Annotated in this window: 103 protein-coding genes (2 of these 103 only partly in view); 37 read left to right on the forward strand and 66 right to left on the reverse strand. The window is 68.1% G+C overall.

The annotated features are described in order from the left end of the window. Together V9K99_RS11950 and V9K99_RS11955 are read left to right on the forward strand one after the other, a co-directional pair. Nucleotides 1-13 carry the 3' end of a GlxA family transcriptional regulator gene (locus tag V9K99_RS11950; RefSeq protein ID WP_337002288.1) on the forward strand. 947 nt of this gene lie to the left of the window's left edge, so only the last 13 of its 960 coding nucleotides appear in the window; its start codon lies off the left edge, out of view; the stop codon is at nt 11-13. A gap of 90 nt (nt 14-103) precedes the next feature. Continuing rightward, nucleotides 104-679, forward strand: a complete 576-nt coding sequence (locus tag V9K99_RS11955; protein WP_337002286.1) for a hypothetical protein — start codon at nt 104-106, stop codon at nt 677-679. Between the two features lie 84 nt (nt 680-763). On the opposite strand, the gene V9K99_RS11960 is transcribed toward V9K99_RS11955, so the two are convergent. The 3 genes from V9K99_RS11960 to V9K99_RS11970 all read right to left on the reverse strand — a co-directional run bounded on the left by V9K99_RS11960 (nt 764) and on the right by V9K99_RS11970 (nt 3,804). Then, a complete protein-coding gene (locus tag V9K99_RS11960; protein WP_337002285.1) occupies nt 764-1,174 on the reverse strand; it encodes a DUF402 domain-containing protein in 411 nt (136 codons plus the stop codon). A 149-nt stretch (nt 1,175-1,323) separates the two neighbouring features. Further along, nucleotides 1,324-2,571, reverse strand: a complete 1,248-nt coding sequence (locus V9K99_RS11965) for a DUF445 domain-containing protein (protein ID WP_337002283.1) — start codon at nt 2,569-2,571, stop codon at nt 1,324-1,326. A gap of 27 nt (nt 2,572-2,598) precedes the next feature. Continuing rightward, nucleotides 2,599-3,804: an MFS transporter gene (locus V9K99_RS11970; RefSeq protein ID WP_337002281.1), complete on the reverse strand. Its 1,206-nt coding sequence runs from the start codon at nt 3,802-3,804 to the stop codon at nt 2,599-2,601. A 125-nt stretch (nt 3,805-3,929) separates the two neighbouring features. On the opposite strand from V9K99_RS11970, the gene V9K99_RS11975 reads away from it, so the two are divergent. Both V9K99_RS11975 and V9K99_RS11980 read left to right on the forward strand, forming a co-directional pair. After that, nucleotides 3,930-5,081, forward strand: a complete 1,152-nt coding sequence (locus tag V9K99_RS11975; protein WP_337002279.1) for an alpha-hydroxy-acid oxidizing protein — start codon at nt 3,930-3,932, stop codon at nt 5,079-5,081. Next, on the forward strand, nt 5,078-5,731 hold the full coding sequence (locus V9K99_RS11980; protein WP_337002277.1) for an HAD family hydrolase: 654 nt from the start codon (nt 5,078-5,080) through the stop codon (nt 5,729-5,731). Before V9K99_RS11975 ends, V9K99_RS11980 begins: the two co-directional genes overlap by 4 nt. A gap of 83 nt (nt 5,732-5,814) precedes the next feature. On the opposite strand, the gene V9K99_RS11985 is transcribed toward V9K99_RS11980, so the two are convergent. Beyond that, on the reverse strand, nt 5,815-6,576 hold the full coding sequence (locus V9K99_RS11985; RefSeq protein ID WP_337002275.1) for a D-Ala-D-Ala carboxypeptidase family metallohydrolase: 762 nt from the start codon (nt 6,574-6,576) through the stop codon (nt 5,815-5,817). 137 nt (nt 6,577-6,713) lie between these two features. Then, the gene (locus V9K99_RS11990) at nt 6,714-7,466 is read right to left on the reverse strand and encodes a sugar phosphate isomerase/epimerase family protein (RefSeq protein WP_337002273.1); all 753 of its coding nucleotides are present in this window, start codon (nt 7,464-7,466) and stop codon (nt 6,714-6,716) included. A 130-nt stretch (nt 7,467-7,596) separates the two neighbouring features. On the opposite strand from V9K99_RS11990, the gene rarD reads away from it, so the two are divergent. The 6 genes from rarD to V9K99_RS12020 all read left to right on the forward strand — a co-directional run bounded on the left by rarD (nt 7,597) and on the right by V9K99_RS12020 (nt 14,368). After that, nucleotides 7,597-8,514, forward strand: coding sequence for an EamA family transporter RarD (rarD, locus tag V9K99_RS11995; RefSeq protein WP_337002271.1), 918 nt, complete (start codon nt 7,597-7,599; stop codon nt 8,512-8,514). Between the two features lie 135 nt (nt 8,515-8,649). Then, the gene (locus tag V9K99_RS12000) at nt 8,650-10,710 is read left to right on the forward strand and encodes a PhoX family protein (RefSeq protein WP_337002269.1); all 2,061 of its coding nucleotides are present in this window, start codon (nt 8,650-8,652) and stop codon (nt 10,708-10,710) included. 78 nt (nt 10,711-10,788) lie between these two features. Beyond that, a complete protein-coding gene (locus tag V9K99_RS12005) occupies nt 10,789-11,271 on the forward strand; it encodes an RrF2 family transcriptional regulator (RefSeq protein ID WP_337002267.1) in 483 nt (160 codons plus the stop codon). 73 nt (nt 11,272-11,344) lie between these two features. Next, entirely contained in the window at nt 11,345-11,809 is a 465-nt protein-coding gene (locus V9K99_RS12010; protein ID WP_337002265.1) for a cupin domain-containing protein, read from the forward strand. 46 nt (nt 11,810-11,855) lie between these two features. Further along, on the forward strand, nt 11,856-13,370 hold the full coding sequence (locus V9K99_RS12015) for a phospholipase D-like domain-containing protein (protein ID WP_337002263.1): 1,515 nt from the start codon (nt 11,856-11,858) through the stop codon (nt 13,368-13,370). 110 nt (nt 13,371-13,480) lie between these two features. Continuing rightward, on the forward strand, nt 13,481-14,368 hold the full coding sequence (locus tag V9K99_RS12020) for a phosphotransferase family protein (protein WP_337002337.1): 888 nt from the start codon (nt 13,481-13,483) through the stop codon (nt 14,366-14,368). A 19-nt stretch (nt 14,369-14,387) separates the two neighbouring features. Here the strand turns inward: V9K99_RS12020 and V9K99_RS12025 are convergent, their stop codons facing one another. The 17 genes from V9K99_RS12025 to V9K99_RS12105 form a co-directional block, all read right to left on the reverse strand. Next, nucleotides 14,388-15,410, reverse strand: coding sequence for a polyprenyl synthetase family protein (locus V9K99_RS12025; RefSeq protein ID WP_337002261.1), 1,023 nt, complete (start codon nt 15,408-15,410; stop codon nt 14,388-14,390). After that, the gene (nuoN, locus tag V9K99_RS12030) at nt 15,407-16,933 is read right to left on the reverse strand and encodes an NADH-quinone oxidoreductase subunit NuoN (RefSeq protein ID WP_337002335.1); all 1,527 of its coding nucleotides are present in this window, start codon (nt 16,931-16,933) and stop codon (nt 15,407-15,409) included. Before nuoN ends, V9K99_RS12025 begins: the two co-directional genes overlap by 4 nt. Before the next feature lie 59 nt (nt 16,934-16,992). Further along, nucleotides 16,993-18,516 carry an NADH-quinone oxidoreductase subunit M gene (locus V9K99_RS12035; protein ID WP_337002259.1) on the reverse strand — a complete coding sequence of 508 codons (1,524 nt, stop codon included), beginning with the start codon at nt 18,514-18,516 and terminating at the stop codon, nt 16,993-16,995. Beyond that, a complete protein-coding gene (gene nuoL / locus V9K99_RS12040) occupies nt 18,513-20,381 on the reverse strand; it encodes an NADH-quinone oxidoreductase subunit L (RefSeq protein WP_337002257.1) in 1,869 nt (622 codons plus the stop codon). The genes V9K99_RS12035 and nuoL overlap by 4 nt, the downstream gene beginning before the upstream one ends. 11 nt (nt 20,382-20,392) lie before the next feature. Further along, entirely contained in the window at nt 20,393-20,692 is a 300-nt protein-coding gene (gene nuoK, locus V9K99_RS12045) for an NADH-quinone oxidoreductase subunit NuoK (protein WP_130384807.1), read from the reverse strand. After that, nucleotides 20,689-21,531: an NADH-quinone oxidoreductase subunit J gene (locus V9K99_RS12050; RefSeq protein WP_337002333.1), complete on the reverse strand. Its 843-nt coding sequence runs from the start codon at nt 21,529-21,531 to the stop codon at nt 20,689-20,691. The genes nuoK and V9K99_RS12050 overlap by 4 nt, the downstream gene beginning before the upstream one ends. Next, a complete protein-coding gene (gene nuoI / locus V9K99_RS12055; RefSeq protein ID WP_337002249.1) occupies nt 21,531-22,085 on the reverse strand; it encodes an NADH-quinone oxidoreductase subunit NuoI in 555 nt (184 codons plus the stop codon). The genes V9K99_RS12050 and nuoI overlap by 1 nt, the downstream gene beginning before the upstream one ends. Next, nucleotides 22,078-23,391, reverse strand: a complete 1,314-nt coding sequence (gene nuoH, locus V9K99_RS12060; RefSeq protein ID WP_337002247.1) for an NADH-quinone oxidoreductase subunit NuoH — start codon at nt 23,389-23,391, stop codon at nt 22,078-22,080. Before nuoH ends, nuoI begins: the two co-directional genes overlap by 8 nt. Then, complete coding sequence (locus tag V9K99_RS12065; RefSeq protein ID WP_337002245.1) at nt 23,388-25,817, reverse strand: NADH-quinone oxidoreductase subunit G; 2,430 nt, start codon at nt 25,815-25,817, stop codon at nt 23,388-23,390. Before V9K99_RS12065 ends, nuoH begins: the two co-directional genes overlap by 4 nt. Then, complete coding sequence (nuoF, locus tag V9K99_RS12070; RefSeq protein WP_337002243.1) at nt 25,814-27,115, reverse strand: NADH-quinone oxidoreductase subunit NuoF; 1,302 nt, start codon at nt 27,113-27,115, stop codon at nt 25,814-25,816. Before nuoF ends, V9K99_RS12065 begins: the two co-directional genes overlap by 4 nt. A gap of 2 nt (nt 27,116-27,117) precedes the next feature. After that, nucleotides 27,118-27,855 (reverse strand): NADH-quinone oxidoreductase subunit NuoE, encoded by a 738-nt coding sequence (gene nuoE, locus V9K99_RS12075; RefSeq protein ID WP_337002241.1) that lies wholly within the window; start codon nt 27,853-27,855, stop codon nt 27,118-27,120. Further along, nucleotides 27,856-29,193, reverse strand: a complete 1,338-nt coding sequence (locus V9K99_RS12080) for an NADH-quinone oxidoreductase subunit D (RefSeq protein WP_337002239.1) — start codon at nt 29,191-29,193, stop codon at nt 27,856-27,858. It lies immediately after the preceding gene. Further along, nucleotides 29,193-29,900, reverse strand: coding sequence for an NADH-quinone oxidoreductase subunit C (locus V9K99_RS12085; RefSeq protein ID WP_337002237.1), 708 nt, complete (start codon nt 29,898-29,900; stop codon nt 29,193-29,195). Before V9K99_RS12085 ends, V9K99_RS12080 begins: the two co-directional genes overlap by 1 nt. Next, complete coding sequence (locus tag V9K99_RS12090; RefSeq protein ID WP_337002235.1) at nt 29,897-30,451, reverse strand: NuoB/complex I 20 kDa subunit family protein; 555 nt, start codon at nt 30,449-30,451, stop codon at nt 29,897-29,899. Before V9K99_RS12090 ends, V9K99_RS12085 begins: the two co-directional genes overlap by 4 nt. 3 nt (nt 30,452-30,454) lie before the next feature. After that, the gene (locus V9K99_RS12095; RefSeq protein ID WP_132209850.1) at nt 30,455-30,814 is read right to left on the reverse strand and encodes an NADH-quinone oxidoreductase subunit A; all 360 of its coding nucleotides are present in this window, start codon (nt 30,812-30,814) and stop codon (nt 30,455-30,457) included. Nucleotides 30,815-30,918: 104 nt separating this feature from the next. Then, nucleotides 30,919-32,232 (reverse strand): geranylgeranyl reductase family protein, encoded by a 1,314-nt coding sequence (locus V9K99_RS12100; protein ID WP_337002231.1) that lies wholly within the window; start codon nt 32,230-32,232, stop codon nt 30,919-30,921. 152 nt (nt 32,233-32,384) lie between these two features. Continuing rightward, a complete protein-coding gene (locus V9K99_RS12105) occupies nt 32,385-33,083 on the reverse strand; it encodes a demethylmenaquinone methyltransferase (RefSeq protein WP_337002229.1) in 699 nt (232 codons plus the stop codon). A gap of 142 nt (nt 33,084-33,225) precedes the next feature. On the opposite strand from V9K99_RS12105, the gene V9K99_RS12110 reads away from it, so the two are divergent. Together V9K99_RS12110 and V9K99_RS12115 are read left to right on the forward strand one after the other, a co-directional pair. Then, complete coding sequence (locus tag V9K99_RS12110; RefSeq protein WP_337002227.1) at nt 33,226-34,488, forward strand: isochorismate synthase; 1,263 nt, start codon at nt 33,226-33,228, stop codon at nt 34,486-34,488. Nucleotides 34,489-34,490: 2 nt separating this feature from the next. Then, nucleotides 34,491-35,111, forward strand: a complete 621-nt coding sequence (locus V9K99_RS12115) for an MBL fold metallo-hydrolase (protein WP_337002225.1) — start codon at nt 34,491-34,493, stop codon at nt 35,109-35,111. Nucleotides 35,112-35,253: 142 nt separating this feature from the next. Here the strand turns inward: V9K99_RS12115 and V9K99_RS12120 are convergent, their stop codons facing one another. Together V9K99_RS12120 and V9K99_RS12125 are read right to left on the reverse strand one after the other, a co-directional pair. Beyond that, complete coding sequence (locus tag V9K99_RS12120) at nt 35,254-35,757, reverse strand: GNAT family N-acetyltransferase (protein ID WP_337002223.1); 504 nt, start codon at nt 35,755-35,757, stop codon at nt 35,254-35,256. After that, a complete protein-coding gene (locus V9K99_RS12125; protein WP_337002221.1) occupies nt 35,754-36,584 on the reverse strand; it encodes a GNAT family N-acetyltransferase in 831 nt (276 codons plus the stop codon). The genes V9K99_RS12120 and V9K99_RS12125 overlap by 4 nt, the downstream gene beginning before the upstream one ends. A 57-nt stretch (nt 36,585-36,641) precedes the next feature. Here V9K99_RS12125 and V9K99_RS12130 point away from each other — a divergent pair, with 57 nt between their 5' ends. From V9K99_RS12130 to mptB, 4 genes are read left to right on the forward strand one after another with little or no spacing between them, the layout of a single operon-like run. Continuing rightward, nucleotides 36,642-37,271 carry a PadR family transcriptional regulator gene (locus V9K99_RS12130; RefSeq protein ID WP_337002219.1) on the forward strand — a complete coding sequence of 210 codons (630 nt, stop codon included), beginning with the start codon at nt 36,642-36,644 and terminating at the stop codon, nt 37,269-37,271. Nucleotides 37,272-37,322: 51 nt separating this feature from the next. After that, the gene (locus tag V9K99_RS12135) at nt 37,323-38,309 is read left to right on the forward strand and encodes an ATP-binding cassette domain-containing protein (RefSeq protein ID WP_337002217.1); all 987 of its coding nucleotides are present in this window, start codon (nt 37,323-37,325) and stop codon (nt 38,307-38,309) included. Next, on the forward strand, nt 38,306-39,070 hold the full coding sequence (locus V9K99_RS12140; protein WP_337002215.1) for an ABC transporter permease: 765 nt from the start codon (nt 38,306-38,308) through the stop codon (nt 39,068-39,070). Before V9K99_RS12135 ends, V9K99_RS12140 begins: the two co-directional genes overlap by 4 nt. Before the next feature lie 49 nt (nt 39,071-39,119). Next, a complete protein-coding gene (gene mptB / locus V9K99_RS12145) occupies nt 39,120-40,619 on the forward strand; it encodes a polyprenol phosphomannose-dependent alpha 1,6 mannosyltransferase MptB (protein WP_337002213.1) in 1,500 nt (499 codons plus the stop codon). On the opposite strand, the gene V9K99_RS12150 is transcribed toward mptB, so the two are convergent. The 4 genes from V9K99_RS12150 to menE form a co-directional block, all read right to left on the reverse strand. Then, a complete protein-coding gene (locus V9K99_RS12150; protein ID WP_337002211.1) occupies nt 40,505-41,155 on the reverse strand; it encodes a hypothetical protein in 651 nt (216 codons plus the stop codon). The genes mptB and V9K99_RS12150 overlap by 115 nt on opposite strands. Before the next feature lie 228 nt (nt 41,156-41,383). Beyond that, nucleotides 41,384-43,024: a 2-succinyl-5-enolpyruvyl-6-hydroxy-3-cyclohexene-1-carboxylic-acid synthase gene (gene menD / locus V9K99_RS12155; RefSeq protein WP_337002210.1), complete on the reverse strand. Its 1,641-nt coding sequence runs from the start codon at nt 43,022-43,024 to the stop codon at nt 41,384-41,386. Continuing rightward, on the reverse strand, nt 43,021-43,953 hold the full coding sequence (locus V9K99_RS12160) for an o-succinylbenzoate synthase (RefSeq protein WP_337002208.1): 933 nt from the start codon (nt 43,951-43,953) through the stop codon (nt 43,021-43,023). Before V9K99_RS12160 ends, menD begins: the two co-directional genes overlap by 4 nt. Further along, the gene (menE, locus tag V9K99_RS12165; protein WP_337002206.1) at nt 43,950-45,041 is read right to left on the reverse strand and encodes an o-succinylbenzoate--CoA ligase; all 1,092 of its coding nucleotides are present in this window, start codon (nt 45,039-45,041) and stop codon (nt 43,950-43,952) included. Before menE ends, V9K99_RS12160 begins: the two co-directional genes overlap by 4 nt. 63 nt (nt 45,042-45,104) lie before the next feature. On the opposite strand from menE, the gene V9K99_RS12170 reads away from it, so the two are divergent. Continuing rightward, nucleotides 45,105-45,977: a 1,4-dihydroxy-2-naphthoate polyprenyltransferase gene (locus V9K99_RS12170; RefSeq protein ID WP_337002204.1), complete on the forward strand. Its 873-nt coding sequence runs from the start codon at nt 45,105-45,107 to the stop codon at nt 45,975-45,977. 234 nt (nt 45,978-46,211) lie between these two features. Here V9K99_RS12170 and V9K99_RS12175 read toward each other — a convergent pair whose 3' ends face one another. Next, nucleotides 46,212-47,333 carry a PLP-dependent cysteine synthase family protein gene (locus V9K99_RS12175; RefSeq protein WP_337002202.1) on the reverse strand — a complete coding sequence of 374 codons (1,122 nt, stop codon included), beginning with the start codon at nt 47,331-47,333 and terminating at the stop codon, nt 46,212-46,214. 82 nt (nt 47,334-47,415) lie between these two features. On the opposite strand from V9K99_RS12175, the gene V9K99_RS12180 reads away from it, so the two are divergent. Both V9K99_RS12180 and V9K99_RS12185 read left to right on the forward strand, forming a co-directional pair. After that, nucleotides 47,416-47,637: a hypothetical protein gene (locus V9K99_RS12180; protein ID WP_337002199.1), complete on the forward strand. Its 222-nt coding sequence runs from the start codon at nt 47,416-47,418 to the stop codon at nt 47,635-47,637. Next, complete coding sequence (locus V9K99_RS12185) at nt 47,634-48,650, forward strand: M48 family metallopeptidase (RefSeq protein WP_337002197.1); 1,017 nt, start codon at nt 47,634-47,636, stop codon at nt 48,648-48,650. Before V9K99_RS12180 ends, V9K99_RS12185 begins: the two co-directional genes overlap by 4 nt. 69 nt (nt 48,651-48,719) lie before the next feature. Here V9K99_RS12185 and V9K99_RS12190 read toward each other — a convergent pair whose 3' ends face one another. The 9 genes from V9K99_RS12190 to hemL all read right to left on the reverse strand — a co-directional run bounded on the left by V9K99_RS12190 (nt 48,720) and on the right by hemL (nt 57,347). Next, nucleotides 48,720-50,288, reverse strand: coding sequence for an MFS transporter (locus tag V9K99_RS12190; RefSeq protein WP_337002195.1), 1,569 nt, complete (start codon nt 50,286-50,288; stop codon nt 48,720-48,722). Between the two features lie 59 nt (nt 50,289-50,347). After that, entirely contained in the window at nt 50,348-50,950 is a 603-nt protein-coding gene (locus V9K99_RS12195) for a TetR-like C-terminal domain-containing protein (protein WP_337002193.1), read from the reverse strand. Nucleotides 50,951-51,175: 225 nt separating this feature from the next. Next, entirely contained in the window at nt 51,176-51,427 is a 252-nt protein-coding gene (locus V9K99_RS12200) for a DUF4229 domain-containing protein (protein ID WP_337002191.1), read from the reverse strand. 1 nt (nt 51,428) lies between these two features. Then, nucleotides 51,429-52,466, reverse strand: a complete 1,038-nt coding sequence (gene ccsB, locus V9K99_RS12205) for a c-type cytochrome biogenesis protein CcsB (protein WP_337002189.1) — start codon at nt 52,464-52,466, stop codon at nt 51,429-51,431. Then, nucleotides 52,463-54,040, reverse strand: a complete 1,578-nt coding sequence (gene resB, locus V9K99_RS12210) for a cytochrome c biogenesis protein ResB (protein WP_337002187.1) — start codon at nt 54,038-54,040, stop codon at nt 52,463-52,465. Before resB ends, ccsB begins: the two co-directional genes overlap by 4 nt. 1 nt (nt 54,041) lies before the next feature. Next, nucleotides 54,042-54,785 carry a cytochrome c biogenesis CcdA family protein gene (locus V9K99_RS12215; protein ID WP_337002184.1) on the reverse strand — a complete coding sequence of 248 codons (744 nt, stop codon included), beginning with the start codon at nt 54,783-54,785 and terminating at the stop codon, nt 54,042-54,044. Further along, nucleotides 54,785-55,357, reverse strand: coding sequence for a TlpA family protein disulfide reductase (locus V9K99_RS12220; protein ID WP_337002183.1), 573 nt, complete (start codon nt 55,355-55,357; stop codon nt 54,785-54,787). The genes V9K99_RS12215 and V9K99_RS12220 overlap by 1 nt, the downstream gene beginning before the upstream one ends. Further along, nucleotides 55,357-56,007 carry a histidine phosphatase family protein gene (locus tag V9K99_RS12225; protein WP_442914713.1) on the reverse strand — a complete coding sequence of 217 codons (651 nt, stop codon included), beginning with the start codon at nt 56,005-56,007 and terminating at the stop codon, nt 55,357-55,359. The genes V9K99_RS12220 and V9K99_RS12225 overlap by 1 nt, the downstream gene beginning before the upstream one ends. A 14-nt stretch (nt 56,008-56,021) precedes the next feature. Further along, complete coding sequence (gene hemL, locus V9K99_RS12230) at nt 56,022-57,347, reverse strand: glutamate-1-semialdehyde 2,1-aminomutase (RefSeq protein ID WP_337002181.1); 1,326 nt, start codon at nt 57,345-57,347, stop codon at nt 56,022-56,024. A 253-nt stretch (nt 57,348-57,600) separates the two neighbouring features. Between hemL and V9K99_RS12235 the strand changes: the two genes are divergently transcribed. Further along, nucleotides 57,601-58,962: a lytic transglycosylase domain-containing protein gene (locus tag V9K99_RS12235; RefSeq protein WP_337002179.1), complete on the forward strand. Its 1,362-nt coding sequence runs from the start codon at nt 57,601-57,603 to the stop codon at nt 58,960-58,962. Nucleotides 58,963-59,060: 98 nt separating this feature from the next. Here the strand turns inward: V9K99_RS12235 and V9K99_RS12240 are convergent, their stop codons facing one another. Both V9K99_RS12240 and V9K99_RS12245 read right to left on the reverse strand, forming a co-directional pair. Further along, nucleotides 59,061-62,756: a S8 family serine peptidase gene (locus V9K99_RS12240; protein WP_337002177.1), complete on the reverse strand. Its 3,696-nt coding sequence runs from the start codon at nt 62,754-62,756 to the stop codon at nt 59,061-59,063. Nucleotides 62,757-62,937: 181 nt separating this feature from the next. Beyond that, nucleotides 62,938-63,900: an LLM class F420-dependent oxidoreductase gene (locus V9K99_RS12245; protein ID WP_337002174.1), complete on the reverse strand. Its 963-nt coding sequence runs from the start codon at nt 63,898-63,900 to the stop codon at nt 62,938-62,940. Between the two features lie 242 nt (nt 63,901-64,142). Here V9K99_RS12245 and V9K99_RS12250 point away from each other — a divergent pair, with 242 nt between their 5' ends. Then, nucleotides 64,143-67,298, forward strand: coding sequence for a glycoside hydrolase family 3 N-terminal domain-containing protein (locus V9K99_RS12250; protein ID WP_337002172.1), 3,156 nt, complete (start codon nt 64,143-64,145; stop codon nt 67,296-67,298). Nucleotides 67,299-67,436: 138 nt separating this feature from the next. Here V9K99_RS12250 and V9K99_RS12255 read toward each other — a convergent pair whose 3' ends face one another. The 3 genes from V9K99_RS12255 to V9K99_RS12265 all read right to left on the reverse strand — a co-directional run bounded on the left by V9K99_RS12255 (nt 67,437) and on the right by V9K99_RS12265 (nt 71,210). Next, nucleotides 67,437-69,560 (reverse strand): MMPL family transporter, encoded by a 2,124-nt coding sequence (locus V9K99_RS12255; RefSeq protein ID WP_337002170.1) that lies wholly within the window; start codon nt 69,558-69,560, stop codon nt 67,437-67,439. A gap of 116 nt (nt 69,561-69,676) precedes the next feature. Further along, nucleotides 69,677-70,606, reverse strand: coding sequence for a GlxA family transcriptional regulator (locus V9K99_RS12260; RefSeq protein WP_337002168.1), 930 nt, complete (start codon nt 70,604-70,606; stop codon nt 69,677-69,679). A 4-nt stretch (nt 70,607-70,610) separates the two neighbouring features. Further along, nucleotides 70,611-71,210, reverse strand: coding sequence for an isochorismatase family protein (locus V9K99_RS12265; RefSeq protein ID WP_337002166.1), 600 nt, complete (start codon nt 71,208-71,210; stop codon nt 70,611-70,613). Nucleotides 71,211-71,448: 238 nt separating this feature from the next. Here V9K99_RS12265 and V9K99_RS12270 point away from each other — a divergent pair, with 238 nt between their 5' ends. Next, the gene (locus tag V9K99_RS12270) at nt 71,449-72,681 is read left to right on the forward strand and encodes an aldose epimerase family protein (protein ID WP_337002164.1); all 1,233 of its coding nucleotides are present in this window, start codon (nt 71,449-71,451) and stop codon (nt 72,679-72,681) included. 109 nt (nt 72,682-72,790) lie between these two features. Here the strand turns inward: V9K99_RS12270 and V9K99_RS12275 are convergent, their stop codons facing one another. After that, entirely contained in the window at nt 72,791-73,552 is a 762-nt protein-coding gene (locus V9K99_RS12275) for an SDR family NAD(P)-dependent oxidoreductase (RefSeq protein WP_337002162.1), read from the reverse strand. 88 nt (nt 73,553-73,640) lie between these two features. Here V9K99_RS12275 and V9K99_RS12280 point away from each other — a divergent pair, with 88 nt between their 5' ends. Next, entirely contained in the window at nt 73,641-74,204 is a 564-nt protein-coding gene (locus V9K99_RS12280) for a TetR/AcrR family transcriptional regulator (protein ID WP_337002159.1), read from the forward strand. 46 nt (nt 74,205-74,250) lie between these two features. Here V9K99_RS12280 and V9K99_RS12285 read toward each other — a convergent pair whose 3' ends face one another. Next, entirely contained in the window at nt 74,251-74,829 is a 579-nt protein-coding gene (locus tag V9K99_RS12285) for a TetR/AcrR family transcriptional regulator (RefSeq protein ID WP_337002157.1), read from the reverse strand. Between the two features lie 87 nt (nt 74,830-74,916). On the opposite strand from V9K99_RS12285, the gene V9K99_RS12290 reads away from it, so the two are divergent. Both V9K99_RS12290 and V9K99_RS12295 read left to right on the forward strand, forming a co-directional pair. Beyond that, nucleotides 74,917-75,777, forward strand: coding sequence for an SDR family NAD(P)-dependent oxidoreductase (locus V9K99_RS12290; RefSeq protein ID WP_337002155.1), 861 nt, complete (start codon nt 74,917-74,919; stop codon nt 75,775-75,777). Nucleotides 75,778-75,939: 162 nt separating this feature from the next. Then, nucleotides 75,940-77,139 (forward strand): cytochrome P450, encoded by a 1,200-nt coding sequence (locus V9K99_RS12295; protein ID WP_337002153.1) that lies wholly within the window; start codon nt 75,940-75,942, stop codon nt 77,137-77,139. Between the two features lie 22 nt (nt 77,140-77,161). Here the strand turns inward: V9K99_RS12295 and V9K99_RS12300 are convergent, their stop codons facing one another. Then, a complete protein-coding gene (locus V9K99_RS12300) occupies nt 77,162-78,589 on the reverse strand; it encodes a hypothetical protein (protein ID WP_337002151.1) in 1,428 nt (475 codons plus the stop codon). Between the two features lie 318 nt (nt 78,590-78,907). Beyond that, a complete protein-coding gene (locus V9K99_RS12305; RefSeq protein ID WP_337002149.1) occupies nt 78,908-79,234 on the reverse strand; it encodes a VTC domain-containing protein in 327 nt (108 codons plus the stop codon). 124 nt (nt 79,235-79,358) lie between these two features. Between V9K99_RS12305 and V9K99_RS12310 the strand changes: the two genes are divergently transcribed. Next, on the forward strand, nt 79,359-79,823 hold the full coding sequence (locus tag V9K99_RS12310) for a response regulator transcription factor (protein ID WP_337002148.1): 465 nt from the start codon (nt 79,359-79,361) through the stop codon (nt 79,821-79,823). Nucleotides 79,824-79,825: 2 nt separating this feature from the next. Further along, on the forward strand, nt 79,826-81,244 hold the full coding sequence (locus V9K99_RS12315; protein WP_337002147.1) for a sensor histidine kinase: 1,419 nt from the start codon (nt 79,826-79,828) through the stop codon (nt 81,242-81,244). A gap of 99 nt (nt 81,245-81,343) precedes the next feature. Here the strand turns inward: V9K99_RS12315 and V9K99_RS12320 are convergent, their stop codons facing one another. Genes V9K99_RS12320 through V9K99_RS12340 form a run of 5 tightly spaced genes read right to left on the reverse strand, consistent with a single transcriptional unit; the run spans nt 81,344 to nt 86,597 of the window. Then, the gene (locus tag V9K99_RS12320; RefSeq protein ID WP_337002145.1) at nt 81,344-82,258 is read right to left on the reverse strand and encodes a PmoA family protein; all 915 of its coding nucleotides are present in this window, start codon (nt 82,256-82,258) and stop codon (nt 81,344-81,346) included. Beyond that, on the reverse strand, nt 82,258-83,397 hold the full coding sequence (locus tag V9K99_RS12325) for a Gfo/Idh/MocA family protein (RefSeq protein WP_337002143.1): 1,140 nt from the start codon (nt 83,395-83,397) through the stop codon (nt 82,258-82,260). Before V9K99_RS12325 ends, V9K99_RS12320 begins: the two co-directional genes overlap by 1 nt. Nucleotides 83,398-83,423: 26 nt before the next feature. Beyond that, complete coding sequence (locus tag V9K99_RS12330; protein ID WP_337002141.1) at nt 83,424-84,746, reverse strand: ABC transporter substrate-binding protein; 1,323 nt, start codon at nt 84,744-84,746, stop codon at nt 83,424-83,426. A gap of 20 nt (nt 84,747-84,766) precedes the next feature. Further along, complete coding sequence (locus V9K99_RS12335; RefSeq protein WP_337002139.1) at nt 84,767-85,648, reverse strand: carbohydrate ABC transporter permease; 882 nt, start codon at nt 85,646-85,648, stop codon at nt 84,767-84,769. Continuing rightward, on the reverse strand, nt 85,638-86,597 hold the full coding sequence (locus V9K99_RS12340; protein ID WP_337002137.1) for a carbohydrate ABC transporter permease: 960 nt from the start codon (nt 86,595-86,597) through the stop codon (nt 85,638-85,640). Before V9K99_RS12340 ends, V9K99_RS12335 begins: the two co-directional genes overlap by 11 nt. 231 nt (nt 86,598-86,828) lie before the next feature. On the opposite strand from V9K99_RS12340, the gene V9K99_RS12345 reads away from it, so the two are divergent. Next, nucleotides 86,829-88,589 carry a hypothetical protein gene (locus V9K99_RS12345; protein WP_337002135.1) on the forward strand — a complete coding sequence of 587 codons (1,761 nt, stop codon included), beginning with the start codon at nt 86,829-86,831 and terminating at the stop codon, nt 88,587-88,589. On the opposite strand, the gene V9K99_RS12350 is transcribed toward V9K99_RS12345, so the two are convergent. The 3 genes from V9K99_RS12350 to V9K99_RS12360 are packed head-to-tail and all read right to left on the reverse strand — an operon-like array spanning nt 88,586 to nt 93,650. Then, on the reverse strand, nt 88,586-89,563 hold the full coding sequence (locus tag V9K99_RS12350) for an NAD(P)-dependent alcohol dehydrogenase (protein ID WP_337002133.1): 978 nt from the start codon (nt 89,561-89,563) through the stop codon (nt 88,586-88,588). The two genes, V9K99_RS12345 and V9K99_RS12350, sit on opposite strands and share 4 nt — an antisense overlap. 47 nt (nt 89,564-89,610) lie before the next feature. Continuing rightward, entirely contained in the window at nt 89,611-91,470 is a 1,860-nt protein-coding gene (locus V9K99_RS12355; RefSeq protein ID WP_337002131.1) for a hypothetical protein, read from the reverse strand. Between the two features lie 17 nt (nt 91,471-91,487). After that, nucleotides 91,488-93,650 (reverse strand): glycosyl hydrolase family 28-related protein, encoded by a 2,163-nt coding sequence (locus V9K99_RS12360; protein ID WP_337002129.1) that lies wholly within the window; start codon nt 93,648-93,650, stop codon nt 91,488-91,490. 173 nt (nt 93,651-93,823) lie between these two features. Between V9K99_RS12360 and V9K99_RS12365 the strand changes: the two genes are divergently transcribed. From V9K99_RS12365 to V9K99_RS12390, 6 genes are all read left to right on the forward strand, one after another. Continuing rightward, nucleotides 93,824-94,855, forward strand: a complete 1,032-nt coding sequence (locus tag V9K99_RS12365; RefSeq protein WP_337002127.1) for a LacI family DNA-binding transcriptional regulator — start codon at nt 93,824-93,826, stop codon at nt 94,853-94,855. Further along, nucleotides 94,855-96,450, forward strand: coding sequence for an FAD-dependent oxidoreductase (locus tag V9K99_RS12370; protein ID WP_337002125.1), 1,596 nt, complete (start codon nt 94,855-94,857; stop codon nt 96,448-96,450). The genes V9K99_RS12365 and V9K99_RS12370 overlap by 1 nt, the downstream gene beginning before the upstream one ends. Before the next feature lie 10 nt (nt 96,451-96,460). After that, the gene (locus tag V9K99_RS12375) at nt 96,461-97,705 is read left to right on the forward strand and encodes an ABC transporter substrate-binding protein (protein ID WP_337002123.1); all 1,245 of its coding nucleotides are present in this window, start codon (nt 96,461-96,463) and stop codon (nt 97,703-97,705) included. Then, complete coding sequence (locus tag V9K99_RS12380; protein ID WP_337002121.1) at nt 97,702-98,640, forward strand: carbohydrate ABC transporter permease; 939 nt, start codon at nt 97,702-97,704, stop codon at nt 98,638-98,640. The genes V9K99_RS12375 and V9K99_RS12380 overlap by 4 nt, the downstream gene beginning before the upstream one ends. After that, complete coding sequence (locus V9K99_RS12385; protein WP_337002119.1) at nt 98,630-99,460, forward strand: carbohydrate ABC transporter permease; 831 nt, start codon at nt 98,630-98,632, stop codon at nt 99,458-99,460. The genes V9K99_RS12380 and V9K99_RS12385 overlap by 11 nt, the downstream gene beginning before the upstream one ends. A 72-nt stretch (nt 99,461-99,532) precedes the next feature. Next, a complete protein-coding gene (locus V9K99_RS12390) occupies nt 99,533-100,057 on the forward strand; it encodes a dihydrofolate reductase family protein (protein ID WP_337002118.1) in 525 nt (174 codons plus the stop codon). A 159-nt stretch (nt 100,058-100,216) separates the two neighbouring features. Here the strand turns inward: V9K99_RS12390 and hemB are convergent, their stop codons facing one another. The 7 genes from hemB to V9K99_RS12425 all read right to left on the reverse strand — a co-directional run bounded on the left by hemB (nt 100,217) and on the right by V9K99_RS12425 (nt 107,928). Beyond that, a complete protein-coding gene (gene hemB / locus V9K99_RS12395) occupies nt 100,217-101,197 on the reverse strand; it encodes a porphobilinogen synthase (protein WP_337002116.1) in 981 nt (326 codons plus the stop codon). Nucleotides 101,198-101,201: 4 nt separating this feature from the next. Beyond that, complete coding sequence (locus V9K99_RS12400; RefSeq protein ID WP_337324170.1) at nt 101,202-102,950, reverse strand: uroporphyrinogen-III synthase; 1,749 nt, start codon at nt 102,948-102,950, stop codon at nt 101,202-101,204. Next, nucleotides 102,947-103,828: a hydroxymethylbilane synthase gene (gene hemC / locus V9K99_RS12405; RefSeq protein WP_337002113.1), complete on the reverse strand. Its 882-nt coding sequence runs from the start codon at nt 103,826-103,828 to the stop codon at nt 102,947-102,949. Before hemC ends, V9K99_RS12400 begins: the two co-directional genes overlap by 4 nt. Beyond that, nucleotides 103,825-105,141, reverse strand: a complete 1,317-nt coding sequence (locus V9K99_RS12410; RefSeq protein WP_337002112.1) for a glutamyl-tRNA reductase — start codon at nt 105,139-105,141, stop codon at nt 103,825-103,827. Before V9K99_RS12410 ends, hemC begins: the two co-directional genes overlap by 4 nt. A 76-nt stretch (nt 105,142-105,217) precedes the next feature. After that, nucleotides 105,218-105,973, reverse strand: coding sequence for a redox-sensing transcriptional repressor Rex (locus tag V9K99_RS12415; RefSeq protein ID WP_337002111.1), 756 nt, complete (start codon nt 105,971-105,973; stop codon nt 105,218-105,220). Between the two features lie 282 nt (nt 105,974-106,255). After that, the gene (locus V9K99_RS12420) at nt 106,256-106,492 is read right to left on the reverse strand and encodes a glutaredoxin family protein (RefSeq protein WP_337002110.1); all 237 of its coding nucleotides are present in this window, start codon (nt 106,490-106,492) and stop codon (nt 106,256-106,258) included. Then, the gene (locus V9K99_RS12425; protein ID WP_337002109.1) at nt 106,489-107,928 is read right to left on the reverse strand and encodes a class I adenylate-forming enzyme family protein; all 1,440 of its coding nucleotides are present in this window, start codon (nt 107,926-107,928) and stop codon (nt 106,489-106,491) included. Before V9K99_RS12425 ends, V9K99_RS12420 begins: the two co-directional genes overlap by 4 nt. 456 nt (nt 107,929-108,384) lie before the next feature. Between V9K99_RS12425 and V9K99_RS12430 the strand changes: the two genes are divergently transcribed. Together V9K99_RS12430 and V9K99_RS12435 are read left to right on the forward strand one after the other, a co-directional pair. Next, nucleotides 108,385-108,927, forward strand: coding sequence for a sigma-70 family RNA polymerase sigma factor (locus V9K99_RS12430; protein WP_337002107.1), 543 nt, complete (start codon nt 108,385-108,387; stop codon nt 108,925-108,927). Between the two features lie 208 nt (nt 108,928-109,135). Continuing rightward, nucleotides 109,136-110,230 carry a DUF5667 domain-containing protein gene (locus V9K99_RS12435; RefSeq protein WP_337002105.1) on the forward strand — a complete coding sequence of 365 codons (1,095 nt, stop codon included), beginning with the start codon at nt 109,136-109,138 and terminating at the stop codon, nt 110,228-110,230. A 208-nt stretch (nt 110,231-110,438) separates the two neighbouring features. On the opposite strand, the gene V9K99_RS12440 is transcribed toward V9K99_RS12435, so the two are convergent. The 3 genes from V9K99_RS12440 to V9K99_RS12450 all read right to left on the reverse strand — a co-directional run bounded on the left by V9K99_RS12440 (nt 110,439) and on the right by V9K99_RS12450 (nt 112,699). Further along, a complete protein-coding gene (locus tag V9K99_RS12440; RefSeq protein WP_337002103.1) occupies nt 110,439-111,530 on the reverse strand; it encodes a lysophospholipid acyltransferase family protein in 1,092 nt (363 codons plus the stop codon). Next, nucleotides 111,523-112,530 carry an NAD-dependent epimerase/dehydratase family protein gene (locus V9K99_RS12445; protein ID WP_337002101.1) on the reverse strand — a complete coding sequence of 336 codons (1,008 nt, stop codon included), beginning with the start codon at nt 112,528-112,530 and terminating at the stop codon, nt 111,523-111,525. The genes V9K99_RS12440 and V9K99_RS12445 overlap by 8 nt, the downstream gene beginning before the upstream one ends. Before the next feature lie 67 nt (nt 112,531-112,597). Further along, a complete protein-coding gene (locus V9K99_RS12450; protein WP_008356322.1) occupies nt 112,598-112,699 on the reverse strand; it encodes a 30S ribosomal protein bS22 in 102 nt (33 codons plus the stop codon). Nucleotides 112,700-112,809: 110 nt separating this feature from the next. Between V9K99_RS12450 and V9K99_RS12455 the strand changes: the two genes are divergently transcribed. After that, entirely contained in the window at nt 112,810-113,481 is a 672-nt protein-coding gene (locus V9K99_RS12455) for a class I SAM-dependent methyltransferase (protein ID WP_337002099.1), read from the forward strand. Here V9K99_RS12455 and V9K99_RS12460 read toward each other — a convergent pair. After that, nucleotides 113,459-113,618 carry the end of a GNAT family N-acetyltransferase gene (locus tag V9K99_RS12460; protein ID WP_337002097.1) on the reverse strand. It continues 338 nt past the right edge of the window, so 160 of the gene's 498 nt are visible here — the last part of the coding sequence; the start codon falls outside the window, past its right edge; its stop codon occupies nt 113,459-113,461. The genes V9K99_RS12455 and V9K99_RS12460 overlap by 23 nt on opposite strands.

Raw genomic sequence — 113,618 nt, forward strand, 5'->3', positions numbered from 1 at the left:
ACGGGCCGGCTGACCGCAGGAATCCGGTCTGCTTCCGCACGGATCCGGACGCGATCAGCCCTCGGCCGACACCTCGGCCGCCGGTGTTCCGCAGGATCGGGCCATGACGAACACGGCATCACGTGGCGGGCTGGCCGACAGGTGGCCGACGGCGCTGGCGCTGGTCACCGTTGCCGGCGCACTCGTGCTGATCCTCGCGACGGATCGTGAGGCCGAGTTCTTCGGGCCCGCGGTCGCGACCATGGCCGGGATCTACCTGATGGCGTACGCGATCGGGCGGCCGTGGACGGCGTGGGTCGCGTTCGCCGTACTGAGTGCGGTGGCGTCGGTGTTCCACACTCTCGCCGAGGCGGACGTGTGGTCGGTCGAGCCCGGCATCGGGATGACGGTGGTGCTGATCGTGCTGTGGTTGTGGGCGATCGCGCGGCGCCGGTTCACCGAGTCGACCTTCACCTTGGAGACCGCCGGGATGGTCTTCTTCGGAGCGATCACCGTGCTGGTCGTCGCGACCGAGTCGACGACGGCGATCGTGCTGGCCGGCCTCGGCTGGCTGTGTCACGGAGCGTGGGACGCGTACCACTTCCGCCTGAACAAGGTCGTCAACCGCCCCTGGTCCGAGTACTGCGGCGTCATCGACCTGGCCGTCGGGACGTCGCTACTGATCGCCGCCGGGACATAACGACAGGAGGTGTTCGGAGCGCGCTCCTCCTGCTCCGCCTCTGCGCGCGCGTCGGCGCGGCGCAGTGGGGTTATACGTCCTGTCCTACTGCACCGGTTGGTCCCCGAAGTCGGTGAGGGGCGGGAGGTTGAGGGCGATCGCCGCGGTGAGGCGGGTCCAGCCGTGGGCGCCAAAGGGTTCTGTGGCGTTGGTGAAGTGGTGTTCGAGGGTGCGCGAGGCTGACACGGCCGCCTCGTGTTCGGCGTCGTCGATCAGGCCGTTCCGGCGGGCCTCGGCCAGGTCGTCCCAGTCTTGGGTGCCGATGCTGCCGTCCGGGCGCCAGTACGGGTCGAGTTCGAGGTCGACGTACGTCCACTCGTTGTCGATCAGGACCGGTGGCGTGCTCACGTCCGCGACCAGCACCCCGCTCGGCCGCCACGTCGCGAACCACCATCCGTCGTGCGGGACAAGATGCAGCGCGTGTTCACCAGGTCCACCCGGGCTCGTCTGTGCCACCTCGCAGAAGGCCCCGTCGCTGTCGCGGTGCCTCGAGTGCTGAGGCGTGAAGAGCCAGGTCCCGTATTCGTCGGTTCCCAGCAGGTACGTCGGCCAGAGACCGCAACCCGTGGGGCGTTTACGTTTCCGGATGAACGTCGTCGCAGGAGTCACAGCAGCTCGCTCACGGTGTGGATGATCAGGCCGACCAGGGCGCCGACGACGGTGCCGTTGATCCGGATGAACTGGAGGTCGCGGCCGACGTGCAGCTCGATCCGGGCGGCGGCCTCGCGACCGTCCCAGCGCTCGATCGTGTCGGAGATGACCGAGACGATCTCACTGCCGTAGGTGCGGATGACGTACCCGACCGCCTCGGCCGCGCGGTCGTCCACCTTCGCTCGCAGCGCGTCGTCGGTCTGGAGCCGTTTGCCCAGGTCCTGCAGGGCCTTGGTCGCCCGCACCCGCAACGAACTGTCCGGGTCGCCGATCGAGTCGATCAGTGCGGTGCGTACGGCGTCCCACACCGCGGTGAGGCTGGACCCCATGTCGGGATGAGTCAGCATCCGGGCCTTGAACGCCTCGAAGCGATCCATCATCTCCGGGTCGTTCTGCAGATCTTCGGCGAGCTGGGTGAGCAGCCGGTCGATCGCCTTGCGGGCCGCATGCGTCGGGTTGTCCCGTACGTCGGCCAGCCAGGCCAGCGCCTCCCGATGGATCCGGTCGATGACCATCCGGTCGACCCAGTGCGGTGACCAGCGCGGCGCCCGCGGACCGACGACCTCGGCCAGCAACTCGCGGTTGTCGCGCAGCCAGTCGTGCGCCTCGACCATGAGCAGGTCGAACAGCGCGTGGTGCGCGCCGTCGTCGACGACCGACTGCAGGAAGTGGCCCGCGATCGGGCTCAACGGCTCCTTCACGAACCGCGGCAGCAGCGACCCCTGGACGAAGGCGGTCACGTCCTCGTCGCCGAGCTTCGGCAACGCCGCGCCGATGGTCCGGGCCCCCTCGGCCACGATCCGCTCGGCATGGTTGCCGGAGGCAAGCCACTCACCGGCCCGCCGGCTCACCTCGGCGGTCCGCATCTTCTCCGCCACCACCTCCTCGGAGAGGAAGTTCTCGGTGACGAACTGCTCCAGGCTCTCGGCCAGGCTGTCCTTGCGGGTCGGCACGATCGCGGTGTGCGGGATCGGCAGGCCGAGCGGCCGGCGGAACAACGCGGTCACCGCGAACCAGTCCGCCAGCGCACCCACCATCGCGGCCTCGGCCGCCGCGTTCACGTACCCCCAGCCGCCGTCGCGGTGCAGTGTGACCACGTAGATCACCGCCGCGAGCCCCAGCAATGCCAACGCCACCGACCGCATCTGCCGCAGCCCGCGCCGCCGCACCTCGTCAGCGGCGCTCAAGGTCAATGTCGCCATACACCGATCTAACCAAGTCCCCGGTGATCAGCGGGTCAGGCGAGTCCCCCGTCGGTCCATGAGACCTGAGATCAGGGCGAGGATCAGACCGGCCACGGCGAGGCCGGCGCCGAGGCGGCTCGGCCATTCGTAGCCAAGACCGGCGGCCAGTACGACGCTGCCGAGCCAGGCGCCAAGGGCGTTCGCGATGTTCAGCGTCGAGTGGTTGAGCGAGGCGGCCAGCGACTGCCCTTCGTGCGCGACATCCATCAGCCGGGTCTGCAGCGCCGGGACCAAGATGCTCGCCGAGAACCCCATCGCGAACACCGCGACCAAGGCGGTCGGCTTGGTCTGCGCGAGCCAGCCGAACGTTCCGAGTACGACGGCGATCGCGATCAGGCCGCCGTACAGGCTCCCCATCAAGGACCGGTCGGCGAGCCGCCCGCCGACGACGGTGCCGCAGGTCATGCCGACGCCGTACACGGCCAGCACGATGGTGACCGCGGCCTCGGAGAAACCGGCCAGTTCCGTCATCGTCGGGGTGATGTACGAGTACGTCGCGAACATGCCGCCGAACCCGACCATGCCGACCAGCAGCGCCATCCACACCTGCGGCCGGGACAGCGCGCTCAGCTCGCTGCGGACGTTGACGTCGCCGCCGACCGGTTGCGGCGTCACCCAGAACCAGACCGCGACCAGTGTCAGCAGACCGAGCCCACCGACCGCCAGGAACGGCGCTTGCCAGCCGAGTTTCTGGCCCATCAGCGTGATCAGCGGGACGCCGATGATGTTGGAGACCGGCAGGCCGACCATGCTCATCGAGACCGCCCAGGCCCGCCGGTTGACCGGCACCATCGAGGCACCGACCACCGCGCCGATCCCGAAGAACGCACCGTGCGGCACGCCGGTCAGGAACCGCGCGGCCATCAGGAACTCGTAGCTGGAGGCAACGGCCGACAGCACGTTGCCGAGTACGAAGACCGCCATCAGCCCGAGCAGCAGCCGCTTTCGCCCGGTCCGCGCGCCGAGCGCCGCGATCACCGGCGCACCGACCACGACCCCGATCGCGTACGCCGAGATGACGTGGCCGGCGGTCGGGATCGAGATGTCCACTCCGTCCGCGATCTGCGGCAACAACCCCATGGTGACGAACTCGGTGGTCCCGATCGCGAACCCACCCGTCGCCAGCGCGAACAACGCCAGCCCGACATGCCGCGCGGTGGTCCTGGTGTCAGGAGTTACGGAGGCGGTCACACCTGATTGTGGCATCGGACCGCCAGGCCATCACAATCCGCGCTCGCCGCTGACGCTGAGCGCAGGCACCACGCAACAGGCCCAGTTGTGATGGCCTGGCGGTTCGCCCCATGCAAGGATCCAGCATGGGTAACTTTGGCGACCACCAGCTGGGCATCTACCTGCAGGGGATGTTGCAAGGGACCAGGCCGGAGATCACCACGGATCTGGCCCGGCTGGAGTCCCAGGCGGCCGGGAAGCTGTCGGTCGAGGCGATGGGGTACATCGTGCCGAGCGCCGGCAGCGGTGCGACCGCGCGGGCGAACCTGGCCGCGTTCGACAAGTGGCGGCTGGTGCCGCGGATGCTCCGGGGCAGCACCGAGCGCGACCTGTCCTGCACGATCCTCGGTACGCCGATGCCGGCGCCGGTGCTGATCGCCCCGATCGGCGTCCAGACGCTGGCCCATCCGGACGGCGAACTCGCGACCGCGCGGGCCGCGGACGCCCTCGGCCTGACCTACACGCACTCGACGCAGGCGAGCCACGCGTTCGAGCAGATCGAGGCGAGCAGCAAGTGGTACCAGCTCTACTGGCCGACCGATCGCGACGTCTGCCTGAGCTTCCTGCAACGCGCGAAGGCCAGCGGGTACGGCGTTCTGGTCGTCACTCTCGACACCGGGACGCTCGGCTGGCGACCGGCCGACCTGGACCGCGGGTTCCTGCCGTTCCTCAAGGGTGAGGGGCTGGCGAACTACTTCAGCGACCCGGCCTTCCAGGCGAAGCTGGTGAAGCCGGTCGCGGAGGACCCGGGCGCGGCCGTCATGCACTGGGCACAGATGTTCCCGAACGTCGGGCTGAGCTGGGACGAGCTGGGGTTCTTGCGCGACAACTGGGACGGACCGATCGTGCTCAAGGGCATCACCGCGGTCGACGACGCCAAACTCGCGGCCGAGAACGGCGTCGACGGCATCGTCGTGTCGAACCACGGCGGCCGCCAGGTCGACGGCGCGATCGCCTCGCTGGACGCGTTGCCCGCGATCGCCGAGGCGGTCGGTGAGCAGCTGACCGTGCTGTTCGATTCAGGTGTCCGTACCGGCACGGATGCGGCGAAAGCCCTCGCCCTCGGCGCCAAGGCGGTGCTGCTCGGGCGGCCGTTGCTGTACGGCCTCGCACTGGCCGGTCAGGCGGGTGTCGAGCATGTACTGCGGTGTTTCCTGGCCGAGCTCGATCTCACGCTGGCACTGTCCGGGTACGCGAACCACCGCGAGCTGAACCGCGACTCGCTGGTCCGCGCATGAAGGCGGTCATCTTCGACCTGGACAACACCCTCTTCGACCACACCGCCTCGGCAACGGCCGCGATCCGCGCCTGGGTGCCGGAACTCGGCGGGACCTGGTCCGACGAGCTCGTCGCGCAGTGGTTCGTCATCGAGGACCGCAACTTCAACCAGTGGCTGGCCGGCGCTCTCACCCATCAAGGGCAGCGCCGCGGCCGGTTGCGCGACTTCCTGCCGCTGATCGGGCAGCCGGTACCGGCGCTCGACGAGGAACTGGACCTGATCTTCGCCGGGTTCCTGCGCCAGTACGAGGCGAACTGGGCCGCGTTCCCGGACGCCCGGCCGGCACTGGAAGTTGCCCGGAGCAATGGTTGGCGGATCGGCGTACTGACGAACGGGAGTACGACGCAACAGAACGCCAAGCTGGCCGCGATCGGACTGGCCGACCTGGTCGACGTGGTGTGTACGTCGGAGCTCTTGGGGGTCAGCAAGCCGGATCCGCAGGCCTACCTGCAGACCTGCCAGGCACTGGGTGTCGAGCCGGCCGACACGGTGATGATCGGCGACAACCTCGAGCTGGATGTGGTGGCGGCCCGGCAGGCGGGTTTGACCGCACACCACCTGGACCGAACCGCCGGTCTCACACTGACCGACCTGGTACGTCGCAGCTGACCGGGGAGGGTTTTCTCCATGATCCTGGGAGGGTTTCGGCCCGAATCGGGATAGAAACCCTCCCAGAACCGCGGGAGAGCGAGCTAGATGCCGCAGTTGGGTGCGTCCCAGAAGTTGCTGGTCCGGATGTCGAGGTGGGTGTGGTCGTTGTGGCCGGGGTAGCCCGGGCCGAGGATGCCGCCGAAGCCGTGGTTGCGGGCTTGCTTGGCCAACGTGCACAGCGAGTGGACACCGACCAGGTCGGCTGCGCGGCCGTACAGGTGCTGACTGTTGCTGGCTCCACCGACCGCGTTGTTGCACGGGATACTGCGGAACCCGCTGGTGACGTTGAGCGGCTGGTCGCCGAGCGCGTGCCGCATCGCCTCCAGCTGCCACATGGTCTGCAACGCGTTGGCTTTCGTCGCCGCCTCACTCAGCGGCCCACCGTCGTACCCGGACCCGCCACAGCCGTCGTCCAACTCGGCGTACGTGAAGTGGATCGGCGTACAGTCGTCGTCCTGTAGTTCGTAGATCTTGCTGAACGTGGCCGGTCCGGCGACTCCGTCGGCGCCGAGCCCGTACGCCGACTGGAACCGCTGCACAGCCGCCTTCGTCGCGGGCCCGAACGCACCGTCGGTGGCCAGATGACCGCCGTACCCGGGCCAGCCGGCCACCCGGATCTGCAGTTGCCGCACGTCCTCGCCGCTGGCGCCTTGGGAGAGGGTGCGACCCCACGTGTAACAACCGTCCGCGTGAGCCTTGGTCGCGGTGACCACCTGGGTCGTCACCGTCGCGGCCAGCATCGCCGCGAACAACGCGAGAATCGCCAGAATCCGGGGCAGGGGCTTACTCAAGAGCTGGGACATCGGACACCTCCGGGGCGGGGAAGGAACCTGTCCTGGCCAGCATTGCGGCACAATCCACCCTTTGGCCAGCCCTCAGCGAAACTTTCCGACAACCCTGGGCAGCCATCCATAGCGCTCCGCCCTGCCGTGGAGCCAGGCTAGATCCAGGAGTGGAGGTCGGCGGCGTCCTTGGTGAGGCGGTCCGGGGAGTCGTCGGCGACGAACTCGAGCAATGCGTTGATCTCACGCTCTTCGGCGGCGAGGCGGCTGAGGACCGGGCGCCACAACGACTCGCGGCCGGAGAGCGGGAGCCGGGTGTTGGACGGCCACCAGGAGAAGACGTGGACGGTGGTCAGCCACGGCATCAGTGCCTCGAGCTGCTCGAGGCACTCGGCGTCGCTGAGGTCGACCGGCGGCTGCCAGTAGGTCTTCAGGTTGGGCGCGCCGACGTCGAGCAGCAACGTGATGGTCGAGTCGACCTCGTCGGTCAGCGTGTTCCGGTGGAACTCCATCGCGATCTCGATCCCGGCGCCGGCCGCCACGTCGGCCAGCTCGGCCAGGCCGCGGGTCACCGCCATCCGGTCCCCCACTCCGGCTTCCGCCGTACCGACGTTGCCCGCCCAGACGCGGATCCTCGGAGCGCCGAGCGCCTCGGCCGTCGCGACGGCGGAACGCATCTCCTCACGGTCGACGCTGCCGGCCCGCAGATAGGAGCCGTACGCCGCGATCGCGAGTCCACGGTCGTCACACAGTGCCTTGACCCGCTTGGCGTTGGCCAGATTTCCGAGCGGCACGTGAACGTCGCCACCCCACTCGATCGCCGCCAACCCGGCGCCGGCCGCGACCTCCACCACCTCGTCGGCCGGCAACTGGCGGAACGTCACCGAGACCAGACCGGTCCTCACACCCACGCGTGCCTCCTCGTGTTCACCTCTCTATCCAACCGCATCACGCCAGCGCGCCCGGTGAGGCGGCAGCAGTCCGTCTCACGTCATGAGCAAAGTAGTCAGATGCGGCTGTCGAAGGACTAGGCTGAGCAGCGTGCCAGAACAGCGGAGAGGGTTCATCTACGGGCTCTCCGCGTATCTGATCTGGGGTCTCTTCCCGCTGTACTGGAAGCTGCTGGACCGCTCCGGCGCCGTCGAGGTGCTGGCCCATCGGGTCATCTGGTCGATGGTGACGATCGCGCTGCTGGTCGTCGTACTGCGGAAGGTCGGCCAGGTGAAGGCGGTCCTTCGGGAGCCGCGGCGGCGGTGGCGGTTGATCGCGGCCGCGGTGCTGATCTCGGTGAACTGGGGCACCTACATCTGGGGTGTGCACAACAACCGGATCGTGGAGACCTCTCTCGGCTACTTCATCACTCCGCTGTTCACCGTGCTGCTCGGCGTCGTGGTGCTCAAGGAGCGGCTGCGGTGGTTGCAGTGGGCCGCGCTCGCGATCGCCTTCGTCGCGGTGATCGGGCTGACCATCGAGAACGGCCGGCCGCCGTGGGTGGCGCTCATCCTGACCTTCTCGTTCGGGCTCTACGGGCTGGCGAAGAAGCAGGCCGGCGCCGGGGCGATCGAGGGGATGACGATCGAGACCGCCACCGTCGCACCGGTCGCGCTGGCGGCGATCGCCGTACTCGGGATCCAGGGGCAGGCGACGGTCGCGGATCACGGCGCCTGGTACCTGATCGTGGTGATGCTGGCCGGGCCGATCACCTCGGTCCCGCTGATCCTGTTCGGCGCGGCCTCGACCCGGGTGTCGATGACGACGCTCGGACTGCTGAACTACATCACGCCGAGCATGCAGTTCGCGCTCGCCGTGCTGCTGTTCCGCGAGGCGATGTCGCCGATGCGGTGGGCCGGGTTCGGGCTGGTCTGGCTGGCCCTGGCGATCTTCACCTGGGACACCATGGTGCGGCGGCGCCGGATCCAGTCGCTCGAGCGGGCCGCGATGACCGCCTCCGCAGTGTGACTGTTCGATTTCTCCTTGCTACTGAGGTCAACCTAAGCCTTATGACGTTCACCTGACCTTCACTCAGTTAGCGCCTGGGCTCCTTAGCCTCACGGCGTCAACTCATGTCTTTCGCCAGAGAAGTCGGAGCCCCGAGTGAGCCCCAAGTTTCTGCCGCTGATCAGTCAGATCGGCACCCGCCACGGATCCCGTAGCTTCCGCACCTGCGAGTTCAAGTGCGCGAACCAGTGTGACCACCCGGAGCCGAACGTCTCCGGCAACGAGCACATCCAGACCGTGATGCGGTCGGCCTTCTCGCGCCGCAACGTCCTCAAGGTCGGCGCCGCCGGTGTCGCGGCCGCCGGAGTCGGCGTACTCGCGGCCAACCTGACCCCCGCGGCCGCCGACCAGTCGACCGGTGCCGCCGGCCCGGACGGCACACTCCCCGGCTTCGGCCCGCGCGGTCAGCTCACGCACGGCGTCGTACCGCCGAACCGCAAGGACGACATCGTCGTCCCGCGCGGTTACGAGCAGGCCGTCATCATCGGCTGGGGCGACCCGGTCCTGCCGGGCGCGCCGAAGTTCGACGTCAACAAGCAGACGCCCGAGGCGCAGGCCAAGCAGTTCGGCTACAACAACGACTACACCATGATCGTGCCGCTCCGCGACGAGCGGAAGGCACTGCTCGTCTGCAACCACGAGTACACCGACGAGTACCTGATGTTCCCGACCGGCAAGTATGACGACGCCACCACCAAGAAGATCGCGATGGCCGCGCACGGCATGGCCGTGGTCGGCATCGAGCGGGCCGGCCGGAGCGGCCAGTGGCGCCAGGACAAGCAGCTGCCGAAGTACAACCGCCGGATCACCGTGAGCACCGAGTTCGAGGTCACCGGTCCAGCCGCGGCCGACGCCCGGGTCGGCAAGAAGGCGATCGGCACGATCGGCAACTGCGCCGGCGGCGTCACCCCGTGGGGCACCATCCTGTCCGGCGAGGAGAACTTCCAGGGCTACTTCGACGTCTCCGACACGGTCGCCGCCGAGCACGTGGCCAGCTTCAAGCGGTACGGCGTACCGACCGCGAAGGCGACGCAGAAGGGCTGGAGCACGGTCGACGCGAGGTTCGACCTGACCAAGACCCCGACCGAGGCGTACCGGTTCGGCTGGATCGTCGAGGTCGACCCGTACGACCCGAAGTCGACGCCGAAGAAGCGCAGCATGCTCGGCCGGCTCAAGCACGAGGGCGCCACCATCACCATCACCGCCGACGGCCGGATCGCGGCGTACACCGGTGACGACGAGCGCGGCGAGTACATCTACAAGTTCGTCTCGGCCGGCAAGTACGACGCGAAGAACCGGAAGAACAACTTCGGCCTGCTCGACGAGGGCACGCTGTACGTCGCCAAGTTCACCGGCGACGGCACCGCCGACGGCCTGTACGACGGCACCGGCCAGTGGATCCCGCTGACGTCGGACAAGGAGTCGTTCGTCCCCGGGATGAGCGTTGCCGACGTGCTGATCAACACCCGGCTCGCGGCCGACAAGGTCAGCCCGACCCGGATGGACCGGCCGGAGGACATCGAGCGCAACCCGGTCAACGGCAAGGTCTACGCCGCGCTGACCAACAACTCCAACCGGGGCGGCACCTTCCCGGTCGACGAGGCCAACCCGCTGGCGAAGTCCTTTGTGCGCGACACCCTGGGCGGCCCGCTGGTGGAGAAGTCGGGCAACCGGAACGGGTACGTGCTGGAGCTCAGCGAGGAGGGCGACGACGCGGCCAAGACGGGCTTCTTCTGGAACCTCTTCCTGGTCTGCGGCGACCCGGCCGCGCAGGAGACGTACTTCGGCGGCTTCGACAAGACCAAGGTGAGCCCGATCTCCTGCCCGGACAACGTCGCCTTCGACGGCTCCGGCAACCTGTGGATCTCCACCGACGGCAACGTGCTCGGCTCCAACGACGGCATCTTCACCGTCCCGGTGGCCGGCCCGAACCGCGGCCAGGTCAAGCAGTTCCTGTCCGTCCCGTTCGCCGCCGAGGCCTGCGGTCCGCTCATTTCCGAGGACGACAAGACCGCGTTCGTCGCCGTCCAGCACCCGGGCGAGACCGACGACGCGACCTTCGAGAAGCCCACCTCGACCTGGCCGCACACCGACAAGTTCCCGCGCCCGGCGATCGCCTGCGTCTGGCGTAAGGACGGCGGCCGCGTCGGCAGCTGAGGTTCCTTTGTAGAGGCCCGGCGTTGCGGCGCCGGGCCTCTTGACTTCGCCTATTCAGGACATCTAATATCCAGAACTATGAAGATGAACGAAGGCGTCGAGTGGGCGATGCACAGCTGCGTGAACCTCAGCTGGCTGCCCGGCGAGGCGGTGACCGCCAAACGACTCGCCGCCTTCTACGACCTTCCCACGGCATACCTGAACAAACAGCTCCAGGCGCTCACCCGGGCCGGCATCCTGTCCTCAGTCTCCGGACCGAAGGGCGGCTTCCAGCTCGCCCGGGACCCGCGCAACATCAGCCTGCTCGACATCGTGATCGCGATCGACGGCGCCGACGACGCGTTCCGCTGCGCCGAGATCCTGAAGGCCGGCCCGGGCGCCGACCCGCACGCCGACTACCGCAAGGTCTGCCTGGTCTCCCAGGCGATGCGATCCGCCGAACTCAACTACCGCCGCGAGCTGGCCGGCCAAACCATCGCCGACATCGTCAGCCGCGTCGAGGCCCAGACCCCCAGCGCACCTGACAACACCCGCCACTGGTTCGCCAACCTCAAGTCCTGACCGAACATCGAGCCACAACGGCTACGCGCGTCCTTTGATTCTGGACATTAGACATCCCGAAATGGAGAAAGCCATGAACACCAAGCCCGTCCTCGTCCGTTCCACCGACGCCGAGGTGCTGTCCGCCAGCGGCGTCACCCTCTTCGCCGACGTACCCGACACCGGAGGTCACCTCACCAGCCACCGCTCGATCTTCAAGCCCGGCAAGGAAGGCGCGCCCCCGCACCTGCACCAGGAGGCCTCAGAACTCTTCTTCGTCCTGACCGGCTCCCTCCGCGTCCTGACCGGCGAGGACGTGATCACGCTGACGCAAGGCGACTTCCTCGTCGTACCGCAGAACACCCCCCACGCCTTCGAAGCCGCCGGCTCCGACGACACCGAGGTCCTCTTCGTCCTCACCCACGCCAAACCCCGCTTCGACTACTACCGCCTCCTCGAGTCCGTCTACCGCGGCGAAACCAACCCAGCCGAACTCGGCAAGACCAGCGATCTCTACGACAACCACTACGTCGAAAGCCCCACCTGGCAGAACCGATGACCAAGGGTGCGCTGATGGGCTGGGGGTTTGCGGGCACTGGGGAGTGATGAGGCATGAGTGGTTGCTGAGTGTGGCGGAGCGGGGGAATCCTGCGACGGACATCGACGACGACGGGTCCTGGGTTGAGGGCAACCTGGTGCGGCCGCTGGTGCACGGGGCGACGTACTTTGCGCGGCTGTACGACGAGTTGCGGGTGCTGCGGGCCGGGGACCGGGTGTTCTTCACCGACTGGCGGGGGGATCCGGACGAGGCCTTGGTGGACAACGGACCCAGTGTTGGGACGGTGCTGTGTGAGCTCGCGAAGGCTGGGGTCGAGGTGCGGGCGTTGTTGTGGCGGTCGCATTCGGATCACTTGAGCTTCAGCTCGAAGGAGAACCAGCGGTTCGGGACGGAGTTGAACGAGGCCGGTGGGGAGGCGTTGCTGGATCAGCGGGTACGGCGGCTGGCGTCGCATCACCAGAAGATGTTCGTGATCCGGCATCGCGGTCACCCGGAGGCGGATGTCGCGTTCGTGGGTGGTATCGATCTGTGTCACGGGCGACGCGACGACGCTTGGCATCTGGGTGATCCGCAGCCGGCGCCGATGGATCCGCGGTACGGCGACCGGCCGCCCTGGCATGACGTGATGCTCGAGGTACGTGGTCCCGCGGTCGGCGATCTGCTGCGTTGCTTCGTCGAACGCTGGGACGATCCGCATCCGCTCGACCGGCGAACGCCGTACCGGATGCTGGTCCAGCGGCTGGCGCGGATGCCGCGGCACCCGTCGGATCTGCCGGAGGCGTTCCCGGATCCGCCTGTGGCCGGACCGCATACGGTGCAGGTGCTGCGGACCTATGCGCACAAGCATCCGGGGTTCCCGTTCGCGCCGCACGGGGAGCACAGTGTGGCCCGCGCCTATCTGAAGGCGTTTGCGCGGGCGCGGTCGCTCATCTACGTCGAGGACCAGTACCTGTGGTCCTCGGCGGTGACGAGCGGCGTGCGGGACGCGTTGGAGCGGTCGCCCGCGTTGCGGGTGATCGCGGTCGTGCCGCGGTATCCGGATCAGGACGGGCGAATCAGCGGGCCACCCGCCAGATGGGCCCAGCTCGAGGCGTTGCGGTTGCTGGAGTCGGATCGCGTGGCGGTCTACAACCTGGAGAACGAGAACGGCGTACCGATCTATGTGCACGCGAAGGTCTGCATCGTCGACGACGAGTGGCTGACCTGCGGCTCGGACAACTTCAACCGTAGGTCCTGGACCAGCGACAGCGAGCTGACCTGTGCCGTCGACTCCCCGGAGCTGGCCCGGTCGCTGCGGTCGGAGCTGTGGTCCGAACACCTGGGCACAGACGACCCGGAGCTGGACCCGATCGCCGCCTTCGACCAGTGGCAGCAACAGGCCGCCGTACTCGACGAGTGGTACGCAGATGGTTGCCCAGGGCCACGACCAGCGGGCCGCATCCGCCCTCACCGCCCCGAACCCCTCACCCGCCTCCAATCCCGCTGGGCCGCCCCTCTGGCCCGCCACCTCTACGACCCAGACGGCCGCCCCCGCCCAATGCGCCGCCAAAACACCTTCTAGCCCACGGAAATCCCGGTGCGTCGATGGACTGTGAGCCCTAGATTCGTGGGGTGACTGCGGATGACGACGTGCCCTTCGAGCTTTCACGGCTTGGTGTGCCGGTTGGGCCGATGGTTCGGGTTCACGGTGGGTTTGCCAATCGGATGTACCGGCTCGATACCGATCAGGGGTCGTTCGCGGTGAAGGAGTTGAACCTCGTCGACCAGCGCTGGACACACCACGTCGAGGACGTGTTCAGGTTCGAGCGGGCGGCCTTCGCGGCCGGCATTCCGATGCCGGAGCCGATCTCGGCCAGCCGGCACACGCTCGTCCACCGGTGGGTCGAGGGAGAGAAGGTGCCCGAAGCACCGGTGTCGGCTGAGTACGCGTTCGAGATCGGTGAGATCCTCGCGCGCCTCCACGCGCTCGACGTCGAGTGGACCCACACGTCGATCGAGGCCCCGGTGGCACGGGACTGGCCCGAGCTCGCCCAGCGGGCGGCGGCGACCGGACAGCCGTGGGCCGACGAGCTCGCCTCCCATGTCGAGACGTTCCTCGCGATTGCCCACTTCGTCGACACCTGCGAACGGCCGGGCCCCGTCGTACTGACCCACAGGGACATCCAGCCGTGGAACCTGCTCGCTCGAGACGGTCGGCCGGTGGTGCTCGACTGGGAGCTCTCGGGGATGCTCGACCTGGCCGGTGAGCTCGGCTCGACCGCGCTGAGCATCGCGAAGGGACCTGGCTTCGACGACATCGAGCCCGCCATCTTCCGCTCGGTCCTCGACGGCTATGTCGCAGCGGGCGGTGCGCTGCCGCCGCCGGGTCCAAGCTGGTTCGTGTACCTGATCGGCGGCTGGCTGGGGTTCACGAGGTCGAACATCCTCCGCTGCCTCACCGGTGTCGAGGCGAGCACCGGCCCTGAACTCGCGCTGTCGCACGAGTCCGCGCGCAACGGCGTGCGCGGCCTCCCCGACCTGTTCAGCCGACTCCCGCAGCTCGAGAAACTGCTCGTGTGACAGCGCCCAGGTGGCGTGGTCAGACGGAGCGGGTGGCTACCAGGTCGCAGAGGGAGTCGAGGGCCTGGCGGGCGGGGCCGTCGGGGAGGGCGGAGAGGAGTTTGCGCGCGTCGGTGGCGCGGCGGCGTACGTCGTCCTCGGCCTGGCGGAAGGCGGGGTGGGCGCGGAGGAGTTCGAGGGTCTCGGTCAGGCGCGTGTCGTCGGTGAGGTCCGAGTCGAGGAGCTCGAGCAGGCGAGCGTCGTTCGGCTGCGACGGATCGGCCTGGGCGCGGAAGATCAGGACCGGAAGGGTGGGGACGCCCTCGCGCAGGTCGGTGCCCGGGGTTTTGCCGGACTGACCCGACTCCGAGGCGATGTCGAGGATGTCGTCGGCCAGCTGGAAGGCCACGCCGATCTCCTCGCCGAAGGCCCGCATCGACTCCTGCACCTCATCAGGTGCACCGGCGTACCGGGCACCGAAGAGAGCGGAGGTCGCGATCAGCGAGCCGGTCTTGTCGGCGACGACGGACAGGTAGTGGGCCAGCGGGTCCTGGCCCTCACCGACGCCGAGGGTCTCGCGGATCTGGCCCTCGACCAGCCGGCCGAAGGTGCGGGCCTGGATCCGGACCGCCTCCGGGCCGAGGTCGGCGACCAGGTCGGAGGCACGAGCGAACAGCCAGTCGCCGGACAGGATGGCGACCGAGTTGTCCCAGGCGGCGTTCGCGGTGGCCGAGCCGCGCCGGAGGGCGGCCTCGTCCATCACATCGTCGTGGTGCAGGGTGGCGACGTGGGTCAGCTCGACCACGACGGCCGCCTTCACCACATCGTCAGCGGCAGGTGCCGGCCCGAACTCGGCCGCCAGCAGCACCAGCAGCGGCCGGAACCGCTTGCCGCCGGCAACCATGACGTGCTGCGCGGCGGCGGTGACGAACGGCGCCTCGGACTGGGTCGACTCGCGTAGTGCCTGCTCGACCGACTCCAGCCCAGCACGAACCCGGGCTTCGAGCGCCTCGTCGGCGAAGGCGAAGCCCAGGCTCTCGGCCGGCAGCGGGTTCGGACTCAACGGATGAACTCACCTGCGCGGGCCGCCAGCTCGAGCACCGGTCCGGGGACCAGGCCGAGAACCACTGTGGCGGCGAGACCGAGGGCGACCGCGGTCGTGGTCTGCCATCCCGGCAGGGCCACGTCCGGCGCGTCCGCCGGGAGGTCGGAGAAGAACATCAGCACGATCACCCGGACGTAGAAGAACGCGGCGACCAGGCTGCACAGCACCGCGACCACGACCAGCGGCCACGCGCCACCGGTCCACGCCGCGGTGAACACGGCCCACTTGCCGGTGAAGCCCGCGGTCAGCGGGATACCGGCGAAGGAGAGCAGGAAGAAGGCGAAGATGCCGGCCAGCAGCGGCGACTTCTTGCCCAGTCCGGCCCACCGGGACAGGTGGGTCGCCTCGCCGCCCGCGTCCCGCACCAGCGTGACGACGGCGAAGGCACCGATGGTCGGGAACCCGTAGGTGACCAGGTAGAACAGCACCGCCTGGGTCGAGGTGATCCCGCTGAGCACGCCGTTCCCGGCCTGGGCGAGCCCGACGAAAGCGGTCAGCAGGAAGCCCGCGTGCGCGATCGACGAGTAGGCCAGCATCCGCTTCACGTCGGTCTGGGTGATCGCGACGATCGAGCCGACGACCATGGTCAGGATCGCGACGACCCACATCATCGGCGCCCAGTCCCAGCGCGTTCCGCCGAGGGCGACGTAGAAGACCCGCATCAGCCCGATGAACGCGGCGATCTTGGTGCAGGCCGCCATGAAGCCGGTGATCGGCGTCGGCGCACCCTGGTAGACGTCCGGGGTCCAGGAGTGGAACGGTACGGCGCCCACCTTGAACAGCAGGCCGACACCCAGCAGACCCGTCCCGGCCAGCAGGATCGCGTCGCCGCCGGTCTCGTTGGCCAGCGCGTCCGCAATCCCGCCGAGCGACATCGTCCCGGCGTACCCGTAGAGCAGCGCGATCCCGAACAGCAGGAAGGCCGACGCGAACGCACCGAGCAGGAAGTACTTCATCGCCGCTTCCTGCGAGATCAGCCGGCGGCGACGCGCCAGCCCGCAGAGCAGGTAGAGCGGCAGCGAGAAGACCTCGAGTGCGACGAACAGCAGCAGCAGGTCGTTGGCCGACGCGAACAGCATCATGCCGCCGACCGCGAACAGGGTCAGCGGGAAGATCTCGGTGTGCTCGACCCGGGCCGCCGTACCCTCACGCTCGGCCTCGGACCCCGGTACGGCGGCCGCCTGGCCGGCGAACGCGGACAGTCCGCCGTCGACCGACCGCTCGGCGAACAGCAGCACGCTGATCAGCGTCAGCGCGAGCAGGATCAGCCAGGTGAACAGCGCCGGGCCGTCGATCGAGATCGAGCCCTGGGCCGCGAGCAGTTCGCGCTTGTCGGCCATCAGCAGCGCGGTCAGCACCCCGGCCACCACGATCGAGACCACCGTGATCGCCAGCTGCACCAGGTGCCGCAGCGGCCGGGGCAGGAACGCCTCGGCCACCACACCGACGCAGGCCGCACCGAACACGACGAACAGCGGCATCAGGTCGCTGTACTCGATCTTCGGCGCGGTGAAGTCCGCCAGCGGCAGGATCTGCGCGATCACTTCTGTCCCTCCGTCACGGGGATCTCCGGAGCCTTGTCAGTCACGCCGACGTGCTGCATCGTCGACTCCACCGCCGGCTTGATGATGTCGACCACCGGCTTGGGGAAGATGCCCAGGCCGATGATCAGTACGACGAGCGGCGCGATCGCGGCCAGCTCACGCACGTTCAGGTCCTTCAGTTTCTCGATCCCGTCGCGGACCGGCCCGGTCATCAGGCGTTGGTACATGATCAGGATGTAGAGCGCGGCCAGCACGATACCCAGGACCGCGATCACCGCGAGCACCTTGTGCCGGCTGAACGTCCCGGCCAGCACCATGAACTCGGAGATGAACGGCGACAGACCGGGCAGCGCCAGGCTGGACAGGCCGGCGAACAGGAAGGTGCCGGCCAGCACCGGTGCCACCTTCTCCACCCCGCCGTAGTCGGCGATCCGCGCGGACCCGCGCCGGGAGATCAGGTACCCGGCGACCAGGAACAGCGCCGCCGTGGACAGGCCGTGGTTGAACATGTAGAGCGTCGACCCGGTCAGGCCCTGCGACGTCAGCGCGAAGATCCCCATCACGATGAAACCGAAGTGCGAGATCGAGGTGTAGGCGATCAGCCGCTTGATGTCGGTCTGGCCGATCGCCACCAGGGCGCCGTACAGGACCGAGATCAGGGCCAGCACCAGCACGACCGGGGTGGCCCACTCGGACGCGTTCGGGAACAGGCCGAGGCAGAACCGGATCATCCCGAAGGTGCCGATCTTGTCCAGGATGCCGACCAGCAGCACCGAGGTGCCCGGCGTCGCCTCGGCGGCGGCGTCCGGCAGCCAGGTGTGGAACGGCACCATCGGCGCCTTCACCGCGAAGGCGAAGAAGAAGCCGAGGAACAGCCACCGCTCGGTGTTCTGGCTGATGTCCAGCTTCATCAGGTCGGTGAGCAGGTACGACGGGTCACCGGCGCGGGACGAGAGGACGTAGAGCCCGACCACCGACGCCAGCATCAGCAGACCGCCGAGCAGCGAGTAGAGCAGGAACTTCACCGCGGCGTACGAGCGCTGCGCACCGCCGAAGCCACCGATCAGGAAGTACATCGGGATCAGCGTGGCCTCGAACAGCACGTAGAACAGGAACACGTCGGTGGCGGCGAACACGCCGAGCGACAGCGCCTCCAGACCCAGGATCCAGGCGAAGAAGGACTTCTCCGACCAGCGCCCGCCCTGCGCGTCGTTCCAGGACGCGATCAGCACGATCGGGGTGAGCAGCGCGGTCAGCACCACCAGGACGACGCCGACGCCGTCGAGGCCGAGTGCGAAGTGCGCACCGAACGGCTCGATCCAGGTGTGCGTCTCGGCGTAGTCCTCGGCACCGTTGCGCTGGTAGCCGATCGCGATGATCGCGGTCAGCACCAGGGTGACGAGCGAGAAGCCGAGTGCGACCTGCTTGGCCAGCAGCGCCTTCGCCTTGGGCACCAGCATCGTCGCCAGTGCCCCGACGAACGGCAGGAGCAGTAACAGGGTCAGCCAACCGATGTTCACGACAACCTCACCGCGAGGAGGGCGACGACCACGAATGCGGCGCCGAAGACCATGCTGAGTGCGTAGGAACGGACGAAGCCCGTCTGGAACCGGCGGAGCCGGCCGGACAGTCCGCCGAACAATGCGGCCAGCCCGTTCACCAGGCCGTCCACACCGCGGTTGTCCAGCCAGACCAGCGTCCGGGTGAGGTACTGGCCCGGGCGCATCAGGACCGCCTCGTTCAGTGCGTCGCCGTACAGGTCACGGCGGGCGAAGGTGGTGACCGGGGAGCCGGCCGGCGCCTCCCGCGGGATGTCCTGGCGGTAGCGCAGTACCGCGATGACGATGCCGACGGCAACCACCGCGAGGGTGATCAGCGTCATCACCAGGGCGCTGACCGGCGGGTGGTGCTCCTCGTGACCGACCACCGGCTCCAGCCAGTCGACGATCCAGTGACCGGCGAAGTACAGCGCACCGCCGGCCAGCGAGAGCGCGGCCAGGATGATCAGCGGCCACGTCATCACCCGGGGCGACTCGTGCGGGTGCACGTCCTCGGCCCAGCGCTTCTCACCGAAGAACGTCATCAGCATCACCCGCGTCATGTAGAACGCGGTGATGCCGGCACCGAGCAGCGCGCACAGACCGATGATCGTGTTGTCCGCGAACGCGGCCTCGATGATCTTGTCCTTGCTGAAGAAGCCGGCGAACGGCGGGATGCCGAGGATGGCCAGGTAGCCGAACGCGAAGGTGACGAAGGTGACCTTCATCGGCACCCGCAGGGCACCGTAGTGGCGCATGTTCACGTCGTCGTTCATGCCGTGCATCACCGAGCCGGCGCCGAGGAACATGTTGGCCTTGAAGAAGCCGTGGGTGAGCAGGTGGAAGATCGCGAACGCGTACCCGGCCGGGCCGAGACCCGCCGCGAGCATCATGTAACCGATCTGGCTCATGGTCGAACCGGCCAGCGCCTTCTTGATGTCGTCCTTGGCGCAACCGATGATCGCACCGGCCAGCGCGGTGACCGTACCGACGATGACGACGGCGGTGGACGCAGCCTCGGTGTGCTCGTAGATCGCCGACGACCGGGTCACCAGGTACACGCCCGCGGTGACCATGGTCGCCGCGTGGATCAGCGCCGACACCGGGGTCGGGCCTTCCATCGCGTCCAGCAGCCAGGACTGCAGCGGCACCTGCGCGGACTTACCGCAGGCCGCCAGCAGCAGCATCAGGCCGAGCAGCGTGGCCCAGGTGCTCGACACGTGCTCCGCACCGGCGTTCACCGTCGCGAAGGCGGACGAGCCGAACAGCGCCCACATGCTCATCACCGCGAGGGACAGCCCGATGTCACCGACCCGGTTCACCACGAACGCCTTCTTCGCGGCGACCGCGGCGGAATCCTTGTGCTGCCAGAACCCGATCAGCAGGTACGACGCCAGGCCGACGCCCTCCCAGCCGACGAACACCAGCAGGTAGTCGGCCGCGAGCACCAGCAGCAGCATCGCCGCGATGAACAGGTTCAGGTACCCGAAGAACCGGCGCCGCCGCGGGTCGTGCTCCATGTAGCCGATCGAGTAGATGTGGATCAGCGAACCCACACCGGTGATCAGCAACACGAACAGGATCGACAGCGGGTCGATCAGCAGGGTGAAGTCCACCTTGATACTGCCGACCGAGAACCACTCGAACAGCCGGACCGTCTCGGACCGCTCCTCGCCGCCGAGGCCCTGCATCTGGACGAACAGCACAACGCCGCAGGCGAACGAGATCAGCGGCGCCACTGTCCCCAGCAGGTGACCCCACGCGTTGGTGGCCCGGCCACCCAGCAGCAGGATCGCCGCGGACACGGCCGGGACCGCGACCAGCAGCCACGTCAGCTCATGACTCATCGGTGCTTACCTCAGTACTTGAGCAGGTTGGCGTCGTCGACCGAGGCCGAGCGACGGGTGCGGAAGATGGCCATGATGATCGCCAGCCCGATCACGACCTCGGCCGCGGCCACCACCATCACGAAGAAGGCGGCGATCTGGCCGTCGAGGTTGCCGTGCTGGCGGGCGAAGCTGACGAACGCGAGGTTGGTCGCGTTCAGCATCAACTCGACACACATGAAGACGACGATGGCGTTACGGCGCACCAGCACACCCAAGGCGCCGATGCTGAACAGGATCGCCGCGAGCACGATGTACGGCTCGGTCGTCACAGCTTCTCTCCTTCGCCAAATCCGGAAAGGTCCGTGCTCTCGGGCTCCGACGGGACCTCGTCGCCGACCTCACCCGCGTTGAGCCTGCGGACCTCTTCGACGTCCGACCGCTCCGCGGCTTCGGGGAACACGGTGCCACGTGCCTGCAGCACCCGCGAAACCGAGGTCGGTGCGATCGACCCGTCCGGCAGCAGTGCCGGCGTGTCGACTGCGTTGTGCCGGGCCAGTACGCCGGGCGTCGGCAGCGGACCGGGGTGGACGCCGGACTCGGCGTACTTGCGGATCCGCTCCTCGGCGTGGTCGCGCTGGGTGCGCTTCCTCGTCAGCCGCTCCCGGTGCGCCAGCATCATCGCGCCGAGTGCCGCGGTGATCAGCAGTGCCGAGGTCACCTCGAAGGCGAACACGTACTTGCCGAACAGCAGCTGGGCGATCCCCTTCGGGTTGCCGTCCGGCTGCGCGTCGGCCAGCCCGGTCGGGTTGCCGTACACCGCGTTGCCGACGGCCGCGATCAGCAGGATCGCGAAGCCGAGGAAGGCCAGCCCGGCCAGCAGCCGCTGGCCGCGGATCGTCTCCACCAGGGAGTCGCTCGCGTCCACGCCGACCAGCATCAGCACGAACAGGAACAGCATCAGGATCGCGCCGGTGTAGACGATGATCTGTACGGCGAACAGGAACGGCGCGTCCAAAGCGGCGTACTGGATAGCCAGGCAGATCATCACGGTGGCCAGCAGCAGCGCGGAGTGCACGGCCTTGCGGACCAGCACCATCGCGATCGCGGCCAGCACCATGACCGGCGCGAGCATCCAGAACGCCACCTGGGCGCCGGTGACGAGCGGCATCACTTGCCGTCACCACCCTCAGCCGGTACGGCGGCACCGGTCAGTCCGAGGTAGTAGTCCTTCTCGGTGGTGCCGAGCTGCATCTCGTGCGGCGGCTCCTGCATCCCCGGCAGCAGCGGCGCCAGCAGGTCCTTCTTCTCGTAGATGAGGGACTCGCGGGTGCGGTCAGCCAGCTCGTACTCGTTCGTCATCGTGAGCGCCCGGGTCGGGCAGGCCTCGATGCACAGACCGCAGAGGATGCAGCGCAGGTAGTTGATCTGGTAGACGCGGCCGTACCGCTCGCCCGGGGAGAACCGGCCGGAGGCGTCGTCCGCGTTGTCCGCGCCCTCGACGTAGATCGCGTCCGCCGGGCAGGCCCACGCGCACAGCTCGCAGCCGACGCACTTCTCCAGGCCGTCCGGCCAGCGGTTCAGCTGGTGGCGGCCGTGGAAGCGTGGCGCGGTCGGCTTCTTGTCGAACGGGTACTGCTCGGTGAACACCTTGCGGAACATCGTCCGGAAGGTGACCCCGAACCCGGCAACCGGATCCCAGAGGGATTCTTTGACACTAGCCACGGCTTGCTTCCTCGCTTCGGCTCGGAGTGTTGACGAGCGGTGGGGGCACCGGATACCCACCGGCGAAGGCGTCGAAGTCCTTCGCGCGGTCGTCCTCGGTGAGCTTCTCGGGCTTGGGCTTCTGCGGGATGAACATGGTGATGATCGCGATCAGCAGGACCACCCCCGCGGCCACCAGCAACGTCGTGCGGCTGAAGGTGGTCTCCCGGCCGACCGCGCGGACGGTGGCGACCAGCAGGATCCAGCCCAGCGAGACCGGGATCAGGATCTTCCAGCCCAGCTTCATGAACTGGTCGTAGCGCAGTCGCGGCAGGGTTCCGCGCAGCCAGATGTAGAAGAAGATGAAGAGCATCATCTTGCCGACGAACCACAGCACCGGCCAGAACCCCGAGTTCGCGCCGTCCCAGATCGAGATCGGCCAGGGTGCTCGCCAGCCGCCCAGGAACAGCGTGGTCGCCAGCGCCGACACGGTCGCCATGTTGATGTACTCGGCCAGGAAGAACATCGCGTACTTCATCGACGAGTACTCGGTCAGGAAGCCGGCCACCAGCTCGCCCTCGGCCTCCGGCAGGTCGAACGGCGCCCGGTTGGTCTCGCCGATCATCGAGATCACGTAGATCACGAACGACGGGAACAACAGGAACGCGTACCAGCCGGGGATCGGGATGTCCACGCCGAACAGGCCGATCGACTGGTTCGAGCCCTGCGCCTCGACGATCTCCGAGGTGGACATCGAGCCGGCGAACAGGAACACCGTCACCAGCGCCAGGCCCATGCCGACCTCGTAGGAGATCATCTGGGCGCTGGAGCGCAGACCGCCGAGCAGCGAGTACGTCGAGTTGGACGACCAGCCGCCGAGCACGATGCCGTAGATGCCGATCGAGGCGACCGCCATCACGTACAGCACCGAGACCGGCAGGTCGGTGATCTGCAGCCGGGTGTAGGTGTCGGTGAACGGGATCTTCACCGTCGGCCCGAACGGGATCACCGCGAAGGTGAGGAACGCCGGGATCGACACGATCACCGGCGCGGCGACGAAGACGAACCTGTCGACGCCCTTGGGCATCAGGTCTTCCTTGAACATCAGCTTCATACCGTCGGCCAGCGACTGCAGCAGACCCTGCGGGCCGTGCACGTTCGGGCCGATCCGGTGCTGCATCCGGGCCACCACCCGGCGCTCCCACCAGATGTTGAACAACGTCAGTACGACGAGGAAGACGAAGACCAGCAGCACCTTCAGGCCGACGACCCACCACGGGTCACGCCCGAACCCTGCGTCCGGCACCGCGAGCGCGATGTTGCTCATGCGTTCCCTCCGGCGATCGTCACGATCGAGCCATGGTCTGCGTGCAGCGACCGGCGCACGTGCGAGTCGGCCGAGTTCGTCGGCAGCCACACCACGTTGTCGGTCATCGGGGTGATCACCACCGGCAGCCGGATCGACCCGGCGTCGGTGCTGACCACCAGCTCGTCACCGTCGGCGACACCGACCCGGTGCGCGGTGGTGCGGGAGATCCGGGCGACCGGCGTACGGGCGGTCGCGGTCAGGTGCGGCTCACCGTCGTTCGCGCGGCTCTCGTCGATCAGCATCCGCCAGGTCGACAGCCGGGTGGAGTCGAAGGCACCGAGCGACGGACCGGCCTGGTACGTCGGCTCCTGCGCGCGATCGCCGTCCCAGCGGCCGAGCTCGTCGAACTCCCGCTTCGCACCGGCCGGAGTGCTGAACCCGATCGAGCGGTCCATCTCCTGCGCCAGCGCGGCCAGCGCGCGGACGTCCGGCATCGCGGCCGGGACTTTCAGCACCACCGGGAACGGCCGCTCGCGACCCTCCCAGTTGACGAAGGTGCCGTCCTTCTCCGCCGGCGGAACCACCGGGAAGACGACATCGGCGTGCTCGGTGACCTGCGAGTTGCGGACCTCGAAGCTGACCACGAACGGCGCCGCCGCCAGCGCGGCCAGGGCCGCCGCCGGGTCCGGCAGGTCGTCGATCTCGACACCCGCGACCACCAGCGCCTGCAGCGAGCCGGCGGCGGCGAGGATCTCGGTCAGGTCCCGGCCGACGGTCGCCGGCAGGCTGTCCACACCCCACGCGGCCTGCATGTCGACCCGCGCCTGCGGGTCCGACACCAGCCGGCCGCCAGGCAGCAGACCCGGCAGGCAACCAGCCTCGAGCGCACCCCGGTCACCCGCACGACGCGGGATCCAGGCCAGCTGAGCACCCGTGTCGAGCGCGACCCGCAGGGCCGTCGAGTACCCGCCCGGCACACCGGCCAGCCGCTCGCCGACGATGATGATCGAGTCGGCCCCGAGCGAAGCCAGCGCAGCCGCTCCGGTCTCACCCGCGTTCCCGAGATCAGCCAGTACGGCGGCCTCGGTCCCAGGCGACGCCGGTACGACGACCCCGTCGAGCTTCTCGATTCCGCGCGAACCGTAGGCCGCGACCGTGAAGACCTTGGTCCCGTGCGAGCGGACGCCCTTGCGGAGCCGCAGGAACACCGACGGCGCTTCCTCTTCGGGCTCGAACCCGACGAGCAGCACCGATCCGGCCTTCTCCAGGTCGACGAACGTCGTACCCAGACCGGTACCTGCCACCGCGGCGGCGAGGAAGTCCGCCTCCTCCGCGGAGTGCGGCCGGGACCGGAAGTCGATGTCGTTGGTGCCGAGGGCAACGCGCGCGAACTTCGAGTACGCGTAGGAGTCCTCGAGGGTGAGCCGGCCGCCGGTCAGCACCGCCGCGTTGCCGCGGGCCGCGGTCAGCTTCTCCGCCGCGAAGGTCAGTGCCTCCGGCCACGACGCCGGCCGCAGCTCGCCGTCCTCGCGGATCAGCGGGTGGGTCAGCCGGTCACCAGTGCTCGCGTAGTTGAACGCGAACCGGTCCTTGTCCGAGATCCACTCCTCGTTGACCTGCGGGTCGTCACCGGCCAGCCGGCGCATCACCTTGCCGCGCCGGTGGTCGACCCGGATCGCCGCACCGGAGGAGTCGTGCTCCGCCACCGACGGAACCGAGACCAGGTCGAACGGCCGGGACCGGAACCGGTACGCCGCGCTGGTCAGCGCACCCACCGGACAGATCTGGATGGTGTTACCGGAGAAGTAGCTCTCGAACGGCTCCTTCTCGTAGATGCCGACCTGCTGCAGCGCACCGCGCTCGACCAGCGCGATGAACGGGTCACCGGCGATCTGCTCGGAGAACCGGGTGCAGCGGGCACACAGCACGCAGCGCTCGCGGTCCAGCAGCACCTCGGCCGAGATGTTGATCGGCTTCGGGTAGGTCCGCTTGATCTCGGTGAACCGGGACTCGCCACGGCCGTTGGTCATCGCCTGGTTCTGCAGCGGGCACTCGCCGCCCTTGTCGCAGACCGGGCAGTCCAGCGGGTGGTTGATCAGCAGGAACTCCATGTTCCCGTGCTGCGCCTTGTCCGCCACCGGCGAGGTCACCTGGGTGCGAACCACCATGCCGTCGGCAACGGTGATCGTGCAGGAAGCCTGCGGCTTCGGCATCCCCCGGCCGTTGCCGGCGTCGGTGATCTCGACCAGGCACTGCCGGCAGGCGCCGACCGGGTCGAGCAGCGGGTGGTCGCAGAACCGCGGGATCTGGATCCCGATCTGCTCCGCCGCCCGGATCAGCAGGGTGTTCTTCGGAACCTTGACCTCGATGTCGTCGATGGTGACCGTCACCAGATCGGTGCGCTCCACCTCCGACCCGGCCGGCGGGTTCGCTTGGATCGTCATGCGCTTGCTCCAGCGGTAGCGAAGACAGTGCTTGCCATCGGGTCGAACGGGCAGCCGCCGTTCTCGAAGTGCGCCAGGTACTCGTCCTTGAAGTGCTGGATCGAGCTGGTGATCGGCGCGGTCGCACCGTCGGCCAGCGCACAGAACGACCTGCCGGTGATGTTCTCGCACAGGTCCAGCAGGGTGACGAGGTCCTCCTCGGTTCCCTTGCCGTGCTCAAGCCGCTCCAGGATCTGGACCAGCCACCAGGTGCCCTCGCGGCACGGGGTGCACTTGCCGCAGGACTCGTGCTTGTAGAACTCGGTCCACCGCAGCACCGAGCGGACCACGCAGGTGGTCTCGTCGAAGACCTGCAGCGCCTTCGTGCCCAGCATCGAGCCGACCGAGCCGACGCCCTCGTAGTCCAGCGGTACGTCGAGGTGCTCGGCGGTGAGCAGCGGAGTCGAGGACCCGCCCGGGGTCCAGAACTTCATCTCGTGCCCCTCGCGGATGCCGCCGGCCAGATCGATCAACTGCCGCAGCGTGATGCCCATCGGCGCCTCGTACTGGCCCGGCCGGGTGACGTGCCCGGACAGCGAGTACAGCGTCATCCCCTTGGACTTCTCGGTGCCCATCGAGGAGAACCAGTCCGCGCCGTTCTTGATGATGGCGGGAACGGACGCGATCGACTCGACGTTGTTGATCACAGTGGGGCAGCCGTACAGACCGGCCACGGCCGGGAAGGGAGGACGCAGCCGGGGTTGACCGCGACGACCTTCCAGCGAGTCGAGCAGCGCCGTCTCCTCGCCGCAGATGTACGCACCGGCGCCGGCGTGCACGATCACGTCCAGGTCGTAACCGCTGCCGAGGATGTTGGTGCCGATGAAACCGGCCGCCTTCGCCTCCTCGACGGCCTGCTGCAGCCGGCGGATCACGTGCAGGACCTCACCGCGGACATAGATGAACGCGGTCGAGGCGCGGATCGCGTACGACGAGATGATGACGCCCTCGACCAGCGTGTGCGGCGAGGCGAGCATCAGCGGGATGTCCTTGCAGGTACCCGGCTCGGACTCGTCCGCGTTCACCACCAGGTACTTCGGCTTCGGGTTGTCCTGCGGGATGAACGACCACTTCATCCCGGTCGGGAAGCCCGCGCCGCCACGGCCGCGCAGACCCGAGTCCTTGACCGCGGTGACCACGTCGGCCGGCTGCATCCGCAGTGCGGTCTGCAGCGCGTCGTACCCGCCGGAGCGCTGGTACGACGCCAGCTGCCAGGAACGGATCTGGTCCCAGTTGTCGGACAGTACCGGGGTCAGCATGGTCAGCCCTCCTTCTGGGTCTCGCCGGCCGGGCGGCCGCCACGGCCACCGGGTGCGGTCCAGTTGCGCTCCCGGGCCAGCCGCAGGCCGGCCAGCGTCGCCTTGCCGCCGGTCGGGCCCTCGTCGGCGCGGCCGTCGGGGAAGCCGGCCAGCACGCGCTCGGCCTCCCGCCAGGTGCAGATCGTCGCACCGCGCGGCGACTTCACCTCGGTACCGTCGCGCAGGTCGTCGACCAGCTGGGTCGCCGACTCCGGGGTCATGTCGTCGAAGAACTCCCAGTTCACCATCATCACCGGCGCGTAGTCGCAGGCGGCGTTGCACTCCAGGTGCTCGAGGGTGATCTTGCCGTCCTCGGTGGTCTCGTCGTTGCCGACGTCGAGGTGCTGCTTCAGCCGCTCGAAGATCACGTCCCCGCCCATCACGGCGCAGAGCGTGTTGGTGCAGACCCCGACGTGGTAGTCGCCGACCGGGCGGCGCTTGTACATCGTGTAGAAGGTCGCCACCGCGGACACCTCGGCGCCGGTCAGCCCGAGCACCTCGGCACACGCCTCGATGCCCTCCGGGGTGATCCGGCCCTCGACCGACTGCACCAGGTGCAGCATCGGCAGCAGCGCGGACCGGCCGACCGGGTACCGGGCGGCCAGTTCGCGCATCTCCGCGATCGTGGTGTCGGTGATGTTCGAGTCACCGGTGCTGTACGGCACCGGCTTGTCGGTCGCAGTCGCGTGGTTCTCGGCCATCTATCGGTCCACTCCACCCATCACCGGGTCAAGGCTGGCGACGGCGACGATCACGTCGGCGACCTGTGCGCCCTCGCACATGATCGGCATCGCCTGCAGGTTTGCGAAGGACGGGTCACGGAAGTGCGCCCGGTACGGCTTGGTGCCGCCGTCGGAGACCAGGTGGCAGCCCAGTTCGCCGCGCGGCGACTCGATCCCCACGTAGGCCTGGCCGGCCGGCACCCGGAAGCCCTCGGTGACCAGCTTGAAGTGATGGATCAGCGCTTCCATCGACTCGCCCATGATGTGCTTGATGTGGTCGAGGGAGTTGCCCATCCCGTCGGAGCCGACGGCCAGCTGGCTCGGCCAGCCGATCTTCTTGTCGGCCACCATCACCGGCTCGCCCTCCATCTTGGCCAGCCGGTCGGCGCACTGCTCGACGATCTTCAGCGACTCGTGCATCTCCTGCAGCCGCACCCGGAACCGCCCGTAGGAGTCCGCAGTGTCCCAGGTCGGTACGTCGAAGTCGTAGGTCTCGTAACCGCAGTACGGCTGGGTCTTGCGCAGGTCCATCGCGTACCCGGTCGAGCGCAGCGGCGGGCCGGTGATGCCCAGCGCCATGCAGCCGGTCAGGTCCAGGTAGCCGACGTTCTGCAGCCGGGCCTTGAAGATCGGGTTCGCGTTGCACAGCTCGGCGTACTCGGGCAGGTGCTTGTTCATCCAGGTGATGTACTCGCGGATCTTGTCCAGCGCACCCGGCGGCAGGTCCTGGGCGACACCGCCCGGCCGGATGAACGCGTGGTTCATCCGCAGGCCGGTGATCAGCTCGAACAGGTCGAGCGTCATCTCCCGCTCCCGGAAGCCGATCGTCATCACGGTGAGCGCGCCGATCTCCATCCCACCGGTGGCGATACAGACCAGGTGGCTGCTGATCCGGTTGAGCTCCATCAGGAGCACCCGCATCACGTTCGCCTTCTCCGGGATCTGGTCCTCGATCCCGAGCAGCCGCTCGACCGCCAGGCAGTACGCCGTCTCGTTGTAGAACGGCGACAGGTAGTCCATCCGGGTGCAGAACGTGACGCCCTGCGTCCAGGACCGGAACTCCATGTTCTTCTCGATCCCGGTGTGCAGGTAGCCGATGCCGCAGCGGGCCTCGGTCACCGTCTCGCCCTCGAGCTCGAGGATGAGCCGGAGCACGCCGTGGGTCGACGGGTGCTGCGGGCCCATGTTGACGACGACGCGCTCCTCGGGCTCGTCGCCGAGGCCGGCCACGACCGAGTCCCAGTCCTGACCGGTGACGGTGAAGACCTTGCCCTCGGTGGTGTCGCGAGTGGTCGCGTACGGGTCTGTAGTGGTCATCAGTTGTACGACCTCCGCGTGTCGGGCGGTGGGATGACGGCGCCCTTGTACTCGACGTCGATACCGCCGAGCGGGTAGTCCTTGCGCTGCGGGTGGCCCGGCCAGTCGTCCGGCATCTGGATCCGGGTCAGCGCCGGGTGACCGTCGAAGATGATGCCGAAGAAGTCCCAGGTCTCCCGCTCGTGCCAGTCGTTGGCCGGGTAGACCGAGACGACCGACGGGATGTGCGGATCGGCGTCGGGTGCGGACACCTCGAGCCGGATCCGGCGGTTGTGGGTCATCGACATCAGGTGGTAGACCGCGTGCAGCTCGCGGCCGGTCTCGTTCGGGTAGTGCACGCCGCTGACGCCGGAGCAGAACTCGAACCGCAGCGCCTCGTCGTCGCGCAGGTGCTGGCACACCTCGACCAGCCGCTCGCGCTGGACGTGCAGGGTGAGCTCGCCGCGGTCGACCACGACCTTCTCGATCGCGTTGTCGCCGACCAGGCCCTCGAGCCGCTCGGTCGCGCTGTCGAACCAGGAGCCGTACGGCTTCGGCGTACCACCGGGCAACGCGACCTGGCGGCGCAGGCCGCCGAAGCCGGAGGTGTCACCGGTGCCGCGGACGCCGAACATGCCCTCGCGCTGGTCCACCACCTCGGCCGCCGGGGTCTGAGCGTCACCGGCCGCCGACGTCGCCGGAAGGTTCTCCGGTTGCGTATCACTCACCGCAGCAGACCCTTCATCTCGATGGTCGGCGCGGCGGTCAGTGCGGCGGCTTCCTGCTCCGCCTGCAGGGCCTTCTTGTTCGCGCCGAGCTTGCCGTGCTGGATGTCGTCGTGCAGCTTGAGGAACGCGTCCAGCAGCATCTCCGGCCGCGGCGGGCAGCCGGGCAGGTACATGTCGACCGGGACCACGTGGTCCACGCCCTGCACGATCGCGTAGTTGTTGAACATGCCGCCCGACGAGGCGCAGACGCCCATCGCGAGCACCCACTTCGGGTTCGGCATCTGGTCGTAGATCTGGCGCAGTACCGGGGCCATCTTCTGGCTCACCCGGCCGGCCACGATCATCAGGTCGGCCTGCCGGGGCGATGCCCGGAAGACCTCCATGCCGAACCGGGCGGCGTCGTACCGCGGCGCGCCGGTGGTCATCATCTCGATCGCGCAGCAGGCCAGCCCGAACGTTGCCGGCCACAACGAGGCCTTCCGCATGTAGCCGGACAGGCCCTCGATCGTGGTCAGCAGTACGCCGGCCGGAAGCTGTTCCTCAACACCCATTGCTCAGTCCCACTCCAGCCCGCCGCGGCGCCACACGTAGGCGTACGCGACGAAGACGGTGACGATGAAGATGACCATCTCGATCAGCCCGAACAGCGCCATCTGGTCGAAGGCGACCGCCCACGGGTAGAGGAAGATGATCTCGATGTCGAACACGATGAAGAGCATCGCGGTGATGTAGTACTTCACCGGGAACCGCCCGCCGCCGACCGGCTGCGGGGTCGGCTCGATCCCACATTCGTAGGAGTCGAGCTTGGCCCGGTTGTAGCGCCGGGGTCCGACCAGCGCGCTCGTCACCAAGGTGCCCGCCACGAAGATCGCCGCGAGCACACCGAGAACGAGGATCGGTACGTAAGGGTGCATCGGGTTCCTGCTCCCTCCTTCAGCCGGTGGTCTGTCTGTCTGCGTTTCCGAACAGCACTGTGTTATCAGTACCGCTGTGGCTCATCTCACTCGCCCCGCCGGTTTCAGGCGGCCGGGGCGACCTTGGTGAGGCCGTTGATGATCTTGTCCATCACGTCGCCGTCGCGCGGATCGGTGAGGTTGGCCAGCAACTTCAGGGTGAACTTCATCAGCGTGGTGCGCGGCAGACCGTACTTCGTGCACAGCCGCATCACCTCCGGATTTCCGATCAGCTTCACGAAGATCCGGCCGAGCGTGTAGTAGCCGCCGTACTCCTGCTTCAGCGCCTTCGGGTACGCCGACAGCGCGCGCTCGCGCTGGTTCGGCTGCCGGTGCAGCGCCTGGGCGGCGACCTCGGCGGCGAACGCCCCGGACTCCATTGCGTACGGGATGCCCTCGCCGTTGAACGGGTTGACCATGCCGCCGGCGTCGCCGAGCAGCATCAGGCCACGGGTGTAGTGCGGCTGCCGGTTGAAGCCCATCGGCAGGGCCGCACCGCGGATCGGGATGGTCTGGAACTCGTCCCGGAACTGCCACTCCTCCGGGGTGTTCTTCAGCCACTGCTTCAGCAGGTCGGCGTAGTCGACCTTGCCGAACGCCTCGGACGTGTTCAGGATGCCGAGGCCGACGTTGACGGTGCCGTCGCCCATCCCGAAGATCCAGCCGTAGCCCGGCAGCAGGTTGCGCTGTCCCGGGTGCTGCGGGTCGTCGGCCCACAGCTCGAGCCACGACTCGAGGTAGTCGTCGTCGTGGCGCGGGCTGGTGAAGTAGGTGCGGACGGCGACACCCATCGGGCGGTCGTCCCGCTTGTGCAGTCCCATCGCGATGCTGAGCCGGGACGAGTTGCCGTCGGCCGCCATCACCAGTGGCGCCCGGAACTCGACGTCGGCACCGGCACGCCGGCCGTTGTCGTCGACCGGCTTGGCGGTGACGCCGACGATGAAGCCGCGGTCGTCGAGGATCGGCGCGGTGACGTTGGTCCGCTCGTGCAGCCGGGCGCCGGCCTTGACGGCCTGCCGGGCGAGCATCTCGTCGAAGTCCATCCGATTCCGGGTCAGGCCGTAGTTCGGGTGGCTGGACAGGTCCGGCCAGTCGAGCTGCAGCACGTGCCCGGCGCCCTGGATGCGCAGACCGTAGTTGCGGATCCAGCCGGCCTCTTCGGAGATGTCGATGCCCATGTTGATGAGCTGCTTGGTGCCGCGCGGGGTGAGCCCGTCACCGCACACCTTCTCGCGCGGGAACGCGGTCTTCTCCAGCAGCAGGACGTCGAGTCCCGCGGTGGCCAGGTGGTACGCGGCGGCCGAGCCCGCTGGTCCGGCGCCGACGACGATCACATCAGCGGTCTCCGCCTGCTGCCCGCTCGGCACGCTCTGGCTCATCTCATTCCCGGCCTGGAAGTTGGGGGCTGTGCGCTCGTGAATCGCTTCACGAAGCCTCGTCACCCGACAGTCTAGGACTGCCTGACGCGGACACGAAACCGGCCCTGAATCCCTTGGAGGCAACCGATTTATGTGCTGTTTCTCTTGCGAAATTAAGCCGGCTTGACCGCACGATGAATGGCGACCAGACCGCCGGTGAGATTGCGCCACTGGACCCGGGTCCAGCCGGCCGCCTCGATCGTGCGCGCCAACGGCTCCTGCGCGGGCCAGGCGCGGACGGACTCGGCCAGGTACTCGTACGCGTCCGGGTTGGTCGACACCGCCTTCGCCACCACCGGCACCGCCCGCATCATGTACTCCAGGTACGCGATCCGGAACGGCTTCCAGGTCGGGTGCGAGTTCTCCAGTACGACGAGCCGCCCGCCCGGCCGGGTCACCCGAAGCATCTCCTGGAGCGCGACGGTGACGTCGTTCACGTTCCGCAGCGCCCACGAGATCGTCACCACGTCGAACGTGTCGTCGGTGAACGGGAGCTTCAGCGCGTCGCCCGCGATCAGGTCGAGCTCGGGGTAGCGGCGCTTGCCGACCCGGAGCATGCCGACCGAGAAGTCGCACGACACCACCTCGGCGCCGGCCTCCCGCAGCTTGATACTCGACGCACCGGTCCCGGCGGCCAGATCGAGGATCTTCATCCCCTTCCGCGGCGCGATCTCGGCGAACGTCTGCGGCCGCCAGTGCAGCTTCTCCAGCCCCATCGTGGCCACCGCATTGGTCCGGTCGTACCCCTCGGCCACGTTGTCGAACATGGCCGCCACGGCATGCGGTTCTTTGCTGAGATCTGCGCGGGTCACCTGTCTAGTTGATCACGGCTGCGACAGGCGCCGAAATTCGCTGGACATCGGGCAGGCATACGCTTGCATCTCGTGAGTGCATCTCCATGGAGTGAGCCGGCCATCGAGACCCGGGGGCGGGCCGCGAACGAGGAGTGGTGCCGTGAGCTTGTCTGAGCCGGTCGGGAGCCAGGCTCCCCATCTGGTGATTCGCAGCCAGCGAGTCGACGGGGTGTCGGCACAGCTGATGGACCATCTGCCCGCCGAGGGCGGCCTGGCCTGGGTACGACGTGGCGACGGTCACGTCGGCTGGGGCGTCGCCGCCCGCCTCGACGTTGCCGGTAGCAACCGCTTCCAGGACGCGGTGACCTGGTGGCGAGACCTGGTCGGGGCCGCGGTGGTCCGGGACGAGGTCGGCGTACCAGGGTCCGGACTGGTCTGCTTCGGGTCGTTCGGGTTCACCGACGACGACCCGAGTCAGCTGGTCGTGCCCGAGGTGATCGTCGGCCGCCGCGGCGGGACCACGTGGGTGACCACGGTCTCGCCGGCGAGCTCGCTGGCCGCGCCGCCGGAGCTCGTCACGCACGAGCCGTCACCGGTGCACGACATCGCGTTCGCCGACGGCGCGCGGTCCGGCACCGAGTGGTCGAGCATCGTCGCGGACGCGATCAAGCGGATCACCGCCGGCGAGCTGGACAAGGTGGTGCTGGCCCGCGACCTGATCGCGATCGCCGAGCAGCCGATCGACCTGCGCTGGCCGTTGCGCCAGCTCACCGCGGCGTACCCGAACTGCTGGACGTTCTCCGTCGACGGCCTGATCGGCGCGACCCCCGAGCTCCTGGTACGACGGGAGAAGGGGCTGATCACGTCCCGGGTGCTGGCCGGGACCATCCGCCGTACCGGGGACGACGCGCACGACCTCGCGTTGGCCGCGTCGCTGGCCCGGTCCAGCAAGGACCTGGAGGAGCACGAGTACGCCGTACGGTCGGTGGCCGAGGCGCTCAAGCCGCACTGCAAGTCGATGAACGTGCCCGAGACGCCGTTCGTCCTGCACCTGCCGAACGTGATGCATCTGGCCACCGACGTCGCCGGCGTCGCCGCGAACGGCGCGAACGCTCTCGGCCTGGCCGCCGCGCTGCACCCGTCCGCGGCGATCTGCGGTACGCCGACCCCCGTCGCGCGCGACCTGATCGGCGAGATCGAGGGGATGCAGCGCGGGCGCTTCAGCGGCCCGGTCGGGTGGATGGACGCGGCCGGCGACGGCGAGTGGTGCATCGCGCTGCGCTGTGGCCAGGCCGATCCGGACGATCCGCGCCGGATGCGCCTGTACGCCGGCGCGGGCATCGTGGCCGGCTCCGATCCGGTCGCCGAACTGGCCGAGACGAACGCCAAGCTGGTTCCGATGAGAGACGCGTTGGGAGACTGACTGTGAAGCTCACCAAGTTCGCGCATGCCTGTGTCCGGCTGGAGAAGGACGGCAAGGTCCTGCTGGTCGATCCGGGAACGTTCAGCGAGGACGCCGTGTTCGAGCGCGCCGACGCGATCCTGGTCACGCACGAGCACCCGGACCACCTCGACGTCGAGCGGCTCAAGCTGCTGGATGCGCCGGTCTACACCAACGCCGGCGTCGCCGCGCAGCTCGCGGACCTGGGCGACCGGGTCAGCGTGGTCGCGGACGGACAGTCCTTCGACGCGGCCGGTTTCGCGGTGCGTGCCTATGGCAAGGACCACGCGGTGATCCTGCCGGAGCTGGGTGTTCCGTGCGAGAACGTCGGCTACCTGATCGAAGACGCGGTCTACCACCCGGGCGACTCGTTCACCCAGCCCGACCGGTCCGTGCACACCACCCTGGTCCCGATCTCCGGTCCGTGGTTCTCGCTGCCGCCGGCGATCGAGTACGCCCGCGCCATCAAGTCCGAGCAGACCATCGGCATCCACGACGCCCTCCTGAGCCCGGTCGGCCTCGGCATGATGAAACGCTTCCTCACCGAACGCGGCGGCCACCCCTACCTCGCCCTCACCCCCGGCGAATCCACCAACCTCAACTGACATTCCCATGCAGCGGGCGCCGTCCAGCCTGGCTGCAAAACGACAGGACGCATACGCCCACTGGCGACCACTCCCCGCCTGAACCCACCGGGTATCCGACCCGATCGCCGGACACCTCCTGTCGAACTGCACCGTGAGCGCGTCAGGCAAAGGCGTAGTCGACGAAGTCCTGGATGGGGCGGTAGCCGATGGCGGCGTAGATCTTGTTGGAGGTGGGGTTGGCCAGATCGGTGGTCTGCTCGACGAACTGGTCGAGTTTGTGCAGGCGACTCCGCTCCGATTCACGGCAGCTCCTGCCGGTCCTCTCCGCATACAACTCAGCGAACGCACAAGCCGCATCCGCCGGTCCGGAGACCCCGATCGACCGCGGTGAAGCGCCGGCCAGCGGGTCGACCACCACCGGCACCAGGTCGATCGGCAGGCTCCCCAGGTTGATCCCGCGCAGCGCCGTACTCAGCACCGCGCCGACCATCTCGTCGCCGTCGTGCACGGACACGAACACCGGCGGCTCCGGGTCGGCCAGGATGCCGTGGACGCGGTCGGCGGTGTTGCTCAGAATCACCGTGTTGAGGACCGGATCGCGTTGCAGGAAAGGGAAGACGAGTTCCTTGAACGTGGCCGGGTCGCTGGTGGTTCGGACGATCATGCGGGGAACTCGAGGTCGACGAAGTCGGCGACCGGGCGATAGCCGGCCACGTGGTAGATCTTGTTCGAGGTCGGATTGGCCAGGTCGGTGTAGAGGCAGGCCTGGTTGCCCTGCGCAAGGATCTCGGCGGACACGTGGCTGGTGAGCGCACCGGCGTACCCGTGCCGGCGGCGCTCGGGCGGTGTGTAGACCGGCCCGACCCGGCAGACACCGAAGAGCGGGCGGTGGTACCCGACCATGCTCACCGGCTCGCCGCCGGTCTCCCAGATCCACATGGTCTTGTTCTTCAGGTGGTCCTTGGCCCAGTCCAGGTAGTCACCGCCGAGCTCCTCCGCGAACCCGTCCTTCGCCCAATCCGCGACCAGCTCGATCTCCCCGTCCGTCATCAGCCGAGGTGAGCCGTCCGCCGACAGCGGTGTCAGCGTGCCGAGCTTGTGAAGGCGAGTCGCCTTGCTCTCGGTCGCCGTACCGCCTCGCCGCTCGCACCAGCGGTCGGCGAACCGCCGGGCGGCCGGGCGATCACCGGCCACGCCGATCTGATCAGCGAGTACGTCGAGATATGCATCGGCGACCGCCTCGGCGTACTCGGCCTGCAGCGCGCCGAGGTACACCATCCGCCCCGGGGTCCGCATCGCCGCGCCGACCACCTCGCCGGATGCGTCGTGGACCGAGACGTAGTACGACGGCTCACCCTCCGAGCGGTACGTCCCGGCGGCGCGCTCGTGGACGTTGCTCATGATGATCGTGTGCAGCACCGGATCCTGTTGCAGGAAAGGGAAGACCGTCTGCTCGAAGACGGCCGCGTCACTCGTCACACGCACATCCATGCCTCCGGAGACTACGCCTGCAGACCCGCAACGGTCGCCCGGATTTACACTGCGGCTATGTCCACCACGCGGTTGCTGCTGCTCGGGGTCGTGCGGATCTTCCAACCGGCCTACGGGTACCAGCTACGCCGCGAGCTGCTCACCTGGAACGTGCAGGAGTGGGCGAACATCAACCCCGGCTCGATCTACACCGGTCTGCGGACGCTGGCCAAACACGGCTATCTGCAAGAACTCGAGGAAGGGCCTGGGCACCGGCCCGGGCGTACGTCGTACAAGCTGACGGCCGACGGTGACACGGAGTACTTCACTCTGCTCCGCGAGATGTTGTGGACCGTGGATGGGTTCCACCCGGACCGGATGCAGGCAGCACTCAGCTTCCTGTGGTCGCTTCGGCGGGACGAGGTGCTGGCCGCGATCGAGGCGCGGATCGTCCAGCTCGAGCAGCGCAACAAGGCACAGCCGTTCTCGGAGCGCCAGATCCTGGAGGAACCCGGGACGCCGAACCACGTGGTCGAGATGCTCCGGATCGTCGACGCCCGCGACCGCGGCGAACTCGAGTGGACCAGGTCCTTCCGCAACCGGATCGCCGACGGCGCCTATTCGTTCGCGGGCGAACCGGCCGACTGGACGCCGGCCCCCGGCATGGTCACGCACTGGGGTGAGATCCCCGAGCCGCCCGAGAGCTGACGATTTTAATCAACATTGACTATTCAAAGTTGATTAGCAAGACTTGATCGCATGATGATCGAAGCGCGCGGACTGGTGCGTACTTTCAAGACCAAACGGGGGCCGGTGCAGGCCGTGCAGGGGGTGGATCTGGATGTCGCCGACGGGGAGATCGTCGGCTTCCTCGGGCCGAACGGGGCCGGCAAGACCACCACGATGCGGATGCTGGCGACCCTGATCACGCCGACCGCCGGCACCGCGACGGTGGCCGGCTGTGACCTGGCCAAGGACCCGGTCGGGGTCCGCCGCGGCATCGGGTACGTGTCGCAGAGCGGCTCGACCCTGCCGGAGGCGATCGCCGGCGACGAGGTCGTCGACCACGCCCGGCTGTACGGCGTACCGAAGGCCAAAGCCGCCGCGGACGGGCAGCGGCTGTTCGAGGAACTCGACCTGCCCGGCCTGTGGCGGCGGCAGTGCAAGACACTGTCCGGCGGCCAGCGGCGCCGCCTCGACATCGTGATGGGGCTGATCCACGACCCGAAGCTGATCTTCCTGGACGAGCCGACCACCGGCCTCGACCCGCAGGCCCGGGCGAACCTCTGGCAACACATCCGCGGCCTGCGCGACCGCGGTGCGACGATCTTCCTCACCACCCACTACCTGGACGAGGCGGACGCGCTCTGCGACCGGATCCTGGTCATCGACCACGGCAAGATCGTTGCCGCCGGCACCCCGGACACGCTGAAGCAGCAGGTCTCCGGCGACGCGGTCCGGCTCAGCCTCGCCGACGCCGGCCAGGCGCCTGCGGTAACCAAGATCGTCCAGGAATTGGATGGCGCGACGGCCTTCGAGACCGACGGTGACGTGGTCGGTTTCCGGGTCCCACGTGGTGGTTCGGTGCTGCCTGGCCTGCTCCGCCAGATCGATGCCCAGGGCATTGAGTTGGCCGGAGTGGAGGTGCACCGCCCGACGCTGGACGACGTGTTCCTGACCATGACCGGCCGCTCGCTCCGCGACGAGGATGCCCCGGCGGAGACCGAGAAGGAGGCGGTGGCATGACCACGCTTCGTGAGACGTGGATCGTTTTCCATCGTGCGATGCGGCTGACGCTGCGCAACCCGATGTGGGCGATCCTGATGCTCAGCCAGCCGCTGATGTACCTGTTCCTGTTCGGTCCGCTGCTGAAGCCGATCACGGCACAGATCAGCGAGGGCGCGACCACGAACGCCTACCAGGTGTTCATTCCCGGCCTGATCGTCCAGCTCGGCATGTTCGGCGCGATGTTCGTCGGCTTCGGCCTGATCGCGGAGTACCGGGCCGGCGTGATCGAGGCCGACCGGGTCACCCCGGCCTCCCGGATGGCCCTGATGGCAGGTCGGGTACTGCGGGATGTCGTCGTACTGGTCGTGCAGACGCTGGTACTGCTGGTCGCCGCGATCCCGCTCGGCCTGCGGGCGCCGTGGGGCGGCGTACTGCTGTCACTGGTGATCGTTGCCCTGCTCGGCGCGACGTTCGCATCGCTGTCGTACTCGGTCGCTCTCATCACCAAGAGCGAGGACGCGCTGGCCCCGCTGCTGAACGGGATCGCGATGCCGCTCCTGCTGCTGTCCGGCATCCTGCTGCCGATGCAGATCGGCCCGACCTGGCTGCAGCGACTGTCCGACATCAGCCCGCTCAAGCACGTGGTGAACGGGGTGCGGGCGCTGTTCCGCGGCGACATCGACAACAGTTCGTCGCTGTGGGGTCTGTTCTGGGTCGTACTGCTGACCATCGTCGGGCTGACGGTCGGCGCAAGGACCTTCCGCAAGGAATCCGCGTAGGTAAGGCGTTGTTCATCGGGGAGTCGCCCACGGCCGTTATTTTGCGGCCATGCGCTCGCCGATGGTCCGTGGGGTGGTCGGCTCCGTCGTAGTCGCCGTGGCGAGCCTGGTGACGTCGGTGGTGCCACCCTCCTCGTGGGTGGCGTCGTTCCCGATCACCGGCGAACTGCGGACCACTCTGCCCGGCCGGATGGTCGGACTGTCGTTCATGGTGGCCGGGCTCGGGCTGATGGCCTGGGCCTGGCTGTCCGTGGGCCGGCAGGTCATGGCCGGGCTACGACCTCCAGTACTGCGCATGACGGCGTACTGGAGCCTGCCACTGCTCCTGATCCCGCCACTGTTCAGCCGGGACGCGTGGAGCTACGCCGCCCAGGGTGCCCTCGTGGCGGAGGGTTTCAACCCGTACGACGTGGGCCCTGGCGTACTGTCCGGCCACATCGTCGAGGCCGTCGACCCGATGTGGATGCAGACGCCAGCGCCGTACGGACCACTACCTCTCGCGTACGGCGGTCTGGTCGCGCGACTCACCATGGACCCGTACGTGCTGATGCTGGCGCACCGACTCCTCGCCGTGCTGGGGATCGTCCTGATCGCCTGGGCCGTGCCACGGCTTGCGAGGGCGTGCCGCGTGGACCCGGTCTTCGCGACCTGGCTGGTGGTCGCCAACCCGATGCTGATCACCCACGGCATAGGTGCCGCACACAACGACATCCTGATGCTCGGACTGGCCTGCAGCGCGTTCGCACTGGCCCTGACAGGCCGGTGGGGTACGGCGGCAGTCGTGGCAGGAGCCGCAGCCGCGGTGAAGCTGCCTGGTGGGCTGGTGGTGATCGCGATCGCCGCAGTGATGAGTCCCCTGGCCGGACGGGCTCTTCGCTTCGCCAGTCTGGCTATAGCCGGCGCGGTGTCGGTGCTCACGCTGGTGACCATCGGTGAACTGACCGGTGTGGGCTCCGGCTGGCTCGGCGCCCTCGACGTACCCGGATTGGTCCGCTCACCCTTCTCCATCGCGAACCTGATCGGCATGGCCGCGTCCGGCGTACTGGGCTGGCTGGGCGAAGACACCGCCGCCGAACAAGCCCTCCAGATCGTCCGACTGGTCGGAATGATCGGAGCCGTCACGCTGATCGCCGTACTGAGCCTCCGCTCGTCCATCCACCACGCAGCCCGCGCAGTAGGCATCGCCCTACTAGCCGTCGTCTTGCTAGGCCCCTCAGCCCACGACTGGTACTTCCTCTGGTGCCTACCATTCCTAGCCGTAGCCCGCCCCGGCCGCCGCCTCACCACCACCATCACCGCCATCAGCCTCATCTTCACCCTCGCCGCCCCCCTCAACTCCTCCCTCCGAGGCGCCACCATCCCCATCCTCACCACCACAGCCCTGGTAATCGCCGCCATAGCCCCCCTCCTCAACCACCTCCGCACGCTGCACCCTCAGCTGGGCGGCAGAGGACGGCCGGACAAGACGGTAGGGACTCGCGTGGTGGACTCGATCCGAACGCGCAGCAACGGCGAGATCCGGCCCGCGACGTCGAGCACCCGCCGGTAGGCACCTGCCAGGTCCTGAAGGTGGATCGGCTCGTGGTGTGCAATCCGGTTGCGCAGTAGTCGGAGCTCATTCAGCTCCGAGTGCAAAATGCCACGACGCACCGGCCCTTCGAACGCGGCGTGCAGGCAGGGCTGCCAGAGCCGGCGGTTGTACTCGGCGGCAAGCAACGACCACCAGAACCCGAAGCTCAGCTCGGCGATGACTTTGCCGTGCACCTCCACACGCCGGCCACGAGTGGCACTCATCCGTGCGACGGCCACCTTCTGCCGGGTCGACGGAGTCAACCGGACCTGAGGATCGAGATACCACGGCAGGTTCGTCTGTCGTCGCCGCGACCAGTCGGCCAGCCTGCGGTCCATCGCGTTGCGCAGACCGATTTCGACGTAGTGCAACGACTCGTAGAACGCTCCGCTGATCGAGGAGTTCCATTCGTACAGCCGCAGCGCTTGCTCGGCGTCGCCGGCTGACGCGGCAAGGTACGGACGCAGGCGAGGGCGCGAGAGCAGATCGTCGATGGTCCAGGACGGGGATGCCACAGCTGGCCTTCCTTGCGGTGAAAGGGATTTGCCGCGCTGTGGTCCGTGCACTAGCCTGGAAGGCAAGTGAGAGCCCCGGGATTCACGGCGTACCGGCTTCGGCCAGGGAAACCCCCCGGGGCCTTTCTCTTTCTTCTGCGGGTGTTCTGAGCCCATCAGCGCGAAGCGCAGCCTAGCTCTCCATCACCCCGGCAGCCTGGTCCTTCCGGCTGTCCTGTGGATAACCACCTACAGCTGGGTTAGGGCGTTGAGTAGGGCTTCGGTGAGCGGTCGGTGGGTGGTCCTGGGGAGGCGGGCTTCTACTACGGAGAGGCCGGCGACTGTGGGGGTTAGGGCGGCGCGGAGGGCATCCGGGGTTTCGGCCAGGGTGTAGGGCGTGTTGCTGGCGGTGCACAGCGCTGACAGGTCGGTGTTGTGGGGGGTGCCGAAGATGCGTTCGAAGTGGGTGGCGTGGGTTGGGTCGCCTTGTTCGAGGGTGGAGAAGATGCCGCCGCCGTTGTCGTTGACGACGACGATGCGCAGGTCGGGGCGGGCTTCGTCGGGGCCGATGATGAGGCCGTTGGCGTCGTGCAGGAAGGCCAGGTCGCCGATCAACGCGTACGTCGGTCCCGCGTTCGCCAGCGCGGCTCCGACAGCCGTCGAGATGGTGCCATCGATCCCGGCCAGGCCGCGGTTGGCGATGGTACGGATCGGGACGACGGGGGCGAGGTCGAGATCGCGGACCGGGTTCGAAGAAGCGACCACGAGCATGCCGTCGGCGCCGACCGCTTCGCCGACGATCGCCGCGATCCCCGGTCCGGTGAGGCCGTCGGCGAGGATCTTGTCGATCACGGGACGGGCCAACTGGTCCGCATGCTGCCAGCGTTCCAGCCAATCGGTGGTGTCGTGGCCGGAGACCTCCAGCCCGGTGACGACGGCCGACGCGCGCCGGGCCGGGTCCGGCCACAGCCCGGTCGGCGCGACCACGATCACCTCGACGTCAGGCCGCGCCAGCAGCTTGGCGATCGGCCGCGACAGCGTCGGATGCCCGAACACCAGCACCCGCTCGATCTCGCCCGCCAAAGAGTTTGCCTGGAGCAACAACCGGTACGCCGAAATGACCGCGGGACCTGTCCGTGCCCGGCTGGACGGCTCGGCGAACAACGGCCAATGACCAGCTTCGGCAGCCAACCGCGCCGCCTGCGACGCCCCGTCCCCCGCAACCACCACAGTCTTCGGCCCAGGTGCGACAGCCGACGGCTGACCAGCTGCGGCATGCACAGCAGTCCAAGGCCCAGTACTGCGACCATCCAGCGACTCTGGCCAGTCCGGCCCGTCCGTAGGCACCAGCGGCTCAGCCAACGGACAGTTGAGCTGCACCGGCCCCGGATCCGCTGACCGGGCTCCCACTGCTTCAGCCACGGCCCGTGCGATCTGCGAGCGCCAGTACGCCACCTGGCCGACCTCACGGACCGGCGTACCCATCTCATGGAACAGCCGCACCGCAGACCCGAACACCTTCAGCTGGTCCGTCGTCTGATTGGCACCGCTCCCCCGCAACGCCGGCGGCCGGTCGGCGCTCAGCACGATCAACGGCAACCCGCTGTGCGACGCCTCCAACACGGCCGGGTGCAGGTTCGCCACCGCCGTACCGGACGTCGTCACCACCGGCACCGGCAGTCCGGTCCCGCGGATCAAGCCGATCGCCAGGAATCCCGCCGTACGCTCGTCGATCCGGACGTGCAGCCGCAGTCGTCCGTCACGATCAGCAGCAGCCAGTGCCAACGCCAGCGGCGCACTGCGCGAGCCCGGTGCGACCACGGCCTCCCGTACGCCGCAGCGGATCAGCTCGTCGACGACCACAGTCGCAAACGCCGTGGACGGGTTCATCCGGCACTCCTCTTCTGCACGCGGCTCATGCGCTCTTCCCACACAGCAGTCCTGGCTGCATCCGCCCGGGCCGCTTCCAGCAAGGCAGGGTCCGGCTGCACAGTCTTCACCGGCAGGAAGCCGTCCACCGGCAGCAGGGGCTCAGCAACGACATCACTGGTGAACATCGACACCGTGGCCAGCCCACACGCGTAGGGCAGCTCCGGAAGCGCAGCAGCAAGCGCAACCCCAGCAGTGATGCCGACCGACGTCTCCAACGCCGACGACACCACCACAGGCAGTCCCAGCTGCTCAGCGATCTCCAAGCACGCACGCACTCCACCGATGGGCTGCACCTTCAGTACGGCGATGTCCGCCGCCTCCAGCTTCTTCACCAGCATCGGATCCTCGGCCCGCCGGATCGACTCGTCCGCAGCCACGGGTACGTCGACCAGCCGTCGTACCGCGGCCAGATCCTCCACGGCCGCACAGGGCTGCTCGACGTACTCCAGATCGAATCGCTGGAGCTCCTTCAAGCACCGCACTGCTTCGTCAACCGACCAGCCGCCGTTGGCGTCGACACGCACCCGCCCCGACCCGATAGCGTCCCGCACGGCCTCCACACGTTCCAGGTCGTCCGCCAACGTCTGACCCGGCTCAGCCACCTTCACCTTGGCAGTGCCACACCCAGACGCCCGCACGATCTCTGCGGCAACCTCCGGCGTTACTGCAGGCACAGTGCAGTTCACCGGCACGGCGGAACGCACCGGAGCCGGCCACCCGTCGACAGCCGCTTCACGCGCAGCCTGCAGCCAGGAGACACACGTGTCGTCGTCATAGTCCAGGAACGGACTCCATTCGGCCCAGCCCGCGGGACCCTCGAAGAGCATGCCCTCGCGCACGGTGATCCCGCGGAACTTGTTCTTCAAGCCGATCGAGTATGTGATCACCGCACGGCCTCCAGCAGCCTCTGGCGATCAACCTTGCCCGAGGCAAGCATCGGCAACTCGCTCAACCGGATCACCTCGCGCGGCGCCCAGGTCCGCGGCAGCGTCTCGGCAACGTAGTCACGCAGCTCGTCCCGTCCGGGTTCACCGACGACGAAGGCGACCACTCTGGTGCCCCACTCCGCGTCGGGCACGCCCAGAACCGCGGCGTCCTTCACGTGGGAGTGCTCGAGCAACCGCGCCTGCACCGACGGCAGCGTCACGTTCACGCCACCGGAGATCACCACGTCGTCCAGGCGCCCGATCACCTGCAGCCGTCCGTCAACCAACTGCCCGCGGTCCTGCGTCCGGAACCACCCGTCACGCAGCACTTCCGCAGTCAGCGAAGGCTGGAGCCGGTACCCGGAGAACAGCGTCGGCCCTTTGATCAGGATCCGCCCGTCATCGAAGTCGATCGACGTCCCCGCCAGCGGCTCACCGGCGTACACACACCCGCTGGCCGTCTCCGTCATCCCGTACCCCGGTACAGCGGTGACTCCGGCCTCAGCGGCCCGAGCCTTCAGACCAGGTGGTGTGGCAGCCCCACCGATGATGATCCCGTCGAAGGAGCGCAGTGCATCCAGGTCCGTCTCCAGATAGCGGGCCAGCTGCGTCGGCACCATCGCCGTGTAGCGCCGTACACCTGTCATCGACGCGGCAGCCGCGCTGAAGCTCTCTTTGAGGATCACCGGCGCCAGGCCGGCGAGCACCGACCGGGTGAGGATCTGCAGGCCGCCCACGAAGTACGGCTTCATCGGCAGCAGCCACTGCCCCGGTCCGCCCAGTCGGTCGTGTGTGGCGGTGGCAGACGCGATCAGCGCCTCCCGCGACAGCAGCACACCCTTCGGCTCACCGGACGACCCGGATGTGGTCAGCATCACGGCACAGCCGTCCTCCAACGGCTCGTCCGGTTGCGCGGCGCGCCGGACCCGGGCGGCATCCGCCGGATCGGGTGGCAAGGGTGCGAACGCCGTACCACTGCCATCCAGTACGTCGGTAAGCGCGGACAGCACGGCATCCGGCGTACCGGGGACCAGGCGCAAGGTAGACATGTCAGCAACGAGCGTACGGCCCGGCCGTGACCGCCCCACCCGCGGCTGACACAATCGGCAGTCATGGCCACCCCTGCCCAGTGGATCGAAGGCGCGCGCCCACGCACGCTGCCCGCCGCGATCGCTCCTGTCCTCGTCGGAACCGGTGCAGCCGCCTACCTGGACGGCTTCGTCTGGTGGAAGGCCCTGCTAGCTCTCGGCGTCGCTCTGGCCCTGCAGATCGGGGTCAACTACGCCAACGACTACAGCGACGGCATCCGCGGCACCGACGAGAACCGGGTCGGTCCACTGCGCCTGGTCGGCTCCAAGGTCGCCACTCCGGGACAGGTGAAGACCGCAGCCTTCACCTGCTTCGGTGTGGGCGCCGTACTCGGAATCATCCTGTGCGCGACCTCCAACTGGTGGCTGCTGATCGCAGGAGCGGCCTCACTGGTCGGTGCGTGGTTCTACACGGGCGGCAAGAAGCCATACGGCTACAGAGCGCTCGGCGAGGTCAGCGTCTTCCTGTTCTTCGGCCTGGTCGCCGTACTGGGCACTACCTACGTGCAGGCGGAAACACTGAGCTGGACAGCACTAGCCGGTGCCGTAGCCATCGGCTCGATCGCCTGCGCACTACTGGTCGCCAACAACCTGCGCGACATCCCGACCGACACGGTGACGGGCAAGCGCACACTGGCCGTCGTACTGGGCGCGGCCCGCTCACGCCAGCTGTACGCCGCCCTGATCGCCCTGGCCTTCATCCTCGCAGCCGTCTCAGCTCTCGCGACCCCGTGGACCCTCCTGGCGTTCATTGCGCTCCCACTGGCCGTCAAAGCAGTCAAGGTAGTCGTCAGCGACGCAGTAGGCCCGGCACTCATCCCCGTCCTGAAAGCCACCGGCCTAACCGAACTGGCCTACGCCATCGGCCTAGCAGTAGGCCTCACCCTCGGCAGCTAACTGACCCACGCGTGCCACGCGGCCACTCCTTCGTCGTGTCCACTACGCCCGCTCCCGCCCACCCTCCGGCTCATCGCCGCCGCATCCTCGCCGGGCTACCGCCCGAGAGGTCTTTGCAAGAAGCGTTGAGCACGCCGGTCTCGCTCCGGCGGGCGGTAGCCCTCAAGGAAAGTCGGGTGGGCGGGAGCGCGCGTAGCTGGCGCGACGCAGGAGCGACTGCGTAGCACGCGGGGGTTAAGCGCCCGGCTCGCGCCAGCGGCCGGTGGTGGCGAAGGTTTCGAGGGTGGTCATGTAGGGGGCGATGTCGATTCCGTTGGTGCGGAGCCAGGCGTCGTCGTAGTACGTGTTGCCGTAGCGTTCGCCGCTGTCGCAGAGCAGGGTGACGATGCTGCCGCGGGCCCCGGTGCGGCGCATTTCCTCGGCCAATCGCAGGGAGCCCCAGAGGTTGGTGCCGGTCGAGCCGCCGACCAGGCGGCCGGTGACTCGGGAGCAGAAGCGCATGGCGGCGATCGAGGCGGCGTCCGGGACCGAGATCATCCGGTCCACGACGCCGAGCACGAACGACGGCTCGACTCGCGGCCGGCCGATTCCCTCGATCCGCGACGGGCGGCCGGTGGAGAAATCGTCGGCACCGGCCTCGTACCCCGGAAAGAACGCCGAGTTCTCCGGGTCTACCACGCACACCGAGGTGTCGTAGCGCTGGTAGCGGACGTAGCGGCCGATGGTGGCCGACGTACCGCCGGTGCCGGCGCCGACCACGATCCAGGTCGGGATCGGGTGCTGCTCGAGGCTCAGCTGGCCGAAGATCGACTCGGCGATGTTGTTGTTGCCACGCCAGTCGGTGGCGCGTTCGGCGTACGTGAACTGGTCCATGTAGTGGCCGCCGGTCTCCTCGGCGAGCCGCTTGGCCTCGCCGTAGATCTGGCCGGACCGCTCGACGAAGTGGCAGCGGCCGCCGTAGAACTCGATCAGCTCGACCTTCTCCGGGCTGGTCGAGCGCGGCATCACCGCGATGAACGGGAGGCCGAGCAGGCGGGCGAAGTACGCCTCGCTGACCGCGGTGGAGCCGCTGGACGCCTCGATCACGGTGGTGCCCTCGCGGATCCAGCCGTTGCACAGCGCGTACAGGAACAGCGACCGGGCCAGCCGGTGCTTGAGCGAGCCGGTCGGGTGCACGGACTCGTCCTTGAGGTACAGGTCGACCCCGGTGAGCTCGGGCATCGGGAACACGTGCAGATGTGTGTCCGCGCTCCGGTTCGCGTCGGCATCCACGATCCGGATCGCCTCGGAGACCCAGGCTCGCGCCTTGTCGTCGCGCCGATCAACCTCACGACACACCGCGTCAACCTCACTCATGCGGGCCAGGCTAGATGCTAAGGACCGGATTTGAGTATTCCTACGCTCGGTCACCGGCTCGTCCCCGGGAACGATGAGACGCATGATGCCGATGGGTCCGATCGAGTTCACCCCCGCCGAAGTGACGCTCCTCCTCCTGGTCAGCTCGCTGCCGATCCTGCTGCTCGCCGTACTGCTCCGGCGCTACGACCGTCCCGCCGCCCCGGTGACCTCCGACCGGCCCAATCCGTGGGTTCGGCCGGGCGACCCCGGGGGCGAGCTAGGTTGGGGGGACATTCCGACCGGGCAGCAGGGGGAGCGATGAGCGAGCACGAAGAGCGGCCTACGCGGCAGCGGGCGACGTTGACGGACATCAGTTCGCGGGCGTGGGAGCACCCGGCGGACCGGGGCGCGCTGGTGGCGCTGCGGCAGCTGAAGGGGTTCGACTTCGTCCTGCGGAAGCTGTCCGGGCTGATCAACGAGCGGGCCTTCCGGCTGCAGTTCCTCGGCTCGGCGATCCGGGTCGACGAGCGGCAGTTCCCCACCGTGCATCGGCTCTACACCGAAGCCGGTACGACGCTCGACGTACGCCAACTGCCTGAGCTGTACATCACCAACAGCCCGATCTGGAACGCCGTCACCATCGGCATGGACAAGCCGTTCATCGTCGTCAACAGCGCCTTGCTGCAGGGCCTGGACGAGGAGGAGCTGCGGTTCATCCTCGGTCACGAGCTCGGCCACGCGCAGAGCGGGCACGCGCTCTACCAGACCCTGCTGCTCTGGCTGATGCGGCTCACCGGCGCGGTGAACTGGCTGCCGATCGGTGCTCTCGGCATCCGTGCGATCATCGCCGCCCTGCACGAGTGGTCCCGCAAGGCCGAGCTCTCCGGCGACCGGGCCGGCCTGCTCGCCGTACAGGACCCGGCCGTCGCGCTGCGCGTCCAGATGAAGCTGGCCAGCGGCGGTCAGCTCGCCGAACTCGACACCACCGCGTTCCTGGCGCAGGGAACGGAGTACGAGAGCGCCGGCGACCTGCGCGACAGCGTGCTGAAGCTGCTGCTGCTCGAGGCGCAGTCGCATCCGTTTGCCGTCATCCGGGCGCACGAGCTGCGGCGCTGGGTGGACGAAGGTGAATACACCCGGATCGTCTCCGGCACCTACCCGAAGCGGCAGGACGACGCCACCGCATCGATGACGCAGGAGGCGAAGAACGCGGCGAAGTCCTACTCCGACGCCTTCGCCCGGTCCCAGGACCCGCTGGCCAAACTCCTCCGCGACATGGGCGACGGCCTCGGCGGCGTCCGCGACTGGGTCTCCACCAGGTTCCCACCCCGCTGATCCGTCCCTGGACAGACGAAGGGCCCGCTTCCCCCTCCCGGGGAAGCGGGCCCTTCGAGCTTCAAGCGGTCAGCCCATGTGGACCGGGCCGGACTGGCCGTCAGTGGCCAGGTCCTTGTGCTTGATGGACAGGCCGACGATGGTGACGACGGCCGCACCCAGCATCAGGAACGTCGACCAGAGGAACGCGCGGGTGAACCCGTGCGTGGTGGCCACCGCGGTGAACTGTCCCTCGAGCTGCTTCAGCTGCTCGGGCGTCGAGCCGTCCTGAGCCGCCTTCTGCAGACCCGGAGCCAGCTCGGTGAACTTGTCCTTGATCGCGTTGGCGGAGATCGTGCCCAGCAGCGCCAGGCCGACCGCACCACCGATCTGCTGGACAGTGTTCAGTACGGCGGATCCGACCCCGGAGTCCTCGTTGGCGACCCCGCTGACCGCGGTCAACGTGAGCGGCACGAAGATCAGCCCCATCCCGAACGACAGCAGCAGGATGAACGGCAGCAGATGGGTCAGGTACGTCGAGTCCACTGCCAACTGGCTGAATCCGAACATGCCGCCGGCCACCAGCACGCCACCGGCACCGGAGATCCAGCGCGGGTCCATCTTCGCCACCAGCGTCGAAGCGACCTGCGCCGCGGCCACGATGCCGACACTGAACGGCAGGAACGCGAACCCGGTCTTCAGCGCGCTGTAGCCCATGATGTTCTGCACGAAGATGCCCAGGAAGTAGAACATCGAGAACATCGCCGCACCGACGACCAGCATCACGAAGAAGCTGATCCCGCGGGTCCGGTTCGCGAGGATCCGGAACGGCATCAGCGCGTGCTTCGACCGCGCCTCGATACCCAGGAAGACCGCGAGCAGGCCCAGGCCGCCGAGGATGAACAGCAGCGTGAGCGAGTCACCCCAGCCGTCCGTCGCCGCGTGGGTCAGGCCGTAGACCAGCGAGGTCAGACCCAGCGTCCCGGTGATCGCACCCGGCAGGTCGAACTTGCCGGTCTGGCGCTCCGACTCACCCAGGAAGCGGAAGGCGAGCACCGCGACCAGCAGGCCGATCGGGGTGTTGATGAAGAAAGTCCACCGCCAGTCCGCCTCGGTCAGCGCACCGCCGAGGATCAGGCCGACGGCCGCGCCGGCGCCGGACATCGCGGCGTACACGCCCATCGCGCGGTTGCGCTCCTTCCCGGCCGGGAAGGTGGTGGTGATCAGCGCGAGTGCGTTCGGCGAGGCGGCAGCGGCCGCGAGGCCCTGCAGGATCCGGCTGGCCAGCAGCACGCCCTCACTCTGGGCGATACCGCCGACGAACGATGCCACACCGAACAGCACGACACCGAACACGAATACCTTGCGGCGGCCGAGGATGTCCCCGATCCGGCCGCCGAGCAGCAGCAGACCACCGAAGGCCAGCGCGTAGGCGTTGACCACCCACGGCAGCGTGGCGTTGCTGAAGCCGAGCTCAGTCTGGATGTGCGGCAACGCGATGTTGACGATGGTGCCGTCCAGCACCACCATCAGCTGCGCCATGCTGATCAGCGCGAGCGCGATACCTAGATGGCGGTGGCCGTGACCGTTGCCGGCCTCGGTCTCCGAGTCGACCGGCCGGTTCTCCGGCGGATCGGCCTTGACGACGTCTTCGGACATGAATATTCCCCTCTTGGGCGTAACTACGTTTGATTGCTGCGGACCGGCCCCTCAACCGGTCAGCTCGCCTGCGACCCCCGCGCCGCAGGCAGAATCACGTGATCGATGACGCGGAGGATCAGCTCGTCGGTGGGCGGGACGCCGAGGATGTAGGCGTGGTGCACGATCACCGCCGGCAGCGTCACCGACAGCAGCTCCACATCGACCTCGGCCGCGATCTCGCCACGCGCGACAGCGCGCTCGTAGACCTTCCTGGTCAGGTCCAGCCGGGGCGCCAGGAAGCGCTCCTGGAACGCCTTCTGCAGCTCCGGGTCCCGGTGCAACGCGGTGACCAGGCCGGCGATCACCGACATCGGCATCTCGTCGGTGAAGCCGCCGTCGCCGCACGACATCGAGATCAGGTCACCACGCAGGCTGCCGGTGTCGACGTCCTCCGGCAGCGGGCAGCCCTTCGCCCGGCTGATCGCGTCGACGACCAGGTCGGCCTTGGTGGACCAGCGCCGGTACAGCGTCGCCTTGCTGGCCTTGGCGGCCGTCGCCACCGCGTCCATGGTCAGCCGGTCGTACCCCAATTCGGCTACCACGGTCACGGTCGCGTCGAGGATCTCCTCCTCGCGACCACCCTCGACCCGGGGCCGATGCCGTACACCTGCTGACTCCACCACTGATCACCCTGCGTAGATAACTCGTCACCGATAGAACGAAACGGTTTCGTTTCATCCATCACTCTACGACTCACGTGAAGGAATGCACAAAGGATTTTCGCAGGATTTCTGGAGTGGCATAGCTCACTCTCCGTACCAGTCGAACACTGGTACGGCGTTCTCAGGCGAAGCCGCCCGATCGGGCAAGCGAACGGGCCGGCGACCGGCCCGGGCTACCGCCCGTCAGTCCTCGTCTTCGGCAGTGCGGGACTGCTCGATGCGGTGGGCCATCTTCTCCGCGCGGTGCTCGATCTTGCCGGCCAGCCGGTCGCGGGCGGCACGAAGGACGAAGATCGACAGGATCGACGAGACGATCAGGGCCAGCAGCAACAACGGGAAGATGGTCAGCCAGTTGTTCAGAGCGAACCACAGCACGGCAAAGCAGACAGCGAACAGAGCCGCCCGCAGCCCGGTGTAAATCGCGAATTCCTTCATCTCACACCCCAGCGTAGGAGTGCAGACCGGAGACCAACAGGTTCACTCCGACGAAGTTGAAGATGAAGACGAACCAGCCGACGATCGCGATCACCGCTGCCGGGCGACCACGCCAGCCGGCCGTCGCCCGCGCGTGCAGGTATGCGGCGTACACCACCCAGGTGACCAGCGACCAGACTTCCTTGGGGTCCCAGCCCCAGTAGCGGCCCCAGGCGTATTCCGCCCAGATCGGCCCGGCCACCAATACGCCGAACGTCCACAGCGGGAACGCGAACGCCAGCACCTTGTACGCCGTACCGTCCATCGCCTCAGCACTCGGCAGCCGCCGCAGCGAAGCCGACATGGTCCCACCGGCCAGCACCCGCCGCTCGGCCCGGGCTTTGATCAGGTAGAGCACCGACACCAGTCCACCCACGGTGAACGCACCGCCGGAGATGGCCGCTGCCGACACATGGATGACAAGCCAGTACGAGTGCAGCGCCGGCACGAGCGGTCCGGCCGGGGTGTAGAGCGCGAGAGTCGCGAGACCCAGGACGGCGGCCACTACCAGCGTGACCCCGAGACCGAGCCACTGCAGCCGGTAGCGGTGCACGAAGATCAGATAGACCGCGGCGACCGCGAGCGACGCCGTGATCGAGAACTCGTACATGTTGCCCCACGGCACCCGGCCGGCTGCGAGACCACGCGTCACCACACCGACCAGGTGCAGCACGAACGCCAGCCAGGTCAGCAGCAACCCAACTCGGCTCGCCGCCTCCATCCGCTCGCTCCCTGCCGAAGCAGCGTCGTCGGCAGGGCCATCGTCAGCAGGGTTGGCAACCGCGGCCGCGGCGCCCGTTGCGCCACTCGAGACCTGCTCGGAGCCGTCGGCAGCGACCAGCACCTCGGCCTTCTCCTCCACCGCAGCGGCGGCCGCCTTGGTCACGACCGCCCGGCCCATCGCCCATTCGAGCGCGTGCGACACCATCGCGAGTGCGTAGATGACAGTGGCAGTCGGGACCAACAGGTTGGAGACTTGCGCGAAGGTCTCCGGGCTCATGGCTGCTCCTGCTTACTCGATGGAACTGGTCTCAGGCTGTCGGTGATGGCCTGGAGTTCGTCGCCGAGCCCCCGCTCGGGTCCGCGGTCCAGGCCCGCGACCTCGACCACGGTACGCCCGTGCTCAGTTCGGACGCGCACCCAGGTACGGCGTGGATGCACGAACAGCGACCCCATCAGGCCGAGGATCGCGAGCAGAATGCCCGCCAGGGCGAGATCCGTGCCCGGGGTGTGGCTGACCTGCAGCTTCACCCAGCGGCTGTAACCGTCGAAGGTGAGCGACCCGGCCTTGTCCGGCAGCGTGACGCTCTGTCCGGGGGCGAGCTGGAAGCGCATCTTGTCACCGTTCTGCTCGAACTGGGTGAGCTTCGACTTGTCCAGCTGGTACACCGACTCCGGCTTCCCGGTCTCGGGCTGGGGCCGGCCGTAGTACGCCGTCATCACCAACTCGGGGTTGAGGTCGTCGGGAAACACCGAGACCGGACCGCGCTGGTCGATCACCGCGGTCGGCAGGAAGAACCCTTCGAAGCCGAGCTGGACCGGCCGGGCGTCCGGTGCCTTGATCACGCCGAACGACGAGAAGTTCCCGTCCTGTGGCAGGAACGGCGCTGGACCGGAGAACGCGACCTGTCCGGTCCCGTCCTTCACCGTCACCCGCGGCGCGTAGCCATGCCCGAGTAGGTAGACACTGCTTCCGTCGAGCTTGAGCGGGTGGTTCACCTTCAGGTCGTACGACTTCTCCGGTGCGTCCGGTGTCTCCTGGTAGGTCAGTTGCGCGTTGAACTCGCGGGCCGCACCGCGCTGCGGGCCGTCCTCCTGGAACTGCACCTGGAAGTCCTTCACCGTCAGCGAGAACGGCGGCAGGTCGTCCGCGTTGAAGACACGGCCGGGCGCGAAGTCGTCGTACTGCGCCAGCGAGTTGGAGAAACCGTTGCCCACGACAACCAGCACGGTGCCGCGATAGCCGAACAGCGAACCCCAGGCGACACCGATCAGTGCCAGGATGAGGGAGAAGTGGAAGAGCAGGTTGCCGGCCTCACGCAGGTAACCGCGCTCGGCTCCGACCGCGCCGTCGTACGGCTGGACGCGGAACCGGCGTTTGCGCAGCTCGCGGGTGGCGGCCGCCAGTACGTCGCCCGGCTCGTCGACGGTGAAACGCTGGTAGCCGGCCAGCCGGTTCAGGTTGCGCGGCGGCTTCGGCGGCCGGGCCCGGACGGCCTTCAGGTACACACCGAGCCGGGGCACCACACACCCGATCAGCGAGATGAACAGCAGCAGGTAGATGGCCGAGAACCAGGCCGACTTGTAGACGTCGAACAGCCCGAGCTTGTCATAGAGCGGCCCGAGCTTCGGATGCGCCTCGAGGAAGTCCGCCACCTTGATCGGGTCGATCGGGATCTGCGGGATGAGGGATCCCGGTACGGCGCCCAGCGCGAGGAGGAAGAGCAGCACGAGGGCTGTCTTCATCGAGGTGAGCTGGCGCCAGGTCCAGCGCAGCCAGCCGACCAGGCCGAGCGCCGGCGGCTCGTTGGGCGGCTCCGGCGGTGCGGCGGCGCGATCCTTGACCTCGGTCATGTCACACCGCCGACCCGAAGTTGCTGACCCATTGCCTGAGGTCGGCGGTCATCGAATCCCACACTCCCGTCAGCAGCAGCAGTCCCACCGCGATCATCAGTACGCCGCCGATCCGGATCACCAGCACCTGGTGGGCCCGGACCCACGCCACCGCGGCCAGCATCCGCCGGAACGCCAGCGCCGCCACGATGAACGGGATCCCCAGCCCGAGGCTGAACACCATCGCCAGGGTGGCGCCGCGCCCGGTGCTGCCCTCGGTCGCGGCCAGGGTCATCACCGTCCCGAGCGTCGGCCCGATACACGGCGTCCAGCCGAATCCGAACAGTACGCCGAGCAGCGGCGCCGCCGCGATCCCGACGGCCGGCACCCGATGCACCCGCAGATCCTTCTGCAGAAAGCCGAGCCCGCCCAGGAACACCAGTCCCAGTACGACGGTCGCCGCACCGAGCACCCGGGTGATCGCGGTCTGATGCTCGAGCAACGCATCACCGACAGCCCCGAAGACCACGCCGGTGAGGATGAAGACGGCCGAGAACCCGGCCACGAACAAAGCTGTCCCGGCCAGCATCCGTCCACGCCGTTCCGATCCGAGCTCGGCCGCGGACAGCCCGGTCACATACGACAGATAGCCAGGCAGCAGCGGTACGACGCAGGGCGAGAAGAACGAGATCGCACCGGCCAGCACCGCGATCGGCAGTGCCACCAGCATCGAGCCCGTCATCGACTCCGCGAACCACTCACCCATCAGCCGGTCGCGTCTTTCACCATTCCGAGGAGGGTGTCTTTGGTGACTTCGCCGACCACGCGCGCGGCGACCTTGCCGTCCTTGTCGATCACCAGCGTGGTCGGGATCGCCTTGGGCGAGATCTGACCGCGGAACCGGAGCAGTGCCTTACCGTTCGGGTCGTAGATGCTCGGGAACGTCACGCCGAACGCCTGGACGAACTTCTTCGCCGGCGCCTTGTCCAGGTCACGGGTGTTCAGCCCGATGAACTGCACCGACGGGCCGAGCTCCTTTGACGCCGCGATCAGATCCGGCGCCTCCTTGCGGCAGGGCGGGCACCAGGAGCCCCACACGTTCAGCACGACCACCTTGCCGGCCTGGTCGGCCAGGCTCCAGGGCTTGTCGTCGAGCGTCGTACCGGTCAGCGCCGGCGCCGGCTTGCGGTCGGCCGGCGCGAACACCGACACGTTGCCCGTACCGCTGACGAACCCGGACTGACCCTGCCGGTTCTCCGACGTCTGCTGGCCCGAACTGCAGGCCGTCGCGGCCAGCAGCACCGCGGCGACGACGAACGCCGTACGACGGAACGACATCACGCACCGCCCACGAACTTCTTCGGGTTCTTCACGGGCAGCAGGTCCTTGGCGGGTTCGGCGTAGCCGACCGAGACGATCGACTCGCCGTGGAAGGTGAACGAGGTCAGGCTGGCCAGGCTGCACTGCCGCTTGCGCGGGTCGTGCGCCAGCCGGCGGCCCTCGATCGCGGACCGGACGATCCAGATCGGCAGCTGGTGCGACACGATCAGCGCCTCGTGCCCGGCCGCCTTCTGCCGGGCGGTCTCGATCGCGTCCCGCATGCGCCGGACGAGCTGCTGATACGGCTCACCCCAGGACGGCTTGAGCGGGTTGCGCAGCAACCACCAGGCGCTCGGGTTCTTCAGCGCGCCGTCGCCGACGCCGAACTTCTTGCCCTCGAACAGGTTCGCCGCCTCGATCACCCGCTCGTCGATGTCCGGGGTCAGGCCGAAGACCTTGGCGATCGGCTCCATCGTCTCCTGGGCCCGCTCCAGCGGCGAGCTGACCAGGTGGACGATGTCGCGGCCTTTCACGTGGTCGGCCACGCGCTCGGCCATGGTGCGGCCGAGCTCGGACAGGTGGAAGTCGGGGATCCGGCCGTAGAGCACGCCGGTCGGGTTGTACACCTCGCCGTGACGCATCAGGTGCACGACCGTCGTTTCGGTCACCGCTGCCGTTCCCTTCAGTTCTGTCGTACTGCGGCTGCCGCGCGGGCAGCCGGGGCGAGGGCGGACTCGAGCTCGGCCAGCGCGTCATCGTCGATGGCGGCGCTGACGAACCAGGCCTCGAACGCACTCGGCGGCAGGTAGACGCCGGCGTCCAGCATCGCATGGAAGAACGCCGCGAACCGGGGCAGCACCTGGGCGTTCGCACCGGCGAAGTCCCGGATCTCGGCAGGTCCCTCCGAGGACTCCACGAAGAAGACGCTGAAGAGGTTCCCGGCCGCCTGAATGACGTACGGCACACCTTCCTTGTCCAGCGCGGTGCCGACCAGCCGCTGGATGGTGGCCGAGGTCTCGTCGAGCTTGGCGTAGACCTCGTCGGTTGCCAGCCGCAACGTGGTCAGGCCGGCCGCGGTGGCAACCGGGTTCCCGGACAGCGTGCCCGCCTGGTAGACCGAGCCCTCCGGGGCCAGATGAGCCATCACGTCGGCTCGCCCGCCGAACGCCGCCGCCGGGAAACCACCGCCCATCACCTTGCCGAACGTCATCAGATCCGGCTGTACGCCGTCGACGCCGTACCAACCGGAGCGGGTGATCCGGAAGCCGGTCATCACCTCGTCGGAGATGAACAGCGCGCCGTTGTCCGTACACACCTGGGCGAGGAAGGCGTTGAAGTTGTCGCGCGGCGGTACGACGCCCATGTTGCCGGGCGACGCCTCGGTGATCACGGCCGCGATCTGGTCGCCGTACTCGGCGAAGGCGGCGGTGACGGCGGCCTGGTCGTTGTACGGCAGCACGATCGTGTCCGCCGTGGTGGCCTCGGTGACACCCGGCGTACCGGGGATGCCGAGGGTGATGACGCCGGAGCCGGCCTGGGCCAGGAGCGCGTCCACATGACCGTGGTAGCAGCCGGCGAATTTGATGATCTTGGCGCGACCGGTGAACCCGCGGGCCAGCCGGAGCGCGGACATGGTCGCCTCGGTCCCGGACGACACCAGCCGGACCTTGTCCACCGGCGTCCGGCCGACGATCTCCTCACCGAGCAGGACTTCGGTCTCGGTCGGCGTCCCGTACGACGTACCGCGGGAGACCGCGGCCTGGACGGCGGCGGTCACCTCCGGGTGGGCGTGGCCGAGCAGCATCGGGCCCCAGGAGCAGACCAGGTCGAGATAACGGTTGCCGTCGACATCGGTGATGTGACATCGGTCACCCGATGCCATGAAACGCGGCACGCCGCCGACGGCGCGGAACGCACGCACGGGAGAGTTGACTCCGCCCGGGGTGACTGCGGAGGCCCTGTCGAAGAGCGCGGCGGACTGTTCTGTGTGGTCGGGCACGGCCGCCATTCTCCCCGACCCGCCAGCCGGTTCGGCGGGCGGGCAGGGTGGATCGGCCCCGATAACCGAGACCAGGGGGTTCACAGGTGCGTTGTTACGCGCCAGTATGGGTACCCGGTGACCGCTCGTACACGGTCTCGTCCGGCGCGTAACCCACGCACGGGGCGGACGTTAGACCAATAACGACGGCAACCGACACGACGAAATGACCCGTCTGCAGCGTGGGGCCGGACAGGTCGATGAGTCACGGAGGGGATCATCGATGGCGAAGGGCAAGCGCCGCGCCACGGGTAGCGGGTGGCGTCAGGTGGCGCCGCTGATCCCGTTGGCGTTGTTCGCGAGCGCGTTCACTGTCAGCGCCACGGACGATCCGGCAGTTGCCACGGCCTCGCTCGAGCAGGGTCTGGCCGGCAAGGATCCGGTCGTCGTACCGGCCACACCGATCGTCGCGCCGGCCAACGTGCCGGTGCCCGGTCAGGTCGGCCACGGTGTCGACCCCGGTGAGCAGCCGACCCAGGTCGTCTCCGGTCTGTCCCGCAACGGGATCCCCACGCTCGCCCTGAAGGCGTACTCCCGGGCCCAGCAGGTGATGGCGCAGGTCGACCCGGGCTGCAACCTGCCGTGGACGCTGGTGGCCGCGATCGGCCGGGTCGAGTCGAACCACGGCCGCTTCGGCGGCAATGCGCTGAACTCCCAGGGCGTCGCCGTCCCGGGCATCTTCGGCCCCCGGCTGGACGGCGTCAGTACGGCGCGGATCACCGACACCGACGCGGGTGCGTTCGACGGTGACGGCGCCTTCGACCGCGCGGTCGGCCCGATGCAGTTCATCCCTGGCACTTGGCGGTCGATGGGTGTGGACGGTGACGGCGACGGCGTCCGGAACCCGCAGGACATCGACGACGCGGCCATGTCGACCGCGGTCTACCTGTGCTCCGGCAAGACCGACCTGTCCAAGGCAAGCGACCTGAACTCGGCCGTCCTGCGCTACAACCACTCCCAGCAGTACGCCGATCTCGTGATCAGCATCGCCAAGGCGTACGCCGGTGGCAGCTGGATCGCGGTCGGCAACGGGACCGAGGACGACGACCAGGGCATCGACCGGGCCGGCGACCAGATCGGCGACCAGGAGATCGACGCCCCGGCCGACGACAACCTGCCGCAGGCGGTGGACAACCCGACGTACCCGAGCACGGTGAAGCCGACGCAGTCGACCACGCAGCAGACCGGCAAGCCGAGCACCGACCCCACCAGCAACCCGCCGTCGAGCACCACCCCGACGACGAAGCCGACCACCAGGCCGCCCGCGGACGACCCGACCGTCCCGACGCCGAAGCCGCCGACCACGACGACGCCGAGCGCACCCGGTGTGGCCACGCTGCAGACGGCCGCCGGCCTGATCGTCGGCACGGTCGGCAGCACGGTGGGCGAGCTGACCACGGCAACGAAGTACTGCCAGGCGGAGATGGCGAAGGTGACCATCACCAAGCCGACGCAGGACCAGCTGCAGAAGTGCGTCACCGCCTACCAGACCGGCGGCACCAAGGCCGTCGACCAGGTCATCCGCAACCTGCTGTCCCTGCTCGGGCTGCTGGGCGTTCTCGGCGGAGGCATCGGCGGAAGCTGACCTGGACTACTGGACCGGCGCGCCTGCCCCCACCCCTCCCTGGGCGCGCCCCTGGCGACGCCACGGAGCACCTCCCCCCGGCTTCGTGGCGTCGCCCTTTATCGTTCTACGGCCCAGGCCTTCTCGATCGTCTGGCTGATCTTGTTGCCCACCACATCGGTCGCCGTCACCCGGATGTTCGCGTACGACGCCTCCGCTGGAGCAACCGGGATCCGCGCACCCACCGTGCCGCCGAGTCCCCGCGGGCTGAGCGACAACCGCTGCCACGTCTTCCCGTCGTACGAGATCTCGGCGGTGGTCCGGAAGAGGTTCAGCCCGCGCACGCCCGGTTGGTACCCAGGTGTCAGCTCGAGCCAGCCGTTGGCCACCTTGTAGTCGACCTGCACGAGCGGCAGCACTGAGCGGGTCTTTGCCGGCTTGGAGAGGAAGTGCCACTCGGTGTGGGTCGCGGTCGAGGTGGTCGCCCAGCTCTTCGGGCCGCGCCTCTGGTCCAGGACCAGGTCGTACCAGGCGGCCTTCTCCGAAACCGCGAACTGCGCGACGGACCAGTTCTTGCTGCCGAGCTCGACCCCGTTGCTGCTGAGCTTGAGACTCGTCACGTCACCGCGGTCGCCCCAACCGTAGATGTCGCCGTCGCCGCTCACGTACTGGGGAATCGCGATCCGCAGCGCGTTCTCGAACCGGGCTGCGGGCAGACCCTGTGACTCGCTGCCGGTGGCGTTGTACGGGGTCGCGGGACGCATCAGCGGCTCCCACCAACCGCGGCTGACCTTCTCGTTCGGGCGGTAGCCGCGGGCGATGGTGTACTCCCACCCGGACTCGTTCCACTCCCCTGCCGACGTCTTCTCGTCCCAGGTGACGCCCTTGAGATCAGTGGCGAGATAGTCGGTGCGGGTGACCGGACCGGTGACCAGGCGGCTCGAGGAGAGACCGGTGGAAATGCCTGGCAGGTGGGCGATCCGCTGCTCGGTGTGCAGGTGCCACGCGTCGTTGCGGAGGAAGTCCGTGGTCACCGCTGCCGGGCGCATCTTCGCGATGTCATACGTCAGCGGGCCCCTCACCACAGACGGCCCGACGGCCAGGTCGTACCGGTAGGTGCTGTCGAGCAGACCGTTGAGCTGGAAGGTCACCGGCCCCTTCGCCAGCACGTCGAGCAGTTGCTTCCCCTCCTCAGCGCCCAGCAGGTAGAACGGGATGCCCTGCTCGGAGCCGGTCGACCAGAAGCCGGGCTTCTCGTTGTACATGAAGACGGCTCTGGCGCCGGCGTCCTTCGCCGCCTTGACCTGCTTCGCCACCTGGTTCAGCGACACCCACCGGATCAGCGCCACCTTGTCCTTGGCTCCGGCCAGCTCGGCCGCCGTACCGTCACCGCCGTTGTGGAGCGGCAGCTTCTCGTTCCCGACGAAGACAGTGCGGTTCGAGGCCTCGTCCGGGGTCGGCAAGCGGAAGCTGCTGCCGGTGCCGGCGACGTCGACGGTCAGCTTGGGCTGGGCGAGGTCCCAGCGCTGCACGACCTGGAAGGTGCCGTTGGCAACCTTTCCGAAGTCCTGCGAGTAGACGCCGTCGGCGACGCGTCCGTTGAACGCCCAGCCGGAGACCGCGTCCCGGTCGCCGATCTTGCGGTGCCAGGCGACGCCGATGCGCTGCGCGTCGGTCCGCAGCGGGGTCTTCACCGTCACCTTGTGCGCCGTCCGGGCGTCGAAGGTGAAGGTGCGGTCGCTGTCGATCCACTCGTCCGGATCGCCCATCAGGGTGACCGAGTTCGTCCAGTTGGCCTCGTCACCGCCCATCGCGTAGGCCATCACGCTGTACCGCCCGGTCGGCACCTCGAGGATCCGGGTGCCCGTCTTGTCGAACGCGATCGCCGCCACGTCGCCGGTGTCCTGGTTCCACAACTGGACACCGCTCGCCCCGGCCTTCGTGGTCGCGGGCTGACCGTCGCGCCCGATCCCCTTCACCGTCACCTGGTGCATCCGCCCGCCGGCCGCGAACCCGAGCCCAGTCCGGTACGACGTACTGCCTGAACGGGCCGTGAGGACGCCGGAATACTTGGCCGGCTGCGTCTTGGCCAGATCGAGGGTCACGGTGGCGGACGCCGTACCTCCGGCCGGGATCGTCAGCCGGACCGGGCTGACCGTGACCGCGGCGCTGACCTTCGCCGGCGACTGGGCGCCGACGGTCAGGTCGACGGTGACCGGCCGGGTGGAGTTGTTGCGGTAGGCAACCGTGCGGGTGACCGGAGCCGGAGCGGCGTCCCCGGTCCAGGACAGGTCGCCGAAGAACAGGTTCGCGGTGTCCGGCAGGACCTTCGGGTCGAGCGCCTTCGGGATGTCGATCCGGCCGAGGCCCTGCTGGTCGGCCCTTGCCGCGGCCGACGGGACAGCGGTCGCGGCAAGGGCAGCCTTGAGTTGCGGGCCGGTCCAGTCCGGGTGGCGCTGGGCCAGGATCGCGGCGGCGCCGGCGACGTGCGGAGTCGCCATCGAGGTGCCGCTCATCGCCGTGTAGTACTGGCTGAGCACGTTGCCCTGATCGGTGCCGGCCGCGCGGGCGGCCGCGATCTCGACGCCGGGCGCGGTCACCTCGGGCTTCAGCGCGCCGTCGCCGAGGCGGGGGCCGCGGCTGGAGAAGTTCGCGAGCTGATCGTCGCGGTCGACCGCGCCCACGGTGAGCGCCTCGGCCGCCGTACCGGGAGAACCAATGGTTTCCTCGGCGCCGGAGTTTCCGGCCGCGATGACGAACAGCGCGCCGCTGGACTTGGAGAGCTGGTCGACGGCCTGGCTCATCGGGTCGGAGCCGTCGGTCGGCCAGCCGCCGAGGCTCATGCTGACCACCTTGGCGCCCTGCTGGACGGCCCACTCCATCCCGGCGATCGCCTCGGAGTCGAGGCCGCTACCACTGTTGTCGAGCACCTTGCCGATCAGCAGTTCCGCGCCCGGTGCGACCCCCTTGCGCTTGCCGTCGGACGCCGTACCGAGGCCGGCCACGATCGACGCGGTGTGGGTGCCGTGGCCGTGCAGGTCCTGGACCGCCTGGTCGGGGATGAAGCTCTCCGAGGCGATCACCTGCTTGGCCAGGTCGGGGTGGCCGGCGTCGTACCCGGTGTCGAGGACGGCGACCTTGACGCCGCGGCCGTCGTACCCGGCCTTCCAGGCGGTCGGGCCACCGATCTGTTTCGTGGACTGGTCGAGGGTGGCGTGGGTGCGGCCGTCGAGCCAGATCTTGGTCAGCTGACTGGTCTTGAACGTGGTCGGCCCGCTGACGCCGTCCCAGAAGGTCTTGGCGTCGGACTTCTGCACGCTGACGGCGGTGCTGCCGACACTGGGCAGGGTACGGCGGAGTGACGCGGCCTGTGGTGCGGCCGGGGTGCTGCGCAGGGTCGACGGCGCGGTGAGGAGGAGCGGCAGCCGGTCGCTGCTCGCGTCGTCGTACCCCTGCGCAACAAGATCCGTCAGGTTGAAGAGCCGCTGGTCGAGGCGGCCTTCGGTGAGCAGCGGGTACGCCTCCGCGGGGACCAGAGTGAGGTCGCCGTCGAAGTTGCCGAAGTAGTACGGCTCGTCATTGGTCAGCCGGGCGGAGACCTGGCCGTTCGAGCTGGTGGTCAACTCGGCGACGTCACCCGTGACGAGAGTGATCCGGTGCGTGCTCGCACCAGGTGTCGGCCTGGCGTCGGCGCTGTTGTCGTCGGCGGCGCTGTTGTTGTCGGCGGCCTGTGCCGAGGTGGTCGCCAGCGTCAGGGAACTGGCGACCACCATCGCGAGCAGGCTCTTCGCGAGACGTGACGATCGGACGGTCACAGGGATACCTCCCGATGCCCCGACCCACGCGAGGCCATCTTCGGGAGCCTGACAGTTGCCCTCAGCCTCGGTCCACCGCTCTGGCTGACGTACATCCGCCATGACCGGTTCTGGTCACGACGTTGAGAACCCACCGACCATTCTCGGCGCGAGAAAGTGATCGGTGGGTTCTCAAGGTGGGTTACGCGAAGCGCTTGGCGACCTGCTCGGCGCGGTCTACGAGGTCGAGGTCGTAGGCGACGCCGGGGACGTAGAAGTTCACGTAGTCGGCGCCGGCCTCGAGGGCGGCTTCGACCTTGTCGGCGATCTCGTCCTCGGTGGCGATGACGTTGTCCCGGTCGAACTTCTCCCGGTTCATCGGGCCGAGTGCCTTCTCGGTCGCCCGCTGCGGGTCGTCACCCTTGTCGATCGGGAAGATGTTGAAGTTGGTCGACTTGATGATCTCGTCGTAGTCGCGGCCGACCTTCTCGCAGTGCTGCCGCAGGATGTCGCACTTCTCCTTGATCACCTCGGGGTTGCCGCCGCCGATGTTCGCCGCGTCGCCGTACTGCGCGACCAGCTTCAGCGTCACCTGCGGACCGCCGCCGCCGATCCAGAAGCTCGGGTGCGGCTTGCGGACACCCTTCGGCTCGTTGATCGGCTTGTCGATCGAGTAGTACTTGCCGTCGTAGACCGGCTTGTCCTCGGTCCACATCTTGTAGATGATCTCGGTCGCCTCGCGGAAGGCGGCCATCCGGGGCTTGGTGTCGGTCCACTCGTAGCCGTACGCGTTCCACTCGTGCTCGTACCAGCCCGCGCCGATCCCGGCGTACAAGCGGCCGTGGCTGGCGACGTCGACGGTGGACGCGATCTTCGCGTAGAGGGCCGGGTTGCGGTACCCGTTGCAGCCGACCATCTGGCCGATGTTCACCCGCTGGGTGTCGCGGGCCAGCGCCGCGGTCGCGGTCCAGCACTCGAAGGTGGTGTTGTCACTCGGTTCCGGCACGGTGTGGAAGTGGTCGAACAGCCAGATGGAGTCCCACGACTGGTCGTCGGCTCGCTTGGCGACCGCGGTCATCGCCTCCCACTGCTCGATCGGATCCGCGATCTGCGCCAGATCCATCTTCCAGCCCTGCGGAACGAAAATGCCGAAACGTGTAGTCATGCTGACATCCTTTCCAACCGCCCCCGCCCCGGTCCATCAACCTGACTACTGAATTTGCACTCAATCAGACCACTCCAACTTCTGAATCCCTCCCGACGTCGCGGCCGTGCATGCGTCTGGAGGTGCTGTGTGAGAGCGCTCTAGTTCCGGAACCGGTGAGGTCTTGACCGGGGGTTCGGCAGCGCTGAGAGTCGGGCGCGTGACGCGGGTGTGCGGCCCGCGCCGGAGCCTAGGAGTCGCCCATGCCCAGGTGGCCTGTTGTTCGCCGATCCAGACGTCGTACGGCGTTGATCACCGCCGGTGCGCTGTTGATCGGGCTGTTGCCGCTACCGGCGGTGGCGGACGATCCGGCGCCGATCGTGCTGGCGGCGTTCGAGGGAGCCGAACCGTTCGCGTCGCCGCCGAATCCGGGAATCTTCGGGTGGGGCAGTGACGGGGACGATCCGCCGACGATGGAGTTGCAGGCCCGCGCGGACGCACCGGCCGGCGAGAAGGTATTGCACGGGACCTACAACATCAGCGGGTGGGGCGGGTTCAGCCATGACGTGACGTTCGACCAGAACCCTGGTGACTGGTCGGCGCACAAGGGCATCCGGTTCTGGTGGTACGGGCAGAACACTGCGCCGCTGCCGCCGGGATCGGGTAAGCGGATCTTCTTCGAGATCAAGGACGGCGGCGCCAACGCCGAGGCCTCCGAGCTGTGGAACACCAGCTTCACCGACGACTGGCAGGGCTGGCACCTGGTCGAGATCCCGTTCAGCGACCTCGTCTACCGCGGCGACTACCAGCCGGTCGGCGGCATCGACCAGGTTCTCAACCTGACGCAGATGTGGGGTTACGCCTTCACCATGCCGGCCGGGTCACCGGGTGAGTTCGCGATCGACCAGGTCGAGGTGTTCGGCAAGGCCGACCCGGCGCTGAAGGCGAGTGTCGTCACCGACGCCGGCGTCTACCCGGTCAAGGAGGGCGGCACCGCGAAGGTCAAGATCTCCGTCGCGACCACCGGCAGCACGCCACTCGAGGAACCGGTCACCGTCGCCTACCAGACCGGCACCGGAAGCGCCGGCTCCGACGACTACACGCCAGTCACCGGGAGCATCACCTTCCCAGCGGGTACGACGTCCGGCACCTCACAAACCGTGGACGTCGCGACACGCAAGGACGGCAGCGCCGAAGTCGCCGAGACGATCCCGCTCGAACTCACCGTCACCGGAGCGAAGGCCCCGTCGACCCAGCCGACCGTCGTGATCAACGCGCACGACCTGCCGTACCTCGACAGCAAGCTCCCGTTGAAGAAGCGGGTCGCGGACCTGCTCGCCCGGATGACCCTGGCCGAGAAGGTCGGCCAGATGACCCAGGCCGAACGCAACGCACTCCGGTCGCGCACCGACATCGCGTCGTACGCGCTCGGCTCGTTGCTGTCCGGCGGCGGCTCGGTGCCGACGCCGAACACTCCGGCGGCCTGGGCGGCGATGATCGACAACTACCAACTGAACGCGCAGGCGACCCGGCTGCAGATCCCGTTGATCTACGGCGTCGACGCCGTGCACGGGCACAACAACGTGGTCGGCGCGACGATCCTGCCGCACAACATCGGCATCGGCGCGACCCGCGATCCGGACCTGGCCCGTCGTACCGGCGAAGTGACCGCGACCGAGGTCCGTGCGACCGGCATCCCGTGGGACTTCGCGCCGTGCGTCTGCGTGGTGCGCGACGACCGCTGGGGCCGGGCCTACGAGGGGTACGGCGAGGATCCGGCGCTGGTGCGGTCGATGGCGACCGTGATCACCGGTATGCAGGGCAAGGCCGACGGCAGTCAGCTCAAGCAGAACAACCGGGTGCTGGCGACGGCGAAGCACTTCGTCGGTGACGGCGGTACGACGTACGGCTCGTCGACCACCGGCTCCTACAAGATCGACCAGGGGATCACCGAGGTCACCCGTCAGCAGTTGGAGACGTTGCACCTGGCACCGTTCAAGACGTCGGTGGATCTCTGGGTCGGCACCGTGATGCCGTCGTACTCGAGTGTTGCCGTCGACGGCCAGGCACCGGTGAAGATGCACGGCAACGGTGAGCTGATCAACGGAGTGCTGAAGGAACGGATGGGCTTCGACGGGTTCGTGATCAGCGACTGGCAGGCAATCGACCAACTGCCGGGTGACTACCCGAGCGACATCCGGACGTCGATCAACGCCGGGCTCGACATGATCATGGTGCCGACGAACTACCAGGGCTTCACCCAGGGCCTGACCGACGAGGTGAACGCCGGCCGGATCCCGCCGGCACGGATCGACGACGCGGTCCGCCGGATCCTGACCGAGAAGTTCAAGCTCGGCCTGTTCGAGAAGCCGTACGCCGACACCTCGCGGATCGCCGACGTGGGATCGGCCGCCCACCGGGCAGTCGGGCGTGAGGCCGCGGCGAAGTCCCAGGTCCTGTTGAAGAACGACGGCAACCTCTTGCCATTGCCTGTGACATCGAAGGTCTACGTTGCCGGGAGCAACGCGAACGACCTGGGCAACCAGATGGGCGGCTGGAGCATCAGCTGGCAAGGCGGTTCGGGTACGACGACCAGCGGTACGACGATCCTGGACGGGATCAAGCAGGTGGTGCCGTCGGCAACGTTCAGCGCGGACGCCTCGGCTCCGGTCGAGGGTCATGACGTCGGTGTAGTGGTGGTCGGTGAACGCCCGTACGCCGAGGGAATCGGTGACGTGGGCAATGGTCACGACCTGCTGCTCTCGGACGTCGATAAAGCCGCCGTGGACAAGGTGTGTGCGGCGATGAAGTGCGTCGTACTGATCGTGTCCGGCCGGCCGCAGGTCATCGCCGACCAACTCGGTTCGATCGATGCTCTGGTGGCGTCCTGGCTTCCCGGGACCGAGGGTGCCGGCGTTGCCGACGTTCTCTTCGGCAAGCGGCCGTTCACCGGTCGCCTGCCGGTCAGCTGGCCGCGTACGGAGGACCAGCAGCCGCTGAATGTCGGTGACGCTTCCTACGATCCGCAGTACCCCTATGGCTGGGGCCTGAATACGCAGGCGACGGCTCGGCAGAAGCTGACCGAGGCGCGTAACACTCTGCTGCAGAAGCGTGATCCGTATGCGGTGGCCGCAGGTGTTGCTGCCGGGATCGCACTTCACGTCAAAGACTGGTCACAGGGCACTTTCGCGCTGGCCGCCCTCGAGCAGTCCGCGAAGTACCTGGAGCGGACCAACGCCGACTCCTACGCCGAGGGCGATGCGGTGGTGAGTGCCGCCCGCTGGATCGCGCAGAACCGGATCGGGCAGACCGTCGACGAGCCGAGGTCGAAGCTCACCTCCGATGCGGAGCACCTGCTCCTCACCGGGAACCTGCAGGCCGCGGTCGGCAAACTGGCGACGGCGTACAAGCTCAGGTAACCCCCGATGGGCGGGACGGAGTAGTGCCCGTCCCGCCCATCGCTACGTCAACGCCCCTGTTCGTCGACGCCCCCGTTTCCCCGAGTTGGCCTGGTCGGAGAGGTAGACGCAGGTTCCGGCGAAAAGGTTCGAAACGGTCTAGACCGCCGCGAACTCCCGGTCGCGGACCTCAGGAGCGGGCCGGGCCGACAGCTTGTTCGGCCACCAGGCCTTGCGGCCGAGCAGGACCATGATCGAGGGCAGCATCACGATCCGGACCAGGGTCGCGTCGATCAGGACGGCAACGGCCAGGCCGACGCCCATCTGCTTCATCTCGAGCATCCCGAGGGTGGCGAAGACGGCGAACACCGAGACCATCACCGCGGCCGCGCTGGTCACCACACCGGCCGACTCGGTGATGCCCTTGCGGACGGCCTCGCGTGGCGTCAATCCCGCCGCGACGCCTTCGCGGATCCGGCCGAGGACGAACACGTGGTAGTCCATCGACAGCCCGACCAGGATCACGAACAGGAACAGCGGGATCCACGAGACCACGAACCCGGCCGACGTGAACCCGAGCAGACCTTCGGCCCACGAGTGCTGGAACACCAGTGCCAGTACGCCGAAGCAGGCAGCCACCGAGGCCAGGTTCAGCAGCGTGGTCACCACCGCGATCGCCAGGCTCCGGAACGTCACCGCCATCATCACCAGCGTCAGCGCCAGCACGAACGCGATCACATACGGCAGCCGGTCCCGCTGATTGTTGCCATAGTCAACCGACTCCGCCGACTCACCACCGACCGCCCAGGTCACCGACCCCAGTGCGGCCGGAGCAAGCTCGTTTCGCAGCTGACCAAGCGCAGCTGAGGCGTTCTCGCTGTTCTCCGGCAGCACCGACACCAGCGTCAGCACGGCGGTCCCGTTCGCCTGCCGAATCGCCTCTCCCGGCGGTACGACGAACTTGCCGCTCTGAACTGCGGACTCCTGCAGCCCGGTCAACCCCGCGACCGCACCTCCGCCCTGCGCGACGACGTCGTACGACAGACCCCCCTGGGACGGGAAGTTCGTCTGCAGTTCTTTCAGCGTGCGTACCTCGGGGATGCTCTGCGGCAGCGTGTTGAGATCGGCCGACTCGGTCTTCATCCCGAGAGCCGGTACGGCGAGTGCCACGACTGCGGCCGCGGACAGCAACAGTGCGGCGCGCGGATAACGCAGTACCGGAGCCAGGATACGGCGGCTGATGCCACCCGGACCGATGCGCCGGTTGAGCCGCCACAACAGCGGGACGCGCGGCCGGTCGACCCGGTGACCCAGCTTCGCGAGCAACGCCGGCAACACAGTCAGCGAACCGAGCACCGCTACCGCGACGACCACGATCGTGGCGGTAGCCATCGACGTGAAGGTCGCGTCCTGAGAGACGTACAGGCCGGCCATCGACACGATCACGGCGAGACCGGAGACGACCACCGAATGCCCAGAGGTGGCCGCGGCGATCTCGACTGCCTGGAGAGTGTCGCGACCCTTGCGGCGTTCTTCGCGTTCACGCTTGAGATAGAAGAGCGAGTAGTCGACGCCGACCGCCATACCGATCAGCAGTACGACGTTCGCCACCGAGCCACCGTCCGGGAACAGATAGGACAGCGGCGCGTAGAAGCCGAGGGCGGCACCGACGGCCGAGAACGCCAGCAGGACTGGGATTCCAGCGGCGATCAGCGCACCGAAGGCCAGCAACATCAACGCGAACGTGATCGGCAGGCTGAGCTTCTCCGCCTTCGCGAGGTCGGACCCGACCTGCTTCCAGATCCCCGCATCGACCGATGCGCTGCCGGCCTGCGCGATGTTCAGGTCCGGGTTCGCCTTCTGCACTTCGGCCGTGGTGGCGACGATCTTTTCGATGTGGTCGGAGGCGTCGTCCGCCGTACCTTTCAGCTCCATCGGGACGAGTGCGGCCTTGCCGTTCTCCGACCAGACTGGCTGTCCGACAGCCTGGACCGAGTCCAGTCCCTTGAGCTTCTGCTGGAGCTGGGCGATCGCCGTACTCGCGGCCGCCTTGTCCAGCGGCCCGTCGGGATCGGTCAGCAGCACGGTCTCGGTCGGGCTGTCGCCGAGTCCTGCTTTCTCGATCAGTTCCGCGGCCTGGCCGGACTGGCCGACCCAGGTGTCCTTGCTCTCCGTCTGCTGCTTCGGGATGACCACCGACATCCCGACCGCGACGACGACGAGCAGCAGCCAGAGGCCGATCGCCCGCCATGGATGGGTAGCACTCCAGCGCGCTACGCGCACAGTTACCGATCCCCTGCTCACCCTGTCCACCTCTCGTTGTTTCGGTCAGGACGAGCCTGGCCGGAACACGAGACGAACTCAGGAGTCTTGAGCCCCCAGCGGAGGTGGACTTACCTCTACCCGGCCACGGGTTCGGCGGTGCGGGAGCGGAGGCGGCGAAGCATGCGAGCGTCCTCGAAGCCGACCGCACGCGCCGCGGCCTCGACCGTCGTACCGTGGCCGATCAGGTGTTCGGCGCGTTCGAGCCGCAGGAGTTGCTGATACCGGAGTGGGGTCAGCCCGGTTGCGGACGTGAAGATCCGGGTCAAGGTCCGCTCGCTCACGCCGACCTGGTGGGCGAGGTCGGAGAGCAGTAGGCGGTCGGCGTACTTGGCATCGATGACGTCCTGCACCCGGTGCGCGAGATCGCTGAGGTGACCGCGATGCCGCAACATCGCGCTCTCCTGCAACTCGTCACCGTTCCGACGCGCGTAGACGACCATCTCCCGCGCCACCCGCGCAGCCGCCTCGGCACCGCACGCGCCGGCGACGAGATGCAGCGCGAGGTCGATCCCACTGGCGATCCCAGCGGACGTGATCACGCGATCGTCCACGACATAGAGGACGTCCCGCACGATCGTCGCCTTCGGGTACCGCGCCGCCAGCTCGTCGGTCAGGTCGTGATGCGTGGTGTACCGCCGACCGTCGAGCAATCCGGCCGCCCCGAGCGCATCGGCCCCCGAACACACACTCGCCACCGATCCCCCGGCCGCGTGATGACTGCGCAACCGCTGCCTGGTCTCCGGCCCGATCGGCGGAGTCGGCGACAACCGCGGCGACCTCCACCCCGGTACGACGATCAGGTCGTTCGGACCGAGGTCGGGCCAGTCCAGCCGGGCCTTCACCGGCACACCCTGCGCCGTGAGGATCTCGTCGGTCTCGGCCACGTAGCTCAACTGGTAGCCGTAGCCGAGGTCGTTCGCGGTCGAGAAGACCTGCGCCGGCCCAGCCAGATCCAGCAGGTGCAACTTCGGCACCAGGAGAAAGGCGACCTGGGTGGGCATCATCTGGTCAGGATGGCACGGGTACGGCGGTCAGTTCGTCGAGCGTCCGAATGGTGGCGAACCGGCCGGCCAGGGCGTACTCGGTTCGTTCGGTGACGACCTCGGGACTGAGTGTCCGCGGATCGGCCAGGATCTCCTCGAGCGTCGCGTCGACGGGCATCGTCCAATGCGGGAGCGGGGTGGTCGCGGTCGCCTCGGTGACGAACACGACGTCGTACCCGAAGTCGGAGGCGACCCGGGTGGTCGTCTCGCAGCACTGCTCGGTGCGGATGCCGCTGATCACGAGCTCGGTGACGCCGTGCTGGGTGAGGAGCTGCTGCAGATTCGTTGTGGTGAAGGCGTTGTGGGACGTCTTGGTGATCACGGGCTCTGTGTCGAGCGGCTCCAACCCCTCGATCAGACGGACGTGACCGTTGACCGGGTCGAACGCACCGCCGGTGCCCGGCTCGGTGTGCAGCACCCAGACCACCAGGTCGCCCTTGTCCCGGGCCGCCCGGACCAGGCGGTCGACGCGGTCGGCAATGTCGGGGTGGTTCACGGCCTGCCAGTTCGGTCGGACCCGGAAGGATTCCTGGACGTCGATCACGATCAGTGCGGTTCGGCTCATGACGTCCATGCTCGCGGCCGGCCGCCGTACCGGAGAAGGCCCGATCGGGGCGGGGGCCGGACCGATCCGGTCAGCGGGTGCGGAGCCTTTCGATCGTCGTGCAGTCATCGGACGAATTCGAACGGTGACGAACTATTCCAAACACTGGACCAGTCTGCTTATGGTGCCCCGGTCGGCGTGGCTCTGTTGATTTTTTGGGCTCTCGCCGCCAATCGTCGATTCAAGTGAGGGGAATGCGATGCCCGACCACCTACCCCGCCGCCAGGTCCTGCGTACGGCCGGCGCGCTCGGGCTGGGTGCCGCCGCCGCGGGCGCTCTCAGCAGCACTGCGGATGCCGCCACCCAGGCCAGTTCGACCGCTGGTACGCCGGATAAGTTGACCGCCATGGGCGAACATCACGGCAGGTTCGAGATCCGCAAGGACCCGTTCGGCACCACCCCCGACGGGCAGGCGGTGGACGTCTACACGTTCACCAACGGCCGGGTCACCATCTCGATGCTGACCTGGGGCGCCACCATCCAGCGGGTCGAGACTCCGGACCGGCGCGGCCGGACCGAGAACATCAGCCTCGGGTTCGACAACCTGCCCGACTACGCGGCCCTCAGCCCGTACTTCGGCTCGACCATCGGCCGGTACGGCAACCGGATCGCGAAGGGCCAGTTCACCCTGGACGGGACGAAGTACCAGATCCCGGTCAACAACGGCGAGAACGCGTTGCACGGCGGCACCATCGGCTTCGACAAGAGGGTCTGGAAGGCGAAGGTCGTCCAGTCCGAGAAGGCTGTCGGCGTCGCCTTCACCTACGTCAGCCCGGACGGCGAGATGGGCTTCCCTGGTGAGCTCACCACGACCGTCACCTACACACTCGACCGGCGCGACACGCTGCGGATCGACTACCACGCGACCGTCGCGGGCAAGCCGACCATCGTGAACCTCACCAACCACGCGTACTTCAACCTGGCCGGCGAGGGCAGCGGGTCGATCGACGGCCACGTGCTGCAGATGGACGCACCGTCGTACACCCCGGTCGACGCCGGGCTGATCCCGACCGGCGAGATCGCACCGACGGCCGGTACGCCGTTCGACTTCAGCAAGCCCACTCCGATCGGCAAGCGGATCCGGGACGACCACCCGCAGCTCGTGGTCGGGCGCGGATACGACCACAACTTCGTCCTCGGCGCCGACCCCGGCAAGGACGGCCTGCGCTACGCCGCCCGCTTCTGGGAGCCGGAGGAAGGCCGCACCATCACGGTCCACACCACCGAACCGGGCGCCCAGTTCTACAGCGGCAACTTCCTCGATGGCACCTTCCAGGGCATCGGGAACAAGTCCTACCGCCAGGGCGACGCCTTCGCCTTCGAAACCCAGCACTTCCCTGACTCCCCCAACCACCCCAACTTCCCCTCCACAGTCCTCCGCCCCGGCCAGACCTACACCTCCACCACGACGTACACCTTCGGCACCAAGTAGTCGCCGTACCGAAGAACGGGTAGTAGTCGGCAGCCCGAGGGCCGCTGCGGCGCGGTGGCGCCGCCACAGCGCGCGGCGACCGCCGCACTACCCGTTCTTCGGTACGCCATCACCGTTCGTTGGGCCCCAGCCACAGACCGCCGTTGGTCTCGAGGACTTCACCGGTGACCCAGCGCGAGTCGTCGGAGGCGAAGAAGGCGATGACGTCGGCGATGTCGGGAGCCTGGCCGTGGCGGCCGAGGGCGACCATCGCGGCGACGCGAGCGGCGGACGTCGGGTCCTGGAGCCAGCCATTCATGTCGGTTTCGGTGATCCCGGGCGAGACCGTGTTCACGGTGATTCCACGAGGGCCGAGGGTGCGTGCCAGCGACCGGGTGAAGACGTTGAGGGCGCCTTTCGTCATGCCGTAGGTGATCTCCGGCTGGGCGAACCAGGTGACGCCTGATGACACGTTCACGATCCGGCCGCCGTCCGGGATCAACGGCAGCACCCGCTGGGTGAGGAACAGCGGCGCCTTCACGTTGATCTCGATCAGCCGGTCGAACGCCTCAGGTGTGACGTCGTGGATGTTGTCGTCGTAGTCGACGATCGCGGCATTGTTCACCAGGATGTCCAGGCCGGCGCCGTCCAGCCCGGCGGTCAGTCCGTCGTACAGCGCATCGATCGCGCCGTCCGTCCCGAACTCGGCCTGCACCGCGAACGCTTCACCGCCCGCGGCCGTGATCGCCTCGACGACCTCCTTCGCCGCCGTCTCGTTCGTGCTGTAGTGCACCGCGACCCGCGCGCCGTCCGCCGCCAGTCGTTCGGCCGCGGCCCGCCCGATCCCGCGCGAACCGCCGGTCACCAGTGCTGTCTTCCCCTGCAAGCTCATATCGATGGTCCTTCTCTCGAATCCAAAGCGGAACGATCCCTAACATAGACGATAGGGAACGATCCCTAACATTGCTACCCTGGAACCTGTGACGACCCGGAGGAGTTCCGCCGAGACACGTGAGCACGTGCTCGCGGTCGCGCACGAGCTCTTCTACTGGCAGGGCATCCGGGCGATCGGCGTCGACCGAATCGCCGCCGAGGCGGGCATCGCGCCGACCACGTTGTACCGGCTGTTCGCGTCCAAGGACGACCTGATCGCGGCGTACGTCGACCGCGCACACGAGGCCTATCGCGAGTGGTTCCGTACGGCGCTCGATCGCGGTGGCGACGATCCACGCAAGCGCGTGCTGGCGCTCTTCGACGAGCAGAACGCGATGCTCCAGCCGGACGTCTGTCGAGGCTGCCCGTTCCTGATGGTGCTCACCGAGTTCCCGGACGGAAGGGTGGCGAGTCACCAGCAGGCGGTCCGGTTGAAGCAGTGGGTGCACGACCAGTTCGCCGTACTGGCCAAGGACTTGACGTCAGACGACCCCGATCGGCTGGCGACGCATCTGACGCTGATCTTCGAGGGTGCCTATGCGTCAGTGCAGGCACTCGGCATCGAAGGGCCGGCCAATCACGCCCGATCCTTGGTCGAGACGCTGATCTGACTCCGGCGCCAGACTGTTCCCTGACGGTCGCGACCGGTCCGACCGCCTACCGCCGCGCCTTCACGGATGCCTCCAGATAGGCGAGGAGGTCGTCCACCAACTGTTGTGGGCTGGCGTGGCCTTTGCCGGTGGCGGACAGGTGGCCGGTGGCTGCGAGGTCGGCGGCGCCGTGGGCTACTGAGCGCACCAGGGATGCGAGACGGACCGGGTCGCCGGCGGGGAGTGCGCCGGCGGCCTGGGCGGCTTCGACCAGGCCGACCAGTCCGGCCTGGGCGCTCTCGGCCGCCGCAGTGAGCTCGGCGGACTCGACCGTCCAGCGACCGAAGACCAGCCGGAAGCGTTCCGGGTACTCCAGCGCCCAGGCGATGTAGCGGCCCATCGCCTCGCTCAACGCCGCCTTGGCCGACCGCTTCCGCAGGACGGCTTGCTGGATCAGCGCGCCATTCCGCTCGAGGTCTTGCGCCGCGACCGCCGCCAGCAGCGCCTGCTTGTCGGCGAAGTGCTTGTACGGCGCATTGTGGGACACGCCGGCCAGTCGCCCGACCTCGCGCAGGGTCACCGCGGGCACCCCACCGCTGTCCAGCAGCCCGGTGGCGACCTCGATCAGATCCTCCCGCGTCCCCATCCCGCGATCGTAGCGCCCGGCATCCTGGTTGACGTTGTCAACCTGGTCTGCCTATGGTTGACAGCGTCAACCTAGAAGGAGGAACAGATGCGAGCGGTTGTCACCGGAGCGAGCGGCGGGATCGGAGCCGCGATCGCGGAAAGACTTGCCAGGGAAGGGATGTCGGTCGTCCTCGTCGGCCGCAGCGCGGAGCGCCTGTCGGATGCGGCCCGGCGGATCGAGGCCGCCGTACCGGGTGCGGACCTGCACCTGGATGTCACCGATCTGTCGTTGATGGCCGAGGTACGACGGTTGGCCGACCGACTCGGCGACGAGCCGCCGGATGTTGTCATCAGCAACGCTGCTGTGGTCGCACCGATCGACGACGTCACCTCGGAGGGGATCCAGCGACTCCTCGCGACGAACCACCTGGCGCCGTACCTGCTGCTTCGATCGCTGGCCGAGGCGCTCGGCGATCGGCCGGCTCGCTTCGTGGTCGTCGGCGCCTCGCCGACGCTGCTGCGCCGGGTGCCGGTCGACGTAGACCGCTTGGACAGCCGTGACGGCCTGGCTCCGATCCCGAGCTTCCGTCCGTTCGCGGCGTACGGGCGGACCAAGAACATGAACGCGATGTTCGTCTACGCCCTCGCCCAGCGGCTGGCCGGCAGCGCCATCACCGTGAACGGCGCCCACCCCGGCATCATCCGCGACACCGGCCTCGGCCGTGACGCCCGCGGCCTGCTCCGCCTCAGCGCCGGCATCCTCGACCGCTTCACCCCTGGTCCCGACGTCGGCGCCGACACGCCCTCCTGGCTCGCCACCTCCGCCGAGGTCGCCGGCATCACCGGCAAGTTCTTCGTCAAACGCCAAGCCGTCCCGACCGCCCCACACACCACCGACCCAACCCGCTGCGACCACCTCTGGGACGAAAGCGCCCGCCTCGTCGGCCTGCCCGTCACCGCAGCCTGAGCTCATCTGCGGACCGCCAGGCCATCACAATCGCCACCCCGCATCGACCGTCGCCGCGTGGCGGCGTGGTCGGCGGCCGATTGTGATGGCCTGGCGGTTCGCCCCACCCAGACGCGCTGAGGAGCGAGCGAAGGGTTACCTAAGGCGTTTAGGGTCGGGGGTATGTCGGAGCCGGTGCTCGAGATTCCGTTCGATGATGCGTTTCGGTTTGATCCGTCGCCCACGTTCGCCGAGTTGCGGGAGAACCGGCCGGTGGCGCGGGTGCGGACGTTGGCGGGGGCCGAGGTCTGGTTGGTGACCCGGTACGACGACGTGCGGCTGGTGCTCGCGGATCCGCGGTTCTCGCGGGCGGCGGTGGTGAAGCAGGGCGCGCCGCGGGTCGCGTTGGCCAAGCCGATGCCGAACAGTCTGACCACGACGGACCCGCCGGAGCACACCCGGTTGCGGAAGCTGGTGTCGTCGACGTTCGCACATCGGCGGATCGAGCGGACCCGGCCGTGGGTGGCCGAGTTGTCCGCGCAGTTGGCGGGGGACGTGGCTGCGGCCGGGGACGGTGCAGACATCCGGCAGCTGGTCGCGTTGCCGCTGCCGATCCAGGTGATCTGCCAGCTGCTCGGCGTACCGTATGAGGACCGTGAGCAGTTCCGGGAGTGGACCGAGCTCGGGTACAGCATGCGGATGGCGGAGAAGGATCTCGTCGAGGACGCGATGACGAGCCTGACCGCGTACATCGAGGCGCTCGTGACCAAGAAGCTGGCGAATGCCGACCAGCCGGCCGAGGACCTGCTGGACGAACTGGTGCGGGCCCGCGAGGAAGGTGATCGGCTCAGTCAGGACGAGCTGATCGCGTTCGGCGTGAACCTGCTCGTGGCCGGCCACGAGACCTCGGCGAACCAGATCTCCAGCTGCGTCGCGACCCTGCTGCGCTGGCCGGAGAACTGGGCGAAGCTCGTCGCGAACCACGACCTGGTGCCGTCGGCGGTCGAGGAACTGCTGCGGTTCAACCGGTTCAGCGAGGTCGGCCAGTTGCGGGTCGCGATCGAGGACGTCGAGCTGCACGGCGTACAGATCAAGGCCGGTGAAGGCGTGATGGCGGCGCTGAACTCGGCCAACCGCGATCCCCGCACGTACGACGAACCCGACGAGCTGCGGCTGGACCGGAAGGACAACAAGCACCTGTCGTTCGGCTTCGGCCCGCACTTCTGTCTCGGCGCCCAGCTGGCCCGGATCGAGCTGCAGGAATCGTTGCTGGCGCTGGTACGACGCTTCCCCCGGATGAGCCTGGCCAAGCCCGCCGAGGACCTCGAATGGCGCCGCGTCCTGGTCAGCGGTCTGGCCGAACTGCCGGTGAACCTCGGCTGAGGCTCACCGGCAGCGTGGTCGGTCAGTTCTGCGAGCTGAAGACGAGCCCGTGCTCGGCTTCGTACTGCTCGATGAAGCGGGTCGCCATCGGCTCGCTGCAGTTGATCGCGCGGGCGAGGTTCGCGGCCGTGCGCTCGTGACCTTCCGGCCAGTCGGCCAGCATGTTCCACGCGCGGGTGCGCTTCTTCTCCAGATCCGTCGGCTCGACCGCTTCGTCCTCCACCGGCTTGGTGACGACAACGGGCTCCGCGGGCTTGGTCACGACGACCGGCTCGACCGCCGGAGTCTTGATCAGGGCCGGCGGCTCGGTGTCCGTCTCGGTGGCGAAGGGCGACGGCGGCTGCGGCTTCTGCACCAGCGGCTCGGCCTTCGGCTGCGGTGCGAACGGCTTGAGCTTGCCGTTCACCGATCCGTTCACCGATCCGTTCGCCGAGGACGCCGTACCGTTCTGGACGACGTGCTGCGGCTCGCTCTCGTCCTCGACGACGACCGCCTCGGCGACCGACTCGTCGCTGTCGTTCTGATCGACGATCGCCATCAGCTCGCCGGTCCAGGCGTCCTCGTCGCGCAACGGCACCCCGGTGCTCTCCGCCCGCAGCGGCCGCGGCTGCCCACCCTCGAGCACCCAGACAGCAGCCGGTACCGGACGGTCCTCGGCCGGCTCCGGCGGCGGCGAGATCGCCTTGGTCAGCTTGTTGGTGATGACTTCGTAGTTGATCCGCTCCTCGAGCATCCCGGCCAGCCGGTCCGGGTCGTACGTCGTCTCGGCGATCTTGGCCAGCCGTTCGTCCTGGTGCTCCGAACGGATGTACTCGGCAACGGTTCCGGCGATGGCCTCACGGCGGGACTTGTTCCGGATCTGGTGCTGGGCCGCGCGCAGGCTCTCGTACAGGCCGTACCCGTGCTCGATCGCCAGCGACCGGGCCAGCCAGGTGACCCGTGGCTCGCGGGCCCACTGGATGACGCCGTACACCGGGCCTGTCTCGCGCATCTGCCCTGCGCGGCGCAACGCGTCCCGGCGGCGGGCCGAGCTGTGGATCAGCCAGAGCACGTAGGCGAACGCGGACAGGCCACCGAAGCCGAAGGCCAGGAACCGCTCCTCCGGCCGCCAGTGACCGACCACGTTGAAGACGACCGCGACCAGGGCCGCGAAGAACGACATCGCGCGGTAGGCGTAGGCCTGCTCACCCTTGCGCCGGCGCAGGTCGGCCAGTGCGGCGGTGGCGACACCACCGAGCTCCAGCACGGCCACCGCGGGCGTGACGAGGGCGATCTTGAGGAACGGCGAGAAGCCGGTCTCGGGCCAGGGGATGTGGGTCACGCCGGCCCAGACCTGGCCGACAAGTGCGGCCGCGGCCGCAGTAGCGTAGAAGGCGTAGGCGACCTTGTCCGCACCGGTGAGAGGTACGTTCGCCAGTTCGCCAGGACTGGTGCTGGTGTTCTCCTGCAAGACGTGGTCTCCTGACCGGTTTGGGCTCTCCGGCAGTATCGTCGGGTGATGGTACGGCGGCCTCCCCCCAGAGGGCGCTGCACGAGGCTACCGGTTTCCGGCCCCCGAAGGGGAGGCGAATCCGGAAACGTCTCGAACCTCCCCACTCGAACCCCACTTCACACCTCCGAGTTTTCTCCTCTCTTGTTTATGCGCTCATTGACGAAATCCGTTGGGAGGCAGGACTTTCGACGCATTGATCGCCGCGGAGGAAAACCTGCTCCGGGCCGCGCGGGTGCTGTACGGAACAACGTCGCGCAGTACAGTTTCTCTGACGAGTCAGTAATTGTTCACGGCGGCGCGCAGGGGTTCTGCGAGGCGGTGCCACTTGTTGCCTGGCAGGTCCGGGTTGAGGATCGACAGGCCGGTGCCGTACTTCGACAGCCGGACCGGGCGGTGGCCGAGAGACCAGAGCGCGCGGTCCAGGTCGGCCGTCGAGCCGGGTGCTGTCCTGCTCTCGAGGATCAGCAGGCCGACCGCCCGGACGAACCCCGACGCCGACTCCCACCGCAGCTCACGGTCCACGGTCACCCGGCAGCCGGATGCCGGCAGCAAGTACGTCGTCCGGGTGTACGACGTACGCATCGTCGGGGTCGGAGGCCACACCTTGGCGGCCGAACCTGTGGCCGGGCTGTGCCGGAGCCGGGAAGCCGATGAGAAAGCCCGCATTCACAGCAAGCCCCCAGGATTCGTCCAGGAAGCGCCAGGAATGGGCGCACATCCTGGGGACATGACGCCGAACGCCACCGTCGCTACCCGCCCGCTGACCCGCCTGGACGGCAGCCCGCTGCGGGTCCTCGTCGTCGACGACGAGCCGAACATCGCCGATCTGCTCACCATGGCGCTGCGCTACGAAGGCTGGGAGATCAGCGTCGCCGGCACCGGTACCCAGGCCATCGCCCTGGCCCGCGAGGTGGTGGCGCGGATCCGGCTGCAGTTGCGGCGTACGGCGGTGCCGGACGAGATCACGCTGACCGCGACCGAGTTCGAGCTGCTGCGGTACTTCATGGGCAACCCGCGCCGGGTGCTGAGCAAGGCCCAGATCCTCGACCGGGTCTGGAGCTACAACTTCGGCGGCGACGCCAACGTGGTCGAACTGTACGTCTCGTACCTGCGCAAGAAGATCGACGCCGGCCGGGAGCCGATGATTCACACCCTGCGCCGGGCCGGGTATGTCTTGAAGCCGGCAGGCTGATCATGCGCAGATTGCTGCCGACCTCGCTGACCGCCCGGGTGACCGTCGCGGTCGTGTTGCTGATGGCAACGGTCAGTCTGGTGATGAGCGCGTTGACCACGGCCGCGATCAGTTCGTACCTGACCAGGCAGCTCGACGACAAGGTCGACGCGTCGCACGGCCGGGCGATCGGCGTCCTGAACAAGCCCGATGCGGACAAGCCCAAGCCGCCGGATTTCGGCAACCCGCACGGCCAGGACGCGGGCACGATCACCGTCTACCAGGTCGATTCAGGGACCAGTGCCAACGTCATCACCGCCGACGGCAATCTGGCCGGCCTGTCGGCCCAGGCGATCGCCGCGCTTGCGTCAGTACCGGTCAACCAGTCCAACGAGACCATCGACGTCCCCGGGCTCGGCCAGTACCGCGTGCATGCCTCACTCATCAGTGGTACGACAGTCATCACCGGCCTCCCCACCAAGGACATCGACGACACCGTGAACAGCCTGATCGGCTGGGAGGTCTTGTTCGGTTGCGTCGGCGTGGTCACCGCCGGAGGTGTCGCGATCATCGTCGTACGGCGTCAATTGCGGCCACTGCGCCAAGTCGCGCAGACCGCCCGCGAGGTCGCCGGTCTGCCGCTGGCCACGGGTGAGATCGGTGTGACCGCGCGGGTGCCGGACGCACTCACCGACGAGCGGACCGAGGTTGGTCAGGTCGCGGTTGCGTTGAACACCTTGCTGGGTCATATGGAGAACGCGTTGGATGCGCGGCATCGCAGCGAGCAGCAGGTCCGGCAGTTCGTCGCCGACGCCTCCCATGAGCTGCGTACGCCGCTCACCACGATCCACGGCTATGCGCAGCTCAGCCTCCGCAGCCCGGAACATCTCCCGCTGGCCATGGGCAAGGTGATGGTGGAAGCCACCCGGATGGCAGCACTGGTCGAGGACCTCCTGTTGCTGGCCCGGCTCGACGCGGGCCGGCCGCTCGACCTCAGACCGGTCGACCTGACCCGGCTGGCGATGGACTCGGTGACCGACGCGCGGATCGTCAGTCCCGACCATCACTGGACGGTGAACCTGCCGCCGGAACCCGTGGTCGTCACAGCCGACGAGCAACGCCTGCACCAGGTCGTCACCAACCTGCTGAACAACGCCGGCCGGCACACGCCGGCCGGAACCACCGTGACCGTGGCTTTGAAGGCCGACGACCGTCACTCGGCCATCCTCACCATTCACGACGACGGTCCGGGCATCCCGGCCGACCTGCAACCCAACGTCTTCAAGCGATTCACCCGCGCCGACGCCTCCCGGACCCGCGACTCCGGCGGCTCCGGACTGGGCCTCTCCCTGGCCCAGTCCATCACCGAAGCCCACGGCGGCGCGATCGTCGTCACCTCGCGCCCAGGCGACACCTGCTTCACCCTGGCACTACCGAAGTGACGCCGGACCGCCAGGCCATCACAATTGGCCGCCTACCAGCGGCGCCACGCTCGGGGTCGGGCCCCGATGGTGATTGTGGTGGCCTGGCGGTCCGCACCTTCAGCCGGTGACCAGGGCCTTCTGCGCCTGGGCGGCGAGGCCAGCTGCGCGTTGGTCGTCGGAGGCTCCGTCGGCTACCAGGACGGCGTAGCGGAAGGTGAGGGTCGAGCCTGGTTCGAAGGGGAGTTCTTCGGAGAAGAAGGGGGCGGGGCAGACGGCGGCGAAGTCTTCCGAGCGGACGAACCACTGCGGTGGGTGGCGGACGTTGTCGGCGGCGTCGGCGATGATGATCGTCGAGGCGCGGTCGTTGTTGTCGTGCTTGCCGCTGAAGCCCATCCAGGCCGCGTGCTGACCGCGGAGCTCGTCGCCGCCCTTGCCCTGCTCGGCCAGCACCGTGCCGTTGGTGAACGACCGCGGTCCGCGCCAGAACAGGCCGCCGTACCCGGCGTTCTCACGGCCGGCCGTCGTCGGGCTGCCGATCTGGATGGTCTCGCTCGACACGTTCGTCATCGCGGTCTCGTAGACCAGCACCCAGCCGTCGTCCGCGAACCGGGTGGTCAGCGAGCGTGATTCGTCGACGACATGCGCACCGGCCTGCGTCCGCCAGGACAGGTGGTGCGAGAACCGGACCAGGTCGTCGGAGACGTCGAGTGCGTCGATCCGGTCGTGGTCCATCGAGCCGTTGTTGTCGAGCTGCTGGTAGCCGGCCTCCTTGGAGAACGTCGGCCCGCCCCAGAAGTTGTCGTGCCCGAAGTGTGGCAGCGACCAGGTCAGGCCCTTGTGCCAGACGTGGTCGTGCGGCCGGAACACGCTGACCAGGTCGCCACCCAGCGTCCTCATCGGGTGCATGTACGGCCGCGGCGACTCGAGCTGCGGATCAGTCGCCCGGTAGACATAGGTGAACAACTCGCCGTCGCCCGCCGTGACCTGGATCGACCGGCCGACAGCGTGGTTGCAGCCGAGGTTCTGAGACATCAACTCTCCCGTTGTTGTTGGTTAGTCCATGGCGCCCCGAGTTCACTGAACAGGGCGAGCTCGTCGGACGCGCGATCGATCCACTTCTCCACGTCGATCACGATCGGGTGCCGCTCCAGTCCTTCGCCTTCCCACCGCACCAGCTCGGACGGGATCTCGGCCGGCGCCGCCGCGACCCGCACCGCCTCGACGACCTTGGTGAATCCACCGGTCGCGGACAGCGGGCAGTACAGCGGTACGGCGGGATCCGCGCGATGGGCGAGCAGATTCTCCAGCAGGTCGTACCGCTCGGACTTCGTCACCGTCGTGCAGCTGCCTTCGTGGATCTCGAGGGTGTCCGACGCATACCGCAGTACGGCGCGTCCCTCGGAGCCGTGCACGATCACCGACGGCTCGAGATGCTCCGAAGCGCACAACGTCACCGCGATCAGGATCGTCGTACCGCGGCCGGTGACGATCCGGACCGTCGAGGTGTCGTCGGACTCGATCGGGTTGGCCCGGAACAGCTCCGCCTGCACCGACCGTACGTCGTCCGCACCGGGCGAACCGTCGAGCAGCAACGCGGCCGCGGTCGAGTGGGCGAGCGGATTCGTCACCGCGCCGTCGACCACCGCGACCCCGTCGAGGGTACGGCGACCGGCCCATCGCGCGCGCTGGAAGTACTGCGCCTTCCGCACCCATTTCCCGACCGCGCTGATCCCGCGAAGCTCACCGAACCGCCCGTCGGCCACCATCCGTGCAAGCTTCAGCGTCGCCGTGGACGCCTGCGCCTGAAACCCGACCTGGCAGGCCCGGCCGGTCTCTTCGACCACCGCGGACAGCTGCTCGAACTCGGCCAGCGACGCCGTCGGCGGCTTTTCCAGCAGTACGTCGGCACCCGCCCGCATCGCCAATTCAGCAAGGGGAAGGTGGGTCTGGATCGGCGTGCTGATGATCACCACGTCGACCTCGGTCGCCGCGAGCAGCTCGTCCAGTCCGCCGTACACCTGAACGTCAGCAGGTAGGTCCTCGGCTGGTCGCGGGTCGGCGACGGCGACCAGCCGGGCGCGACCGGCCTCGGCCAGCCGCGCCACGTTCCGGACATGGGACGCCCCGTGGCCGTGGACACCTGCCACGGCCACCCGAGGCGCGTTCGTCATCGGCAATCAGTTGCCATCAGCAACACTTACTTGAGCTCCCCGTTGACCTCGTCGATGAATCCCTGGGCTGCCTTGTCCGGTGTCTGCCGGCCGAACAGCACCTCGGTGGTGTACCGCTGGATGATCTTCTCCACCTGGCCGCCACCCACCGGCGGCGCCGGCGACGGGTCGCCGAGCTCCTTGCCGATGTCCTGGATGAACTTCGCCGACGCGGCGTCGGCCGGCTGCAGCTTCGGCGTCACCGCGGCGCGGATCTCGGTGTTCGGCGGCACGCCCCGCTCGGCCAGGATGATGTTGCCGGCGGTGGTGCTGTTGGCCAGGTAGTTGACGAACTCGGCCGCTTCCTTCTGGTGCTTCGACCGCGACGAGATCGACCAGAACATGGATCCCTTGTAGTAGGAGCCGTTCGCGCTGGCCTTGCCCTCCACGCTGGGGACCCGGAGCAGCTTGAGCTCGGTACCGGCGGCCTTGCTCATGGCGTTCAGCTGGTTGCTCCACATCCAGCCCATGGCCAGCTTGCCGGTGGCCATCGCGGACTGGTCGAGCGCGGCGTTCATGTCCTGCGAGATGAACTCCGCCGACGGGATGGCCTTGGCGTCCTTCAGCTTCAGCACCTGCTGGTAGAACGCCGTCACCTGACCGGCCGAGACGCCGAGCTTGCCGTCCTGGGTCCACAGCGACTCGCCGTGCTGGCGGGCCCACAGGTTCAGCGCGGCCTCGTTGGTCCCCGGCGCGCCGGTGCCCCAGCCCTTGCCGTTCAGCTTGGTGCTGAGCTCGGCGGCGAGCTTGGTGTAGTCGTCCCAGGTCCAGGTGGTGTCGTCCGGAAGGGCCACACCGGCGGCCTTGAAGATGGCCGGATTCGCCACGATGGCGAAGGAGTTGATCCCGGCGTTCAGGCCGTAGAGGCCGCCGTCGAACTCACCGGCTTTGAGGGTGTCCTCCTCGAACTTGCCGGTGTCCAGGCCTTCGGCCTTCTTCAGATCGAGCAGCGCGCCGCGGTCGGCGTACTCGCGCAGGTACTTCTCGTCCATCTGGATGATGTCCGGCGCGTCGTTCGCGGCGACCGTGGTGGCGAGCTTGTCCCAGTACCCGGACCACTCGCCGAACTCACCCTTGATCGTCACATTCGGGTGATCCTTCTGGTAGGCGTCGATCGCCTGCTGGGTCATCTTGGTGCGGGTGTCGCCACCCCACCAGGTGAACCGCAGCGTGACCTTGCCGTCGGCGGATCCGCTGTTGCCACCGGAGTCACCGCCACAGGCGCTGGCGGCCAGCAGGGTGGCAGCGATTCCGATGGCGGCCAGGGCCCGCAGGCGCCGACCTGCGGTGGGTGGGATGAGCGGCCTCATGATGTGCACCTTTCAGGGGGTTACTTGATGCCGGTGGTGGCGATGCCCTTGATCAGGAACCGCTGGCCGAGCAGGAAGGCGAGGAAGATCGGGACGAGAGAGACGACCGACATGGCGAACATCGATCCCCAGGACGATTCCGCGGTCGCGTCGACGAACGACCGAAGCGCCACCGGGACGGTGTACATCTTCGGGTCGGTCAGGTAGATCAGCTGGCTGAAGAAGTCGTTCCAGGTCCAGATGAACGTGAAGATGGTGGTGGTGGCCAGGGCCGGCACCATCAGCGGCAGGATCACCCGCAGGAAGATCCCGGCCCGGCCGCAGCCGTCGATCCGGGCCGCCTCGTCCAGTTCGCGCGGGATGCCGCGGATGAACTGCACCATCAAGAAGACGAAGAACGCGTCGGTGGCCAGGAACTTCGGGATCACCAGCGGCAGGAACGTGTTGATCCAGCCGGCCTGCGAGAACAGGATGTACTGCGGCACGATCACCACGTGGATCGGCAGCATGATGCTGAGCAGCATGATCGCGAACCAGAACTTCTTCCCGACGAACTCCAGCCGGGCGAACGCGTACGCCGCCATCGAGCACGACACCAGGTTGCCCAGCACGCTGCCGAGCACCACGACCGCCGAGTTCAGCAGGTAGCGGGTGAACGGCTCGGTCAGCGCGTTCCAGCCGACCCGGTAGTTCTCGATCCGCAGGTCCTTCACCAGCAGGCCTGGCTCGCGGAAGATCTCGTTGCCCGGCCGCAGTGAGCTGACCACCATCCAGATCACCGGGTAGAGCATCACCAGGGCGGCGGCGGCCAGCGCGAGGTGGATCACCACCGGCCGGATCCGGACCCAGCTGATCACCGCGGGCCGCGCCGTCACCGTGCTGCGGATCGTCTCAGTCGTCATAGAACACCCAGTACTTCGAGGCGAAGAAGTTCGCCGCGGTGAAGACCCCGATGATCACGAGCAGGAACCACGCCATCGCGGAGGCGTAGCCCATGTCGAAATTGCCGAAGCCCCGGTCGTAGAGGTAGAGCGTGAAGAACATGGTCGAGTCCGACGGCCCGCCGGTTCCCCCGGAGACGACGAACGCCTGGGTGAACGACTGGAACGCGTGGATGATCTGCAGCACCAGGTTGAAGAAGATGATCGGGGTGAGCAGCGGCAGCGTGATCCGGAAGAACTTGCCCAGTACGCCGGCCCCGTCCACCGACGCGGCCTCGTAGTACATCGTCGGGATCTGCCGCAGGCCGGCCAGGAAGATCACCATCGGCGAGCCGAACGTCCACACGTTCAGCACCACCAGCGTGCCCAGCGCCGTACTCGGGTCGGAGATCCAGCCCTTGCCGTCGATCCCGACCAGCGCGAGCACCTGGTTCATCAGGCCCTCGGTGCCGAACACCTGACGCCACAGGATCGCGATCGCGACGCTCGAGCCGAGCAGCGACGGCAGGTAGAAGACCGAGCGATAGAACGCCATCCCGCGGACGCCGCGGTCCAGGACGACGGCGAGCAGCAGCGCGACCGCCAGCTGCAGCGGCACCGAGACGAACACGTAGGTGAACGTCACGCGCAGCGAGTTGTGCAACCGCTCGTCGGACAGCATCCGGGTGAAGTTCTCGAACCCGATCCACTGGGGCGCCTGGATCAGGTTGTAGTCCGTGAAGGACAGGTACAGCGAGGCCAGCATCGGCCCGATGGTGATGAGGAACAGCCCTAGCAGCCACGGCGCGAGAAACAGGTACGCAGCCAGATTGTCTCGTTTGTAGACCTTCCCCGCCCCGCCGCCCCGGTCTGGCACCTGCCCCGCGGGTTTCTTCTGCCGGAGCGAACCGAGCTCACCCAGCGCACTCATACTTTCTTACCTCCGGAAACCAGGGTGGGCGGCGGAAAGCGCTTGCCTTGGCCGGTCAAATTAGCCCAAGAAACCGGTTCACACAAGACTCTGGGCCAACCTGCAGTGACCAGATGCGGACAGCTGCGAAGTATTGACAGGACAAAGTCCCGGGGAGACAGTACTGGACATTTGGCAACCGCTTACCGGCGTCGAGGTGGGCGGAGGTCCCCTGTCACCTTGGAGGCTTCGATGCAGCGTCGTACGTTTCTTGCCGGCTCACTGACCACCCTGGCGGTCGGTGCCCTCTACCCGGCCGGCGCCGCCGGAGCCACGAATGCTGGAGTAGCCGCTGTGGACGAAGACTTCCTCGCCGTACTGACCAACGCCAACCAGGCCCAGATCCCGCTCGTGCTGAGCAATCTCCAGAACCCGTCGGACAGTGTCCGGGGCGTCGCGCGCAAGGCCCGCCGACTCGTCTCCGGGTACGTCTGGGGCAAGTCGTCGTACCACCACGACGCGTCCTTGCTGGCTCCGCTGCAGTGGCTGTGCGAGCAGCTCGCGGCGCGCCAGCACGAGGACGGGCTGTACGACGTCGGCAACCTGCACTCGCCGCCGGACAGCTCGTTCGCGATCCAGGACGTGGCCATGATCTACGGGCTGCTCGACGCCGACGACCAGCCCGCGACCCAGCCGCACCGGACGATTCTGGAGCAGGTACTGCGCAAGGCCGGGCCGGCCATCGCGGCAGGCGGAGTGCACACGCCCAACCACCGCTGGGAGATCGCGGCCGCACTCGCGCGAACCCACCACCTGTTCCCGGACCGCCGGTACGCCGCGCGGATCGACGACTGGCTCGACGAGGGCATCGACGCGACGCCGGACGGTATCTACAGCGAACGCAGCTCGACGTACGCCTCCGAGGTCACGAACCACTGTCTGCTCGCGATCGCCTGGCTGCGGAACAAGCCCGAGCTGCTCGAGTACGTCCGGCGCAACCTGGACGCGACGCTCTACTTCATCGAACCGAACGGCGAGATCGACACGATCGCGTCCCGGCGGCAGGACCAGAACCGGATCCGCGAGGTCTGGTGGTACCTGACCCAGTTCCGCGAGCTTGCCCTGCACACCGGCGACGGGCGCTTCTCGACTGTTGCCAAGAGCATCGAGCAGCGGGGCACCGGTGAGATCGGCGACTTCCTGGCCGAGGTGCTGGAGCGGCCGGAGATCGCGGCGGTGCTGCCGGCCGCCAAGCCCGCGCCGACCGACTTCGCGCAGCACTTCCCGTCCCAGGCGTCGGCGCGGATCCGGCGCGGAACCAAGACCGCGACAGTCTTCGGTGGCACCGACTTCCACGACATCCCCGTCATCGCGTCCGGGCTGTCCACCAACCCGACGTTCTTCAAGCTGCGCAACGGTGCCGCGATCCTCGACTCGGTCCGGCTGTCGCCGCAGTTCTTCAGCACCGGCCACTTCCGCAGCGACGGGATGCGCAAGACCGGACCGGGCACGTACAAGCTGGCGCAGGAAGTGAAGGTGCCGTACCACCTGCCGCTGCCGAAGCGGTACCGGCGAGCGGACGGTCTCTACGCGCTGAGCCTGGACGGGCGGTTCTACGCGGCGATGGACTTCCCGCACCGGCCGAAGCAGTTCCGCACGCTGCGAACCGAGGTCACCATCGTCGAACTCGGCAACGGGTACGACCTGAGCTTCGAGTTCGAGGGTGACGAAACGGCGTACGCGATCGAGCTCTGCTTCCGGTCAGGCGGCACCTTGGCCGGGGTCGAAGCGCTGGGGACCGCCAACAACTACCAGCTGTCTTCCGGCACCGGCTCCTACACAGTCGGCTCCGACCGCATCGAGTTTGGCCCGGGCAACGGCACCGCCCGAGTCTCGATGGACCCGGGCGAGCGCTACACCTACCTCGGCGGCAGCCTCACCCCCGACGGCCTCCGCGTCTACCTCACCGGCCGTACCCCGGGCCGCCAGACCCTGCAGTTGCGTACGTCCTAGGCGGTGATGATCACCTTCGCGCGGGCGTGCTCCGTCTCCACGTACCGAATGGCCGCAGCGGTCTCGGCCAGCGGGTAGGTGCGATCGATGGCCGGGATCAGCTGTCTGGCCTCGGCCATCGATCGGAGCGTCGCAAGGTTGGCCGCACTCGGCTTCCCGTCGAAGGTGACGATCCGCTGACTCACGAAGCGGGACAGGAGTACGCCTCGGAGGATCAGGCCGACCGGACCGAACACACTGCCGCCCCGGAACACTCCCCCTCCGGACAGGATGACCGTCCCGTGCGGCGTCACTGCGCGTCGAAGGTCGGCAAGGGTGCGGTTTCCGACCAGGTCGAGGACGACGTCGTACTGCTGCCTGGTGAAGTCTTCCTTCGTGTAGTCGACGACCTCGTCGGCACCCAACGTCCGCGCCAGATCGACCTTCTTCGTGCTGCAGACAGCGGTCACCTTCGCGTCGAGCGCTTTGGCGATCTGTACGGCGAACGTCCCGACTCCACCGGAAGCGCCGTTGATCACGAGTTGCTGTCCTGGCTTGAGTTGGGCCACGTCACGCAGTCCGACCAGAGCCGTGTTCGCCGCAAGCGGCAGCGCGGCCGCCTGCTCGAACGTCAGGTTGGCCGGCTTGAGATCGACCACGGTCTCCGGCGCCTTGACGTACTCGGCGAACGCCCCGGGTGATTCCCCAAACACTTCGTCGCCGGGCTTCAGCCGCCGTACCTCTGGTCCGACGGCTTCCACCACCCCGGCGAAGTCCGTACCAAGGATCTGCTTGGGCGCCCGGAGCCCGAACATCGACGGATTCATGAGGCGGGCGACGTACGGGTCGCCGCGCATGACATGCCAGTCACGCGCGTTCACCGACGCCGCCCGGACTCGCACAAGCACCTCGTTGCCGGCGACTCCGGGCTGGTCGATCTCGTTGATCTCCAGCACTTCCGGACCGCCGTACCGCTGTTGCCCGACAGCCTTCATGCTGTGACGCTATCCGGCCGAAAGCGACCGCAGTATCCGGACGATCCCTACAGTGCCCCTGGATTCGTGCGGACCGTCGTTTCGAGTACGCCGTCGTGCGGGATGCGGAGCACGTGGATCCGGCGGCGCTGGTCGCGGAGGTAGGTGCGAGTGGACGTGCTGATGGTGGCGGTCCGGCTGCCGGACCAGGTGATCGTGATGACGGCCGTGCCTCGTCTGATCGTGAGGGCGTGGGCGGTCGCCGTACGGGTCTGGTTGTAGGGGACGACGGTGCCGTCCGAGAAGGTGACCTCGTCACCCGGCTGGAGGACGAGCGGGATCTGCTCGGTGGCGGCCGTGGTCGCGGTGACCCGTCGAGTGACGGAGTCCCGGTCGAAAATGAGGTCGGTCGAGAGCGAACCGTCGCTGGTGCGGTAGCGGACCAGGTCCTTGGTCGGGTACTCGGCGATCAGGTTGCTCTCGGCATCGGCCTTGCCGTCGCGGACCGTGGCCCAGCAACCGGTGGACGTCTGCTGTGCGTGGATCACCGTGCCGGCCACCGGATGCCACAGGAAGCCAGTCCCGGCTTTGACCGCACTGCCCGGCCGGGTCCCGAAGAACGCGCCGAAGTAGAAGCCTGGACGCCGTACGTAGAGGTAGTCCTGGTTCTCCACCGTGTCGCGACGTAGCTCGGTGAAGTCGTCCCGCTGGAGATACGGGATGCGCGCGATCGCGGCCCGCTTCGCGGCGCGGGTCGGCAAGGTCTCGCCGTACGGCGCGTGCGCGATGATCCGTGGTGACGTGTCCTGCTTGGCCAGCGCAGGTACGGGCGCCGGGTCGGCAGCCCAGGTGGCGCGGTGGGCCGCCTTGTCCTCGCGGGCGGTGAAGAACGCACCGAACTCCGGTACGGCGGGGACGAAATGTGAGGCGAGGATGGTCCGATCGGGATCCGGGATCGCGTCGTCGTAGTACGCGGTGGCGGTCCGGTCCGAGACGGCGTAGTACGTCAGCCAGCCGGAGCCGTCCGGTTCGCGCAGCAGGTTGTAGCCGAACCAGTCGGAGAACTTGCGCGTCATCGAGACGAGCAACGGGTTCCGGGTGTGCAGGTAGAGCTCAGCCATCTCCGGGAGCATCACCTCGAAGTTGTAGTTGATGTCCATCCCGCGGGGGTCGTAGAAGAACCCGGCCGGACTCTGCGACCACTTGGCAACGAACCGGATCCGCTCCTGCAGCCGCTGCCACCGAGCCTGATCGGGTAGCAGCCGGAGGGTGAGGGCAGAGCCGGCGACACCGGCAACGGCTTGGTTGGTGTACTCGAACGGGTCGTCCCAGACCACGGTGTTGGCCGGGTCCAGATACCAGTCGACTCCCTTGCGCAGGGCACCTTCCAGTTGGGTACGACGACTCGGCAGCGCACCGGACTGCCGGAGACTTGCGAGCGTCTTGGCCAGGTATCCGAGACCGAAGCCACTCGACGCCTTGCCTCGCTCACCGGGTTTGTACTCGGGCCAGGACCCGTCCGGGTTCTGGAGCTTCAGGTAATGATCCAGCGCGGCGTCCAGCCGGCCGAGCAGCGCGGGATCACGGTGGTACGGATTCCACGCCCGCTGGTTGGCATGGAACCAGCTCAACGTGAACACGTGCTCCTGGACCCGCGCGTTGAACGGCTGCGCCGGCGTCCGCCACCACCCACCGCCCATGAAGCCGTACGGATCGGTGTCCACGATGTCGTTGGTCATCGGCGCGAGGATCACCAGATACCCCGCGAACCGCTGCTCGCCGGGCGCGAACAACCGCCGATCAGGTTTCCCGGCCGGGAGACTCGCGAGCAGCGGAAGCCCCGCGGCGCGGGCCGGTGCGGACATCAACGCGGGCGCGAGCCCGGCACCAGCGGCACCGAGCAAGACAGTACGACGAGCAACGGGCATGACTGAACTCCTGGGGTTCACGGGATGTCGATGAGGGCGAATTCGAGGTCGGGGACGGTGCGGCCGGTTCTCACGTCGGCGACGGAGACACCCCATTGGGTGAACCCGGGGGTCTTGTCGCGATAGCCGCGATTGCCGCGGAAGACGATGTTGCGTGAGCTCCGCAGCCCCACGCCGTACGGCGATGGGCCGAGGACGGTGGCGACGCGGAAGAAGACAGAGTTGGCGAAGAGGAGGTCTAGGCAGTGGTCCAGCTCGACGGCCTGGGATTGCCAGCCGTAGATGTGGTCCTCGGTCTGCAGGCCGAGGAACTCCCAGTTCGCGACGTGGCGGAGGACGACCTCGCGGAACTGGTGATGCTCGACGGAGACTTCGTACGCACGAGTGGGAACAGTGGAGTGCTCGACCAGCAGGCCGTTGTCCGCCCAGCCGTTGCCACTCCAGATGTTCGACAGCACACCGCCGCCACCGCGGACCCAGACGCCGTACTTGTGCTTGCCCCGGTACGTGTACCCCGGATCGCCGCTCGCGACGTCCTCGGGATGCCACTTCACGAACTGCGTGGTGATATCCGCGAGGTAGGAACCGCTGCCTGACTGCCAGCGAATGTTGACCGATCCGGGAGTGTTCCGGGCAGTGTCTAGACCGAGGCCGACGACGATGTTGCGGCCGCCGGGTGGCGTCTCCACCAACGCCTTCGGTCGCTCAGGATCGCCGAAGCACGGCGTACCGTCCGGGGTCCGCAGCCAGGTCTGGCGCGGGTGGAGTCCGATCAGGTTGGTTCGATGCCCAAGGCGCAACGTCCCGGCCAGGAGGTACTCGCCGATCGGCACGAACACGGTCTCGTGTCGATCGACCGCGGCCTGGAACACCGCCAAATCGTCCTCTGTGCCTCTGCCGACCGTGCGTCCCATCCGGGCAGCGACCTCGGTGATGCTCACCCAGGTGGACACCGGCGGCAGGTCTGGAACGTCGGAGTGCAGCATCGCGCCGACGTCGCGGCGCCCGTCGTACGACGCCTGGACGCCGTTGATCCGGGTCTCTCCAGTAGACAACGCATTGGCGATCCGCAGGCCGTAGGTGAGGTCGATACCGCCGTCACTCGCGTGTGTGCGGCTGCCGGTCTGCGCGAGTGTCAGCACGGTCGGGGTCCGCCGGCAGATGCTGTCGACCAGGTTCAGCTGGTTGCTGTTCCTGATCAGCGGATTGGTTGCGCCAGGCAACAGGTCGCTGTCGTTCAGCACGATGCCGGAGTCGGTGAGGTCCGAGAGTAGGCAGCTCTGCAGGTACAGGTGCAGGAACTGATCCGGTACGCACTCGACGCCCCGAGGAGCGTCGGCCAGCACGGTCCGGACGAGCACCAACTTGGCGTCGTTGTTCGTCCGGATCGCCGTCTCGCGCTGACCGGTGAAGCGGCAGTCCAGCAGCGTCGTCTGCCAGCCGGCCGACGCCGCGAACGCGTTCAGACCGACGGCGCCGCCGCTGACCCGGACCCGCTGGATCAGGTTCGCGTTGTGGTCGATCCCGGCCCAGCCGTCACCGGTGTCGATGTCGAGATCCTGCAGGACGCACAACTGCGCGCCGCCGAAGCGAACCGCGATCGCCTGCGGGTTGCCCGCACCGATCGCGATGTCCAGGTTCATCAGCCCGGAGCCGAAGGTGTCGTTGTTGGCGTACGTCACCGGCCCGCCGACCGGCCGCCGCCGGAACGAGAACACGTCGCGTGGAGTGCTGCCGTCGTACCCGGGACTGTTGTCCGCCAAGACGAACCGCGGCCGCCGTACGCCGTACCCGATGATCCGGACCGAGTCGTGTACGTCGATCGGCCCGGTCAGCCGGTAGGTGCCGGGAGGCACGAGTACGACGCCACCACCGTCACCCAGCGGGAAGTCGCGCACCCCGCCGAGGATGTCGCCTAGTTTGTTCGCGATCCCGCGCCGGGACGCCTCGTCGACCGCGGCCCGGACAGCAGCCGTGTCGTCGCCGATCCCGTCACCGTGTACCTCGAACCCGGGTGACCCGAGTAGCACCGCACCCGGATCCGGCGGCCGCGTCTGGTACGCCGAGGTGAACCGGACCGGATCCTGGTCGGCGGTCGCGACGGCCGGTACGGCGGTACTGACGAAGGAGCCGGCGACGGCTCCGGCGGCCAGGCCAGTGAACTGGCGTCGACTCAGCATGAGGACCTCCTCGCGGCGGGGGTGATCTGCGGCGAGTGTTCTCCGGGCGGTTGGCATGGGTCAAGAGGTTGTCGTTGCTAATTCGCATTATCACTGGCTTGAGGCCTTGACGGGCTTTCGAGCGGCGTTCTACGGTTCCCAGGCAATGCGTATTACTGCGAAGGATTGATGCCATGCCGGACAAGGCCGCCACCCGACTCACCCAGCGCGACATCGCACGGCTGGCGAAGGTGAGCCAGACGACCGTGTCGCTGGTGCTGAACAACCGGAGCGACGCGACCGCGCGGATCCCGGCGGAGACGCGGGACCGGGTGCTGAAGGTGATCCGGGAGACCGGGTACCAGGCCGATCCGCTGGCCCGCCGGATGCTCAAGCAGCGGAACCAGATCCTCGGTGTGTTCACCTACGAGTCGGTGTTCCCGAGTTCGAGCGGCGATTTCTACCACCCGTTCCTGGCCGGCATCGAGGACTGCGCCGAGCGACTCGGCTGGGACCTGCTGCTGTTCACCAGCGCGCCGGTGACCTCGGGCCGGCGGCAGATCTTCCACGAGAACAACCGGCTCCGGATCGCCGACGGCTGTCTCCTCCTCGGTCGCCACATCCCGGCGGACGAGCTGGCCCGGCTGATCGCCGAGGAGTACCCGTTCGTCTCGGTCGGCCGTCGCGACGACGCCGGCGGCCCGGTCCCGTACGTCGGAGCCGACTACGCCGCCGCGACATCGACGACCGTCGAGAAGGCCTTTGCCCTCGGCCACCGTCGGGTCGCGTTCGTCGGCCCGGGCACCGGCGCCGAGTCGTCCGCGGATCGCCTGCGCGGCTTCCGTCGTGCGGCAGGAAATCGGGCACCGCACGTGCCGACCGCGGACCGGCCGCCGGCCGAGGTGCTCGACACGCTGCTGGACGCGCGGATCACGGCTGCCTTCGTCGAGGAGCGGGCGGATGCGGTCGCGCTGGCCGATGCGGCAGCCGAGCGTGGAGTCGACATCCCCGTCGACCTGTCCGTGGTCGCCCTCGGTGACGCGACCCGGCCGGCCGCGACCGGTATCGACTTCAGCGGTTTCCACGTCCCACGCCAGGAGATGGGCCGCCAGGCCACCGAACTTCTCGAGGCCGTGCTGAGCGGCCGCGCCGCGGCGGGTACGCAACGGCTACTGCCGTGCGAGCTGGCCGAAGGCACCACTTTGATCGCACCGAAAGGCTCGTAATGCATTCAGAGGTCCTCATCGTCGGCGGCGGGCTCGGCGGCATCGCCGCGGCCCTGGCCGCGCTGCGCGCCGGTCGCTCGGTCGTCCTGACCGAGGAGTTCGATTGGCTCGGCGGGCAGCTGACCAGCCAGGCCGTTCCACCTGATGAGCACAGCTGGGTCGAGCAGTTCGGCGTCACCGCGTCGTACCGCGCACTGCGGGAGGGGATCCGCGCCTACTACCGTCGCCACTACCCGTTGACCACGGCGTCGCGGGCTGCGGTGCAGCTCAATCCGGGTGCTGGGTATGTCTCCAAGCTTTGTCACGAGCCGCGGGTCGCGTTGGCCGTGCTGGAGGAGATGCTCGCGCCGTACCGGGCCAGCCGGCGGCTTCAGGTCCTCCAGCCGTTCCGGCCCGTCGCCGCTGAGACCGACGGCGATCGGGTCACCGCGGTGACCGTGGAACACCGCGACACCGGCGATCAGGTGACGATCACAGCGCCGTACATCCTCGATGCGACCGAGACCGGCGAGCTGCTGCCGCTGACCGGGACGGAGTACGTGACCGGCTTCGAGGCGCAGAGCGAGACGGGTGAGCCGAGTGCTCCGGCCGAGGCGCAGCCGCTCAACATGCAGGCGGTGTCGTACTGCTTCGCGATCGATCACGTCGACGGGGATCACGTCGGGGACAAACCGGCCAACTACTCGTTCTGGCGGAACTACCAGCCCTCGTTCTGGGGTGACCGGCTGTTGTCCTGGACGGCGCCCAACCCGCGAACGCTCAAGAGCTCGGTCCGGACCTTTACGCCGAACCCGGACGACGATCCACTCGCCGTCGTCGCCGATCAGCGCCGTACCGGCGGTGACACCAACCTGTGGACGTTCCGCCGGATCGCGGCCCGCCGGCACTTCGAGCCGGGTGCGTACGACAGCGACATCTGCCTAGTGAACTGGCCGATGATCGACTACTTCGAGGGCCCGGTGATCGACGTACCGGACGCGGCCAAGCACCTGACCGCTGCGAAGGAGCTGTCCCAGGCCGTCTTCTACTGGCTGCAGACCGAGGCACCGCGCCCCGACGGCGGCGCGGGCTTCCCCGGACTGCGACTGCGCGGTGATCTGCTCGGTACGACGGACGGCCTGGCGCAGGCGCCGTACATCCGCGAGTCCCGCCGGATCAAGGCGGAGTACACGATCGTCGAGCAGGACCTGTCGGTCGCGGTCCGCGGTGATCGCGGGGCGGTCGAGTACGACGACAGCGTCGGGATCGGGATGTATCGCATCGACCTGCATCCGTCGACCGGCGGGGACAACTACATCGACGTGGCCAGCAGCCCGTTCCGGATCCCGCTCGGGGCGCTGATCCCGCGCCGGGTGGAGAACCTGCTGCCGGCGAACAAGAACCTCGGCACCACCCACGTCACCAACGGCTGCTACCGCCTGCACCCGGTCGAATGGAACATCGGCGAGGCCGCCGGCGCGCTCGCGGCCTTCTGCCTGGACCGCGGCGTCAGCCCGCGCGCGGTCCGCAACACCCCGGCCCTGCTCGGCGAGTTCCAGTCCCGACTGGTTGCCCAGGGCATCGAGCTCGGCTGGCCGGACGTGTCCGGCTACTGATGGAGGACTGATGAAGCTACGTGTGCTGACCGCGATGGTCACGACTGCCGCCCTGTTGACCGCCTGTGGCGGGGGCTCCTCGGACTCCGGCAGCAAGGGGCCGGTCGATCTGCGGATGACGATCTGGAGTGCGAACGCCAAGCATCTGGCCCTGTTCGACCAGATCGCCGCCGACTACAAGAAGGACCATCCGGACGTCGGCAAGATCACCTTCGAGTCGATCCCGTTCGAGAACTACACCACCACACTGACCACCCAGATCGGCGGCGGCAACGTGCCGGATCTGGCCTGGATCTTCGAAAGCACCGCGCCGGACTTCGTCAGCTCCGGCGCGCTAGAGCCGATCAACAAGGACGGCGATCTGCTGCCGAGTACGACGGCCAACTGGGAGAAGGACGGCAAGCTGTACGCGTACCCGTTCTCCACCTCACCGCTCGGCGTCTTCGTCAACACGGACCTGGTGACCGCGACCGGACGACCGACGCCGGCGCAGCAGATCGCGGCCGGGACGTGGACCTGGGAGGAGGCTGCGAAGACTGCGGCCGCCGTACAGGCTCGCGGCAAGGGTGGTCTCGTGGTCGGCGACTTCGACTTCAAGGGCTGGGACACGCTCAACGCGATCTGGTCCGGCTGGGGCGCCCGGCCGTGGAGCGAGGACGGCAAGAGCTGCCAGTTCGACCAGCCGGCGATGGTGGACGCGATGACGTTCGTCCACGACCTCGTCTTCACCACCAAAGGCATGCCCGGTCCCGGCGTGACGAAGGACTTCTACGCCGGTGACTCCGCGATGATCGTGACCCAGATCAGCCGAGCGGCGCTGCTGGAGAAGGCCAAGTTCAAGTGGGACCTGGTCCCGCTGCCGGCCGGTCCTTCAGGTGAGTACTCGGTCGTCGGACAGGCTGGGATCGGTGTGCTGAAGCGAGGCAAGAACGCCGACGCGGCGAAGCAGTTCCTCGAGTACTTCAGCAACGCGGAGAACTCGGCCAAGCTCGCGCAGTTCTTCCCGCCGCCACGCAAGTCGCAGATCAACGCCGCGACCCTGGCCAAGGCCAACCCGCTGCTGAAGCCCGCCCAGCTGGACAGTGTCGTGGTCAAGGGCATCGAACGCGGCACGATCAAACCCAGCCACACCGGGTACGCCGAACTGCAGCAGACCGTCCGGGCCGCGCTCGACCCGCTGTGGAAGCCGGGCGCGGACGTCAAGGCCGTGCTGTCGGACGTTTGCGCGAAGATCAACCCACTGCTGGCGAAATGACGCTGTTGCTGGAGAAGCCGGCCTCCACGGTGGCGCCTGCGGACAAAGCGCCGTACTGGACGATGCGGCGGCGCGACGAGCTGGCCGGTTGGCTGATGGTCGCGCCGCAGCTCGCCGGGATCGTTGCCTTCGTCGTCGTTCCGCTCGGGCTGGTGGTCTGGTACAGCCTGCACGAGTGGAACGTGCTGGCCGGTTCCCTTACTTTCGTCGGGGCTGACAACTACGCCGCGCTGGCTGACGACCCGAAGCTCGGGCCGGCGCTCCGGGCGACCGGCGTGTTCTCGGCCGGGCTGGTGGTGCTGAACCTGAGTCTGGCGTTGTTCCTCGCCGTACTGCTGAACCAGAAGCTACGCGGCACGGTCGTGTTCCGGACGCTGTTCTTCTCGCCGGTCGTGGTGACGCTGGTCGCGTGGACGATCGTGTGGGGGTTCCTGCTCCAGGACAACGGGGGTGTGAACGGGTTCCTGAACCTGTTCGGGATCGACGGGCCGAACTGGCTGCGATCCGGCGGTACGGCGATGGCGTCGGTGATCGTGGTCCAGCTGTTCAAGAACGTCGGGCTGAACATGGTGCTCTTCCTGGCGGCGTTGCAGGGTGTGCCGGCCGAGCTCTACGAGGCCGCCCGGATCGACGGGGCGTCGGCGTGGGCGCGGTTCCGGCGGGTGACGGTGCCGCTGATCAGCCCGACCATCCTGCTGACGATGATCCTGACGATCGTCGGCTCCCTGCAGGTGTTCGCGCAGATCGCCGTACTGACCCAGGGCGGTCCGGGGACGTCGACCACGGTGCTCGTGTACTACCTGTACCAGCAGGCGTTCCAGTTCCACCACTTCGGGTACGGCGCGACGATCTCGCTGCTCCTGTTCGGGATCGTGCTGGTGCTCACCGTGGTGCAGTGGCGGATGCGTCGGAGGTGGGTGTTCCATGAGTCCTAAGGTCAAGGTGTTCGTGTACGGCGTACTGCTGGTGTGTTGTGTGCCGTTCGTGTTCCCGATCTGGTGGATGGCGACGACGTCGCTGAAGCCGGTGACCGAGATCTTCGCGTTCCCGCCGTCGCTGCTGCCGGGGTCGCCGACGCTGGATGCCTATCGGCAGGTGTTCGAGCTGCAGCCGTTCGGGCGGCAGTACGTGAACAGCCTCTACATCGCTGTCGTGGTGACGCTGCTGACGCTGGCGGTGTCCGCGCTGGCCGGGTACGCGTTCGCTCGGATCAAGTTCCGGGGTGCGGGCGTGGTCTTCGTGATCGTGCTGACCGGGCTGCTGGTGCCGAACGAGGTGACGATCATCCCGCTGTACCGGATGTTCGACGCGCTCGGGCTGGTGGACACCCACTGGCCGCTCATCCTGGTGCCGGCCCTCGGCGCACCGAGCGTGCTGGCGACGTTCATCATGCGGCAGTTCTTCATCACCCTGCCCGGCGAACTGGAGGAGGCGGGCCGGGTGGACGGCCTCGGCCGGTTCGGCCTGTTCTGGCGAGTCAGCCTCCCCCTGGCCCGCCCGGCGATCGGCGCCGTCTCGATCTTCACCTTCCTGCACAGCTGGAACCTCTACCTGGAGCCCATCGTCTTCCTGTCCAGCAAGGAGAAGTTCACCATCCCGCAGGCCCTGACCCAGTACGTCGATGCCTACGGAGGGCCCATGTGGAACACCCAACTGGCCGCCGCCACCCTGTCCGCCCTCCCCGTCCTGATCATCTTCGTCCTGGCCCAACGCCAGTTCGTAGAAGGCCTGGCCCAGACCGGCCTCAAGGGCTGACCCGGGGAGGTCACCGGGCTCCTGCCCAGACCTGTTTCGGTGGCATTTCGGTGCGCGTGGAAAAATGTCTACGTGAGTTTCCATGCGGCCGTTTTCATCGCCACCAGCCTCGACGGGTACATCGCCCGGCCGGACGGCTCCATCGACTGGCTCACCGAACGCGGTGAGCAGGCCGGTGACACCGGGTACGACCAGTTCATGACCTCGATCGACACCGTCGTACTGGGCCGGAACACCTACGAGAAGGCGCTCACCTTCGGCTTCTGGCCGTACGAGGGGAAGCAGGTCGAGGTCCTCAGCACGACGCTCGACCCGGACGCCGACGAGCGCATCATCGTGCACCGCACCCTGGACGCCCTGATCGAGACCCTGAACGACCGCGGCGCCAAACGCGTCTACGCCGACGGCGGCCGCGTCATCCAGACCTTCCTCCGGGCAGGCCTCCTGAACGAGCTCACCATCACCACCGCCCCCGTCCTCCTCGGCTCCGGCATCCGCCTCTTCGGCGACCTGGACACCGACATCCCCCTCACCCACAACGCCACCCGAACCCTCAAAGCCGGCTTCACCCAATCCGACTACACCATCCACCGCTGACGCCCACACCTCGGTAAGCCGGCGGACCCCCAGGCCATCACATTCACGCCTGCACGACGACCTCCTGCGGGTGACCACCGCAGGCACCGCATTGTGATGGCCTGGCGATCCGCGTTAGTTGTGCCCGCGTAGCACGCGTGGGTCGGATTCTGGGGTGCCTCAGCGGTGGAGGAGGTGGACTGCTTCGGTGGCCCAGTAGGTGAGGATGGTGTCGGCGCCGGCTCGGCGGATCGACGTGAGGGTTTCGAGGATGGCGGCGTCGCGGTCGATCCAGCCGTTGGCGGCGGCGGCCTCGACCATGGCGTACTCGCCGGAGATGTTGTACGCGGCAACGGGGACGTTCACGTGGTCGCGGACCTGGCGGATGATGTCGAGGTACGCCAGGGCCGGCTTCACCATCACGATGTCGGCGCCTTCGGCCACGTCGAGGTCGACCTCGCGGATCGCGTCGCGGGCGTTCGCGTTGTCTTGCTGGTAGGTCTTGCGATCGCCCTGGAGCGACGAGTCGACGGCTTCGCGGAACGGGCCGAAGAAGGCCGACGCGAACTTGACGGCGTACGCCAGGATCACCGTGTCCAGGAAACCAGCCGCGTCGAGCGCCGTGCGCACGGCACCCACCTGGCCGTCCATCATCCCCGAGGGGCCGACGACATGCGCGCCCGCAGTGGCCTGCGCGACGCCCATCTCGGCGTAGATCTTCAAGGTCGCGTCGTTGTCCACGCGGCCGTCAGCATCCAGTACGCCGCAGTGGCCGTGCGAGGTGAATTCGTCCAGGCACAGGTCCGACATCACCAGTAGCGCGTCGCCGGCCTCGTGGACCGCGTCCCGGATCGCGACGTTGAGGATGCCGTCCGGGTCCAGTGCGCCCGAGCCGGTCTCGTCCTTCTCAGCCGGTACGCCGAACAGCATCACGCCGCCGAGTCCCAGCTGAGCCGCCTCGACGACCGCTTTCCGCGCGCTGTCGCGGGTGTGCTGGTACACGCCCGGCATCGACTTGATCGCGATCGGCTCGCGGGCGCCTTCCCGGATGAACATCGGCAGGATCAGCTGCCGCGGTTCCAGCGTGGTCTCCGCGACCAGCCTGCGAATCGCCGACGACGACCGAAGCCGCCGCGGCCTGACCTCCGGGAATCCAGTCACTGAACTAGCTCTTCCTGCGTGAGCCCGAGCGGCGCTCGGACGGGCGGGTGACCGGTTCACCGGCCTCGATCATGGTGTCACGCCGGTTGGCGCCGAATCGAGCGAGTGCGTCGGCCAGTTCCTCGGCGGACGGCGTCTCGGCCATCGCGTCGACGCGCAGACCGTGCTCCTCGGCCGTCTTCAGCGTGGCCGGGCCGATCACTGCGATCACCGTCGATGCGTGCGGCTTGCCGGCGATCCCGACCAGGTTGCGCACCGTCGAGGACGAGGTGAACACGACCGCGTCGAACTTGCCGGACTTGATCGCCTCGCGCGTCGGCGCGGGCGGCGGGGCGGCCCGCACGGTCCGGTACGCCGTCACGTCGTCGACCTCCCAGCCGAGATCGGTCAGCCCGGCGACCAGGGTCTCGGTGGCGATGTCGGCGCGCGGCAGGAAGACCCGGTTGATCGGGTCGAGCACCTCGTCGAACGGCGGCCAGTCCTCGACCAGCCCGGCGGCGGACTGCTCACCGGACGGGACCAGGTCCGGACGGATGCCCCAGGCAGCGATCGCCTCGGCGGTCTTGTCGCCGACCGCGGCGATCTTCAGCCCGGAGAACGCCCGCGCGTCCAGGCCGTACTCGTCGAACTTCTCCCGGACCGCCTTGACCGCGTTGACCGAGGTGAACGCGACCCATTCGTACCGGCCCTCGACCAGGCCGCGGATCGCCTTGTCCATCTGCTGCGGGTTGCGCGGCGGCTCGACCGAGATCGTGGGGACCTCTTCCGGCATCGCGCCGTACCGCCGCAGCCGGTCCATCAGCGGGCCGGCCTGGTCCTTGGTGCGCGGCACCAGGATCCGCCAGCCGAACAGCGGCTTGGTCTCGAACCAGGACAGCGCCTCGCGCTGCTCTACCACCGCACCGACCACGATGACGGCCTCGCCGGTCACCTTGGCCGCGCGCAGGTCCGTGACGATTGTCTCCAGCGTGCCGACCACACTCGTCTGCGAGGTCGTCGTACCGCCGACCGTGGCCGCGACCGGGGTGGTCGCGTCGAAGCCGGCCTCGACCAGCGCCGCGACGGTGTCCTTCAGTACGTCGGTCGCGTTCAGCAGCACCAGCGTCTGCTTCGCGTGCAGCCGGGTCAGGTCGAGCTTCGCCTCGGCCAGGTCGAGGACGGTGACCTCGCGGTCGCCCTTCATCGTCAGCGGGATTCCCGCGTACGTCGGGACGGCGCTGACCTCACTGACACCGGGGATCACGTTGAAGCTGATGCCGGCCTTCCGGCACGCGGCCGCTTCCTCGGCACCGCTGGAGAAGGTGAACGGGTCACCGGTCAGCAGGCGTACGACGTTCGCCGCGGACTTGGCCGTCTTCACCACCAGCCGGGCCCGGGCGGCGACCTTCAGCGCCCGGCTGCCCTCGGCACCGGACCCGTCGATCACCTCGACGCCGGGCCTGCAGTAGGTCAGAAAGGCGTCGTGCTCGGGGCCCTCGACCACCACGGCGTCGGCGTTCGCCAGCACGTCGCGCCCAGCCAGCGTCAGCAGGGACGGATCACCAGGTCCGACACCGACGAAGGTGACGTGGCCGAGTGGTCTGGTCTGCTTGACGGTACTGGTCGCGGCGGCCTTCGCCGGCACGTTCTGAGGTGTCCTGGATGCCGCGGTGGCCGCTGTCTTCGCGCTGCTCACGTCTGCCCTCGTCCTCGTCCTGCTGCTCGTCTTGTGTGCCGTCTTCTTGGCTGTCGTCGTGCCCCGTGCCGCTGTCATGTCCGCTCCAGCAACTCGTTCGCCAGCGCCATACCGAGTGACACCGGGTCGTCCACCGGCCCGTTCGCGGAGAGTCGCCGTACGCCGTCCTCTTGGCCGAGCGCTCCCCGTAGCCACAGCTCCGGGCCGTCCTCACCTTCGACCACCTCGGCGAGGGCACCGACCGGAGCCGTGCACCCTGCCTCGAGAGTGGCAAGCATCTGCCGCTCCGCGGTGACCGCCGCCCGCGTCGACGGGTCCTCCAGCGGCGCCAGGGCAGCCAGCACCCCGGCGTCGTCGGCCCGGCACTCGATGCCCAGGGCACCTTGTCCCGGAGCCGGCAGGACCTGGATCGGATCCAGCGTCTCGGTCACCTCGGCCAGCCGTCCCAACCGGGACAACCCTGCCCTTGCGAGCACCACCGCGTCCAATTTGCCGTCGGCCACCATGCCGATCCTGGTGTCCACGTTGCCGCGGATCCCGGTGCATTCGAGGCCGAGGCCGAGCGCGTCCAGCTGTGCGACCCGGCGGGGCGAACCGGTGCCGACCAGGGCACCCTGCTGCAACTCGCCGAGGGTCAGTCCGTCGCGGGCGACCAGCACGTCGCGCGGGTCCTCCCGCAGCGGGACGGCACCGATGGTCAGGCCGTCGACCGGGGTGGTCGGAAGGTCCTTGAGCGAGTGCACGGCGACGTCGATCTCATTGGCCAGCAGGGCATCCCGCAGCGCGCTGACGAAGATTCCGGTGCCACCGATCTGCTCCAGCGGCGCCTTGTTGACGTCGCCGGTGGTGACGATCGGGACGAGCTCCACCTCGTGCCCGAGGGTGCGCAATTGGTCGGCCACCCAAGTCGCCTGCGCGGTCGCGAGAGCCGACCGCCGCGTACCGAGCCTGATCATGAGCGGTCACCTCCGGTCGCGTCGGCGCGGGTGTGGCTGGTCTCTTCCGGCGTCTTCGCGGCAGTGACCGCGTCGACGGTGGCCGGGTCCAGTGCGAACAGCTCACGCAGAGCATCCGCGTACGTCGGCCCACCAGGGTCGGCCGCCAACTCCTTCACCCGCACGGTCGGCGTGTGCAGCACCTTGTCGACCACCCGGCGAATCGTCCGGGCGACCTCCTGCCGCTGAGCGTCTTCCAGTCCGGGCAGCTTGCGGTCCAGCCGGGCCAGCTCGGAGTCGACCAGCTCGGAGGCCATCGCCCGCAGCGCGACCACGGTCGGCGCGACCGATGCGGCCCGCCGGGTTGCCTCGAACGAACCCGTCTCCTCCGAGACGATCCGCCGTACCTCGTCGATGTCGTCCTCGCTGCCACCCGCCGTACCGGCGAGATCGGCCAGGGTGACCAGCGAGACACCGGGGATCCGGGCCGCCTCGGGCGCGACGTCCCGCGGCAGGGCGACGTCGAGGACGCCGAACGGCCGCCCGTCGGTCGCGTTCCGGATCATCTCCGCGGTCAGTACGATGCCGCGCGCACCGGTGCAGGACACGACCAGATCAGCGTCGGCCAGCGCCTCGGGCACGGCCGCGAGCTGGATCGCCGTACCGCCGACGCGCTCGGTCAGCGCGGCCGCACGGTCGTAGTTGCGGTTGGCAATGGTCACGCTCGCGGCGCCACCGTTGAGCAGGGTCTGCGCGGCCAGCGAGGCCATCGAACCAGCGCCGACGATCAGGGCCCGCCGGCCCTCGAAGCCGCCGACAGCGTCCAGCCCGGCCGACACGACCGACCGGCCGGCGGCGTCGATACCGGTCTCGGCGCGAGCCCGCTTGCCGACCCGCAACGCGTGCTGGAACAGGGCGTTCAGGTCGGTGCCGATCGTCTCCAGATCCTGGCCGACGCGCAGCGATTCCTTCACCTGGCCGAGGATCTGGCTCTCGCCGATCACCATCGAGTCCAGCCCGACCGCGACCTGGAACAGGTGCGCGACGGCACCTTCCTCGAAGTGCACGTAGAGGTGCTCGGCCAGATCCAGCAGCGGTACGCCGGTGATGTCGGACAGGATCGCGGTGACCTCGTCCATGCCGGCGTGGAACCGGTCGACGGTCGCGTAGACCTCGGTCCGGTTGCAGGTGGCAAGCACCGCGGACTCCGCGACGGCAGGGGTGTGCTTGACGGCCAGGGCCAGCTTGGTCGCCGCGTCCGCGTCGAGCGCCACTCGCTCGAGGACGTTGATGTCAGCTGAGCGGTGGCTGATCCCGACGACCAGGTAGCTCATCCGCGTCCTCGCTTCGCTCCGGGCGCGGACGAGGCACGAACCACGCTGTGCTTGATGATGAACTCGCTGCGCTCGTTCATGCGCCGACACCCCCGCCGACACTCGGCAGATCGGTGAGACCGTTCATCGCTGGTAGCTCGGGCACCTCGGGGAGCGCCGCCTCTCCGGACTTTCGTTGTTCGTGGTACGCCAGGATCTGCAACTCGATCGAGAGGTCCACCTTGCGGATGTCGACACCGTCGGGCACGGACAGCACCACCGGCGCGAAGTTCAGGATGCTGGTCACCCCGGCGGCGACCAGCCGGTCGCACACCTCCTGGGCCGGACCGGCGGGGGTGGTGATGACACCGATCGAAACCCGGTCGGCCTTGACGATGGCCTCCAGTTCGGCGAAGTCGCGGACCTCCATGTCACCGATCCGCTCACCGACCAGGTTCGGGTCGGCGTCCAGCAGGGCCACGATCCGGAAGCCGCGCGTGCCGAACCCGGAGTAGTTCGCCAGCGCGTGACCCAGGTTTCCGATCCCGACGATGACGACGGCCCAGTCCTGGGTGACGCCGATCTCCCGGGCGATCTGGTAGCGCAGGTACTCGACGTCGTACCCGACGCCGCGGGTGCCGTAGGAGCCCAGGTAGGACAGGTCCTTGCGGAGCTTGGCCGAGTTCACCCCGGCCGCGGTCGCCAGATCCTCGCTCGACGCGGTGGCGATACCACTGTCCGACAGCGCGGTCAGCGCCCGCAGGTACACCGGCAAGCGCGCGACAGTCGCCTCGGGAATGCCGCGCTCGGTTCTCGTCGGCGGGCCGGGGCGACGGCTGCTGGCACGCGTCACAATTCTCCTGGGGAACACTCGTTCAGGCCGCGGTCTGACGGCCGGCGGCCCTTCTTACTCTAGGAGCTTGTGAACGTGAGAACAAAATCGACGGCTGCCAGGGTGACCGACAGCACTTGGTTGCGTCTGGTGATCCCGCGCCGTCGCGAGCAGGTGCTCGGTGCGGTAGCTCGGCGTGCTGGAGTGAAGGCCTCGATGCTTTTTCCATCGTGGCCTTTGCTCCAGTGCGGCGAGATGCCGTGACGAGTGCCGCGCAGTAGGCGCGGGATCACCAGACGCGACCTAGGCGGTCAGTGCCTTTCTGAGTCTGGCCGGGTCGACGCGCCAGAAGTCGTGCTGCTTGCCGTCCACGAAGGTGACCGGGATCTGCTCGCCGTACTCGGTGAACAACTGGTCATCCTGAGTGATGTCGACCTCGCTCCAGTCGACGCCGAGCTCGGCGCAGACCTCCTGGATGATCACCCGGGCGTCGTCACAGAGGTGACAGCCGGGCTTGCCGTAGAGCGTGACGCGCGTCATTTCCGCAGTTGTCCCTTGGCGACCTTGCCGGTGACCGAGTGCGGCAGGTGGTCGACCACCTCGATCTCCACCGGGCACTTGAACCGGGCCAGCCGCGTCCCGGCGTACTCCTGGACCTCGGCCGGGTCCACCGCCGCCCCGGTCTCCGGTACGACGAAGGCCTTCACCGCTTCCCCGGTTTCCTCCGACGGTACGCCGATGACGGCGGCCTCGCGGACGCCGGGAGCGCCGACCAGGACCTCTTCGACCTCGCTCGGGAAGACGTTGAACCCGGACACGATGATCAGCTCGCGCAGCCGGTCGACCAGGAAGAGATCGCCGTCGGCGTCCAGGAATCCGACGTCGCCGGTCCGGTACCAGCCGTCCTCGTCCGGGCCGTCGACGGCGTCCGGCCAGTAGCCGGAGAACAGGTTGCCGCCGCGGATCAGGATCTCGCCGGGGTCGTCGCCCTCGACGTCCTCGCCCTGCTCGTCGGCGATCCGCAGCTCGACGTTCGGCAGCGGCCGGCCGACCGAGCCCGGCTTCGGGTCGTGCTCGCCGAGGGTCGTGGTGACCCCCGGGGACGCCTCGGTCAGGCCGTAACCCTGGTGGACGAACTTCCCGGTCTCCTGCTCGAACCGGTCGGCCAGCGCGCGATCCAGCGTCGAGGCGCCGGTGAGGACGACCTTGACGGTCCGCAGCGCGTCGGCCAGGTCGGGCCGGGCCAGCAGGGCGTGCAAGGCCGGCGGTGCGAGCGGCAGCCGCGTCACGCCGTACTTGCTGATCAGATCGAGGGTATGGACGGAGTCGAACCGCGGTTCGACGATGATCGCGGCGCCGGTGGCGACGGCCCAGCCGAGGACGGCGTTCAAGCCGAACGCGTGGAACATCGGCAACACGCCGAGGACGATGTCCTCCGGACCCATCCGGTCCTCGCCGAGCTCGGAAAGATTCTTCACGTTCGCGGCCAGCGCGCGATGGGTGAGCATCGCGGCGCGCGGGTCGCCACTGGTCCCTGAGGTGTAGAGCAGCACCGCTAGGGTCTCCGGGTCGAGCTGCGGAAGTAACGGAGCGTCACCTTGGAGCTCGCCGGCCCGGACCGTCCGGAGGCCCTTGATCTTGTCCGCCAGGTCCCCGTCGGCGACCGCGAGACGGGCCCCGGAATGCTGGATGACGGTGCTGATCTCGCTCGCGGTCAGCCCGGTGTTCAGCGGTACGGCGACCAGGCCGGCGCGGAGAATCCCCAGGTAGGACGTGACGAAGTCGACGCTGTTGGCGAGTAGCAGGATGACCCGGTACCCCGGCACCAGGCCGGCTGCGGCGAACCCCTGGGCGGCCTTGTCGACGGCGGCGTCGAGCTCGCTCCAGGTCAGTCGCCGGTCGCCGTCGACCAGCGCCAGACGTTCACCGTGACGTTGCGCTGTGTCACGAAGAATGTCCGCGAAATTGAAGTTCACCAGGAGAGTCTGCCATGTGGCGCTAGTCTCCTCTCGCGGAGTTGGGGGTTCTTCGCGCAATCGGGGTGGAAGGGGGTGCCGGCCGGGGAGCGCCGGGGGCGAATTGGTCAGATCGGCTCGCTCGGAACGGTTGCAGCGGAGCGTGACGGGATATATACAGGTGAACTCGTGGGCGACCTTCTGGAGAACCTCACACTGCAGAAGCCGTCCGCGTGGGGAGCCCATGCGCGATGAACCCCGACAGCAGGCTGCGCCGCGTTGCGGAAGCAGTCGGCTGGCGCATTCGTGACGATCGGACCGGACGGAAGGCGGCACGCCTCGGACTGTTGACAGCGGGTGCTCGAAGCGTAACGCTCGGTGCTGTCTCAGCCGCTGTGGCCATTCGCGGATGTGTCAGAAGACGTGTCATTTGAACGGGGAGAAATCTTGACGACGCCGGAGCCAAGCCCGGACGGGATGAGACGCGCAGAGCTCGTCGATCGCGCCCAGGCCGGGGACGTCGGTGCCTTCGGTGAGCTGTACGACGAGTACTCGCTCACCGTCTATCGCTACATCTACGCACGGGTGTCGTCATCGGCACTCGCCGAGGACCTGACCAGTGAGACGTTCGTCCGGGCGCTGCGCGCGCTGGACTCGTTCCGCTGGCAGGGCCGGGACTTCGGCGCCTGGCTGGTGACGATCGCCCGGAACCTGATCACCGACCACTACAAGTCCGGCCGGGTCCGGCTGGAAGTGGTCACGGACGAGATCGAGACGCACGACCGGCAGACCGAGGGGCCGGAGGTCGACGTACTGGCCGCCGCCACCGCCGAGGTCCTACGGGACGCCGTCGCGAACTTGCCCGAGGAGCAACGCGACTGCCTGACGATGCGATTCTTCGCCGGTTTGTCGATCGCGGAAACGGCCAAGGCGCTGGAGAAATCCGAAGGCGCCGTCAAGCAACTGCAACTGAGGGCCGTACGGCACTTGGCGAAGGTTATCCCCAAGGACTTGAGGTGAGGCGGATGACAACGAATGTCTTTCGTAACCCGTCAGGGAGTTTCCTCGTTTGCCTGATGAGGACCTGTCGGTGACCCCGACTGGCCATTGAGGAGAACGAGAACTCATGAGTGACCTACACAGGGCTCGAGCGCGCGCGGAGACCTTCGCGCACGCCGTCGATCACGGGCCCCGTCACTCTTCGCGACTGAGCGATGACCCCGAGCTGATGGAAGCTGTGGAACTGGTCGGACGGCTGAGGACCGCCGGCGCAGTGGCACCGCGACCGGAGTTCAGTGCCGAACTGAGGCACCGCCTGCTGGAGCAGGCGGCGGCCCGGGCGGCAACGACGACTCCGACGATGGTGCGCAGCACTCCGGACGACTCGGACGACCCGCCGACCCGCGAGGACGTCGACGCGTCCGTGACAGATATCCGCCATCGTCACGGCCGGCGCATCCGGCTCGTGGCCAGTACCGCCGCGCTGGTCCTGCTCGGAGGTGGCATCGGTTCTGCCGCCGCCGCTCAGCAGGCGATGCCCGGTGACACCTTGTACGGGATGAAGCGAGGCATCGAGAACGTCGCCACCAATGTCGGAGTCGGCGACGACTCTCGCGGCCGGCGCGATCTCGAGCACGCGATGACCCGGTTGTCCGAAGTCCGCGCGCTGGCCGAGTCCGGCGGCGACGTGGGCACGATCAACTCCACCCTCGACGACTTCTCGGCGCAGGCCCGCAAGGGCGTGTCCCGGCTGGTCGCGTCGTACCAGCAGGACGGCGACGCCGGTTCGATCACGGCGGTCACGCAGTTCATCACCAGCGCCCGCCAGGCTCTTGGTGAGCTCGCACCGAAACTGCCGCCGGAATCGCTGAAGTCCGCCGTCGAGGCGCTCGCCACCATCGAGCAGCTGGCCCAGCACACCTCGGCCGCCTGCCCGAAGTGCGAGCAGCCGAAGCCGGCCAAGGGCGGCACCCAGCCGGCCGCGCCGAGCAACGGCAGCGAGCCGACCAACCCGGCCAACGGCCCGACCGTGGGCCCGTCCAGCAAGCCGACCACAGGTGAGAGCGCCCAGCCGAGTACGGCGCCGAGCCAGCTGCCGAACACGACGATCGTGCAGGAGCCCAACACTCCCGCACCGAGTCTGAAGACACCCCCGACGTCGTCGTCATCGTCGACACCGTCGTCGACCCCGACGATCGTCCCCACCATCCCCACCCCAGGCGCAACGTCATGGCCATGGCCGTTCCCGACCCTGACCCTGCCGAGCACCCCGATCATCAACCTCCCCGGCGTAATCCAGACCCTCCTCCCACCCTGGAAGTAGGGTCCCGACACCCGAAGCCCGGCGCGAACCCCGCGCCGGGCTTCTCGTTTGCGCTCCCATTTGAGGGGTCAACCCCTGAGGTTGTGGGTTGGCACCCTGCATACACCGGCCAAACCCATCACTTGAGGGGTTGACCCCTCAAATGTTGGCCGGAGCGAGCGCGCTGGGGCAGTCGCGGGGAACGGCGCGGCGGCGTCAGCCAGATCCCTCAGAAGAAGACGCTGCGGCGTTGCATGAGGAGGGCGTAGAGGGTTTGCTGGATGGTTTCGCGGACCTGGTCGGTGACGTTGAAGACGAGCATCGGGTCGTCGGCGGCGCCTTCGGGGAAGTCGTCGGTGCGGATCGGCTCGCCGAACTCGATCAGCCACTTGGACGGCAGCGGGATCAGCCCGAGCGGCCCGAGCAGCGGGAAGAACGGTGTGATCGGGATGTACGGTACGCCGAGCAGCCGGGCCAGCGACGCGATGTTCCCGACCAGCGGATAGATCTCCTCGGCCCCGACGATCGAGCACGGCACGATCGGCACACCGGTCCGCATCGCCGCGCTGACGAACCCGCCCCGGCCGAACCGCTGCAGCTTGTACCGCTCGCTGAACGGCTTCCCGATCCCCTTGAACCCCTCCGGCCAGACGCCGACCAGGTCACCCCGCCCGAGCAGCCGCTCGGCGTCGTCGTTGCTCGCCAGCGTCGCACCGCCCTTACGCGCCAGCTCGCCGACGAACGGCGTCTGGAACACCAGGTCGGCCGCCAAGGTCCGCAGCGGCCGGTGCGCGTGGTCCGCGACGATCAACTGGGTGACGAGCCCGTCCAGCGGCATCGTCCCCGAGTGGTTCGCCACGATCAGCGCCCCACCGTCGGACGGGATGTTCTCCACGCCACGAACGTCGACCCGGAACCACTTCTCCGCCAACGGCCGCAGGATCGGCAGCAACACCTGGTCGGTCAGATCGGCGTCGTACCCGAACTCGTCGACCTCGTACTCCCCGCTCAACCGCCGCCGCAGGAACGCGAGCCACTCCGCGACCCGCCGCTCCCCCTCCTCGCCGAACAGCTCGCGCACCACCCGCTCGAGCCCAGCGAAGTCGAGACCGGCCGGGTCCTCGAGCACCGGAACGTCGTCGACGACCGGATCGGCCGGCAGCTCAGTGGTCTGATTGCTCGCAGGCTTCTTCTTCGACGACGACCGCCGCGCACCCGGTCCGGCGAGTGCGCGAGCAGCGGCGGAGGGCGTCGTACGACGGCCGCTCCCGCGACCCGGTCGTCCGCCAGAACCGATCGGGATCACCTCGGCATCAGCCACGCAGTGCCCCCAGTCCGGCGCTGAGCAGCTGGGACGCCTGCGAGACGACGCCCGGCCCGAGGAAGTCGCGGAAGTCGTCGAAGGCGGCCGCGGTCGTGTACGCCGGTTCGAACCCGAACTCGGTCCGCATCCGCGTCGTGTCCACCGCGCGCCCGTAGGTCAGGAAGGTGATCTGGTCCGGTGAGAAGTCCGCCAACCGAGCTCGGCGTACGGCGGCTGCCGTGCTGGACGCGGTGAACGGTGGCAGCCGCAGGGCCGGCCGGCCGAGTCGGCGGATCGCCTGGGAGAGCGCGAGGATCCCGTCGCCGGCCAGGTTGAAGGTCCCGGGCAGGTCGTTGACGGTGGCGTGGTGGATCGCCTCGACGCCGTCGTCCTCGTGCAGGAACTGGAGGCGGGCGTCGTACCCGAAGATGGTCGGGATGACCGGCATCGAGAAGTACCGGGTGATCGGGGAGTCGGTTTTGGGGCCGATCCAGTTCGCCATCCGGAGGGTGGAGACACAGACGTCGGGCCGGCGCCGGGCGAACCCGCGTACGTACCCCTCGACCTCGACCGCGTCCTTGCTCAGCCCGGTCTGATGGATCGCCCGCGGCGCCATCTCCTCGGTGAACATGGCCGGGTCCCGGGGACCCGCGCCGTACACGGTGGTCGACGACTTGACCACCAGCTTGGCCACTCCGGGCGCCTTCTGACAGGCGGCCAGCAGCTGCATGGTGCCGATGACGTTGATCTCTTTCATCGACGACCGGCCGCCGGCACTGCCCGGGGTGGCCACGACGCCGGTGTGGACGACCGTGTCGACGTCCTCGGCGGCGATCACCTTCGCGATCACGGGGTTGCGAATGTCGGCCCGGACGAACCGGACCCGGCCCAGCTCGGCACGTGGCGGAACCACATCGATGCCGAGCACCGTGCCGATCGACGGATCGTCAGCCAGTCGGCGCGCACAGCGAGCACCGGCGTCTCGCGAGACGCCGGTCACCATCACCACCTGTGCCACGAGAGACCCCCAGCCAGACAGCAACCCCATAGAACACCGCGTCTGACCCAGACGCGGCGGGAACTGCTTACTTGCCGAGCTTGCGGCGCTGCACCCGCGTCTTCTTCAGCAGCTTGCGGTGCTTCTTCTTCGCCATACGCTTACGGCGCTTCTTGATTACCGAACCCACAGTGGACCTTCCAAACTTAAAGAGAGCGTCGGCAAAGCTTACCCGTAGGTCCTCTTCCCGACCTAAAGCGGGCGACTGGGTAGGCTGGATGCTCGACCTGGGGAGGCCGGATGAAGGCTCGGTACGACGGTCACGCCGACTGGTACGAGGATCGATTCGTGGCCGGCGCGGAGACGCATCAGCCCGGTCTGCTCGACCTTCTCGGGCCTGGATCCGGGCCCTGCCTCGACATCGGCTGCGGCACCGGGCGCAACTTCGAGACGATCCGCGCGAGCGGCCGCAGCGTCGTCGGTGTGGACTATTCCGCCGACCAGCTCCGCTTCGCCAAGACCCGCGCCGACGGTCCGCTGATGAGGGCGGACGCCGCCGTACTGCCGTTCGCCGACGAGTCCTTCGATACGGCGATGGTGATGTGGATCTCCACCGATGTGGACGACTTCGGCAAGGTTCTGCGGGAGGCGACCCGGGTACTGCGTCCTGGCGGTCTGCTCGTCGTGTACGGCGTTCATCCCTGTTTCAACGGCCCGCATGTTGTCTACAGCTCCGAGGACGGCACCAGGCTGATCCACCCGAGCTACCGGACACCTGGCTGGCACGACGAGTCGCCGTGGTGGGCCGAGGACGGCATCCGCCGGCGCGTCGGCATGCGCCACATCCCCCTCGCCGAGTACCTCAACGCCTTCCTCAGCACCGGCCTGACCCTCGAACACTTCGAGGAACCCGGCGGTTTCGAGGTCCCCCACTCCCTCGCCGTACGGGCTAGGCGAGGTGTTCCCAGGTGAGCAGGGTCAGCTCTCGTCCTTTGTCGACGATCGGGGTTGGCGGCAGGTCGGTCAGGCGGTAACCGGCGGCCCGCGCCACGGCTGAGCTGGCCGCGTTGTCCGGCTCGATCTCGAGGATCACCCGCGCCAGACCAGCA

Source organism: Kribbella sp. CCNWLW201 (assembly GCF_037203805.1).
In the GTDB taxonomy this organism is placed as follows: Bacteria; Actinomycetota; Actinomycetes; order Propionibacteriales; family Kribbellaceae; genus Kribbella.

What these genes read in the sequence shown, in the direction of transcription:
- V9K99_RS12095 (WP_132209850.1), bottom strand. Translation starts at nt 30,814, where the DNA reads ATGCACCCTTACGTACCGATCCTCGTTCTCGGTGTGCTCGCGGCGATC.
- V9K99_RS12285 (WP_337002157.1), bottom strand. Translation starts at nt 74,829, where the DNA reads ATGGGGACGCGGGAGGATCTGATCGAGGTCGCCACCGGGCTGCTGGAC.
- V9K99_RS12330 (WP_337002141.1), bottom strand. Translation starts at nt 84,746, where the DNA reads ATGAGGCCGCTCATCCCACCCACCGCAGGTCGGCGCCTGCGGGCCCTG.
- V9K99_RS12290 (WP_337002155.1), top strand. Translation starts at nt 74,917, where the DNA reads ATGCGAGCGGTTGTCACCGGAGCGAGCGGCGGGATCGGAGCCGCGATC.
- V9K99_RS12375 (WP_337002123.1), top strand. Translation starts at nt 96,461, where the DNA reads ATGAAGCTACGTGTGCTGACCGCGATGGTCACGACTGCCGCCCTGTTG.
- resB (WP_337002187.1), bottom strand. Translation starts at nt 54,040, where the DNA reads ATGACCGAGGTCAAGGATCGCGCCGCCGCACCGCCGGAGCCGCCCAAC.
- nuoH (WP_337002247.1), bottom strand. Translation starts at nt 23,391, where the DNA reads ATGAGCAACATCGCGCTCGCGGTGCCGGACGCAGGGTTCGGGCGTGAC.
- V9K99_RS12010 (WP_337002265.1), top strand. Translation starts at nt 11,345, where the DNA reads ATGAACACCAAGCCCGTCCTCGTCCGTTCCACCGACGCCGAGGTGCTG.
- V9K99_RS12315 (WP_337002147.1), top strand. Translation starts at nt 79,826, where the DNA reads ATGCGCAGATTGCTGCCGACCTCGCTGACCGCCCGGGTGACCGTCGCG.
- V9K99_RS12125 (WP_337002221.1), bottom strand. Translation starts at nt 36,584, where the DNA reads ATGGATGTGCGTGTGACGAGTGACGCGGCCGTCTTCGAGCAGACGGTC.
- V9K99_RS12185 (WP_337002197.1), top strand. Translation starts at nt 47,634, where the DNA reads ATGAGCGAGCACGAAGAGCGGCCTACGCGGCAGCGGGCGACGTTGACG.
- V9K99_RS12235 (WP_337002179.1), top strand. Translation starts at nt 57,601, where the DNA reads ATGGCGAAGGGCAAGCGCCGCGCCACGGGTAGCGGGTGGCGTCAGGTG.
- V9K99_RS12360 (WP_337002129.1), bottom strand. Translation starts at nt 93,650, where the DNA reads ATGCTGAGTCGACGCCAGTTCACTGGCCTGGCCGCCGGAGCCGTCGCC.
- V9K99_RS12050 (WP_337002333.1), bottom strand. Translation starts at nt 21,531, where the DNA reads ATGCCGCTCGTCACCGGCGCCCAGGTGGCGTTCTGGATGCTCGCGCCG.
- V9K99_RS12015 (WP_337002263.1), top strand. Translation starts at nt 11,856, where the DNA reads ATGAGGCATGAGTGGTTGCTGAGTGTGGCGGAGCGGGGGAATCCTGCG.
- V9K99_RS12130 (WP_337002219.1), top strand. Translation starts at nt 36,642, where the DNA reads ATGTCCACCACGCGGTTGCTGCTGCTCGGGGTCGTGCGGATCTTCCAA.
- V9K99_RS12080 (WP_337002239.1), bottom strand. Translation starts at nt 29,193, where the DNA reads ATGACCACTACAGACCCGTACGCGACCACTCGCGACACCACCGAGGGC.
- hemL (WP_337002181.1), bottom strand. Translation starts at nt 57,347, where the DNA reads ATGGCGGCCGTGCCCGACCACACAGAACAGTCCGCCGCGCTCTTCGAC.
- V9K99_RS12370 (WP_337002125.1), top strand. Translation starts at nt 94,855, where the DNA reads ATGCATTCAGAGGTCCTCATCGTCGGCGGCGGGCTCGGCGGCATCGCC.
- V9K99_RS12410 (WP_337002112.1), bottom strand. Translation starts at nt 105,141, where the DNA reads ATGAGCTACCTGGTCGTCGGGATCAGCCACCGCTCAGCTGACATCAAC.
- V9K99_RS12265 (WP_337002166.1), bottom strand. Translation starts at nt 71,210, where the DNA reads ATGAGCCGAACCGCACTGATCGTGATCGACGTCCAGGAATCCTTCCGG.
- V9K99_RS12250 (WP_337002172.1), top strand. Translation starts at nt 64,143, where the DNA reads ATGCCCAGGTGGCCTGTTGTTCGCCGATCCAGACGTCGTACGGCGTTG.
- V9K99_RS12135 (WP_337002217.1), top strand. Translation starts at nt 37,323, where the DNA reads ATGATGATCGAAGCGCGCGGACTGGTGCGTACTTTCAAGACCAAACGG.
- V9K99_RS12180 (WP_337002199.1), top strand. Translation starts at nt 47,416, where the DNA reads ATGATGCCGATGGGTCCGATCGAGTTCACCCCCGCCGAAGTGACGCTC.
- V9K99_RS12120 (WP_337002223.1), bottom strand. Translation starts at nt 35,757, where the DNA reads ATGATCGTCCGAACCACCAGCGACCCGGCCACGTTCAAGGAACTCGTC.
- V9K99_RS12270 (WP_337002164.1), top strand. Translation starts at nt 71,449, where the DNA reads ATGCCCGACCACCTACCCCGCCGCCAGGTCCTGCGTACGGCCGGCGCG.
- V9K99_RS12215 (WP_337002184.1), bottom strand. Translation starts at nt 54,785, where the DNA reads ATGGGTGAGTGGTTCGCGGAGTCGATGACGGGCTCGATGCTGGTGGCA.
- nuoF (WP_337002243.1), bottom strand. Translation starts at nt 27,115, where the DNA reads ATGCTGACCCCGGTACTGTCCGACAACTGGGACCAGATCCGTTCCTGG.
- V9K99_RS12455 (WP_337002099.1), top strand. Translation starts at nt 112,810, where the DNA reads ATGAAGGCTCGGTACGACGGTCACGCCGACTGGTACGAGGATCGATTC.
- V9K99_RS12430 (WP_337002107.1), top strand. Translation starts at nt 108,385, where the DNA reads ATGAGACGCGCAGAGCTCGTCGATCGCGCCCAGGCCGGGGACGTCGGT.
- nuoL (WP_337002257.1), bottom strand. Translation starts at nt 20,381, where the DNA reads ATGAGTCATGAGCTGACGTGGCTGCTGGTCGCGGTCCCGGCCGTGTCC.
- V9K99_RS12275 (WP_337002162.1), bottom strand. Translation starts at nt 73,552, where the DNA reads ATGAGCTTGCAGGGGAAGACAGCACTGGTGACCGGCGGTTCGCGCGGG.
- V9K99_RS12090 (WP_337002235.1), bottom strand. Translation starts at nt 30,451, where the DNA reads ATGGGTGTTGAGGAACAGCTTCCGGCCGGCGTACTGCTGACCACGATC.
- V9K99_RS11955 (WP_337002286.1), top strand. Translation starts at nt 104, where the DNA reads ATGACGAACACGGCATCACGTGGCGGGCTGGCCGACAGGTGGCCGACG.
- V9K99_RS12065 (WP_337002245.1), bottom strand. Translation starts at nt 25,817, where the DNA reads ATGACGATCCAAGCGAACCCGCCGGCCGGGTCGGAGGTGGAGCGCACC.
- V9K99_RS11965 (WP_337002283.1), bottom strand. Translation starts at nt 2,571, where the DNA reads ATGGCGACATTGACCTTGAGCGCCGCTGACGAGGTGCGGCGGCGCGGG.
- V9K99_RS12365 (WP_337002127.1), top strand. Translation starts at nt 93,824, where the DNA reads ATGCCGGACAAGGCCGCCACCCGACTCACCCAGCGCGACATCGCACGG.
- V9K99_RS12190 (WP_337002195.1), bottom strand. Translation starts at nt 50,288, where the DNA reads ATGTCCGAAGACGTCGTCAAGGCCGATCCGCCGGAGAACCGGCCGGTC.
- menD (WP_337002210.1), bottom strand. Translation starts at nt 43,024, where the DNA reads ATGAACCCGTCCACGGCGTTTGCGACTGTGGTCGTCGACGAGCTGATC.
- V9K99_RS12020 (WP_337002337.1), top strand. Translation starts at nt 13,481, where the DNA reads ATGGTTCGGGTTCACGGTGGGTTTGCCAATCGGATGTACCGGCTCGAT.
- menE (WP_337002206.1), bottom strand. Translation starts at nt 45,041, where the DNA reads ATGTCTACCTTGCGCCTGGTCCCCGGTACGCCGGATGCCGTGCTGTCC.
- nuoE (WP_337002241.1), bottom strand. Translation starts at nt 27,855, where the DNA reads ATGGCCGAGAACCACGCGACTGCGACCGACAAGCCGGTGCCGTACAGC.
- V9K99_RS12220 (WP_337002183.1), bottom strand. Translation starts at nt 55,357, where the DNA reads ATGTCGTTCCGTCGTACGGCGTTCGTCGTCGCCGCGGTGCTGCTGGCC.
- V9K99_RS12005 (WP_337002267.1), top strand. Translation starts at nt 10,789, where the DNA reads ATGAAGATGAACGAAGGCGTCGAGTGGGCGATGCACAGCTGCGTGAAC.
- V9K99_RS12355 (WP_337002131.1), bottom strand. Translation starts at nt 91,470, where the DNA reads ATGCCCGTTGCTCGTCGTACTGTCTTGCTCGGTGCCGCTGGTGCCGGG.
- V9K99_RS12310 (WP_337002148.1), top strand. Translation starts at nt 79,359, where the DNA reads ATGACGCCGAACGCCACCGTCGCTACCCGCCCGCTGACCCGCCTGGAC.
- V9K99_RS11980 (WP_337002277.1), top strand. Translation starts at nt 5,078, where the DNA reads ATGAAGGCGGTCATCTTCGACCTGGACAACACCCTCTTCGACCACACC.
- V9K99_RS12420 (WP_337002110.1), bottom strand. Translation starts at nt 106,492, where the DNA reads ATGACGCGCGTCACGCTCTACGGCAAGCCCGGCTGTCACCTCTGTGAC.
- V9K99_RS11985 (WP_337002275.1), bottom strand. Translation starts at nt 6,576, where the DNA reads ATGTCCCAGCTCTTGAGTAAGCCCCTGCCCCGGATTCTGGCGATTCTC.
- V9K99_RS12100 (WP_337002231.1), bottom strand. Translation starts at nt 32,232, where the DNA reads ATGAGCCAGAGCGTGCCGAGCGGGCAGCAGGCGGAGACCGCTGATGTG.
- nuoN (WP_337002335.1), bottom strand. Translation starts at nt 16,933, where the DNA reads ATGCCGCTGTTCGTCGTGTTCGGTGCGGCCTGCGTCGGTGTGGTGGCC.
- ccsB (WP_337002189.1), bottom strand. Translation starts at nt 52,466, where the DNA reads ATGAGCCCGGAGACCTTCGCGCAAGTCTCCAACCTGTTGGTCCCGACT.
- V9K99_RS12175 (WP_337002202.1), bottom strand. Translation starts at nt 47,333, where the DNA reads ATGAGTGAGGTTGACGCGGTGTGTCGTGAGGTTGATCGGCGCGACGAC.
- V9K99_RS12380 (WP_337002121.1), top strand. Translation starts at nt 97,702, where the DNA reads ATGACGCTGTTGCTGGAGAAGCCGGCCTCCACGGTGGCGCCTGCGGAC.
- V9K99_RS12385 (WP_337002119.1), top strand. Translation starts at nt 98,630, where the DNA reads ATGAGTCCTAAGGTCAAGGTGTTCGTGTACGGCGTACTGCTGGTGTGT.
- V9K99_RS12295 (WP_337002153.1), top strand. Translation starts at nt 75,940, where the DNA reads ATGTCGGAGCCGGTGCTCGAGATTCCGTTCGATGATGCGTTTCGGTTT.
- mptB (WP_337002213.1), top strand. Translation starts at nt 39,120, where the DNA reads ATGCGCTCGCCGATGGTCCGTGGGGTGGTCGGCTCCGTCGTAGTCGCC.
- V9K99_RS12340 (WP_337002137.1), bottom strand. Translation starts at nt 86,597, where the DNA reads ATGAGTGCGCTGGGTGAGCTCGGTTCGCTCCGGCAGAAGAAACCCGCG.
- V9K99_RS12350 (WP_337002133.1), bottom strand. Translation starts at nt 89,563, where the DNA reads ATGAAGGCTGTCGGGCAACAGCGGTACGGCGGTCCGGAAGTGCTGGAG.
- V9K99_RS12260 (WP_337002168.1), bottom strand. Translation starts at nt 70,606, where the DNA reads ATGATGCCCACCCAGGTCGCCTTTCTCCTGGTGCCGAAGTTGCACCTG.
- V9K99_RS12325 (WP_337002143.1), bottom strand. Translation starts at nt 83,397, where the DNA reads ATGACGAACGCGCCTCGGGTGGCCGTGGCAGGTGTCCACGGCCACGGG.
- V9K99_RS12335 (WP_337002139.1), bottom strand. Translation starts at nt 85,648, where the DNA reads ATGACGACTGAGACGATCCGCAGCACGGTGACGGCGCGGCCCGCGGTG.
- hemC (WP_337002113.1), bottom strand. Translation starts at nt 103,828, where the DNA reads ATGATCAGGCTCGGTACGCGGCGGTCGGCTCTCGCGACCGCGCAGGCG.
- V9K99_RS12170 (WP_337002204.1), top strand. Translation starts at nt 45,105, where the DNA reads ATGGCCACCCCTGCCCAGTGGATCGAAGGCGCGCGCCCACGCACGCTG.
- V9K99_RS12200 (WP_337002191.1), bottom strand. Translation starts at nt 51,427, where the DNA reads ATGAAGGAATTCGCGATTTACACCGGGCTGCGGGCGGCTCTGTTCGCT.
- V9K99_RS12345 (WP_337002135.1), top strand. Translation starts at nt 86,829, where the DNA reads ATGCAGCGTCGTACGTTTCTTGCCGGCTCACTGACCACCCTGGCGGTC.
- V9K99_RS12140 (WP_337002215.1), top strand. Translation starts at nt 38,306, where the DNA reads ATGACCACGCTTCGTGAGACGTGGATCGTTTTCCATCGTGCGATGCGG.
- V9K99_RS12320 (WP_337002145.1), bottom strand. Translation starts at nt 82,258, where the DNA reads ATGTCTCAGAACCTCGGCTGCAACCACGCTGTCGGCCGGTCGATCCAG.
- V9K99_RS12245 (WP_337002174.1), bottom strand. Translation starts at nt 63,900, where the DNA reads ATGACTACACGTTTCGGCATTTTCGTTCCGCAGGGCTGGAAGATGGAT.
- V9K99_RS12400 (WP_337324170.1), bottom strand. Translation starts at nt 102,950, where the DNA reads ATGACAGCGGCACGGGGCACGACGACAGCCAAGAAGACGGCACACAAG.
- V9K99_RS12435 (WP_337002105.1), top strand. Translation starts at nt 109,136, where the DNA reads ATGGAAGCTGTGGAACTGGTCGGACGGCTGAGGACCGCCGGCGCAGTG.
- V9K99_RS11975 (WP_337002279.1), top strand. Translation starts at nt 3,930, where the DNA reads ATGGGTAACTTTGGCGACCACCAGCTGGGCATCTACCTGCAGGGGATG.